Raw genomic sequence first — 97,635 nt, 5'->3', positions numbered from 1 at the left:
CGCGCCCGCCATCCGCCCTTGCCGCGCTGGCGGCTTTCGCGCTGCACACCGCGCGCGGCAGGGCGGGGCGTGCAGACAGAAATGCTATACATGGTATGTCACTTGCAGGAGTATGCCGGAAAAGGAAAGTTCGACATGCTCATCCGCTGGACGGTAACTGTCCTGCATACAGAACTCCCACACTGCCGCATCCTCAAACCCCAGCCAGACCATTTCGGAAACTTTTTTCTGCTCCGGATTATCCCGCATCTTCGCTTCAAGGAAACGCACAGCAGCGTCAATACTGCTTTCGACCTTCTGCATCCGTCCGTCTGCTTCCCGCATGACCTGATTAAATTCCGGTACGGTGAGATCAGATGCCGAACCTCCTACGAACTGCAATTCATCCAGCTCGTTTACATGAAACCATGTTGCTATCTTGTCCTCATTGTATGGAAACAGCACCATTCCCGTAATATTTTCGTCCCTATCCTTTGTTGTAACGAAGCGTTCTACTTTGTCATTCACTGCAAATCCTCCATTATATCCCTATCTGAACACACTTGCTTTAGTCCAGCCGCCAGTGTGCCGATCTCCCTTAGGAAGTCATACCCTTTGGGTACGACCGGCGTATAAAACTCGGTAATGACACCCTTACCGGTATCTGCATAGCCGCACCCCTTGACGTTCTTGAAGAAAAACTCTTTCTTCACTTCACCGAACATCATGCTGTATCCCAGCTCGGACATACGCCCCAGCGCGACACGGAAGTTAAACTGGTCACGGATACCGTCACCGAGATACTTTGCATCCGGGCGCTGGCAGGCGAGGATCAGGAAGAATCCCACCTGCCGTCCCAGCATGACAATCTGCTTGAGCTTGTTTAATACGTCCTCACGTTCGCGCGTGTTCAGCATTTCCATGAACGCGACGTATTCGTCGAATATCAAAAAGTGCGGTTCCAAGCTGAGATAGGCGTAGTTCTCGCCGGTCTTATAGCCCTGCATGGATTTCATGCTTTCGCTTCGCTGCATCATCCTGTCGCAAAACCGGCTGACACCGGCAGCAATATCCTCCTTGCGGTAATACACCTCCGGCATCACAGTAGACAGGTCTGCCAGATCAGCATTTTTCGGGTCTAAAATATGCAGCACAGCATCGGTCTGTAAAAGCGCCTGGATGATCGTCAGGATGAAATACGTCTTGCCGCCGCCCGTACCGCCTGCGATCAGCATGTGCGGGAGCGTGTCATACTCCCACCAGACGTTCTTCATCAGCCGTAGACGCCCGCCCTCGGCTTTCGCTTCGGCAATCGGGATACGGTTTGCCACCATGTCATAAAGCAGGGTATATTCCACATACCCGTCCCGCAGCTCGCGGCTGACCAGCTCGCAGTACAGGCCGCTTTCCAGCTTGGTTTCCAGATGAAGCAGCGGTTCCTGATATTTCCCCATCGTGATTTCCACTTGAAAATGCAAAAGCCCGTTTTCCATGCGGTAATACATCCGTGGAAAACGGGCTATCTTCGTTTTTGTATCCGGACTGGGTAAATCCTTGAAAAAGCCGTCCTGCTTTGTCCGTTCGGCCTGCTCGTACCACTGATTTTCGAGCACCATGCGCGCCAGCTTTTGACGGTGCATGAGCTGCCGCACGACATCCGGGAATAGACGGTACAGCAGGACAAGCACTGTCCCAGCAACCGCCGCCGACACAATACTACTGAGCAGCAGATACGGCATATGCCAACCAAAGCCGCCGACGCCCAGCATGAACAGCCTGCGCCAGTCTGTTTGCAGGATGGTTTTCAAGTTGAGTAAAGCGAAAGCCGCAAGGAACACCGGAAGCACCACACAACAGGCAGACCGGAACACCAAATCCCTATCTGCCGGACGGATACGCTTGCCGCGATACCGGAAAAGCTTCATATCACTTACGCTTTCTTCTCCGGCGGGTTGTCCTTGCGCGGCTGGGCGGGCTGCCCGCTGTTCGGCGCAGAAGCCGGTTCGGGCTTGACCAATACGATATCCTCCGCCTTGATATACCAGTCTACATCTGCGTTGTCGCCGAACGTCGCGTGCGCCACAGCGCCGAATTTCGCGCCCACGAGGTCTACCACCGCATTATACGGATAGTCCCGGACCGGGACGCTGGCCGGGATACTCACCTGGATCATGCGGCCCTGCGTTTTGCTTTTCAGATCGTAGGTACGTTCTTTTACCACATCCGACCGCGTACCGTCCTCATTCTGCACATAGACCTCACGGCGCATGGAAGAAAAGCGCAGCTCACCCAGCGTAGGGACATGTCTCCCTGTAAATCCATTTCCGAATCTTGCCATAAACAATACCCGTCCTTTCTTCCTTACGCCTTGATGATATCATCCGCGTGGATAATAAAATCTATATAACCATTCCCGTTGATCGCGTAACCTTCCGCCGTCACCCACGGGTTGACAAGCTGCACCGGCTCCATATAGTCAAAATGTTTTTCGCCCGCCTGCGCCGGGATCACGACTTCGATATCGTCCGCACGCTGTACATCCGAAAACAGCTTGTACCGCCGCTGGACAACAACTTCCTGCCGCCCGACACGCTTTTTATCTTCACGGCTGGCCTGTTCCGGCCCGCCAAATTCCAGATTGCCAAGGTCTTTTTCCTTGTCCGGGACTACAAACAGTAAATTCATAATGTTACCTCCAAACTGCTGTTATGGTTTATTCTGTCATTACTTCTGCGATACCCGCCATGATATACTCCGCGCAGGGCAGGGCGATCGCGTTGCCGAGCGCAAAGCAGCGGGCATGGTTGCTGATGGGTTCATCCTTGCAGCCGTATGCCGTCCAGCCCTCGGGCAGGCCCATGAGCCGTTCACATTCCAAGGGCGTAAGGTCACGGATAAAACCGTCCTGCTCTTTTCCCTCATACCAGAATGCGAAGGGCTGACCTACACTGGCAAGCAAAGTTGGGAAGGGTTCGCCGTTTCTGCCGAAACACGTGCGGAAACCTTTTTGATCGCCCTGCTTTGCCATTGACCGCATCCGCCGGAGCTGGAAGGGACGCACGACGGGTACCTGCCGCCCTGCTTGAGCAGCAGGTATTCGATCTCCGCGGGCGGCGGGCAGCCTGCTTTCGCCGCAAGGCGCAGGATACGGGAGCATACTGCGGGGCTTAAATAATACTTCTGCGGCACGTTCTCCTGCAAAATCCGCCACGACGAACACCCGCCGCCTACGCTGCGAAAGAGCGGGTTCTCCCCAATACTGGGCGTCCATGAGCCGCCAAGCGGTATCAGCCCGTCCCCCTCGCACCATTCCGGCGTGCGCCCAGATACCACTATCAGGCATTGGAATCTCGGTACCTGTGAATGCGTGGAGCACGGCTGCAAAATCCAGCCGGTCATTTGACACAAAAGCTCCCGCGACGTTCTCCCAGACAGCGAAAGCTGGATACCGGTTATCTGTTGCATTCCTCATTTCCTCAATAATACGCATGGCCTGATAGAACAGGCCGGATTTACTGCCTGCCAGACCGGTACGGTTGCCGATCTGCGACAGATTTTGGCACGGCGAGCCGAACGTGACCACATCCACGGGCGGTATTTTGCCGCCGTCTATCTGCGTAATATCGCCCAGATGCAGCATTTCAGGGAAATGCCGCTTGGTGATGGATACCGGCGCTCTGGCGATCTCGCTGGCCCACACGGGGACAATGCCACAGCGGGACGCGGCGAGAGGGAACACGCCGATGCCGTCAAAGAGACTGCCGAGTTTAAGTGCGGACACGGCCGGACCTCTTGCGCCCCCGCGCCCGCACGCCGTCCATGCTGTTCCACTTTGGGGATTTCCCACGGATGCGGGAGAAGCAGTCACAGCGTTCGTCCGGGTCCAAATTCGCCCCGCAGTAGGGGCAGGTGTGATAGTACATAAGCTGTCCTCCTTTTGATGGTTGGTTGATGGCCTGCACAGATCCCGGCGGCGGGCGGGCATGGTGAGTGACGATCTCAGGGCATAAAAATAACCGCCCGGACAGGGCGGTTCGGTGGATTGTTCGGTTGTTCATAAACTTATTCTTTCTACATAATATTTTTGTCACACATGATTCACCTTGACAAAAAAGGCAATCTAAGATATCCTTTTATTAGAAAAAGCAGAATACAGAATTTTAACATAATTTCTAACATCAAAAGATATTTCAAAGGAGATTTGCTACATGGGTATGATTATTGAGTTTAATTGGTTTATGGTTGTCGCTAATGAAAATAAAATACTTGAAGAGCAAGAAAACCTATTCTATACAATAAAGAGTGAAAAACGCATTTATCCAATAGGTTTCCAAATTCCATTAATCGTTAAAGAACAGGGTTGCATCGGCATGATAAAAGTTTTAAAAACTGTTATTAATGAAAAAGAAACAAGGATTTATTTCAATAAAACTGAGTCTTTTGATATGAAGAGTGCAGTAGCCACTCATTACTATGAAAGATATTTAGATTTCAAAAAACGTGAGAAAGAAATAAATCCTTGATTCATATCACCATAATTATTATATCTGTGGCACCCTAATCTAAGTTTTTATGGTATATCATTGAGCTATGATATAAATTCCATAAAATTGAAGATCGGGGTGTCGTATTTTTAGATATGATGATGGAGGTCATTATGCTAGGAATGCGAGGATTTTATATCACTAAGGCCGAATATGATTCAATACGAAAAAATCTGGTATCTAACAACAATCAACTGATAAAAATTGCATTACAGAATCTTATTACTAAGTTAGAATATGGTCAACGTATGAATAATGTCTGTTCAAAAGATTTATGTGCAGTACTATATGATGTTGTTCAGAACGATGATTATAAAATCAGGAAATGGGCATATCACCTCATTGTTTACAAACAAAATCGTGCATTGGTAAATCGTTGCATTCATAACTTGAAATCTGGATTCGAAAAAGATGCAGAAAATATTAGTTGGATATTGGCGATTGTGTCAAGATCTTATAACTCGGATATGCTTCACGAGTTATATAAAAAATGTCCAGATACAAAAATATCACAGCAAACATATACTTTATGCTCTACCTTGTTTTCTTCAAATTCAAATATGCTTAACGCTCAAGAAATCAATCATATTGTTGATGGGGAAGATTTTCTGTCTAAAATGTGGTTAACCAAAGTTTTTGGCTGTAATTATAATCGACAAAAAAAGAGAGATTATTCGAATTTGATCAACGCTAACGTGATGAATTCTTTGTTGCAAGATACCAGCATTCAAAGATATGCTTTATGGGCCTTTTCTACTTTAGAAAAAGTCAATGTAAAAGTAATTGAAATCAATCCATATGATGCAAAAAAATTACCATCTAAAAGTCTAGCATGGTACTATACAGGATTATTTAAAGATGAAAATTATATTCAAGAAAATGTGGATCATATTATAAATATTCTTGAAGACTTTCTGATTTACCCTCAAGTTGTGCAAATGGGTATATTAAGAGGCATTTGTAGTGCACATTATCCATTAGGGGAAATGTTATATCCAATAGCAAGTGCATTTTTAGAATTAGATGAGAACGATGATAAACAGTTACCCTTGGTGATACTATTTATTCAAATTCTAATTGATCATGAAAAAGAAAGCGGGGAAATCACCAAAATATTGAAAGATTATAGCGATTCAACAACTTGTGATGAATTGAGAAGATTATTATGGTATCGTGAAGGGATAATCACGGAGGAATCTAATATGGGAATAGTTATCAACGGGAATGTTGGAAATATTCAAAATAATGAAGGAATATCAATGGCAAACCAAAATAATATTTTATTTTATACAGAATCCGATTCGACATTAAATCCGCAGTCTATTCAGCAAGATGTAAATCAAATAAAAGAAAAAGTCGTTGCCGGTGAATTTGATGGATATTTTGAAGGCGAAAACGATGAGTTAGAGGCGCTTTTTGAAAAAGTGCAATATGGATTTAATTCGGCAAAACGTAGCAACGTAGTTAAGGAAAAAGAGGTTCTGGAACTACTATCTAAAGTAGAAGTCGATTTAAGAGAATTGGCACATGAAAGTAAAACGGACAAGAAAAAATCACGATTCTCTGATATGCTATCAAAGGTTTCACAAATTTGCTCGATATCCGTCAACGCACCAAAGCTGTGGCCCTTGTTAAAAGATGCAGTGGATTTTATCAAACAGTTTTTGCATATTTTGGAAATTTAATCAATTTTTACACAGGGAGACTAGAGCCTTAAATCTTTATTTTAATGCAAACTCGCCCATCCCCATCTTAGATATACGGACGAGATCATCTAAAAAATGACATCAATTTCGTTAAAATAGTGTCATTTCATGTTAGCTGCTGCTGCCACCTGGATTTTGACACCACAAATGACACCAGAGATTTCGGCTACTATAATTTTGAAACGGCCTGAAACGGTGCTTTTCGTAGATCCTTTACACTGCATTATTGAAACTTCTGATTTCAAAATTACAGACTGTAAGCATTTTAAAGGGGAAATGCTATACTTTTGTTCTACCTTTGAACTTTTCGTATAATTGAAGGGAAACTGCTTTTGAAAAACTGCGGTTTTCCACCCTCTTGTGAATCTCCCCTTTTCCCTTAGAGGGCACGGCGGTAACGGTAGAAGGAGACCGCTGCGAAAAAAAGAGTGCGGCAGAGGATTTTTCGTTCCGCGTTGTATCCGCCTATTCGTAGTGTCGGATACCGTACTGCTACATCCAATTTGGGTCTACGCAGGCGAGGCACAACAGTGCCGCGCAACACGATTACGGGTGCATATCGCCTATATCCGTAGGATTTGGATAATCTGCACAAGCAAAAAATTTGCGCGGCACGGGTATGCCGCGCCTGCGTGGAGTAAGCCGCCTGTGTAGCAGTACGGTATCTGGCACTGCGAATAGGTAGAGGAATGGACGCGCAATGCGCGCCCCTACGGAACGGTAACCCGACTGCCGTACTCCTTTTCGGAGCGGTCTCCTCTCTACCATTACCGCCGTACTATCAAACAAAGGAAAGGTAGGAGTTCAAAGAGGAAGGGAAACCATGGGTGTCCCTTCCTTTTTGTCCCCGCGGCGGACGCCGCACGTTCCTCACCGCCGCAGCGGCGGAATCCTCGCCCGGAAATGGCGAACCACCTTCGCAGTTCGGGCACACCGGAAAACCTGTGTCTGCGACCGGTGCAGCCCGAATAGGACGAACTGTCTGCGCGATAGGACGCTCCCTATCCATTCTCAATTTTGACACACCCCCTTTCCTATGCTATACTAAAGGTAAGAAAACAATTTTGGAGTGATAGCATGGTACATCTTGGCAACGATTGGGACGAGATCCTTGCCGGTGAGTTTGAGCAGGATTATTACAAGCGCATTCGCTACTGGCTGAAAAAGGAATACGCCGAGCAGACCATCTATCCGGCGGCAGAGAACATCTTTAACGCTCTGCGGTACACGCCGTATTCCAAGGTCAAGGCCGTCATCCTCGGGCAGGACCCATATCACGGTCCCGGACAGGCGCACGGACTTTGCTTCTCGGTTCAGCCGGGTGTTCAGCCGCCTCCGAGCCTGCAGAACATCTTCAAGGAGCTGCAGAGTGATCTCGGCATTGTACCTCCCAAGGACGGCACGCTCACCAAGTGGGCGGAGCGCGGTGTGCTCATGCTGAACACGACTCTGACCGTACGCCGCGGGCAGGCGAACAGCCATAAAAACCTCGGCTGGACGACCTTCACCGACCATATAATCGAAAAGCTGAACGAACATGAGCAGCCGATCGTCTTTCTGCTCTGGGGCGGCAATGCCCGCAGCAAAAAGAAGCTCATCACCGCACCGCAGCACCTTGTGCTCGAAAGCGTGCATCCCTCTCCTCTGTCGGCGTACAATGGCTTTTTCGGCTGCAAGCACTTCTCCAAATGCAATGCGTTTCTCGAAGCGCACGGCATCGACCCCATCGACTGGGATCTCAATCATTAAATCGTGAGCTTCCGCACCATTTTCCGGGTGCGGAAGTTTTTTTGACTTTTTTCAAAATCCCTATTGACAAACAGGAGTTTCGGTTGTATATTTAATTCATACAAAACACATATGATTAAAGTGAATTAAGGAGAGTGATCTCAATGATGATCCGGCGAATGTGTCGATGTTGCATCGACTGAGTTTTCCCATCATTCCTTATTAACATCACATTCTAATTCTTCTTAATTTTGAAAGGCGGTTTATCCCATGTCTGATATTAAAAAGAGCTTCTCCGACCTGATCGGCAACACCCCGCTGTACGCGGCTGAAAAGTTTGCAGCTAAGGCTGGCGCTAACGCACAGGTTCTCGCAAAGCTGGAGTACTTTAATCCGGCCGGTTCCGTTAAGGATCGTATCGCAAACGCTATGATCAACGAGGCTGAGAAGTCCGGCGCACTCAAGCCGGGCGCAACCATTATCGAGCCGACCTCCGGCAACACCGGTATCGGTCTGGCAGCAGTTGCAGCTTCCCGCGGCTACCGCATCATCCTCACCATGCCGGAAACCATGAGCGTTGAACGCCGCAACATGCTGAAGGCATACGGCGCTGAGCTGGTTCTGACCGAAGGCACGAAGGGCATGTCCGGTGCGATTGCAAAGGCAAACGAGCTGGCTAAGGAGACCCCGAACAGCTTCATCCCCGGTCAGTTCGTAAACCCGGCAAACCCGGCTGCACACTACGCAACCACCGGCCCCGAGATCTGGGAGCAGTCCGGTCACAAGGTTGACATCTTCGTTGCAGGCGTAGGCACCGGCGGCACCGTAACCGGCACCGGCAAGTACCTGAAGGATCAGGACCCGAATGTCAAGGTAGTAGCTGTTGAGCCGGATACCTCCCCGGTACTGTCCACCGGCAAGGGCGGCCCGCATAAGATTCAGGGTATCGGCGCCGGCTTCGTTCCGGATGTACTCGATACCAAGGTTTACGACGAAGTTATTCGTGTAGCAAACGAGGATGCATTTGAAACCTCTCGCCAGTTCGCTCACAGCGAGGGTCTGTTCGTAGGTATTTCCTCCGGTGCTGCTCTGTGGGCTGCTGTTGAGCTGTCCAAGCGTCCGGAGAACGCCGGCAAGGTTATCGTAGCTCTGCTGCCTGATACCGGTGACCGTTACCTGTCCACCCCGCTGGTTTCTGAGTAATTTTAATTCTCAAATCCTGCAATTCTCTCCAAAAATTCATTCATCTCCAAATGTATAAAAAAGACACCTCTGCATAGCGGAGGTGTCTTTTTTATGGAAAATGGAGAATTGAAAATGAAAAATGAACGTAACGTTTCTCCAGTTTCCGCCCACGCATTTAACAATGAAAAACCACCCTGCGAAAGCAGGGTGGTTGCAGTCTGTCAAAAAAGTATTATTTTAATTTTTACGCTTCGTGCGGCAGCACGCATAAAATAGAATTTGCGAAGCAAATTCATAAATTCCGGGAGCATGTATCTCGGAATTTATACAAGGGAAGAAAAAATGTGCCCGTAGGGCGCGGTTTTTCTTCAGTATTCGCTCGAAAGCGTGGTTTCGAGCGAGAGGCTGCTCGGAAAACGTTAGTTTTTCGACAGCCTCAAACCACCCTGCGAAAGCAGGGTGGCTTCGTTATATCCTGGAATAATAAATTGCAGTAACCGTGCCGTCCTCGATGGAGGGATAGCAATGCCGGTAGGTACTGCCGGTGCTTGTCGGCGCATTCAGCTGATGGTACGGCTGGCTGACATCGATAGCTACGCAATCGGCGGCCGCCGGAATGCTCACTGTACCCTCACCGTCTGCGAAGGTGAACACGCCGTTCGTGTACGTTACCGTGCGGTCGATCGCGCGTTTGCCGCTCAGCGAAACGTAGGTAACGCCGCCGACTCGTCGGAAATCCGTATACCCCATCAGACCGGTATACGTCACCGAAGGATCATAGTTCTCGATCACAACATCGCAGTAATTCTGCGTGCCGATACACAGATTGACCAGATCGCCGCGGCTCTGATACACAGCGCCGCTGCCCTGCACGGTCAAATGCGTTGCCCGATAGAGCATCACCGCCATCTCCGCACGCGTTACCTTGGAAAGCGGATTGATTTTTCCTTTCGAGCCGCCGATCACCTTAGCACCGACCAGTGCACTGACCGAAGGCTTCGCGTAATTGGAAATCCTGCTCGCATCCGAGAAGCTGCTCACCGAACCGGTGCCCAGCTTGAGCGCCGTGCGGTCAATTGTGCGTTTGAGGAACACCATTGCGTCCTGACGGGTCATGCTCTGCTGCGGCTGAAACTCACCGGTCGCGGTGCCCGCCGCTATGCCGAAGGCTTTCGCCGCGATAACCGCCTTGCTGTAATAGGCGCTGCTCGGCACATCGACAAATGAGCCGTTTGAATTGACCTGACCGTTGTCGAGCGCTTCACTCATGCCATAGGCGCGGTCGAGCATAACGATGAAGTCCGCTCGGGTAATGGCGTTGCCCGGATAAAACAGATGGGTTCCGCCGCCCTTGATCACGCCTGCAACGGCAAGCGTATCAACCTCGCGGGAAGCCCACGCGTACTCTCCTGCTGTATCATAAAAGTAAACCGAGTGTTCAGGAAGATACGCATACGTCTCCGTGGTGTTCGCGCTCAGTGCATAGGCTGCTGTGATCGCACTTACGACCACCACAACCGCCAGCACCGCAACGATCACCAGCTTTCGCGTTCTTTTCATAATATTCTCCTTGCCCAGTGGTTATGATAGATAGGGTATATCCCCCACCTATGTAAACTTGCTTCAAAATTATAGCACACCGTTCCCCACTTGACAAGTTAAAATATGACTAAATTTGTTGTAACCATTCTGTAATTTTAACCTTTTTATACAAGAAAAGCGCGGTTTTCCAGCAAACCGCGCTTTCAAAGTCCATTTTTCGTCTATCACTGCTGTTCTGCGCGGTACCATCGCCAGCTCAGCACAGTCGGGATAATCGTTGCCGCTGCCGTTGGCGCAAGCACCAACACAAACTTTGCAATCTCGTTCGGAACGAACGAGCCTGCCGCACCGATAATACCCGCCGCAAACAGCATGCGGCCCGCCACACGATGCGTTTTCGTCCAGACAGTTTCGCTCGACAGCGTCCACGGCGTTTTGAGTCCGCAGTACCAGTTCATGCGAAACTTCGGCATAATGTTGCCGAGGCACATCACCAGCAAGCTGACGAGCAGACATACGACTGTCGGCACATCGACCGTACCCGGACGCAGTGCTTCCGCAATGCAGATGCCGCACATTGCGGTCAGGAACAGGTCGATCATGATCTGAAACCCGACATAGACATCGTAAAACTTGCTGTAGTTCCTGCTTTTCGGGTCAAACCGCGGCAGAAAGTAAAACAGAACCGCAAACAGCGGTGCCATCCCGGCCACGATCCACAAATGCCATCTGGTTTCGTAATTCATATGGCCGGCAAGATCCCACTGCATGGGAATTTCCGCGGGCAGCCTGCTGTAAAACACCGCTGTCATTGCCGCCGGCAGCAGCGACAGCACCCACGCCGTCACCTGCAGTCTACTGATTTTTTTCATTCCTGACATCTCCTTTCAAGGCGCTGATCCATTCGAGAATCTCATCCACGACCGACATATTCAACTCATAATAAATGTACTTGCCCTGCTTGTCATCCAGCACCAGACCCGCATCCCGCAGGACGGACAGGTGATGCGAAATGGTTGCGCCCGACACCTCGAAGTGCGCCGCAATATCGCCCGCCGCCATCGGTCCGCGCCGCAGCAGCGACAGAATTTCGCGCCGCACCGGATCGCTGAGTGCCTTAAAGCTCTGCTGAAACCCCATTACTGTCCCCTCTTTCGTGCGGTAAACCACGTTTTGCGTCCGCAGACCGGACAATACAGCTGCCAGTCATTTCCCACATGCGTGCGGAAAACCAGCCGCTTCCACGGCAGATTCTGCTTCGTGCCGCAGGATTTACAAATCAAATCGCACCTTGCAAGCGCTTTTGCCTGCCAGATTACCAGTATTGCCGCTAAAATCAGCGCAATCGCGCAAATCAGAATGGTAATGTCCATTCCGTTCACCGCCCTTCTCGCTATCCTGTTAATTAGATGGCCATCTAATTGTTTTCAGTATACCACAACTTCTGCATTTGTCAACACATTTCGATAAATATCTAAATAATGCAAAAAGAAAAACCGCAAGTTAAACTTGCGGTTTCGATGTTCTATACCAGAACTTACGCCATGCCGTTGAGCTTGGTAGTCATCTTGCTCTTCTTGTTGGACGCATTGTTCTTGTGCAGGAGGTGCTTGGCAGCCGCCTGATCGACAGCCTTGACAGCGGTCGTGTAAGCAGCAGTTGCTTCAGCCTTATCGCCGCCAGCAATCGCAGCATCAAACTTCTTCAGAGTGGTCTTGAGCTCGCTCTTAGCCATCTGGTTGTTCAGCGCCTTTACGGAGTTAACCTTAACGCGCTTCTTTGCAGACTTAATATTGGGCATTCTGAAAACACCTCCTTCGTTTTCTATTCAACAGTGATATTATTCTATCATCTTCTCACAAAAAAAGCAAGTGTTTTTTTCATTTTCTGCATAAAAACTTTTTTCTCGAAAAAACTATCCTTATAAGGAGGGATTGCGCATGGCTTTCCGCACCGATCTGGCCGTTGAGGCGATCGAAAACCATAAAACAGCCGCTGCCCTGCCGCATGTCCGGCAGTCCGATCGCACGCTTGAGGGCTTCGCCGTACACGAGGTACGCATTCTCTCAGAGGATGCCGCCCGCGAGATCGGCAAGCCGCAGGGGCGCTATCTCACGCTTGAGCTGGATGCACTCATCCGCCGTGAGGAGGACGCATTTCCGCGTGCCTGCAAGGCGCTCAGCACGCTGCTGCGCGAGCTGCTGCCGCATCCGAATGACGGTCCGGTGCTCATTGCCGGACTGGGCAATCGTATGATAACCCCCGATGCCATCGGTCCGCAGACCGCCGATCATGTGATTGCCACGCGGCATCTGGTCGCGCAGTCACCCGCTATTTTCGCGGACTGGCGGCCCGTTTCCGCACTGGCTCCGGGTGTGCTCGGACAGACCGGCGTCGAGACTGGCGAGGTCATCTGCGGTGTGCTCGACCGCGTGCGCCCTGCCGCTGTCATCGCCGTGGATGCGCTTGCCGCCGGTCGGCTGTCGCGGCTGCTGCGTACGGTTCAGCTGGCAGATACCGGCATTACGCCGGGTGCCGGCGTGGGAAATGCCCGTGCGGCGCTCAACAAGGAAACACTCGGCGTGCCGGTTATCGCCGTTGGCGTGCCGACCGTGGTGGACGGCGCAACGCTCGCACATGAGATCAGCAGTCAGCTCGGGCAGCCTGCCTGCGAAGCGTTGGACGACCTCTCTCAGCCGGTGATGATCACCACGCGCGACATTGACCGCGAGGTTGCCGACATCTCCCGCATGATCGGCTACGCAGTCAACATGGCGCTGCATCCGCACCTCAGTGTTGCCGATATCGACCTGTACCTCTCGTGACAGGTTTCGGGCATACTCGCACGCTGTACGGCGTATGATAGATAGCATGAAACAGCAAGGAGGATGGCGCAATGAAGCGGCGTAAACATCAGAAATTCCGATCGAGAGGCGGCATCCGCCTGCCTGCCGCCATCACCCTCTGTCTGGCGCTGTCGCTGCTGATTTTTTCCCGGGCAGGCGGCGAGCCGATCGCACAAAAGGCACTGACCGGTCTGGCTCGCAACAGCGGCTTTGTCACCCGCGCAATGGCGCTCGAATTCGGTGTTTCGCCGGACGATACCGCTGAGGTGTACACGCCGCGCACGGCTGCCGCAGCGCGGGATGAGCAGGCGGAAAATCCGCTTGCAGAGAGCACCTATGTGCCCTCGTCCGACACCGAGAACGACAATCCGGTGCTGTCGGCCGCTGACAAGGCTGCCACGGTCTCCATCAACAACGAGACCTCGTATGACGTGGATGCGGCAGACTGTCTGGCCGCAGACGAGCATTTTTCCGCTGATGGAGATGGGCCGCAGGTGCTTATCTATCACACACACAGCAGCGAAAGCTACACGCCGGATGCCGCTTTTCCGTATACACCGACCGAGACCGAGCGCACGACCGATACCAATTATAATGTAGTGCGCGTCGGTGACGAGCTGCAGAAGGTCCTCGAGAACAACGGCATTGAGGCCGTACATATCCGCGAAATTTTCGATTCGCCCGTGTACACTGGCGCGTATGACCGCTCACTTGCCGTGGTTGAGGACACGCTGGCAAAATATCCATCCATCACAACCGTCATTGATGTGCACCGCGACTCGATCCTGACCGATGACGGCCGCGCCTACAAGACCTCCTGCACGATAAACGGCGAGGAAACCGCACAGCTTATGCTTGTGGTCGGCACAGATGACGGCGGCCTGTATCACCCGGACTGGCAGGAGAACCTGAATCGTGCAGCATCGCTGCAGTACCGGCTCAACCGCACCTATCCGACGCTCATGCGTCCGCTTAATCTGCGAACCCAGCGTTTTAATCAGCATGCAACGCACAGCGCGTTTCTGGTGGAGGTAGGTTCGTCGGGCAATACGATGACAGAAGCGCTGAAAGGGATCAGATTATTTGGCGATGTTCTTTCGGCCGAATTGACCACTTGACCGTAGGGCGGAATGAGGTCACCCCGCCCTACAAGATAACTTTCCGAATAATTTTTATCATAGTGCGCACCCTAACTTGGGGTGAAACTATGGAAACGATCACATTTACCGCCGATCTGGAACGAAACATCCGCATGATGCAGGAGCTGTTCCGGAACGACGATACGCTTATCATACGGCGTGCCATCGGTCAAAACGGACTGCGCTGTGCGCTGTTTTTCTTTGACGGCATGGTAAATTCCCTTGCCATCAACCAGAGCCTTGTGCGGCCGATCCTGCGCTGTGAGCAGCCGCGGCTTTCCGCCGATATACTCGCCGCCGCTGTGCTCCAGGCCGACGAATGCCGCGTGGAAACCGATATGAACAAGGTATTTGCCGCCTTTCTCTACGGTGACGCCATTGTACTGACTGACGGCGATGCACGTCCGGTTCTCGTCAACACCAAGGGCTTCGACAAGCGCAGCACCGCCGAGCCGGAAAACGAGCGCGTGCTTTCCGGCCCGCGAGAGGGCTTCACCGAGTGCTTTATGCCCAATCTGGCGCTCATCCGCCGCCGCGTGAATGACCCTCGGCTGAAATTCCGGTTTATGCGCGTCGGCAGCCGCACGAACACCAACGTGTGCCTGTGCTATATCGCCGGACTGTGTGAAAACAGTCTGGTTGAGCGTCTGGAAACGCGTCTGACCGCGCTCGATATCGACAGCGTGCTCGACTCCAACTATCTTGCCGAACGCATACGCGACCACCGCTGGTCGCCGTTTCCGACGCTCGGCACGACCGAACGGCCGGACGTTGCCGCTTCCCGTATGCTGGAGGGTCGGTGCGTCGTTGTCGTGGACGGCAGTCCGGTAGCGCTCACAGCGCCGTTTCTGTTTCAGGAGTGCTTTCAGTCCAACGACGATTACTATATCAGCTTTCTGCAAGCGAATCTTTCGCGCATCCTGCGTGTCGTCGGATTTGTATTCACGATCACGTTTCCCGCCATGTACGCCGCACTCATGCTCTATCACCGAGAATTAGTGCCCGCGCGGCTGCTGTTCGCTGTCTCCGCCGCACAGCGCGGCGTTCCCCTTCCCATCGGTTGGGAGATTTTGCTCATGCTGTTCGTGCTCGAGGCACTCAAGGAAGCCGGAGCGCGAACGCCCGGTGCCATGGGACAGACGATGAGCATTGTCGGCGGTCTGGTGCTCGGTGATGCAGCGGTTTCCGCGCGATTTGCCGCCGCACCGACCGTTATCGTAGTCGCTATCGCGGGTGTCACCGGTCTGATGGTGCCCAAGCTGCAGACTGCTGCCCTGTGGCTTCGCTTCGTGCTGCTCGCTGCTGCAGCCTCCTGGGGACTGTACGGCGTTGGTCTTGCACTCGGATTAACACTCGCAGCACTGTGCCGCATGCACTCGTGCTCGGTACCGTACCTGCTCAATCTGGTGCCGCGCATCTCTGCCGAGCACGAGGACACCTGGCTTCGCTATCCATGGTTTTTCATGCGCTGCGACCGCTTTGCCGTCAAACGCCCGTCGAAGGAGGAACGCCCGTGAAGCTGCTCAGATTCCTGCCGCTGCTGCTGTTGCTGTGCGGCTGTGCGAGAGAGGTTTCGCCGGTATCCGCGCTCGCGCTCGACTGCAAAAACGGTGTGTACTGCCTGACCGCCGAGGTTGTGCGGCAGGACTCGCCGGATGACACCGCCGCTCCGGCTTACCTGTCCGCCACCGGAACCGATGTGACGGACGCGCTGCGCAATCTGCGCAGTATCCTGCCGGGAGATCTGTATTTAAGCCATGCACAGGTGCTGCTTTTAAGTGAGGAAGCAGTTTCCGAGAGCATTCTTCCGCTGGCGGACTATCTTTGCCGTGAAAACGATGTGCGGCTCAGCTTGCGGGCAGCCGTCGTGCGGGACGGCTCTGCCGCCGAGCTGCTGGAGAACGACAACGAGGTGTACGCGCTCAGCGAGCTGCTTGACCGCTCCGCGCAGGACGGTATTCTGCCGGATATGCCGCTGTACCGCGTCACCGATGTGCTGCACGCAGACGGCACAGCCATTCTTCCGGCCTTGCGCGTGGATGCGTTCGGACAGACAGCACCGGCAGGTACGGCAGTGTTCAAAAACGAACGGCTGAACTGCTTTTTAGACGGTGAGATCGGCGGTGGTGCCTATGCGTGAGCGACTGTTTCCGCGGTGGTGTACGGCGCTGTTTGCCCTGCTGCCGATGAGTGAATTACTGTATCTTCCTGCCGACGGGCAGAGCGTGTACGCCGCTGCACTCGCGTGTACGGTCTGTGCACTGGCCGGTATCGGAGCAGCAAGGCTGTCCGACCGTGTTCGGCATTCGGCTCCTGCACAATGGGTGCTCGCCCTGACCTCGCTGTTTCCGCTGCTTGCATCCATCGCCCGCATGAGCATTTTCCTGCAGAAGACCGTGTTCACCGGACGCTCATGCGGCAGCACAGTTGTGCTGCTGACAGTCTGCATCCTGCTCATGGCATCAATGGGGCTCAACCGCTGTGCCATGTGGGCACTGCCGATTGCGTGGCTTGCCGGTACGGTACTCCTGCTCTCCGGCGTGCTGACATTCACACAGCTTACGCCTGCCAGCTTTTCCGCACCGACAGCGGCATTGCTGCCGCAATTCCGGCATATTCTGTACTCCCTGCTGCCGGCATCGGTCGTACTGGCGTTATCTCTGCCGGAGACCAGGCTGTCCGCAAGCGTGTCACGCGGACTCAGCGCAGGTGGTGCATTGCTCGCACTCCTGCTACTGCGCACAGTGCTGCTGCTTGGAGCTAACACCGCTGCCCTGCTCCCCTATCCGGCGTTCACTGCCGCCGGACTGGCTGCCATCGGCAATTTTGCCCGACACGGCGAGGTATTCTTCGCAGTGCCTCTCCTCCTGTGTGAGGTTGGCCGATGCGCCGCACTTGTCTGTGTGCTGCTGTATCCGTTCACACGCACCTGCGGCGTTTTGCACCTGCGCCGACCGCAATAGGATCTGGGCAACACCGCACAATTAAAGCTGCGGTTCCTTGCGCAGGCTCCGGTCGCGCTGCCGCGGCGCTTTGCGCAAATCGCTCTTGTTCAATTATGCGGTATTGCCCTTGTTTTCCTCTCCCAGTTCTGCTATAATGCAAACAGCAGAGCAAAGGAGATTACGGCATGAATATTCAGATTTTCGGCAAAAACAAGTGTTTTGATACCAAAAAAGCGCAGCGATGGTTCAAGGAGCGCGGCATTAAATTCCAGATGATCGACCTTGCGCAAAAGGGCATGTCCAAGGGTGAACTGGACAGCGTGCTGAAGGCTGTCGGCGGACTGGACAACCTGCTCGACCAGAAAAGCAAGAGTTATGCGTCGCTTGCCTACCTCGCCTACGATGAGGACAAGAAGGAAAAGCTGCTCGAGGACGGCACGCTGATGAAAACGCCAATTGTCCGCAACGGCCGTCAGGCAACTGTCGGCTACCAGCCCGATGTTTGGGAGCAGTGGGAATAACTTCTCCAAAGCCGTTCTATGCCTCAGAACGGCTTTTTCCGTGTCCGTTGTCCACTTTAGCGCCTTGTATAAAATATTTTTAGGAAAATGCTGTCATTTTGCAAAATATACCCTCTTTCTGTATCTGCTGTCTGATAAACTATGTTCGATAATAAGAAGCGGCATTAATTTATGCTTCTGATTTCATGCGAAAGTGAGGGAGAGCTCATGAAGGGAAAAGGCAAGCGTTTTCTGGTTCTGCTGACCACCGCCAGCCTGAGTCTGAATATGCTCAGCATCAGCGCTTTTGCAGCAGAAGATTCTCCGGAGACGGACGCTGCTTTCGTTTCAGAGATCTCAAACGATGAGACCGATTTATCTGTAAACCGTCCGGATTCCGATGTTCCGGAGGTTTCCTACGAGCCGATCATTATCGACATTCCTGATGGACCGATTCCGGCTGGTGAAACCTGGGACAACGAGGTTTCGGCTACAGATATTGCAGAGAACGATATTCCAACGGCTGACAGCTTCAAGGAGCACCTGTCCGGCGGCTCATCCAAACTGTGGATAACCGTAGGGGTTGTCTCCGGTGCAGGCGTGATTTTCACTACCATGTGCCAGAAAGGCAACGAGAATCGGTAAAAACCATAAACGCCCGCTCATTTTTGAGCGGGCGTCAGTCTGTCAAAAAAGTATTATTTTAATTTTTACGCTTCGTGCGGCAGCACGCATAAAATAGAATTTGCGGAGCAAATTCATAAAAAGTCGGGGCGTGTACCTGACTTTTTATACAAGGGAAGAAAAAATGTGCCCGCAGGGCGCGGTTTTTCTTCAGTATTCGCTCGAAAGCGTGGTTTCGAGCGAGAGGCTGCTCGAAAAACGAAGTTTTTCGACAGTCTCACGCCCGCTCATTTTTGAGCGGGCGTCTTTTCGTCTCACAGGCAGAGCATAAAAACAGCTCAGGCATTGCTGAGCTGTTTTTATGCGCTTTATGCAGTTAGTTCTTAAGACTCTGAATCGGAGCCGGAATACGACCTCCGCGGTTAATGAACTTCGCAGGAGAACCGGTCTTGATCGGCATGATCGGAGCCGAGCCAAGCAGGCCGCCGAACTCGACCATATCACCGACTCCCTTGCCGATGGCCGGGATAACACGGACAGCAGTGGTCTTGGTGTTGACAACACCGATTGCGATTTCGTCCGCGATCAGGCCGGAGATGACCTCGGCGGTGGTGTCACCCGGAACAGCAACCATGTCGATACCAACCGAGCATACCGCAGTCATTGCTTCGAGCTTCTCAAGGGTCAGTGCGCCTGCCTGAGCCGCCGCAATCATACCCTCGTCCTCGGAAACCGGAATGAATGCGCCGGACAGACCGCCGACACTCGAGGATGCCATAACGCCGCCCTTCTTAACGGCATCGTTCAGCATAGCGAGGATTGCGGTCGTGCCGCAGCCGCCGCAGACCTCCAGACCGACTTCCTCGAGGATACGCGCAACCGAGTCACCGATCGCCGGCGTCGGTGCGAGAGACAGGTCAACAATGCCGAACGGCACGCCCAGACGCTGGCTTGCCAGTGCGCCAACCAGCTGACCCATACGGGTGATTTTGAACGCAGTTTTCTTGATCACGTCGGCAACCTCACCGATGGAGCAGTCGCCTGCACGGCGGATTGCGGACTGCACAACGCCCGGACCGGATACGCCAACGTTGATAACGGTCTCCGGCTCACCGATGCCGTGGAACGCACCGGCCATGAACGGGTTATCGTCTACTGCGTTAGCAAAAACAACCAGTTTGGAGCAGCCCATGGAATCGTTGTCCTTGGTCAGTTCTGCGGTCTGCTTGATGATGCGGCCCATCAGACCGATGGCATCCAGATTGACGCCCGCCTTGGTGGACGCAACGTTGACCGACGAGCAGACCAGATTGGTCTCCGCCATTGCCTCCGGAATAGAGTTGATCAGGATCTCATCGCCCTTGGCAAAACCCTTCTGCACCAGAGCCGAGAAACCGCCGACAAAGTTAACGCCGGTGCTCGCAGCGGCACGGTCAAGCGCCTTGGCCAGCGGCACATAGCTGTTTGCCGAGGAGGTCGCACCGACCATGGCGATCGGCGTTACCGAAATACGCTTGTTGATGATCGGGATGCCAAGCTCGCGCTCAATCTGCTCGCCGGTGGCAACCAGCTTTTCCGCACGGCGCGTTACCTTATCGTATACCTTGTCCGCCAGCACATTAATGTCGTCCGCCGCAAGGTCGCGCAGCGAAATGCCCATCGTGATGGTACGAATGTCGAGGTGCTCCTCCTCGATCATCTTAATGGTTTCCAGAATATCTTTCGTGTTGATCATAGACATTTAACTAAACCTCCTGAAAAATTGAGAGTTGAGAATCGGTTACCTGCTCTCGATTCCGTCAATTTGTCAGATTTTGTGCATTGCGTCAAAGATGTCCTCATGCATGGTGTGAATCTTCATGCCGAGCTCCTCACCATCCTTGTCAAGCAGGTCGATGAGCGTGTTGAAGTCTACGGTGCACTTATCAATGTTTACCAGCATGACCATTGCAAATACATCGTCCATTACATTCTGAGAAATGTCGATGATGTTGACCTGATGCTCATAGAGCGTGTTCGAGATCTTGGCGATGATACCGGTACGGTCCTTGCCTGTTACTGTGATTACTGCGCGCATGTTGATTCCTCCATTTTTGCGTATATGTTAATTTATCACAAACAAATGAATAATGGAAAATTGAGAATCCGTCGTTCTCAATTATTCTCCGGCTTCCACCACGGTATTGATGATGCTGTTGGAAACCAGAAAGCCCTGTTCGGTGAGATACCACCGTGTACCCTCGTGAGCGGCAAGACCGTGTTTTTCCAGCATGCGGAATACCTGCTCGTAAGGAGCCGTGCTGACATGGTATCGGTTTTCGAGATCGTGCATATCCGCACCGTCCGAGGTCCGCAAACGCACCAGCAGGTATTCGCCCTGCCGCCGGAAGTCCGAGACCTCCTCCTCGTCCTGCGGGATGCTCTCACCGCTGATATAAGCCCTGATATCCCGGGCAAACGCGAACCGGCGGCCATTCAGGAAGGAATGGGCACCCGGTCCCAGTCCGAGATAGTCGGAAAGATCCCAGTATTTGAAATTATGCCGGGAACGAAAACCCGGTTTTGCGAAATTTGATATTTCATAGTGCTCGAAGCCGTTCCTGCGGAGCAGCCTGCACATGGCAAGATAGGTATCTGCCTGCGTATCATCATCCGGCAGAACCGGATTTTCACGTCCCATCGGTGTTGCAGGCTCCAGTTTGAGTCCGTAGCACGACAAATGCTGCGGATTCAACGTCAAACACTGCGTTACCGAGTCGAGAAACTGCGCCTGCGTCTGGTTTGGCAGGCCGTACATCAAGTCAAGGCTGATGTTGGTAAAGCCACACTGCCGTGCGAGTTCTACGGCTGCCTGTGCCTGTGCAAAGTCGTGGATACGGCCGATGCGTTTGAGCTCGGTGTCGTGCACCGCCTGCACGCCAAACGAGAGCCGGTTGACGCCGTGCTTATGCATGGCCTCCAGCACCGCTTGATATGTGCTCTCCGGATTGCATTCCACCGTGATTTCGGCGTTTTCCGCAATCGCAAAGCATGCCCCGACCGCCTGTAAAATCCTGCTGAGATAGTCTGCGCCAAGGCAGGTCGGCGTACCGCCGCCGATGTACACGGTATCGACCGTGTAACCGGAACAGCGTTCGCCGTACGCCTTTATATCACGAATCAGCGCCGCCGTGTAATCGGCTTTGAGCGACGCATCCGTGACCGAATAAAAATCGCAGTACGCGCACTTTTTCACGCAGAACGGGATGTGCAGGTAGAGGCCGAGCAGCTTGCCGCCTGTTGCAGCGTTAGTTTTCCTCATCGAGTTTAAGCACAGCCATAAAAGCCTCGGTCGGCAGCTGAACCGTGCCGAGCGCACGCATCTTCTTCTTGCCTTCCTTCTGCTTTTCGAGCAGCTTCTTCTTGCGCGTGATATCACCGCCGTAGCACTTAGCCAGTACGTCCTTGCGGAGCGCCTTGACCGTCTCGCGGGCGATAACCTTGCCGCCGATGGCTGCCTGAATCGGCACCTCGAACAGCTGGCGCGGAATATTTTCCTTCAGCTTTTCGCAGATACGGCGGGCACGGCCGTAGGCCTTGTCGCGGTGCGCGATAAAGGACAGCGCGTCCACCTGATCGCCGTTGAGCAGCATATCGACCTTAACGAGATCGCTCTTGCGGTAGTCGATAAATTCATAATCGAGCGACGCATAACCCTTGGTACGAGCCTTGAGCGCGTCGAAAAAGTCATAAATGATCTCACCGGTCGGCATTTCATAGTGCAGCTCGACCAGATTGGAGTCCAGATACTGCATATCCTTGAAGATGCCGCGTCGGTTCTGACACATCGGCATGATATTGCCGACGAACTCCTGCGGCGTCATGATGGATGCCTTAACATACGGCTCGCGGGCCTCCTCGATGACATCCGGGCTCGGATAGTCGTGCGGATTGTCGCAGCGCTGCACGGTGCCGTCAGTCTTGCTGACCTCGTAGATAACACTCGGCAGGGTGGTGACAAGATCGAGGTCAAACTCACGTTCGAGACGCTCCTGAATGATCTCCATGTGCAGCATACCGAGGAAGCCGCAGCGGAAACCGAAGCCGAGTGCGACCGAGCTTTCCGGCTCAAACGACAGCGCTGCGTCATTGAGCTGCAGTTTTTCAAGTGCGTCACGCAGATCGGGATACTTGGAGCCGTCCTCGGTGTAAATGCCGCAGAATACCATCGGACGTGCCGGACGATAGCCGGGCAGCGCCTCCGGCGTCGGATTTTCCACACCGGTAACGGTATCGCCCACGCGGGTGTCGGACACCTTTTTAATAGAGGCGGTAAAGTAGCCAACCTCACCCGCACACAGCTCCTGCTGCGGAGACAGACCAAGCGGCAGCATGTAGCCGCACTCAAGTACCTGAAATTCAGCACCGGTGGCCATCATTTTGACCTTCATGCCCGGGCAGATCTTACCGTCAAGCAGGCGCATGTAAACGACAACGCCCTTGTACGGGTCGTACTGGCTGTCGAACACGAGTGCGCGCAGCGGCGCATCCGCATCGCCCTCCGGCGCCGGAATATCGGTTACGATGCGCTCGAGCACCTCGTGAATGTTGATATTCATTTTTGCGGAAATTTCGGGCGAGTCCTCTGCCGGAATGCCGATGATATCCTCGATCTCCTTCTTGACGCGCGGCGCGTCTGCCGCCGGCAGGTCGATCTTGTTGATGACCGGCACGACCTCCAGACCGGCGTCGATGGCAAGATAGGTGTTGCCGAGCGTCTGCGCCTCAATACCCTGTGCCGCATCAACGACCAGAAGCGCACCCTCACACGCCGCCAGAGAACGTGAAACCTCATAGTTGAAGTCCACATGACCCGGGGTGTCGATCAGGTTCATTTCGTAGGTCTTGCCGTTGTCCGCGGTGTATTCCATGCGGACAGCGCGCGCCTTGATGGTAATGCCGCGCTCACGCTCAAGCTCCATATTGTCGAGTAACTGCTCCTCCATTTCACGCACGGAAACGGCCTTGCACTGCTCCAGCAGACGGTCTGCCAGCGTAGATTTGCCGTGGTCAATATGTGCAATGATGGAGAAATTACGAATTTGCTCGCGATTTTTCACGTCGAAAGCTCCTTATCTGTAAACTGTAAACCTAATAAATATAGGCTCATTATAGCATATTTGGCGGGGTGTCACAAGCGTTCTTTCGCAGTTTACGTTTGTTTCTCTGCTGCAAACGTGAATTTTGTATTTTTTCATAAATTTCATTTTCTGATAAGAGGAATTTCATGCAAAGCGGTTATTGTATTATCATGATGAAGCAGTAAACCGACAAAGAATTAGCGGCGGCCGGCGGTTTGGGGTAAAACAAAAGCACCGATTTTACTCGGTGCTTCTAATTGGAGCGGCTGACGAGGCTCGAACTCGCATCCACACCCCGCAAAAGCCGCAGGCTTTCACGGGGACCCCGACCTCCGATTTTATGAAGGTGGAGGAAGCGAGTGTGCTGCGGGCAAAAGAAAAGCACCGAATGACATCGGTGCCCTTTGATTTGGAGCGGCTGACGAGGCTCGAACTCGCATCCACACCCCGCAAAATCCGCAGGCTTTCACGGGGACCCCGACCTCTGATTTCATGAAGGTGGAGGAAGCGAGTGTGCTGCGGGCAAAAGAAAAGCACCGAATGACATCGGTGCCCTTTGATTTGGAGCGGCTGACGAGGCTCGAACTCGCATCCACACCCCGCAAAATCCGCAGGCTTTCACGGGGACCCCGACCTCTGATTTCATGAAGGTGGAGGAAGCGAGTGTGCTGCGGCCAAAAGAAAAGCACCGAATGACATCGGTGCCCTTTGATTTGGAGCGGCTGACGAGGCTCGAACTCGCTACCTCCACCTTGGCAAGGTGGCGCTCTACCAGATGAGCTACAGCCGCATATTTGATTTTTCGCGCTAACGCGATTTTTAACTCGAAGATGGGTTACTTGTCGCTCCGACGCTACATCTCCGGGCGGAATCGCTTTTTCTACGGAAAAAGCCACGCTGGTTGAAATATGCCACCGGCATATTTCCAAGAGCCGCCTGCTCTCATTCCAATGTCGCAAAGCGACAATTCAGAGGTTAGAGGGCTACGGCCTCGATTCCTCAGCACGGAGGTATTATTTTTTAATGAGTGCCAATGGCACTCATTAAAAAATGGTGCCTCCGGGCGGAATCGAACCACCGACACGGGGATTTTCAGTCCCCTGCTCTACCGACTGAGCTACAGAGGCGTTTTTACAGCGCTTGTTTAGTATATTATATTCCCTCGGAAATGTCAACAACTTTTTTCAAAATTTTTTGTATATTCTGCAAGCAGGCGAAAACAGTCACAGAAGCTCAGTCTGCGACTGTATCACTTTTCTCTTCCGTTTTACGGCGGATTTGTCCCCACAACAAGTCCGCCGCTCTATCCTTTTCATGCGGGAGCAGCCACACGGTGCAGCCCAAAATAGTTCAACTGAAACGCGCCTCCTTTATGTATGTCTGGTCATTTATACTGTCTGCCGCCTGCCTTGCCATTTGAAATGTCGGATAGCGTTCTCTGCAAATCTCGTCATTGGCCGGCACGGCAGCCAACACGCTGGTTTGTGAATCAATCGAGTCCAGTTTCCACTATCCACGCAATCCCTCCTTTCCGGCTCTCCTGCCCTGCTCATACTATATAGACGAATGCCCTTCCGGTTTTGTGACACTCTTCCGCAAAAAAATAGGGCAATACCGCATAATTGGACAAGAGCGATTTGCGAGTAAATTTTGCGTACTGACGAGGCGCGGTTTTGCGGTAATACTTGATGTATTACCGTGAAATCGCAACAAAGTCAGGGCGCGAAATTTCCGCAAAGCGCCGCAGCTTTAATTGTGCGGTATTGCCCTAGAAATTTTTTCGCCATGAGAAGAGCAGCCTGTAAATCCGCTCTTCAGATTGCATCGTCAGGCACAATATGCTATAATCTGCTAAAATAATAGGCAGGAAGGCGTAAAAATGTTTCTCTATCTGGCAATGATCGACTCGGACGCAGACAAGTCCAAGTTCGAGATTCTTTACAGCGAATACAAAAATCTGATGTACTACACCGCAAACCGCATTCTGCGCAACAGCAGAGATGCGGAGGACGTGGTGCATCAGGCTTTTCTCAAAGTCATCGAAATTCTGGACACCATTTCTTCACCGAGGTGTCACAAAACGCGTGCGCTGCTCGTCACTATTACCGAGCACAAAGCGATCGACCTGTACCGCGAAAAGCAGCGCCGCAATGTCCTGCCGCTTGTCGAAGAATATGTCGGAGCCGCGCCTGCCGCCGAGATTGAGCGTCTCGCCGAGCGCGACACTCTGGCGGCCGCTATCGCTGCACTGCCGCCGCGTTACCGCTCGGTACTGCTTCTGCGGTACGACTGCGGCTATTCCAACGCGGAGATCGCGAATATTCTGGATACAACCGAGCCGAACGTGCGCAAGCTCATCCAGCGTGCCAAGGAAAAACTCAGCGCAGCGCTGAGTGGGATGGAGGAACCGTAAATGAAGATCACTGACGATATGCTGTCCGCGCAGGCCGCCGAAGCGCGCGAGCTGTGGCTGCAAGCCTGTACGCCGGATGCGCTGCCTGAGCACCGTTTCTCCCGGAAATTCCGGCGCGAAATGCGCCGTCTGATGCGTGCGCAAAAGCACTCTGCGGCGTTCAACCGGAGCCTTCGTCTTGCGCGCCGCACGGCCGCTGTTCTGCTGCTTTCCGCTGCGGTTTCGTTCGGCTGCGCGATGAGCGTAGAAGCATACCGCGTATCGCTAATCAATACTGTCGTGCGCGTGTTTAACGACCTGACCGACTATCGTTTTTCGTCTGCCCTGCCGTCCGAAACCGACAGCAAGGCGTTCACACCGCCGGTTCTGTCCGGTCTGCCGGATACCATGCACAAAACCGATGAGCGCAGCACACCTAACGGCTATACCGTCACCTACGAGAGCACTACCGATTTTCTCGACCTGACCTGCACCCGGATTACGGACACTTCGGAGGCACACAAGCTCGTGGACACGGAAAACGCATCCGTTACCGAATTTGCTCTGCACGGCAGTCCGGTTACGATGGTCGAGAAAAACGGCACGGTCACGCTCCTCTGGACGCACGATGACATCGTCTATCACCTGTACAGCAGCCTGCCCGCCGATACCTGCCGCAAACTCATCGAGAATCTGCAGTGATTCTCTGCTGATATTGCAAAGAATTGCTATTGCGGCCCGCCCTGCCGCGGTGTTATAATGATAAATTGTGAAAGTGTATAAACCACGCGCATGATTTTCTGCGCGAAAACAATCACGGAGGTTTACTCTTTTGAAAAAACATCGCTATACCGCGGCGGCCGTAATGCTCAGTCTTTCGATGCTGACCGGCGCCGCTGCCGCCGATTATTCCGATCTAAAGCCGCACTGGGCCGAGCAGGCCATGGAATTCGCCGTACAGTCCAACCTGATGGACGGCATTTCGGAATATACCTTTGCTGCAGATGCACCTGCGACCCGCGCCTGTCTGGTGCAGGCGCTGTACCGCATGGCGCACGCGCCTGCGGCTGACACAGTGCTTACCTTTCAGGATGTCGCGGAGGATGCGTCCTTCCTGACCGCGGTTCAGTGGGGTGTGTCCAACGGCATCATCACCGGTTACAGCGACACGGTGTTTCGCCCCGGCACCTCACTTACGCGCGAGCAGTTCGCCGTTATGCTGTACCGCTTTGCCGAATACAAAAAGCTGGATGTGACGGCACAAAGCGCGCTCTCCGGCTACACGGATGCTTCTTCGATTCATCCGTATGCGCAGGCCGCCATGCAGTGGGCCAACGCCGAGGGACTGATCACCGGCACGACCGCGACCACACTGTCTCCGCAGCGCACAGTCTCCCGCGCACAGCTGGCGACTATTTTGCAGCGTTTTGCACCGATGGTCTCCTACCAGCAGCGGGAAACCGATGCGCCGCAGCCGCCGCAGACCCATTCCTACACGGCCTTCACCACCAAACTGGGTGACGTGACGCGCAGCGAGACCGAACAGGACCTGACCGAAGTCCATCGAGCGACCCGCCGTTACACGGACGGTCAGGGCTGCGCGGTCGAAATGGGACACTCTGCCGCCGTGCTGGACGCACCCGCGCACACAGCCGCGCAGTTTGAGATGAAGGGCATGTCCGGCACCGTTCGCTGGTACGACACCGCAGCGTCCTCGTGGAAACAGCAGCCGCTCACTGCGGGCACGCTGCCGAGCGGCATGTACTTCCTGCGGGTGGACGGCGTGGACAGCATTCTCGTCACGCCGATGACCTATGCCGCGCGAGACAACGGCATGATCGAGTATTTCCCGGGCAAAAACGGCTCGCTGAAGATCGAGCGGACAGCTTCTGGCTTCCGGTTCTCCGTGCAGGTTGCGGCTCTTACGCAGGGCACCTACAGTGACTATCTGCTGCTGACTTCTCAGCAGACGCTCATCGACTGGAGCGACCAGTCCATGCTCAGCCGCTGGGCGAACTACAGCCTGATCGGCACCAACCGCTGGTGCTACAACGGCTACTACTATACCGCACCTTCGACCTACTATCCGTTCGACGAGAACTACTTCTACTCGCTTCCGGCGGCACATATTGCCGGCAAGATGGCAAACGACACCGATCAGCCGGCCTCCCGCGCGATCGGTCTGGCGATGATCGACCTGATGCGCGAGCAGCAGAACGAGTACGGCTTTATCCCCTCTCAGGCAGGCAGCACCTGGCTCAAGACGGATTACGGCATCGAACCCGGCTACTACGACACCCGCTTCAACACGGATTTCTGGCTGGCGAACATCAACGCAGCCGAAAACTTCGGTGTGACCGGCTGGCTGGACAAGACCCGCAAGTATGCGGATTTTCTCGTCAGCTTTGCCGGGCAGCATCACTTCACCTTCGGGGCCGGCGATGACGAGGGATGGCTCGTGCAGGATTACTGGCACCCGAACGGAGAGTCCTCGCCGACACACGCTTCGCTCAACCATCATGCCGCCGAAGCCGAATTCCTGTACCGGATGGCAGACGCAGTGAATGAGGACAGCTACGCCGTTCTCGCTGACCGCATGGTGCGCGGCATTGAGCAGAGTGAATTGCTGTGGTACAAGCCGGACGGTGATCTGAACTACTCCTGCAAGCCGGACGGCACCTGTTCCGGGCAGGATTATCCGTATTTGACCTACAACGACCTGCTTGAGCTGCAGCGGCTGTATGCAGCCCGGCACGGTCAGGAAAATCCGGCGATCGCCCGTTTGCTACAGGTCAAGCTGACCTGGATGAATAAAAACGGCGTGACCGGCTACAACAAATAATTTCGGGGACGGAGAGAAATAAACGTGACACCAAATTCATTCGCTTATATCGTCTTTCTGGTGATAGGCGCACTCATTTACCACCCACTGTCACAGAAGGCCAAGAAACCCTTTCTTCTGCTGCTGAGCATCTGTTTTTACGCCATCGGCGGTGTAAAATTTCTGCCGCTGCTGGCGCTGACCGTTGCCTTCAACTTCTTTGCAGCGCAAAAGCTGGAACGCACCGAGCGTAAGCGCGGTCTGCTCACGCTGGTGCTTGTGCTCAACCTCGGTGCACTCGGGTTATTCAAATACCTCGGCTTTTTCGGAGAGCTGCTCGGCTGCACCGGTGTGCAGCTCAGTCTGCCGCAGCTGGCCCTGCCGATCGGCATTTCGTTCTACACGTTCGTCATCTGCGGCTATATGATCGACGTGTACCGCGGTCGTGAAGCCGAGCGCAATTTTCTCGATTTTGCGCTGTTCACCACCTTCTTTCCGGCAATCCTGTCCGGCCCGATCGAGCGCTCGAAGAACCTGCTCCCGCAGATCAAGCAGCCGCGCCGCGCAACTGCGGACGATGTGCGCTTTGCCGCCGAACGGCTCATCGAGGGCACGGTCAAGAAGGTGCTGCTCGCAGATAATCTGGCGATTCTGGTCAACACTGCATACGCTGATCCGGCGCAGTTTTCCGGTCTGGAGCTGGCGTTCGCCGCAGTGGCGTATGCCCTGCAGATCTACTGCGACTTTTCCGCCTACTCCGATATGGCGATCGGCTCCGCGCGGCTGTTCGGCATTACGCTGATGGAAAACTTCCACGCACCGTACATGGCGCAAAGCTCCAAGGAATTCTGGCACAGATGGCACATTTCCTTGTCCACCTGGTTCCGCGACTACTTATATTTCCCGCTCGGCGGCAGCCGCAAGGGCAAAGCGCGCACCTACATCAACGTGCTGATCGTGTTCGCACTGAGCGGCCTGTGGCACGGTGCCGCCATGAAATATGTGCTCTGGGGACTGCTGTTCGGCGTTTTCCAGGTTATCGGCGGCCTGCTGACACCGGCAAAGCAGCGCCTGTGCGCTGCACTGCACATTCCGTGGGACGCAGGCTGGCTGCAGATCATCCGCGTGATTATCACCTTCGGCCTTTCCACGTTTGCGTGGATATTCTTCCGCGCGGATTCCGCTTTGCAGGCGTGTGCTATTATCAAACGCATTGTGACGGCGGCAGGCGCATGCTTCCCGCTTAACCTGACGCATCTCGGTCTGACCGAGCGTGCGCTGCATGTGCTTGCCGTGAGCCTCATCGGACTGGTGCTGACCGACATCATCGGCGACCGGTTCCCGCTGCGGGAAAAGCTGCTGGAGACCGTCTGGCTCCGGTACGCGGTCTGGGTTATCCTGCTGGCAGTGACGGCCGTGTGCGGCGCGTACGGCACCGGATTCAACCCGCAGGAATTCGTCTATTTCCAGTTTTAAGGAGGAATCGCCGTGAAACACATTTTCAAGAGAGAACTGGCGGCCTTCCTTGCCGCTGCGGCAGTGCTCGGCGGTATCCTCGCCGGTGCGACCCATTATCTCACACCGCAGCAGCATGATTACGGCTCGGTCTGGGGCATGTACGAACAGGAGCAGACGGATTCGATCGATGTGCTGTTCTTCGGCTCGTCCGTCACCTACTGCGATGTCGTTCCTGCTGTATACTGGGAAAATTCCGGTCTGACCGCCTTTGTGCAGGCCGGACCCGAGCAGCCGCTCCCGCTGACGCTGGATTACTTAAAGGAAAGCCTGCGTACGCAGTCACCCAAGGCGGTTTTCGTGGAGTGCACCGGTATAGCGTTCCACAAATACATGGGCTTTACCAAGACCAACATCGGTCAGATGCCGAGGGGCATCAATCGTCTGCACGCGACCTTTTTTAATGCCGAACCCGAGGTCCGCAAGGGACTGCTGTTTCCGCTGTACTTCTATCACGACCGCTGGACGACCCTCAAGAGCGAGGACGTGCAGCCGTACACCGAGGATATGCTGGCCGGCTACACCTTTCTGTCCGGCGGCACGGACAAGGGTCCGGACGACTGCGAAACGGTTGATATTGCCCCGGAGGACTGGGCACGCAATATGGACGCCCTTGAGGATATTTACGCGCTCTGCCACAGGAACAATATTCAGCTGGTGCTGTACCGTGCCCCGACAAAGCGTCTGCACGATGCCGACTGGAACAAGCTGACCGCGCAGTTTGACGGACGCGAGGGTGTATCGACACTGAATTGCAGCGACTACACCGCGCAGATTGCCGCAGATCCGGAAAGCGACTTCTACGACTCACTGCATTACAACTGTGTCGGTGCGGAGAAATTCAGTGCATTTCTCGCAGACTGGACGAAAAACAATCTCTCGATCTTGCCGGATGAACCGCAGGATACCGTACTGTGGACGGCACGCCTGCAGCATTTCCGCGATTTAACGGCAAATCCGCCGCAGGAGAACACAAACGCATAACAAAAAAAGACTGCTGCACAGGTTTTATCCTTGTGCAGCAGTCCTTTTCTTATGCGCTTATTTCCAGAAATCAGTTTCTTCCTTGATGCCAATGTTCTTCGCGTGAAATACCGGATTCTCACCGCGCTTGCGGCTTGCAACGTAATCATTCAGGCACCTGATTGCCGTGCCGCCAAGAATCAGAATGGTCGGCACGTTGACTACGACGATCATACCCTGCAGCATATCCGCAGTATCCCAGACCAGACCGGCGTTTGCAATCGCACCGATGAACACGATGGCCGTAGCAAACAGGCGGAAGAGGAGCAGCTCATGCTTTTTGATGCTGCGATGCAGGATGAACTCCAGACAGCCCTCGCAGTATGAGTAGTTGCCGAGCAGCGTGGTGAACGCGAACAGCATCATCGCTACTGCCAGGAACACCGGACCTACCGTGCCGAGCGTGGATGCGATAGCATTCTGTACATAAACCGCACCGGCGATTTCCTCGGTCGGAACAACATTGGTGGACAGACACATGAACGCCGTTGCCGTACAGATGAGCAGCGTGTCGATGAATACGGACAGCATCTGCACCAGACCCTGCTTGGCCGGATGGGAAACAGATGCGGTTGCGGCTGCATTCGGTGCAGAGCCCATACCTGCTTCGTTCGAGTACAGACCGCGCTTTACGCCATACATGATGCAGCTGCCGGAGAAGCCGCCCATCACGGACTGGAAGTCAAATGCGTTGCGGAAGATCGACGCGAACATGCCCGGTACATTCCTGATGTTCAGGCAGATAATGAGCAGCGAAACCAGTACATACAGGATACCCATGAACGGAACAAGGATTTCGGTGATGCTTGCCAGACGCTTTGCGCCGCCGAGTACCATTACGCCGAACAGGAACGCCAGAATGACGCCAATGAACGCCGGCGTGATAACCGGATGGTAGAACTTGAACACCGAGAATGTGGACTGCAGATTGTACGCCGCCAGCATGTTATAGCCGACTGCGTAGATCAGGATGATGAGCACCGAGAAGATGACACCCAACCAGCGCTTGCCGAGTGCATCGCGCATGTAGTACGCAGGACCGCCGTAGCAGCTGCCGTCCGGTGCACGCTTTTTGTAAATCTGCGCGAGCGTAGACTCGATGAAGGCGGTTGCACCGCCGAGCAGTGCGGTTACCCACATCCAGAAGATGGCGCCCGGTCCGCCGAGGCAGATTGCCGTGGATACACCGATGATGTTGCCCGTGCCGACACGCGACGCGGTGGAGATCATGAGTGCGCCGAACGAGGAAATGCTCCCCTCGCTTTCCGGCTTCTCCATGATGACCCTGCACGCATCCCTGAACAGACGAATCTGGATGAACTTGCATCGGAACGTGAAGTAAATGCCGCTGACTACCAGAAACAACGGCACAAACCATGGCTGATACAGCACGCCCGATATTGCTGCGATAACGGAGTTGATCGTTTCCAACATAATTTCTATTCCCTTTCCAAAGTACTTTCGTTACCGGCTGTATCCAGCCGACAACATTTATTTATTATTATACAGGAATCCGACAGACTTCTCAAGCACAAGTTATGCCTTAATAAAATAAGTGTTCCAGTACCCACGCAAACGCCTTTGCCGTGCGGCGGTCCGGCTGCTGAAAGTGCCCGCCGCTGTTCCATTCCAGTGTGCAGCTTACGTTTTTCCCCTGCAGGAGCGCATACGCCGCCCGCATGCGGTCGCCGACGGTGGACATCACCGGATTGCGCGTTTTTTCCTCGCGGTTGCCCAGGCTGAGATAGACGGCAGCGCTGTGCAGATCATGCGCCTGCATGTACTCCAGAAATTTCGGAAACCACAGAGACGGCGAGGCTGCCGCAATGCCGGAAAAACGGTCGGTCCGATATGCGCTCCACAGGGCAAACAGCCCTGCCATTGAGTATCCGCCGATGATGTATCGTCTGTCTGCGTCCTCACACAGCGGCAGGATTTCGCGGAGCAGTGCCGCAGCACCGTCTCCGAAGTCCTCATGACCGAAAACTGCCGGTGCACACCACGGAGACAGGTCGTCGTTCCACCTTTCAACCTTGACGGCAATCAAACGGAACGGCTGTGAAGTCAGCCGCTTGATCTCTCGAATTTCGTTCTCGATGGCTGGCAGGTCGTGGTCCCCAACCGGCTGCAGCAGCACGTTTTTCGCATTCGGCTCGCCGTATTCGTAAATCCTCATGCAATCCCCTTCTTCTATGCATTTTCGCACTGATTTTACCACAAAATGCACCGCACCGTCAAATTTGCAGCGATTGACAATCCGCATCCGCAACGGTATGATAGATGCAAAGAGTAAAAAGGAGTTTCCGCTATGGGAAAATATATACTGGCGCTCGATCAGGGCACGACAAGCTCGAGAGCGATCTTATTTGACAGCGAACAGAATATTCTCGCCATCCGGCAGCATGAGCTGACCCAGCACTATCCGCACGAGGGCTGGGTCGAGCAGGACCCGATGGAAATCTGGTCCACGCAGTATGCGGCTATGCTCGAGGTGCTGGCGGCAGCCGATGTTTCTCCGTCCGATGTGGCGGGCATCGGCATCACCAACCAGCGCGAGACGACCATCCTGTGGGATAAAAATACCGGACGGCCGATTCACAACGCTATCGTCTGGCAGTGCCGCCGCACAGCGGATATTGTGGACAGGCTGGTGCAGGACGGTCTGTCCGGGCACATCCGACGTACGACCGGTCTGGTGCCGGATGCGTATTTTTCGGGAACGAAAATCAAGTGGCTGCTCGACCATGTGGAGGGCGCACGAGAGAAGGCCGAGCGCGGAGAAATCCTGTTCGGCACGGTGGATTCCTGGCTGGTGTGGAAGCTGACCGGCGGCAAGGTGCACATCACGGACGCGACCAATGCCGCACGCACGATGATCTTCGACATTCACCGTCTGGACTGGGACGATACCCTGCTCCACGCGCTCGATATTCCCCGGGCGATGCTGCCGCGCGTGTGCTCCTCGAGCGAGGTGTACGGTTCTGTTTCCCTGCCGGGCGGCGATATTCCGATTGCAGGCATTGCGGGCGACCAGCAGGCGGCACTGTTCGGTCAGACCTGCTTTGCGGCAGGCGATGCGAAAAACACCTACGGCACGGGCTGTTTTCTGCTGATGAACACCGGCACGTCCGCTTGCGAGAGCGAAAACGGCCTGCTGACCACCATCGGCATTCAAATCAGCGGAGAGACGCAGTACGCGCTCGAGGGCAGCGTGTTTGTCGGCGGCGCCGTCATCCAGTGGCTGCGGGATGAGATGCGCTTTTTCTCCGAGAGCCGCGATGCGGAATACTACGCGGGCAAGGTGAAGGACACCGGCGGCGTGTACCTCGTGCCTGCATTCACCGGTCTGGGCGCGCCGCATTGGGATATGTACGCACGCGGCTGTCTCATCGGTCTGACGCGCGGCACGACCCGCGAGCACATCATCCGCGCCGCACAGGAGTCCATCGCCTATCAGGTGAACGACCTGCTGACCGCCATGAAACGCGATACCGGCACTACCCTCTCCTCCCTTTCTGTGGACGGCGGTGCCAGCCGCGACAGCTTCCTGATGCAGTTCCAGAGCGATATTTCGGACTGCACGATTCGCCGTCCGGTCATCCGCGAAACGACCGCGCTCGGCGCATGCTATCTTGCCGGACTCGCGACCGGTGTGTGGCGCAGCCGCGAGGAGCTGAAGCAGCTCTGGCGATGCGATACGCTGTATGCGCCCTCGATGGACGAGAATAAACGCCGCAAGCTGCTCTCCGGCTGGGATAAGGCGGTTGGACGGTCGCTTGATTGGGCGGAGCATTAAAAACAGCAAAAAGCAAACCCGAAGTGCAGGCGTAAAACCTGCACTTCGGGTTTTGTATTTCAGTATGCTTTAATCGTTCGCCTGAATCCACGCGGGCAGCTGCTCGATGTTCAGCAGCACATCGTCCGCACCGGCCTCGAGGAACACCTGCCGCGCACGATCGAGTGCAGCCTGCTTTTTCTCAGCAGAGAGTGCCTCATAGGCTGCCTGCGTCATGCCCATCACACTGCTGCCTCGAGCACGCCGAGCGAGCGGACACCGGCATTCCTGCCTTCCTGAATGTCAGACACAGTGTCACCGACCTTGACGACCACCTGCACGGACGGCACCTGGAATTTCTGCATGTTGGCAAAAATCATATACGGGTTCGGGCGGCCCAGACCGTCCACCGAATCCGGGCTGAACCACGCGTCCGGTGCGTAGCCCTGTTTTGCCGCATTTTCGGTGACAACTGCCATCATTGCATCGGTATAACCGGTCATGGAGCCGATTTTCAAACCCATTGCTGCTTGATGTAGTCATACATCTCGCGGAAGCCATAGATATTGAACAGCTGACGGCCGAACACCCGTGTCAGCAGGCCCTGTTTGCCGAAGGAATAAATGATGGCAAAGCCGTAGGTGATGGTCGGCAGGTACATCGGCAGGGTTGCGATTGCCTGCAGAGCCTGTTTGAGCGGACGCGCAATACGCGGGTAATGAATTGGTAAGCAATGACGAATGCGATTGTCGTTGCCAGTACAGCCGCTGCCGCCGATACGCGGAAGCTGTTGCCGAGTGTCCGTCCGAAGCCCTTGCTGTGCAGCACCGAGGTGTAAAACCCGGTCGTGATGCCGTTATCCAGAAAGGATTTTCCGAACAGCTTGAGCACCGGCACGGCCAGAAATATAAGGAACAGCAGTGCGATTACACCAAAGATCACATGCAGCTCCCTGTTATGTCGTTTCATGCCGCGTTACACCACCGCTCCGATCGCTGCCGTGCTGCGAACAATGCGTAAATATTATTGCGCTTGATCTCAAGCTGATTGAGGATAAACTTGCGCACGAAGTCGTTGTTCGGACGGTTTTTCAGTCCGTACAGGACATTGTGCTGCACATCCAGATTGGGAAACAGCGCATAATCCTGAAATACAATGTTAAGGCAACACCGCACAATTAAAGCTGCGGCGCTTTGCGGAAATTTCGCGCCCTGACTTTGTTGCGATTTCACGGTAATACATCAAGTATTACCGCAAAACCGCGCCTCGTCAGTACGCAAAATTTACTCGCAAATCGCTCTTGTCCAATTATGCAGTATTGCCTTAAATCCGCGTTTCTCCATCGGCGTATATGTGATATCCTGTCCGTTATAGCGGATGGAGCCGCTGTCCGCGCCGATAATGCTGAGGATCAGGTTGAGCAGCGTGGTTTTGCCGCAGCCGGACGGACCGAGAATGGAGACAATTTCACCGTCCTCAATACGCAGCGAAATATCCTTCAGCACCTCTGTGCCGTCGAATGCTTTGCGAATATGCTCCTAACATAAGCTGTTGTACTCCCTTCTTGTTTTCAACGGTTTCCATTGTAACCGAACAATCGGTGCCGCTTCTAACGCTTGCGCATCAAGTTCTTATCAAAATCCTGTAAAGTGAGGTCGGGAAATGTAAAGTAAAAATCCTCCGTAAAACGGAGGATTTTTACAACACTCATCTTATATAGAATGATATAGGATTTATTTCCGCAGAAAATACACCAGACACGGTCGTCCGCCGGTGCGGTAATCCATCTCACTGCCAATAACCTGCTGTTCAGTCAGGTAATTCATATACCGGCGCACAGTGACAACTGACAAGCCAACATGCGATGCGATCTCATCACTGGTATGCCGTGTATCCGGCGCAGCCCGCAGATATGCCTCAATGCGCGAAAGCGTCTGGCTCTGCAAACCTTTTGGCGGCGTGACAGGCTGTGTCGGCATCGCAGCCTGAAACAGCGTATGATCGAGCGCCTCCTGACTGAAGCTGTCGCGCTGCACGCTCTCTCTCCGGCGGCAGAACACGTCCAGCGCCTGCCGGAACCGCTCATATGCGAATGGTTTGACCAGATAATCCACTGCACCCAGTCGCGCGGCATCGTTGACCGTTTTTGCGTCATTCGCCGAAGTGACCATGATGACATCCGCGTCCACACCTTCCGCGCGAAGCTGCAGCAGCAGTTCGGTGCCGCTCATCTGCGGCATGTAAACATCTAAAATAATCAGGTCGATCGGGTTGCGCTGCAGCCAAAACAGCGCCGGATGCGCCGCTGAAAACGTCTGCACGACGGCAAACCGGCTGTCCTGCTCGATACACCGGCGGTTGAGCCGTGTAATCATCGGATCGTCCTCAATAATAACCGTTGTGTACATCGGATTTCCTCCTTACTGCTGTCCGTTTGCGGATTCCGCAACCGTAATGATGAACGAGCTGCCGATTCCCGGCTCGGATTCGACGCGAATCGTTCCGTGGAACGCGTTCACGGTTTCCTTGACGAGTGACAGACCGGTGCCTCTGCCCTCGCCCTTGGTGGAAAAGCCGCGCTCGAAAATGCGGTCCAGCTTATCGGCGGCAATGCCTGCACCGCTGTCGTCCACGCTGATGAGCATGCCGTGCTCTCCCTCGCGAATGCTGACCGTCACTTCCTTCTGTGCGTTTTCCGGTGCATCCCGCAGTGCGTCAAACGCATTCTCAGTCAGGTTTCCAAGAATGGTGATCAGACTGCTCGCCGGAAGATACTGTCCGTCTCCATGCAGCTCACTCGCCGGGTCGAGCACAAACCGGATGCCCAGCTCTGCCGCACGATACGCCTTGCCGATCAGCAGCGCCGCAACCGACGGCTCCCGAATACGCTCAGAAATATAGCCGATCGAGTGTGCGCGCGTCTGCGTTAAATGCAGCACATAGTCCTCCGCCTGCTTGTACTCGCCCAGCTGTAACAGACCGAGAATCACATGCAGCTTGTTGGTAAACTCATGCGTATACGCCCGCAGCGCACCGACAATGTGCTGCACGCCGGTCAAATCCTGCGCCAGTCGCGTGACCTCGGTCCGGTTGCGGAAAATAGCGATAACACCCTCCACCTTGCCGTCCCGCCAAAGCGGCATACGGTCGGAAATTACCGAAACGTGCTTGATGGACTCCAGACCGATGTTGTATTCACTTTTGCCGGTCTGCAGCACGCGCGCCATCGTCGAGCGCGGATAGACCGTCTTTAACGGCTGACCGAGTGCATCCTTCACCTTGATTTTGAGAATATCCGCTGCCGCACGGTTCATATAGGTGATCATGCTGTGTTCGTCGATCGCCATCAGACCCTCATCCAATGCATCCAGAATATCCATGCGCTGCAGAAACAGCTGACGGAACGCGTCCGGCTCATAGCCCAGCAGTTCCCGCTTGACCCGCTTGGAAAACCGCACGCTGAGCAGACTGCCGATGCCAAGCGCGAACAGCGTGATGAGCAGATACGACAGCAGCACACGCAGCACCGTCCGATGGTAGGAGCGCAGATACAGCCCTGCCATGACGATACCGGTCACCTGCCCGTTTTCATCGCGCATGACAGCATAGGCACAGCGATCCGCGCCGTCCGGCATCTCATCGTTCGAGAGCACCGGCTTTTCCTCGCTGCACAGGCGGCTGACCGTATCCGCTTTCAGTTCGGGCAGCAAAGATGCGTCGCCTGTACCGGACACGAGATCGTAAAACACTGTCGGCTTGCCCTTAATATCATACACGCCGAGCATATCCACTTCAGATACACGCCGTACGGTCCGCGCCAAATACTGCTGTGCGTTATCTGCCCGAATATCCTCGATCAGCAGCGGCGCATCTGCCGCCATCTGCGCTGCATTGGACAGCAGCTGGTCGCGCGTCCGCACCTCCTGATACAGGCCGATGCCCAAACCGACCGACGTGGACAGCAGCACCACCACCGCAATGCACAGGATCAGCATCCGGCGCACCTGCCGGTGCAGTGAGCCGGAGGAACGTGCATTTATCAAATTCATCCACTCCTTTTAAGAAGATACTTCATATCATAACACACTGGTCAACATTCATCAAATCCCCTCTGCAGATTTATGCAAATCTGTCAAATTGCGCGGGTTAATTTTTTTTAGTTTCATAAGCTTGCGTAAACTCCGACAGGTTTTTACAATAAGCGCGTAAACCAACTTATAGACAAACGAGGTGATGCCCTTTGGGTGAAATCAAAGCGGAATTGAATGCCGAACTGCAAACCCATATTGCGTTCGAGATTCCGCTGTTCGGCGGAATACCGGTTCCGGAATCCGCTGTGGTAAGCTGGGCAATCATAGTTGTGCTGACCCTGCTTGCCATCTGGCTGACGCACGGACTGCGCAAGCGTCCCGGGCGAAAGCAGATCGCCGCAGAGATGCTGGTGGGCTTCATCAACAATTTCTGCCGCGACACACTGGGCGACAAATACTGGCGCACCTTCGCTCCGTACCTTGGCACGGTAGGCCTGTATCTTGCGCTGGCGAACATGGCCGGTCTGTTCGGCGTAACGCCGCCGACCAAAGACCTGAACGTCACCGCCGGTCTGGCGATCATGAGCGCCCTGCTGATCTACGGCTCGCAGTTCCGGTTCCACGGTCTGCGCGGCGGACTGAAAAAGTTCAGCGAACCGGTTTCGGTCGTCACGCCGCTCAACATTATGGAGATCGGCATTCGGCCTTTGTCGCTCTGCATGCGACTGTTCGGCAACATTTTCGCCGGATTCGTTATCATGGAGCTGGTCAAAATGGCCATTCCGGTCGTTGTCCCCATCCCGCTGAGCCTGTATTTCGATGTATTCGACGGTATGATACAGGCAATCGTATTTGTATTCCTGACAACACTTTTTCTGTCGGAATCGCTTGAGTAACCACTGTTTTATCTGAGAAAGGATCACAAAAAATGAGTATTGCTATTGGTGCAGCTATTGCAGTTATGACCGGCATCGGCGCCGGTCTCGGTATCGGCTATGCAACCGCGAAATCCTCGGAAGCCATTGCACGTCAGCCGGAGGCCTCCGGCCAGATCAGCAAAAACCTGATCCTCGGCTGTGCACTGGCCGAGGCAACCGCCATCTACGGTTTTCTGATCGGTATCCTGCTTATCTTCATGAATTGATCGGGGTGAGATCGAATGATCCTCAATCTAAATTCGCAGATTATCTGGGTGTTTGTTGATCTGCTCATCCTGTTCGTGCTGATGAAGAAATTCCTGTTCGGACCCATCACAAAAATGCTCGATGACCGTGCGCAGCAGGTGTCGGACACGCTCGATCAGGCGGACAAACGTCTCGCCGAGGCTGAGCAGCAGCAAAACGCGCACGCCGCACAGCTTGCTTCCGCAAAGCAGGAGGCAGCGCAAATCATCGAGGATGCCCGCACGCGCGGTCAGCAGGAGTACGACCGGCTGGTTGCAGAAGCGCAGACCGCTGTGCAGCGGCTGGACGAGCAGGCTGCCCGCCGTCGGGAATCCGAGCGGACGCAGATGCTCCGTGAGGCGAAAAAGGAGATTGCCGCTCTCGTTCTGCTGACCACCGCCAAGGTATCCCAGCGGACGCTGAACAGCGACACCGACCGCGCCATGATCGATGATTTTCTGCGGGAAGAAACGGAGGCCGCGCGATGAACTCGACCGCCGTACAGTATGCCGGTGCCCTGCGTCATACCGGCTGCACGCTGAGCAATCTGCAGCGAACCACCGATTATCTGACCGGCTGTGCGCCGCTGTGGGACGCGCTGTGCTCGCCTGCCGTTTGTGCGCGGGAGAAAAAAGCTGTGCTGTCCCGCCTGCCCGATTTTGACACGATGGGCGAGCTGAAGCACTTTTATCTGCTGCTGGCGGACAAAAACCGCTTTGCGCTCCTGCCGGAGATCGTCCGGCAGTTCCGCCTGCTTGAGCTGCGCGACCGCGGCGAGGGCCTGTGCGTATTCCGCTGTGCCCGCGAACCGGATGATGAATCACTGAGTTCGCTTGCCAAACTGCTGTGCGCACGGCATGGCTGCCGCGCGGTTACGTTTGAAATCGTGCAGGACGACACGCTGCTCGGCGGCTTTACTGCCGAAATCGACGGCGTAACCTACGATAAAAGCGTGCGCGGACAGCTTCGCGCACTGGCGCATGACCTGTAAAGGGGTGAAAACCATTGAACCATTCAGATGAGATTTTATCTATTCTCCGCGAGGAGATTGAACAATATGACAACCGTACGCGCTGCGACGAAACCGGCACGGTCATCGAGGTCGGCGACGGTATCGCCACCGTTTACGGTCTAAACCGCGCTGTATACGGCGAACTGGTGCAGTTTGACACCGGTGTGCACGGCATCGTGCTCGACCTTAAACGCGACAGCGTCGGCGTGGTACTGCTCGGCAGCGAGGACGGCCTGCATGAAGGCTCGGCGGTCAGCCGCACCGGACGTGCGGCTGACGTTCCGGTCGGCGATGCGATGATCGGCCGCACGGTCAACGCCCTCGGTGAACCGATTGACGGCCTTGGACCGATTGAAACGACCGAGCGCCGTCCGATCGAGCGAGAGGCTTCGGGTGTGGTATCGCGTGAGCCGGTAAACCAGCCGATGCAGACCGGCATCCTTGCCATTGACGCGATGGTGCCGATCGGACGCGGTCAGCGCGAGCTGATCATCGGCGACCGCCAGACCGGCAAAACGTCCATTGCCATCGACACCATCCTGAACCAGAAGGGGCAGGATATGATCTGCATTTACGTTGCCATCGGCCAGAAGGCATCCACAGTGGCGCGCCTGCGCGGCACGCTCGAGAAATACGGCGCACTCGATTACAGCATCATTGTTTCTGCCACTGCAGCAGACGGTGCGCCGCAGCAGTATATCGCGCCGTATGCCGGCGCCGCTATCGGCGAGTATTTCATGAGTCAGGGCCGCGATGTGCTCATCGTGTATGATGATCTATCCAAGCACGCGGTCGCTTACCGCACGCTGTCGCTGCTGCTGCGCCGCTCGCCCGGCCGTGAGGCGTATCCGGGCGACGTATTCTACCTGCATTCCCGTCTGCTCGAGCGTGCCTGCCGCCTGACGCCGGAGTACGGCGGCGGCTCGATGACCGCGCTTCCTATCATTGAAACGCTGGCAGGCGATGTTTCCGCCTACATTCCGACCAACGTCATTTCCATCACGGACGGTCAAATTTATCTGGAAAACGACCTGTTCTTTGCCGGTCAGCGTCCGGCGATCAACGTTGGCCTGTCGGTATCGCGTGTCGGCGGTGCGGCACAGACCAAGGCCATCAAGAAAACCGCCGGTACGCTGCGTATCGATCTTGCTCGCTTCCGCGAGTTGGAGGTATTCACCCAGTTCAGCTCGGATCTGGACAAGGACACTCAGCAGGCCCTCGAGCACGGCAAACGCCTGATGGAAATCCTCAAGCAGCCGCTGTGCCACCCGATGCCGGTATGGCGGCAGGCGGTTATCCTGTATGCTGCGACCAACGGTCTGCTGAGCGATGTTCCGCTCGACCGGGTACGCGATTTTGTGCAGAAATTTGCCGACAGTCTGCCCGATTCCCTGCTGACAGAGATTCAGTCCACCGGTACCCTGACCGGCACGGCTGCCGAGCAGATCCGGGAAGCCCTGAAAACCTATAAAGATCAGGTGAGTGCAGCATGGCAGGCATAAAGGAGATCCGCACCCGCATTGACAGTGTGCAGCAAACACTCAAGATCACAAACGCGATGTACCTGATCTCGTCCTCCAAGCTGCGCAAGGCAAGGCAGCAGCTGAACAATGTGCAGCCGTATTTTCTCAAGATCAGCTCCACGATTGCCGATATTCTGCACCATTCCCCTGAAATCGAGCATATTTATTTCGACAAGCGGCCCGAGGTCAAGCGCCGCAAGTCCGGCTACATCGTTATCACGGGCGACAAGGGACTGGCCGGTGCGTACAATCACAACGTGCTGCGTCTGGCCGAGAAGCATCTTGCACAGGAGGACGATCCAACGCTGTTCCTCATCGGTCAGATGGGCCGCGCGTACTTCGCCGAGCGCGACATCCGCGTAGACGGCGAGTTCATGTTCACCGTGCAGGACCCGACGATTGCCCGTGCGCGGGACATTGCGGATATTTTCATCCGTCTGTTCCGCGAAGGTCAGCTGGACGACGTGTATGTTGTCTACACCGAAATGGTAACGCCTATGCGGCTTGAGCCGCGCGTACAGAAGCTGCTGCCGCTCGACATTGACGCATTCCCATGGGAGCCGCGTCCGAGTGAACACGGCCCCTATCATCAAATGGTGCAGTATGTACCCTCGGCAGACCGCGTACTCGAGCATCTGGTACCCGGCTACGTCAAGGGTGAGCTGTTCGGCGCGCTGGTCGAGTCCTTCTGTGCCGAGCAGAATGCCCGCATGACAGCAATGGACTCCGCGACCGACAACGCACGCGATATGCTCAAATCGCTGTCGCTGCACTACAACCGCGCACGGCAGTCCGCCATCACGCAGGAGATCACCGAGATCGTCGGCGGCACACAGGGCAGCGCCGCAGAAACACCGCAGCCCCGCCGTCCGATTCCGACGCGGACCGTCCGCTTTCTCGCAGACGGCAGACGCGCATAGAAAGTGAGGAAATTACTATGAAACGCAAAGGTACCGTGGTACAGGTAACAGGTCCGGTTGTGGACGTTGCTTTTGACGGCGGCAGCCTGCCTGAGATAAATGAAGCGCTTACCGTTGCACCGGACGGACAGCCGCGCATGATGGAAGTCGCGCAGCACATCGGCGGCGACACCGTGCGCTGCATCATGCTCTCCCCGAGTGAGGGCATCGGCCGCGGCGACGAGGTGCTGTCCACCGGTCACACGATTGAAGCGCCGGTCGGTGAAGCGACCCTTGGACGCATGTTCAACGTGCTCGGTCAGCCGATCGACGAAAAGGGCGATGTAAACGCACCGGAAAAGTGGTCCATCCACCGTGCGCCGCCGGATTTTGCACAGCAGAACCCGACGACCGAGATTCTCGAGACCGGCATCAAGGTCATCGACCTGCTCGCGCCGTATGCCAAGGGCGGCAAGATTGGTCTGTTCGGCGGCGCCGGTGTCGGCAAGACCGTGCTCATTCAGGAGCTGATTCACAACATCGCCACCGAGCACGGCGGCTACTCCATCTTCACCGGTGTCGGCGAACGCACCCGCGAGGGCAACGATCTGTGGCGCGAGATGGCGGAATCCGGCGTACTGAGCAAGACCGCGCTCGTGTTCGGCCAGATGAACGAACCGCCCGGAGCGCGCATGCGCGTTGCACTGACCGGTCTGACCATGGCGGAATACTTCCGCGATGTGAAAAAGCAGAACGTGCTGCTGTTTATCGACAATATTTTCCGCTATGTACAGGCAGGCTCGGAGATTTCCGCACTGATGGGCCGCATGCCCTCGGCGGTCGGCTACCAGCCGACGCTGGCTGATGAGGTCGGTGCTCTGCAGGAGCGTATCGCCTCCACTAAGGACGGCGCAATCACGTCCGTGCAGGCGGTCTATGTTCCGGCGGATGACCTGACCGACCCGGCTCCGGCGACCACGTTTACCCACCTGGACGCCAAGACCGTCCTCTCCCGTAAGATTGTCGAGCAGGGCATCTACCCTGCCGTTGACCCGCTGGATTCCACCTCGCGTATCCTCGAGCCGGATATTGTCGGTGAGCGGCATTACAAGGTCGCACGCGGCGCACAGGAGCTGCTGCAGCGTTACCGCGAACTGCAGGACATCATCGCCATCCTCGGTATGGAGGAGCTTGGTGCAGACGACCGCCGCATTGTCGATCGTGCCCGCCGCATGCAGCAGTATTTCTCGCAGCCGTTCTCGGTTGCCGAGCAGTTTACCGGTCTGGAAGGGCGCTATGTAACGCTTGAGGACACCATCAGCGGCTTTGAAGCGCTGCTCGGCGGTGAACTTGACCAGTATCCGGAGGCTGCCTTCTCCATGGTCGGCACGGTAGACGAGGTCCACAAAAAGGCCAAGGATATGGGGGCACTCTGATGGAGAACACCTTCTATCTGGAGATCATCACGCCGGACCGGCAGTTTTACACCGGACCGGCAACCAATTTGACTATGCCTGCACTCGACGGTGAATACGGCGTGCAGCCGGGACATGAGCCGGTCGTTACCGCACTCCGTCCGGGTACGGTGCGGTTCCAGACAGACGGCACACCGCACGAGGTCGTTGTCAGCGACGGCTTCGCAGAAATTATGCCGGACTACTGCATTCTTCTGGTATCCAGCGCCGAACGTCCTGACGAAATCGACCGTGCGCGTGCCGAACGCGCCAAAGAGCGCGCGGAAGAACGGCTGCGCCAGAAGCAGAGTATTCGTGAATATCATCTCTCCAAAGCGGCTCTGGCCCGTGCTATGGCACGCCTGAAGGCTACCCGCTGACTCCCCTTTTTTATCGCCTGCTCCGATGTTGTCAGATGGAACATCGGAGCAGGCGTTTTTGCAGATGCTTACGCTGACCAGTACAGGTGTCAGCACCTAAAAACTCAACCGACTTGAGCAATTCGTTGCTGATGATCGGTCTGGCTGCCGCACTCGCCTGCTGTGCCCTTACATTTCTACTCGGCGGCGCCTGGGTTCGAGATGATACTCGCGTTCTTCGGTGCAGGTATCGGCAACGCCGTGCGCTGTAAGCGGTCCAAGCACTACCTGATTCTTGTGCTCTGCACAACCGTTTCGGCCGCGGCGGCCTGTCCGGTGTACGCAGGCTGTCTCAAGATTGCCGAAATGACCTGCGGCATCGCCATGGTCAAGTCGGATATGCGGTCGGGTCTCGAACGGCATCATTCCTGCGCTGCCGCTCGGATTCATCCTCGCCCGCATTATGATGGATAAGATGTTCCGCCACTGCGCCTGATATCGCAGAAAAATCCCGCTGACCTAAAACCAGCGGGATTTTCCTGTTTTCTGCGTTTTCACAGCTGCAGAACTCCGTAACGCCCGCAAAATGCAGAAAAACCGCTGTGAAAATGCTCCGCAGCGGTTGCTTTTTATGCAGCTGAAACGGAAAAATCTTGATTTTATGCAGTTTTCGAGCATAGAAAAAGTCCACCGTAATTCTATCAAAATTACGGTGGACTTATGGTGGAGCCGAGGGGAGTTGAACCCCTGTCCGAAAGCGCATCCACGAGGACTTCTCCGGGCGCAGTTTGTCGATTAAAATTCCCGCCGCGGCACGCCGGCAAACAGGCTTACCGTTTTGGTAGAGTCATTTTACATGACGAGGGCAACTCTTACCTCGTACACGTTCACCACTAATCGACGCCGGGTCTCTGAGCCGTGGTCCTCTCTGAGCCGACGGGCTAAGCCTAATTAGGCAGCCTGAAGAGTATAATTGTTGTTGTTTAATTTATAAACAGTTGGAGCTTTTATCGCAGATCCCCACTGCGGCCCGCTATCCCGGCTTCAACACCCCCGTCGAACCCGTTACGGCCCCATTTGGAAATGGAGAATGAAAAATTGAGAATGGAGAATATTCTGCTCTCAGCTTTTCCATTTTTAATTAACGATTACGCTCTTTCATCGCACGGTCCATCTCGCGTTTTGCATCGCGTGCGGCGATACTGTCACGCTTATCGTGCAGCTTTTTGCCCTTGCACAGGCCGATTTCGACCTTCACACGCGAGCTTTTGAAATAAACCGCCAGCGGAATGACCGAATAGCCGTCCTGCTTGGTCTTGCTGAACAGGTTGACAATCTCACGCTTGTGCATAAGCAGCTTACGCACGCGCAACGGGTCCTTATTAAAGATATTACCCTTTTCGTACGGCGAAATATGCATGCCGCGCACGAAAATCTCACCGTCCTTGAACGAACAGTAGGAATCCTTGAGATTGATCTGTCCCAAACGGATAGACTTTACCTCGGTACCCGCAAGCTCGATGCCCGCTTCATACTTTTCCTCGACAAAGTAGTCATGCCATGCCTTTTTGTTGGCCGCAATCTGCTTTGTGCCCTTTTTGTCAACAGCCATGGCGAAACCTCCCTTACCGTGGTACATCTTATAATAACACGATTGCACGCATTTGTAAAGTTACGTCTGTGTTACAGAGTGTCCTCTCGTGCAGACGGTTTGCCTTTTTGCCGCAGACTGCGGCTGGGAGCGCCGCTGCGCGCGGCAGGCGCACAAGAGGGTAGACAACCTGCAGTTTTCCACCCTCTTGTGAATTACCCCTTTTCCCTTAGAGGGCTTGGGTGCAGATGGTAGACTGCGTAAGCGTAGAAAAAGAGGAACGACAGAGGATTTTTTCTACTTCGTGGTATAACACCTTTCCGCATTGTCGGCTGCATTACTGCTACACATATGGTTTACTCTACGCAGGCGCGGCATACCCATGCCGCGCAACACGTTTTCCGGTGCAGGTTATCCATCACCTGCGAGTAAAACTTCTGCTTATTGATGAATACTACTACCGTGGGGCGGCATGACCCCATGCCGCCTTGCAAACCTTTTGCACAATTTTAATTTATCGGCACGTGCCTGTAGGGGCGCGCATTGCGCGTCCTTTTTACCTTCTACACAATTTCAATTCCTTGACACATACTCCGTAGGGGCGGACCAATGTGTCCGCCCTGTGAACCGTTACACCAGTCGTTAAAACGGGCGCACACCGCTGTGTTATATCATTCCCACATTTGCGGTCACTCAAACAAAAAGGAGGCTGCACGCCTCCTTTTTTTCTCATATGCACTTACTGCTCCCGGAAGTGCACCTTACCGGTCTCAGCGTCCATGCCGTCCACGATAGCGAGCGACTCGAGCTGATAGCCCAGATTGCGGATAATACGGCCGCCCTGCTGGAAACCCTTCTCCACGGCAATGCCGATGCCCTCGACCGTACCGCCGGCCTGTGCCACGATGGAGATCAGGCCCTGCAGCGCACAGCCGTTTGCCAGGAAATCGTCGATAACAAGCACATGGTCATCCGGACCGAGGAACTTTTTAGAAACGATAACCTGATTCTTACACTTATGTGTAAAGGATTCAACCTCGGCAACATAAACCTCGCCGTCGATGTTGACACTCTGGGTCTTCTTCGCAAACACGACCGGAACGCCGAAATGACGAGCCACGATGCAGGCAATGCCAATGCCGGATGCCTCAATGGTAACGATCTTGTTGATCGGCTTGTCCGCGAAACGGCGCTTGAACTCCTCGCCCATCTGATCAAACAGGTTAATATCCATCTGATGGTTCAGAAAGCTGTCTACCTTCAGAATGTTGCCTTCCTTAACAACGCCATCCTTGACAATTCGTTCCTCTAAAAAGTTCATGCTGCCACTCCCTGTTTTTTGCTTTATTTTCATCAGCTCTGCAATAGCTGCACTTGGTATTTTATCATTGTACTATACTTCGACAGGTTTTTCAATCATTCGTGCGGAAATTATTCCTCAATTTTCTCCGCATACTGCTGAATGATTTCCGCAACCTGCTCATGCGTGCCAACGGCGTTGATAAACTCCAGCAGCGCATTTGCCGTCATGTGCGCAGGCAAATCCAGCGCGTGCAGAACGGCAGCGCGGCGCGCCGTGCTGTCCGATCTGCCGGACAGTCCCCACTCGTAAAAATCCGCCTTGGTGATGACCGGATGCACAGGTGTTTCGATTTCGTCCTGCTGTGCAAAGGTTGCACCCGCTCGGCGGAGCGCGTCCAGAATCACCTGCGGACGCATGCCCTCCACGCCCAGCTTGCCCTCCTTGGAGCCATGCCGCTTGCGGCGTTCCTTGCCCGCGATATCGGGCACATACGCCTGCTTGACGCAGCCCTTCGGCAGTGCGCCCTTGAGGTAATTGCGGATGACAAAGCCCGCACCGTCACTGTCGGTCAGCACGATGAGGCCGCGCGTTTCCGCGATACGGCGCAGCAGCTTGAGCTGGTCTTTATTGTTAAAAATGCGGAATCCGCCGCTTTCGAGCACCACGGTGTCCACCACCTGCCGAACGGTGTTCACGTCATACCGTCCCTCTACCAGAATCGCTTCCCTGATGCGCGTCATTTCTTTTCCCCCTTCAGCTCTGCCGCCATGGTGAGCAGCGTCAGCTCGATCTGCTTCTGCCGGTCTGCCGCGCCGCCCTTGAGTGCGGCATCGGTCTCCGCGCACAGCGAGGCCGCCTTTCGCAGCCAACTGAGCGGCACACGCCGTGCTGCATTCTGAATCTGCCTTGCGTAGTACGGCGATTTCGAGCCGATCATCTCCATCAGCTGTTTTTCGCCGCCGCGATTCTCCGCGCACAGCTTGGCGGCATACAGACGCTGAATATGACGCGTGATAGCAGTGAAGATCATGACCTCGTTGTTCTTCTGCGCGAGCAGCTCACCGACGAGTGCGACCGCCCGATCAAACCTGCCTGCGGTTACCGCGTCGGTCAGATCAAACACGACGGCATCCAGCACCGGCGAGCATACCGCGTCAATGTTATAGCGCTTGATAACGCCGGTTGTGGTATGCGCGGCTGCCTTTTCCATCTCACCGGCGAGGTTGGTCATGGAATTGCCGCACAGAAAGATCATGTACGATGCATCTCCCGGTTCGATCATGCAGCCAAGCGCCTTGGCACGCCGCTCGAGCCACGCCACCAGCTCCTGCTCCTCCGCGTGTGCGAACTCGGCAAAGCAGGCGCGCTTCTCGAGTGTCTTGTACAGCTTGGTTCGCTTGTCCGGCTTGCCGTCCAGCACGTCGTAGTAGAACACGAGGCAGACGTACTCCGGCAGGTCGCTGAGCACGCTCGGCAGCACGTCTGCGAAGCCGGCAGGCGGCTTGAACAGGTCGAAGTCCTTGACGATGATGAGCTTTTTATCTGCCATCGCGGGATAGCTGTCAATGGCTTCGGTCAGCATTTCCGGTGTCAGGCCCTTGCCCTCGAACTCAATAAGATTGAAATCCGCAAAGGTCTCGTCCACCACCTTCTGCCGCAGCTGCCGCAGATAGTATTCCTTCATGTAGCTTTCCTCGCCCGAAATGATGTACAGCGTGGCAAATTCGCCGTTTTTCAGGTCGCGGATCAGCTGTGATTTTCCGTTTGGTTTGGTTTCTCTTGCCGCCATGTGTTACTCCTTTTTGAACTGCCGTGCGATCTCACCTTCCCTATAGGTGCTCTGCACGTCCAGTCCCTTGTGCGACCGCAGTCCCTTCTCCGAACTCGCCGCAATGATGATATGCTGTGCGCCTGCCGCTTCGGCGTACTGTGCCATGCTTTCGCCGCTGCTCAGATGGTTCGCGCTGATCACCAGCTCCGCTGCGGCAGGCAGCGTGTTTTTCTCTAAATAGGCCGATAGCTGTTTCTCGGTCGGACTGTGCAGAATCAGCACCTCGTCCGCTATGCTTACGGCCAGTTTTCCCTCGGTGATCGGGAAAATCTCCACCGGTGCGATCGGGTTCGCAAGCGTCACCGGCTCGCTTATCTCCCGCGCCTCACGCTCGTGCACGAAGGAAAGCAAATCGGCGTTGGTCTTGCGCTCCTGACAGCCTGCGGGCATGAGCAGTTCCCCAACCTCGACCGTTTCCATCAGCTCCGGCAGGTTGCGCGCATGTCCCTGATCGACCGCGGTCAGCACAACCGTATCCAGCCGCTTCAAACCATTCCAGCGCAGCCACTCGCGCACCTGACGCGCAGCATTCCGGTAGCTGCCGCAGTCGATGAGCATCGCGTGTTCGGTGTCGCTCAGCAGAACGGCCTGACCGCTGCCGCATGGCAGATACGTCACCGTATAGTGGCCGTTCTGGTACTGCACCTCGGCGATACACAGGCCGGTCAGCACCACAGCGAGACACGGCAGCACGGCTTTCCATTTGACGTGCTTTCCGGCAGTCAGCCACACGAGCAGCGCCGCGAACACGATGCCGAGCGCCGCCAGACCGAAGGTGTTGTTCGGGTGCAGCGTGCCGAAGCCGAGGTCCGCGATGGTATTCGCTGACCAGAGCAGATAGCTTATGAGCGGACGCACCAGTCCGGCGAGCATCGGCACAAGCGCCGGACAGACCGCTGCTGCAACACACAGCACGAACCCGCCCACAAAGCAGAGCGAAGTCACGCCGACCGTCATCAGGTTGCTGATGGGCGACAGCACGGACACCGCGCCGAACGAGGTCAGCAGAATCGGTACTGTAAATATCGTAGCGCAAACCGTGCAGCTGAGTGCGCTCGTGATGACCGCAAGCACCTTGCGCACGAGTTTCGGCGCACCGGCAAACGGCTTTTCGAGTGCATGCTGCAGCTTCCCTGCGAACAGGATAAGACCGAGCGTGGACGCGAATGAAAGCTGCAGGCCCACGCTTGCAATCGAGTACGGATTGACAAGCAGCAGAACAGCCAGTGCCATCAGCAGCGCGTTCAATCCGCCCGACCGGCGCCGGAGCAGAAATCCGCCTGCGGCCGTCAGGTACATCAGTGCCGCACGCAGCACGGACGGCGTGGCTCCCGCGACCGGCACAAACAGCAGCACCAGTGGGATGGACACAACCGTTCCCCACCGTTTGCCGAACAACAGCGTGCAGAACCCGACAAGAAAGCCGATGTGCAGTCCGGAAACGGCCACCAGATGGCTTAAACCGGCAATACGGAACGCCGTCTGGTCGGTGTCGCTCAGGTTTTTGCTTCCGCCGACCAGCAGTCCGGTCAGCAGACCGGCTTCGCGTTCCGGAAGGGCACGCTGCACCGCATTTCGGCAGAACCGTGCGATCCTCTGCGGCGCAAAGCGCAGGCTGTCCCGCTTGGAATCTAAGACCTCAAATTTTACCGGATTGTGCTCCTCGTCGGTCGCATACGCGCCCGCGATATAGCAGCCCTCGGACGCCTGATACGCCGCACGGTCAAAGCCGCCGAGCGTGTCCGGCACATAAAGTGTGGCCGCGGCACGCACCCTGTCTCCTGCCAGCAATGGCGGTTCGGTTTCCGGTAAGTAGCACCGCAGGCGAAACCGCCTGCCGTCTGCAGTCTCCGCCGATAGCAGCACGCGCTGGTCAGTATCGTACACCTCGGCATCCCGCAAGGCGGTCGCGGTGATCTCCTGCGTTTCGCCGGCTAAAGCACGAATGGGCGCGACCCGCAAATCCCGGAACACGGCAAAGCCGGTCAGCGCAAGAGCGGCAGCCGCCAGCACGGCAAACACAGTCAGCAGACACTTGTGGCGGCGCAGGAACACAGCCGCAAGCACCAGCAGAAGCGCAATCGGCGCGGCAATGCCAAGCTGCACCGGCAGCTCCAGGCAGACTGCCGCGTACAGCGCGGCAGCCATCGGCGGCACCAGATAAACCAGAGGGCGTTCTCGCATACGGGTCACTCCCTTGCCTTTTCTACTATTATAGCAAAGACCGGAACGCACCGCAACCGCAGACCGCCTTACAGCGTATTTCTGCGGAACCGGGTCGGTGTTGCGCCGGTTTTCTCGGTAAAGGCTGTAATAAAGTTGACCTCACTGCGGTAGCCGACACGGAACGCGATCTCCTTGACCGAAAGCGACGTGGACTGCAGCAGGGCCTTTGCCTCGTCAATCCGGTGCAGCATAATGTACTCGTGCGGGGAAAATCCGGTCGTGCTGCGGAACAGCCGCGAGAAATGCGACGGACTCAAGCTGACCGCGTCCGCCACCTTCTCCACGGATAACGATTCAAACAGGTGTCCTCCGATATACTTGACCGCCTGTGCAATGGCATCGTTTTTCCGGTCGGGTCCCGCCTGTGCCGGAAACAGCAGCGCGCACAGGATTCGGTAGATGCGCTGCGAGCGGTCCAGCTCGGTCATATCGCCGGTGCGCAGACCGGAAATGATCTGTGCCAGCTCCTGCTCGATGCGTAAATTCGCCGGCGGCGTAAGCACCTGCCTGCCGCCGCGGAACGCGAGTATCTGCTCGAAAAATGCCTCCGCGTTTGCGCCGTCAAAGTGAATCCAGAGCGCTTCCGCGTCGCCCTTGGTATAAAAATGATGCGGTCTGCGGCAGTCCACCAGTCCGATCTGTCCGCGCTCGACGCAGTAGAGCTGGTCGGTCTCAAAGTACATCGTACCCGAGCGAACGTAGGTCAGAAAGAGATTCTTGTGGCTCTCCAGATGGGCGATGTCGCAGCTGTCGAGAAAATTATACCGCGCATCGTAGTAATAATGTCCCACGCGGGTGACGTAGTAAAACAGCCGCCGAGCGGTCGCAGACGGCGTTGAGAAAAATCGTTCCGAGCGCGACAGCACACCCGGCTCACTGAAAACCTTCACGGCATTCCCTCCTCTGCTTTCTATGATAGCACAAAATATGAATAGATTGCAGTATTTTGTTATTGCTAAATCAAAGAAAATTCGGTATGCTGTTAGCAGAAGTAAAAAAGCTGAACCGGAACGATAGATATTGCGGTCTGTCTCATTTGGTCGGCTTTAGGTAACACCGCATAATTAAACAAGAGCGATTTGTGAGGAATTTTGCGTGCTGATTAGGCGCGGCTTTGCAGCAATACTTTGTGTATTGCAAAAAGTCGGAACGACATCAGCGCACAAAATTACCGCAAAGCGTCGCAGTTTAATTATGCGGTGTTGCCTCCACAAAAAGGGGTTGTTGTAATGATAAAGGAAAAGACGTTTTATAAATCCTTTATGGTGCTGGCACTGTCGCTGGCGCTGCAGAACCTGCTCACCTACGGCGTAAACCTGATGGACACCATGATGCTCGGCCGGTACAGTCAGGATGCCATGGGCGGCGTAAGCCTGTGCAATCAGGTGCAGTTTCTGCTGCAGATGCTGGTCGTCGGTGCAGGCGAGGGCGCGGTCGTTATGGGCTCGCAGTACTGGGGCAAAAACAAGCTGGAGCCGATCCCTCACATCATCGGTGTGGCTTTGCGCTTCGGCGGTACACTGGCGGTGTTGATGTTCGGCATTGTACTGTTCTTCCCGCACCAGCTGCTGTCGCTGCTGTCCAACTCACCGACGGTCATCGCGGAAGGTGAAAAGTATTTCCAGATCATCTGCTTTACCTATATTATCTTTACAATAACCAATATTCTGGTCGCGTCTCTTCGCTCGATCGGTGTAGTAAAGATCGGCTACATGATCTCGGGTTCGACGCTCATCATCAACGTGTGCCTGAACTACTGCTTGATCTACGGCCACTTCGGCTGTCCGGAGCTGGGTGTGCGCGGTGCGGCTATCGCAACGCTGGTTTCCCGCTGTGTGGAGCTGCTCATCGTCATTTACTACCTGAAGTTTAAGGAGCACAAGCTCAATCTGAGCCTGCGCAAGCTGGTTCACATCGACACCAGCTATGTGCAGGATTACATGCACGTTTCCCTGCCGGTGCTCATCAATCAGGCGCTCTGGGGCGTAGCGCAGATGGTACAGACCGGTATCCTCGGCCATCTCGGCGGCGATGCCACGGCTGCCAACGCGATTGCAGTGCAGGTATATCAGGTTCTGTCGGTTGTCTGCTATGGCGCCGCGTCCGCATCCGGCATTGTGGTCGGCCGCACCATCGGCGAGGGCAATCAGCAGCGGCTGCATCCGCTCGTACATACACTGCAGGTCCTGTTCGTCTCCATCGGACTGTGCTCGGGTCTTTTGATCTTCCTTCTGCGCGTACCGATTCTTGCGCTGCTCGGCGGTACGCTCACCGAAACGGCGTACAAGTATTCTCTGCAGTTCATGATGGTGCTCGCCATCACAACGGTCGGCACCTCGTACCAGATGGCATGCGATAACGGCATCATCCGCGGCGGCGGCGACACCAAGTTCAGCGCCAAGATGAATATCATCAGCATGTGGCTTATCGTCGTGCCGTTCTCGGCAATGGCAGCTTTCTGGTGGAAGTTCCCGCCGGTTGTCGTGTTCTTCCTGCTCAAGTGGGATCAGCTGTATAAGATCATTCCCGTGGCTATCCGCCTGCACAGCTGGAAGTGGGTCAAGAAGGTTACGCGTCCGGATACCGCGGAAGGTTAAGCCAACACCGCACAATTAAAGCAGCGGCGCTTTGCGGAAATTATGCGGTATTGCCTTAAAATCGAATTTATCCTACCTCTCTCTTTGGAGCTCGCTGTAAGGCGGGCTCCTTTTTTCTGCACCGGGTTTCCGGGGGATTTTCGCTTGCGAAGCGAACGGAACTGCGCTGACGCCGCGCGGGCGCACAAGAGGGTAGACACCTGCGGTTTCCACCCTCTTGTGAAACTCCCCTTTTCCCTATTAGCACGGCGAAAATCGGAGAGCGGCGACCGCTGCGAAATGGGGAACGGCAGTCGGGTTACCGCAGCGTATCTTTCGCAACCTATTCGCAGTTCACAGATAGCGTACTGCTACACAGACGGTTTACTTCCAGCAGAGCGCGGCATACCCGTGCCGCGCAACTCGTTAGCGCGTTGTTATAGACAGAACCTGCGAAGATAAATTGTACCAAACGCCTAAATTCGCAGGGGCCGTGCGCTATAACGCGCCAAAGGGTTGCGCGACACGGTTATGTCGCGCCTGCGCAGATGAAATCACATGTGTAGCAGAACAGTATCTGACACTGCGAACAGGTTGCGAAAGATACGGAAGAAAAAATCCTCTGCCGTACTCCTTTTCAAAGCGGTCACATGTCGGTAATCTGCGCCAGACTAACAAACAAGGGAAAGGCAGGAGTTCAAAGAGGAAGGGAAACCGCAGGTGTCCCTTCCTTTTTGCCCCCGCGGCGGGCGCCGCATCACCCCAGCGGCGGGCGCCGCACACTCCGCAGAGCGCAACTTTCCGCGATTTCAGTTGACAACTGCCCGCAAAAGTGGCATAATAGATACGCAATACAGAAAATGCGATGAGGAAACGAGTTTTCCATCCGCCGTTCTTCAGAGAGAGGACATTCGCTGCAAGTCCTTGTCCGGTGCGGAAAACAGCCACTTCCGAGCAGTCTGCAACTGAAACAGACCGTCCGATCCCCGATACCGGATTACCGAGATGGATATGGCATACCCATATTCAAATCAAGGTGGTACCGTGGAAGCATGCTTTCGCCCTTGAAGTCCGGGCGGAGGCTTTTTTCATTTTCTGTTTTATTTCCGTAAATTCTTTTTTGGAGGAATCAATTTATATGCAGTACAGAGGACTCAACGAGCTGCGCGAGATGTACCTCAGTTTCTTTGAAACCAAGGGTCATCTCCGCCTGCCGAGCTTTTCGCTCATCCCGCAGAACGACCCGTCGCTTCTGCTCATCAACTCCGGCATGGCGCCGATGAAGCCGTTCTTCACCGGCGAGCAGGAGCCGCCGCGCCACCGCGTTACCACCTGCCAGAAGTGCATCCGCACCGGTGATATCGAGAACGTTGGCAAGACCGCCCGTCACGGCACCTTCTTCGAGATGCTGGGCAACTTCTCCTTCGGCGACTACTTCAAGCGCGAGGCCATTCACTGGAGCTGGGAATTCCTGACCAGTCCGGAGTGGGTCGGCATTGACCCGGATCGCCTGTATCCGTCCATCTACGTTGACGATGACGAGGCATTCGAGATCTGGAACAAGGAGGTCGGCATTGCACCGGAGCGTATCTTCCGCTTCGGCAAGGAGGACAACTTCTGGGAGCATGGCTCCGGTCCGTGCGGCCCGTGCTCTGAGATCTACTACGACCGCGGCCCCGAGTACGGCTGCGGCAAGCCCGGCTGCACCGTCGGCTGCGACTGTGACCGCTACATGGAGGTATGGAACAACGTATTCTCCCAGTTCGACAACGACGGCCACGGCAACTACTCTGAGCTGAAGCAGAAGAACATCGACACCGGCATGGGTCTGGAGCGTCTGGCGTGCGTGGTACAGGGCGTTGGCTCCCTGTTCGACGTTGACACTGTGCGCAACATCACCAACAAGGTTTCCGAGATCGCCGGCAAGCACTACGGCGATAGCGATAAGACCGATGTTTCCCTGCGCGTTATCACCGACCACATCCGCTCCACCGTTATGATGATCTGCGACGGCGTTATCCCGTCCAACGAGGGCCGCGGCTACGTTCTGCGCCGCCTGCTGCGCCGCGCCGTTCGTCACGGCAAGCTGCTCGGCATTGACAAGCCGTTTATGTCCGACGTTGCTTCCACCGTTATCAACGAGTCCGGCGGCGCATATCCGGAGCTGGTTGAGAAGCAGAAATATATCCACAAGGTTATCGAGAACGAGGAAGCCAGCTTCAACAAGACCATCGACAGCGGTCTGGCTATCCTGAATGACAAGATCGCCGCTTCCGACGGCAAGGAGCTGTCCGCTGCGGACGCATTCCAGCTGTATGACACCTACGGCTTCCCGATCGACCTGACCCTTGAGGTACTCGAGGAGCAGGGCATGACCACCAGCCGCGAGGAGTTCGATCGCCTGATGAACGAGCAGCGCGAGCGTGCCCGTGAGGACCGCAAGAAGATGGGCGACCTCGGCTGGCAGAGCGAGGATCTGGGTCTGGACAAGTCCATCAAGACCGCATTTGATGGCTACACCACCCTTGAGGAGTCCGCAAAGATTCTGGCTATCGTAAACGAGGGCGAGGTTTCCGGCGCAGCTGCCAAGGGTGAGAAGATCACCGTTGTACTCGACCGCACCCCGTTCTACGCGGAGATGGGCGGCCAGATCGGTGACCACGGCGTTATCACCGGCAAGAACGGCGCAATGACCGTTTCCGATGTTCAGAAGACCAAGGACGGCAAGTATATGCACATCGGCGTTGTCACCGAGGGCGAGCTGTCCGTTGAGGACGAGGTTACGGCTTCTGTTGATGCGGCTTACCGTCAGGCTATCTGCCGTGCACATACCTCCACCCACCTGCTCCAGAAGGCGCTCCGCAACGTGCTCGGCGACCATGTTGAGCAGGCAGGCTCCTACACTGCAAACGATCATATCCGCTTCGACTTCACCCACTTTGCAGCGCTGACCGCTGAGGAGCTGGCTAAGGTCGAGGATATGGTAAACGATGCAATTCTGGCAGGCAGCCCGGTTATCACCGAGGAAATGAGCATTGACGATGCCAAGAAGAAGGGCGCTATGGCGCTGTTCGGCGAGAAGTACGGTCAGACCGTCCGCGTGGTACAGGCCGGTGACTCCATCGAGCTTTGCGGCGGTACCCACCTCGACAACACCGCGAAGGCCGGTTCGCTCAAGATCATCGGCGAGGCCTCTGTTGCAGCAGGCGTGCGCCGTATCGAGGCCGTTACCGGCAAGGCTGTCCTCAAGCTGATGAACGACCGTCAGGCGGTTCTCAACGAGGCTGCTGCAGTACTCAAGACCAATCCGAACGAGCTGTCTGCCAAGATTGAGCAGCAGGTAAACGATATGCGTGCTCTCAACAAAAAGCTCGAAAAGATGGGCGCAAAGGTCGCTGCGATGCAGATGGTTGACCTGTTCAACGTATCCCGCAACATCAAGGGCGTAGACGTGGTTGCCACCAAGCTGGATGACGCATCTGCCGACATGCTCCGCACCATGGGCGATGACATCAAGAGCAAGAAGGAGAACATGGTTGCTGTTCTCTCCGCAGTCAACGGCGACAAGGTAAGCCTGCTTTGTGTCTGCGGCGCCGAAGCTGTCAAGAAGGGCGCACACGCCGGCAAGATCATCAAGGAAGTTGCCAAGATCGTTGGCGGCGGCGGCGGCGGCCGTCCGGACAGCGCAACCGCAGGCGGCAAGAATCCGGCAAAGCTGGAGGAAGCACTCGAGGCTGTCAACAACATCGTTGAAGCAATGCTGTAATAAACTTTAGAGGAAAGCCGCGGGAACGCTCTCGCGGCACTCCCCTTTCAGAAAGGAGCGATCATTCCATGGAAGATTGTCTGTTCTGTAAAATCATCGCGGGCGATATCCCGTCAAGCAAGGTGTACGAGGATGACCTCTGCTACGCCTTCAACGATATTGACCCGCAGGCTCCCACGCATTTTCTCGTGATCCCGAAGCAGCACATCCAGTCTGTGGCCGCCGTTGATGCATCCAACAGCGCGGTTGTGGCGCACTGCTTTGAGGTTATCGCGAAGATTGCGAAGGAGCGCGGCATGGACAGCTTCCGCGTGGTCTCCAACATCGGAGAGCAGGCGGGTCAGAGCGTGTTCCATCTGCATTTCCACGTCCTTTCCGGACGGGATATGACCTGGCCGCCGGGCTAAACCTTCTTCTAAGGGGGACGCTGTCCCCCTTAGATACCCACAAAGTTCCGTAGAAACTTTGTGGGATATCCCCCTCTCGTCCGCACAACGGACGAGGCCGTGCCGCTGCGGCACGGGCAGTGGAGAAAAAGTCCGGCAGAGCCGGACTTTTTCAGGGAATTGAATCGGCGTACTGCGGTACGCCGCTGCCTGCGCTTGCGCGAACGGCAGAAAAAAGGCACACCGTTTGGTGTGCCTTTTTGTATGCGTTGGTTTACATTTTGCTTTTTCCTTAAATAATGATGCCGTTGCAATGGTCGATTTCGTGCTGGATAATCTGTGCGATCCAGCCGGTGAAGGTTTTCAGTCTCGTCTGGAACTTTTCGTTCTGATACTGCACCTTGATGGATTGCCAGCGGCGCGTTTTGCGCGTGCCGGTCAGCGACAAACAGCCCTCCTCGGTCTCATAGCCGCCGGACTGCTTGACGATTTGCGGGTTGAACATCACCATATACGTTCCCTCGTTATCAAACGCGATAATGCGCTTGTTCACGCCGATCATGTTCGCCGCCATGCCGACACAGCCGTCCTTATGCGCTTCGAGCGTTTCCAGCAGGTCGGTTGCGGTTTGGATATCGTCCGGCGTGGCCTGCTCGGCCTTCTGCGCTAAAAATTTCTCGTCTTTGCAGATTTCCTGAATCATATTGTGCTCCTTATTTATGTTTGCGTTCCCAGTCGGCCATAACAGCCAGCTGCTCCGGTGTGCGGAACCAGTGCTCGCCTTGCGGCACGATGATCAGCTCCGCACCGGATTTTGCCGTGTAAGTGCGGATAGTCGCCAAGTCAGTCATGCTGTCATTTTCGCCGTAGAGAATGTACTGCGGGCAGTACCAGTCCTTTGCCGGATGCTCCCGCACCCAGCAAAGGTAGTCCCACGAGAGCATATCCCCTTCCCTTGCGGGATACATGCCGCGCTCGCGCAGGATTTGCTCGGTAATGCCTGCCGCGCATATTCTGTCACAGATCAAGCGCTCCATATCCACGATGGGCGACACGAACAGCGCTTTTTCCGGTGCGGCAAACGCCAGCCGCGCAAAATACGCCCCGATGCTGGTCGCGCGCACGTTTGTCGCGCGCCAGTGTGCTCTTGCGTAAGCCATCACGCGGGTGAGTTCGGGTGCGGCTGTCCATGGTGCAAATTCCTCATCCCGGTTTTGGCGTGTGCCGTGATTCGGCAGGTCGATGGACAAAACCTGTGCATCCGGAGCCACTATTTCTGCAAACGGAAGGGCTTCTTCCTTGCGGCCGAATTGCCCGTGAACGAACAGCCACAGCGTGTCCGACGGCTCGCCGTACAGCACCGCCGGTGTGTTTTCGATAAAGAATTGTTCGGTTGTCACGCGTTATCCTCGTCTGCCAGCCAGTTCAGCGCACACCAGGTATGCAGCGCTGCACCGCGCGGCAGGATATCCTCGTTGAACACGACTCTTTCGTTGTGCATCGGCTCACCGAACGCAGGATTTTCCTGCTTGGTGCCTGCACCGATGAGCAGGTATGCGCACGGTAAATCGTAGGTGTAGGACGCAAAATCCTCCGAGCCCATGCCGCCCTCGTCCATCCGATAGATCAGCTTTTCACCGAACAGTGCACCGGCAAGGTCTGCCATACGATTGGTCAGCGCAACGTCATTCCTGAGCGGCGGCGCGGACGCGATCTCTTCCGTGACGGCTGTGCCGCGGAACGCCTGTGCGGTACACTGTGCGATTTCCCCGATGCGGGTGAAGATCTGCGCGGACAGGTCGCGGTCAAAGCTGCGGATGGTGCCCTCGAGCACCGCGGTCTGCGGGATGATATTGGGCGCCTCACCGCCGGTCATGCGGCCGATGGTCACGACAGCCGGCGTTTTTGCACCGATCTCGCGGCTGATGATCTCCTGCAGCGACAGGTAAATGTGGCTTGCGATATTGAGCGGGTCCACGCCCTTTTCCGGCATTGCGCCGTGGCATCCAACGCCGTTTACCGTGATGCGGAACAGCGTGCAGCCCGCCATAAACGTGCCGCGTCCGCACAGAACCAGTCCGGACGGTGTGCCCGAATTGACGTGCAGCGCAAAGCCTGCCTGCGGTGCCGGGTCTTTCAGCACGCCCGCCGAGAGCATGGCCTTTGCGCCGGTAAAGCCCTCCTCGTCCGGCTGAAACACCAGCTTGATCGTGCCTTGCAGCTGCGTCCGGTACTCCTGCAGCAGCTGTGCCGCACCGAGCAGCATCGCCGCGTGCATGTCGTGGCCGCAGGCGTGCATGCAGCCGTTCGCGGATGCGAAATCCAGTCCGGTCTGCTCGGTCACGCACAGCGCGTCCATGTCGGCGCGCAGGAGCAGACAGCGGCCGGTCTCGGTGCCGGTTATCTCTGCGACGACACCACCCGCCAGCTCGCGCGGCTGATAGCCCATCTCAAGCAGGCGTTTTTTGACGCAGGCTACAGTGTTCGGCAGGTCGGTGCCGACCTCGGGTGCAGCGTGCAGTGTCCGCCGGTCGCGGACAATATCCTCTCGGATGCGCTCTGCCGATGCAAGCACCTGCTCCGCCGTTATGGTTAAGGTTTGTGACATGGTTTTACCTCCCTTGTCGGTGTTGCCCTATATTACAGCAATACCGCATAATTGAACAGAAGCGATTGTGGTATGCCTTAAGTATACCATAAATTGCAGGAAAAAACCGCTCTGTTTTTATTTGGCGCAGCCATTTCCCGTATTTGCCTTGACGAAACGCGCTGTAAATTGTATCATATAGGTATATCATTGTGTCCACATGGCAACTTGGCGGCAGCGTGACAGGCTGAGGAGAAATCCGCCGATGTCATCCAGATGCAACGCAAACAAAGGGAGTATGTAGGTATGAAAAAAATTCTAAACAGCCTGCCGTTCAAGCTGCTGCTTGGCGTTGCGGTGGGCATCGTGCTCGGTCTGGTGGCGAACGAGGCCGTGATGAACGTGGTCGTGACGATCAAGCAGGTGCTCGGTCAGATCATCACGTTCTGTGTGCCGCTGATCGTTATCGGCTTTATTGCGCCGTCCATCACCAAGCTGGGCCACAACGCATCCAGAATGCTGGGTATTGCGCTCATTATCGCGTATGTGTCGTCGGTCGGCGCGGCGCTGATGAGCACGGCAGCCGGTTACGCACTCATTCCGCACCTGTCGATCGTATCGCAGGTTGACGGCCTGCGTGAGCTGCCCGAGGTACTGTTCCAGCTGGAGATTCCGGCGGTCATGAACGTGATGAGCGCACTGGCGCTGTCGCTGATGGTCGGTCTGGCCATCACCTGGACCAAATCCAAGATGATGGAGTCCCTGCTTGACGAGGTGCAGAACATTGTCCTCGCCATCGTCACCAAGATCATCATCCCGATTCTGCCGTTCTTTATCGCGTCCACCTTCTGCGGTCTGGCGTATGAGGGCACGATCACCAAGCAGTTTCCGGTGTTCATCAAGGTCATCATCATCGTTATGATCGGTCATTATATCTGGATGGCGCTGCTCTATGGAGTTGCGGGCGCATACTCGGGCAAGAACCCGATCGAAGTAGTGAAGCACTACGGTCCAGCGTACATCACCGCAGTCGGCACGATGTCCTCCGCAGCGACTTTGGCAGTTGCTCTGCGCTGCGCAAAGAAATCCACGGTGCTGCGCAAGGACATGGTTAATTTCGGTATTCCGCTGTTCGCCAACATCCATCTGTGCGGCTCGGTGCTGACCGAGGTTTTCTTCGTCATGACAATCTCGCAGATTCTGTACGGCAAGATTCCGTCTATCGGAACCATGATCCTGTTCTGCGTGCTGCTCGGCATTTTCGCCATCGGCGCACCCGGCGTGCCGGGCGGTACGGTTATGGCTTCGCTCGGTCTGATCACCGGCATCCTGCTGTTTGACGGCACCGGCACCGCGCTTATGCTGACCATCTTTGCCCTGCAGGACAGCTTCGGCACCGCCTGCAACGTCACCGGCGACGGCGCGCTGACGCTTATTCTGACCGGCTACGCGAATAAGCATCATATCGCGGAGGAAAAGCGTGAGGTTGAGGCAGCAGAAGTTCAGTAATCAAATATGAGAAAAGGAGCCTGCTTTTGCGGGCTTCTTTTTTGTATCGGGAGAAAACAGGTGCTATGATGGGAAAAGTGCGGTGTATCGCATACGGTGCAGCGTATGCGTTGGTTATTTCGACCGCACCGGAAGCAAGCGCTGCAAAGCAAATTTGCTGCAAGAATTTTCACAAAACACTTGACTTTTCCCTCCGGATTTGGTATCCTATTTAGGCAAGGTTTGATAGACCGTTGCAAATCCGGGTGTAGCGCAGCTGGTAGCGTGCTTGACTGGGGGTCAAGAGGCCGCAGGTTCAAGTCCTGTCACTCGGACCATGTAAAACCGCTTATTCGTAATGAATAGGCGGTTTTTTGTTGCTTTTGTGGCGTTTATGAATCTTGCAGACTGCATTAAAATCCAAGCCGAAACAAAACGGATGCCTCTCCAAGCACAGAGAAGCATCCGTTTTGCAATTTCAATTATTTAACAGAAAACTATAGCCGCAGCACACAGCAAATCACGAAGCGACAATCACACGGATTTTCCCGCCGTTTTCCGCCGTTTTATTGGCGTATACGCGGAAGCTCGTGTAGTTGGATTTCGCCGTCTGCAGCGAAATAAACCTGTTCTGCTCCGAGATATAAACGCCGATGTTCTCTGCCAGCTCGTAATAGCCGTCCTTGGTGCGGACACCGGAGGAACCGTCAAATGCAGACGACTTTACCGTGTCGATCAATGTCAGCTTGAGCGTATCCAGTGAGGTATTGACGATGCTTGCATCGGTTGAGTACCCTCTGGGGACTGCAATCGGTACACCGCCCAGACCGCGCGGCAGCGTGAGTACACGGAATGTGCTTTCCTCCTGCTTTGCCCCGTCCCAATGGCGAAGCACAACATATTCCGGAGAATTGCCATTTTCCTCATCCGTCTTATCTCGCTTGCCATAGCCAATACCATAAATCCAGCTTTCTCCGGTCACATCGCCCAGAACAATATTCGTAACCGTACCTGCATTATCCTGCACGGTATACTTAATCTGCGAAGCCGGAACCGAGGTCAGGTCAATATCGCTGACGTTGATCGCGTTCAGCGGTGCGCCGGAGAGCACCTCCTCACATACACGCGCACCTTGGAGGAAACGGCGTTACCGCCCAGCTTGCCCTCCGCAACAGACCAGTTTCCGGCGGTCTTTCCGGAAAGCGTGCGGCGAATCAGGTCTGCCCCATCACCGGACTGGCTGACCGTAACAAGACGACCCATCACATCGGTTTTTACGTCCTTGGCGATCGGAATATCCCGCAGTGTCAGACCGTTTGTCAGCGTGACCGTAGCCTTTTCCCCGCCAATTTTGGTGACAATGCCCTGCATCTCCGCGCTGACGTCCTTTTTCGGATACGCAGCCGCAACATTGCCGTCCGCGTCAAACAGCAGCGTGATGTAATCGTTCAGCTTCATATCCTTGAACGTTACCGCCGCCTCGGAGGAAACCGAGAATTTCTGTCCCAGAATATCCACCTGAGAGGGATGGCTGTACGTTGTCGAGTCGGTCTGATATTTTCCGCTCAGCTTGGTATCCGAAACGATCGCCTGACGGTTTGCGGCATCGAGCGTCACAACATCGTACTTTTTCAGCTTGCTCGCGTCGATCTTCGCACCGTTTTTGATGATCGTATACTCCGCCGGAATCCTGCGCGAGGTCGCCAGACCGTAAACAAACGAGTGCGCGGCGCCTGCTGTCGTTTTCGGCAGGACTGCCATCAGCTGCAGCACACCGTACTCATTGTAGTACAGGCTCAGTGTATCTCCGCTCTGCAGGTTCGCCCATACATTTTCATACTCGCCCATGGCATGATCGCGGCTGATATACAGCTTGGTCTTACGGTCCGGACGCAGTGTTCCGTTCGTAGTAACGATACGATCCGCTGCCGCATTGACAACCTCATAAGTTTCGGTCTTGTTGCCGTTCGGAATCACACCGACCGCAACCTTGCTGCTGCCCTTGCCGATAACGATCGTGCCGTACACGCCGATCATGCTGCTGTCCAGCGTACCGGCGGTCTTACGGGGAGATTCCGTATCCACAACACCGTCCTCATAGAACAATGCCGCATCCGCAGCAAGGGCGCTGTATGTCTTTCCGGTCTCGAGCAGAATGCAGTCCTTGACCGTCGAGGACGCGACCTTGTCAAGCAGTGTGCTGCCCTCTTCTCCCTTTTTATCCGTATTCAGAGCGTTCAGCAGAAGCACCGCCGCATCTCCGCGCTTGACTGCGGCACGCGCATCCGCAATCGTGACACCGTCCGTCAGACCGATGGCCTGTGCCTGCGCGATATAGTCCGCAGGCCAGAACGGACCGACGTCCTCCTCTTTATAGCCCAGCATACGCAGCAGCATGGTGCAGACCTCACCGTAGCTGACAATCTTATCCGGGCCGAAGCTGCCGTCCGCATAGCCGCGGATGATGGACTTTTCCTTCAGCTCCGGATGGCGTACTGCCGCGTTGATATACGGCGCTGCCCAGTGCGAATGCTTAACATCCGGAAAAATCGTGTAGCTGGCATACGGACTTACATCCGTCACACCCATGGCAGTAACCGCCAGCTTGCAGAACTGCGCCCGCGTCAGCGCCTTGCCCGGCGCGAAGCTGCCGCCGCCTACGCCCTGCATGATACCCAGTGCATCCAGAACGGCGGCCGTCTGCGATACCCTGCTGTCTGAAATATCGGTAAACACCGCCGAAGCCGGTGCAACCATGATCAAGCCTGCCAGACACAGGCTGACAAATCTTTTTTTCATTTTCCTACCTGTCCTTTCCTTTTACTGCGTCCGCAGCGCATCTACCGGCTGCAGATTCGAGGCTTTATTGGCGGGATACAGTCCGAAGATGATACCCAGCAGCGCAGAAAACAGAAATGCGCCGATGACCAGTCCCGCAGAGGGCAGTACGGTGAACTGCTCCACGGTCGGCATGTAGCTGTTCTGCGTTTTCGCGAGCAACAGATTGCCCAACACCGCCGAAAGAAAGCAGCCGAGCACAATGCCGATCACACCGCCGCAGCACGAGACCACCGAGGCTTCTACCAGAAACTGCCCGATAATATCCCGCTTGCGGGCGCCGATTGCCATACGGATACCGATCTCGCGGGTGCGCTCGGTAACAGACACCAGCATGATATTCATAATGCCGATACCGCCGACGAGCAGCGAGATTCCGGCGACACCGCCGCCGAGCAGCGCAAGCATGTTGTTGGAGGACTCGCTCTGCTCCTGCCACTGGCTGTCCGACGAAGCAGAAAAGTATCCGTTTCCCGCCTCGCAGCGGCCCTGCATAAAGCCCGGCAGAAGCTCGTCTGTCAGCTCGGTAATCGCTTCCTTGTCCGCCGCCTTCACGATATACTGGCGGTCTGCCATGCCGTATACACTCATCATCGTGCTCTGCAGCGTGTACGGCATCACAATCATCTGATCGTCTGTATTCAGCTTACCGTCATACTTGCCGGCATACACGCCGATGACCTCAAAGCCCTTGCCGCCAATCTGCAGCTTCTGCCCGATCGGACTCATCGCCCCGAAGAAATACTTGCGCAGTGTTTCTCCGATCACACAGACGCGGGCGCGCGTGCGGCAGTCCGCAGCGGAAATATCCCGTCCGGCGGAAATCGCATGACTTGTCACCTCGCCGTAATGCTCGTTGCCGAAGTACATATAGGTGTAGCCGCTGTTGCTGTCGTTGTTATCCAGCCTTTTGGCCCGGTACTGGATGCCGCTGTTCTGCCAGTCGTAATACTGGCTCTGCGGCGACCATGCGGCGATTTTGTCGGACAGATCATTCGTCATATAGTCCTCAAACTCCTGCCAGTCGCGGTTTTTCGCACCGTATCCGTAGATGTCGATGCGGTTGACGCCCATCGCCTCATACTGCAGGCGCTGCAGCTTGCTCGTGCCCTGAATCGACGCCACGATAGCGATAACCGATGCCACACCGATGATGATGCCGAGCATGGTCAGAATCGAGCGAACCTTGTTGTTCAGGATGGACTTGAACGCCATACGAACCGTCTGCATCCAATTCATACGGCCCCTCCTTTCGTGTCCGAAATGATCCTGCCGTCCTGTATCGTCACGATGCGTTTTGCCATCTGTGCAAGATGGTTGTCATGCGTGATGAGGATGATGGAGGTTCCCTGCTCATTGAGTGCAGTCAGCTTGCGCATAATATCCAGACCGGAAGCAGAATCCAGGTTGCCGGTCGGCTCGTCCGCCATGATGATCGGCGGCTTTGCCGCCACTGCCCGCGCGATCGCAACACGCTGCTGCTGTCCGCCGGACATCTCACCCGGACGGTGATCCATGCGCTTTTCCAGTCCGACCGAGACTAACGCCTCCTGTGCCAGACGGCGGCGCTCCTCCCGCGGCATACCGCGGTAGATGAGCGGCAGCTCGACATTTTCGAGCGCCGTCAGCGCCGGAATCAGATTAAAGCCCTGAAAGATAAACCCGATCTCCCGGTTGCGGATACCGGACAGCACAGACGGCTTCATATCGCTGACCGGCTGCCCGTTCAGATGATAGGAGCCGTAGGTCGGAATATCCAGACAGCCGAGAATGTTCATCAGCGTGGACTTGCCCGAGCCGGACTGTCCCAGAATGCACAGGAACTCCCCCCATTGCACCTGCAGCGAGATGTCATCCAGTGCACGTACTTCGTTTTCTCTTCCTTCGTTGTAAATCTTGCTCATGCGCTGAACGTCAATTAACAATTCAGCGCGGCGCTCCGTGTCAGGAGTCTGCGCGTTTCTTTCCCACATAAGCGCGCCCTCCTTAACCGACGGACATACCGGCGGACATGCCGTCACCCGACATTTCGGCGTACAGATCGCTCGGACCGGCGAGGAATACCTCGGTGCCCTCTTCCAGACCGCCGAGGATTTCCGTGTTGGTCGAATCGGCAATACCGGTCTCAACCGGTACAAGCTGATAATCCTCCGGAATACCTTCGGTACCCTCGGGAATCGGCAGGGTTTCCTCAAACGGAATCTCGTTTCCGTTCTCGTCCGTCAGCGGCTTGGCGAATACAGCTGTGCCGCTGTCCGTGTTGACGATAGCCGACGACGGTACCATCAGGCAGCCGTAGGACGAGGCCGTCGTGATTTTATATTCGATCGACATACCGCTGTAAATTTTCTGTCCCTCCAGCGGATCCACCGAAATGACCGCCTTGAAGGTCGGCATGCTGCCCTGCCCGTCACCGGAGCTCTGTGTCGGCTCCAGCGCTACCGACTGCACCTCGCCGGTCAGCGAAATCTCGGAGCCGTCCGACGCGTACATCGTCATAGTCGCCTGCTGTCCTTGCTGCACCGAGCCGATATCCATCGAGGAGACCTCGGCGTTGACGACAATATCATTCAAATCGGCAACCACAACGAGCGTCTCCGAGCCGGTCGCCTCCTGTCCTTCAACCGCGTTCAGGCTGACAACAATGCCGTCCATCGGAGAGGTAACGGTCGAGTTCTGAATCTGCTGCTGCAGTTCGGCAATGTGTGCCCGCTTTTCGTTTGCAGCCGTCTTTGCACTGTCAACCGTGCGGTTTGCCGCCGCAATGCCATTCTGCGCGGCTGCAATCTCATCCTGAGAAGCGTCACTCGACAGGGACATAATAAGCGCACCGCCGTTGTAGGTGCTGTAGCTTGTGCCGTTCAGCTTGATGATCTCGCCGCTCATCTGTGCGGTGACGGCTTCCTCGCGGCTGTATTCCAGTGTGCCCGCGTTCGCCGGATAGATCGCACCGAGGCGCCCGGTATTGATCGTCGCGGTGGCTGTCATGCCCTTTGTCAGCGAACCGGGGTTATTCACCGTAATGCCGACGCGGATAACGCGCACACCCGCACTCGAAATCTGCTGCGTTGTCTCGACCGACGATACCGTACCGCTCACCTCGCTCATCGCAGAAGCGATGGATACCGTGGCCGCCTGTCCGGTGCGAATGCTGCGGGCATATTCGGCGCTGAACGCCAGCGTCAGCTTCATCTGGCGGTCATTTACCATGTAGCCGATGACCTGACCCTCGCTCACCTGCTCACCGACACGGAAGGACACATCCTTGTCGTCCGAATCCTTGGCCGGAATCAGTTTGCCGGTAAACGGCGCCGTAATGTGCAGACGGCTCAGTTTTCTCTGCGCCGCGCTCAAGTCGGACTGTGCCTTGGAGACCTCCAGCTGCGCGTCCGAGACACCGCGTTCCGCCTCAGTCAGTGCCTTTTGTGCATCCGCAAGTTCCTTGCGGGTTTCGGTCGGGTCGATCACCAGCAGCGGATCGCCGGTGTGTACCTCGTCGCCCTCGGCGACCAGCACCTGTGTTACCTTGCCCTTAACCTCCCGGCCAAGTTCCTCGCGTTTTTTTGCAGCAGTAACGCCGCTTCCCTCTATGTAGGTCTCCAGATCACCGCAGCTGACCATAGCCGTGGTCTGCGTCACGTCCTCCGTACCCGCATCACGGGATTTCACCACAGCCCAGATGCCGCCGCCAAGCAGCAGCGCAACTGCCGCCGCCGTAATGCCGATACGCGCACCCTTGCTCAGTCTGCGCTTTTTGCGATTCATTTTGTCTGCGTATTTGTTGCGCTTCGGCGTCGCCTCGGCTGCAGGCTCTGCCGCGATTTCATCCTGTACCGCAGGCACTGCCTGCGTCTGCTCTAAAGGCGGTTCTTCCTGTTTCTTGTGTCTGTCGAATAACCTCTTCTCGTTTTGACTCATACTATGATGTCCTTTCTGTTCTCTATCCATTATTGATAAAGCGGCATAGCCGCCTTATTCCCACGTAAATCTGTGCTTGCAAAAGGTTAAGCATCCTAATTTGAGTGAATATGACTTTTTCAGCGGCACCTCCACTGCCGCTTCCGATCGCTGTCAGACTTTCTCGGAATTCGTTCCCGTGTCCGCATATTGTACATTTGTGCATCGGACATATATCACCATCATATTAGCATATTGCACAAATCCTTGCAAGACATGTTTGCTTACAATTTAGTGAAAAACACATCCGGACGACTGGTGACGGGCGGAAACGATAAGTTAGAATAAGCTAACCCATCTGCAGTATATACCGTAACTAATAAGGCTGTATATGTCTGTGCTTTTCTTTATTATATGAGCAGAGCAGGTTTTATGCGCTGTCCAAAAGCAAATTTTCAACGCTTGTTTTCCTGCGCTGGCAAAACGCGTTTGCTTATCATATTTTCTGGCTTCCGTCACAGCATTTGCATCTCATATTTCGACCTTTGGTGCGCAACCTACTATCAGCAAAACCCAACACACCAAACCGAATCGAAAAGGAGCGAACAAACATGACTAACACGAAAAATGGTTCTAATCAGGGCATGGTACCGGAAGCGCGCGCGGCAATGGATCGCTTCAAAATGGAGGCAGCTGCCGAGGTCGGCGTAAACCTCAAGCAGGGCTATAACGGCGATCTGACCAGCCGTCAGGCCGGCTCCGTAGGCGGTCAGATGGTGAAGAAGATGATCGAATCCTACGAGCAGAATATGGCAAACCAGGGCTAAACGCTTCTCTTTCCTGCGAAAAAAGGGACACAGAATCATTCCGTGTCCCTTTACTTATGCTTTCTCTGCCTGTCTGCGGAACAGCTCATCAAGTGTTCTGCCGCACTTGTCTTTCCATTTCATCCAGCCGTTCGCGCTTGCGCCCAAAACAAAACAGGCGTCGCACCGGGCGAGGAAAACGACATGGATTTGCTCAGATAATGCTTGTTATCCTGATAAGCGATATCCGTTTTCCGATACAAGTCAAGTTCTATCCATCCGAACAGTGCAAAGCCGCCGCTTCACAGGGAAACGGCGGCTTTTTACTCTTGCTCAGGACTCTCTCCAGTCCGTGAAAATACGCTCTGCGTCAGACGCGCTTGCGCACGCGAGCAGCTTGTCAGCCAGTTCCCTGCATTCGTCGTAGGAGTGCTTTGCAAGGTCTGCCTTTGCTGCCAGCATTGCGGATGCCGACATGGACAGATTGGTCACGCCGAGACCGCACAGCACCGGCGCCATGCCGGCCGTGCCTGCCATCTCGCCGCATACGCCGACTTCGATACCGTTCTCATTCGCTGCTTTGGCCGTCATGGCGATCAGGCGCAGCACGCCCGGATGCAGCGGACGGTACAGGTAGGAAATCTTCTCGTTGATGCGGTCCACCGCGCAGGAATACTGAATCAGGTCATTCGTGCCAATTGAGAAGAAGTCAACCTCCTTCGCCAGCACATCCGCGCAGACAGCCGCCACCGGAATCTCGACCATAATGCCGACCTTGACGTTCGAGTTGAAAGGTACGCCTTCCGCGGTCAGCATGTCCTTCGCCTGCTCGAGCACCTGCTTTGCATCACGCACCTCATCCACCGACGAAATCATCGGGAACATAATGCGCAGATCGCCGTACTGCGCGGCACGCAGCAGCGCGCGAAGCTGAATCAGAAACAGCTCCGGCTGATTCAAGCAAATGCGGATCGCGCGGTAGCCGAGGAACGGATTCTGTTCCTGCTCCAGCGCCAGTGCGGGCACTTCTTTGTCGCCGCCGATGTCCAGCGTGCGGATGATAACCGGCTTGCCCTGCATGATCTCACACGCCTTCTTGTAGGCGGCGAACTGCTCTTCCTCGCTCGGCAGGTCGGTACGATCCATGAACAGGAACTCCGAGCGGAACAGGCCGACGCCTTCACCGCCAAGCTCCGCTACGCGGACTGCGTCATCCGGCGTACCGATGTTGCCCTCGATAATGACACGGCGGCCGTCCGAGGTCGCGCCCTCCTTATCCTTGTACTGCGCGAGCATGGCACGATGCGCCGCATCTGCCTTCTGACGCTCGGCAAAGTCGGCAAGCGTCTGCTCATCCGGCTGCGCCACGACTTCGCCTGCCGCGCCGTCGATCAGCAGCAGGTCGCCGTCCGCGATCTCGTCCGCCTTCTCGCCGGCACCGACAATCGCCGGAATGCCCATCGAACGCGCCATGATCGCCGAATGGCTCGTGCGGCCGCCGATCTTCGTGATAAAACCGGCAACCGGCTTGCCGCCGATCTTCGCCGTGTCGGACGGCGTAAGGTCGTTCGCCACAATAATGCACGGCTCAGTGATCGTGTCGATCGCGTTGTCCGCAATGCCCTTCAGATTCTTAATGACCCGCTGAGAAATATCACCGATGTCTGCTGCACGCGCCTGCATATATTCGTCGTCGAGCGCGCGGAACATCGCCTGAAAGTTCTCGCAGTTGACAAAGCACGCGTACTCCGCGCAAACCTTCTCATCCGTTACAATGTTTGTCATACCCTCGACAAAATCAGGGTCGTCGAGCATCATCAGATGCGCGTCAAAAATTTCCGCCTCAGCCGCACCGATATTCTTTTCCGCATCGTCACGCAGCACTTCGATCTGCTGCTTGGCTTTTTCCACTGCGTCGAGAACGCGCTTGCATTCGGCTTCCGCATCGGCAACGGTCTCCTTAACGACCGAAAGATCTTCTTCCTTGATAACGAGAGCCTTTGCCTTCGCCAGACCCTCCGAAACGCCGATAGCCTTGAATTTAACCATGGGGTTTTCCTCCGTTTTTACGATTGTATTTTTATACAAATTTCGCAACCAAACCTATATTATATTGTACAACATCCCTATACTTTCGTCAAGCAAATAAAGTTTTTTCTGCAAACCGACATTTATTTTTGGAAAACGAGTGCCGTACTTGAGATTTGTCTGCTATAATAGAGGCATTCCACACTACTTCTACTGGAGGAAGGATAATTATGGCTAATCGCTGCACTCGTATTCCCGAGATCATGTTTCCGCGTGAAGGCGTGGACCTGTCCAAGTGGGCAGTCATCGCCTGCGACCAGTACACTTCTCAGCCGGACTACTGGGCCGAGACTGATAAGACCGTCGGTGACGCACCCTCTACCCTGCGTCTGACCCTGCCGGAAGTTTATCTGGAGGACGCGGACGTTGCTGCCCGCACGGAGAAAATCCATCAGACCATGCAGCAGTATGTGCAGGACGGCACGCTGCGCACCCTGCCCGCCGGCGTCGTTCTGACCGAGCGCTGGTCCGGCGGCTCCTGCCCGCGCCGCGGCATCGTGCTGTCGGTCGATCTGGAAGCGTATGAATACACGCCCGGTTCCGCATCCCTCATCCGCCCGACCGAAAAGACGGTTGTCGAGCGTATTCCGCCCCGTCTCAAGGTTCGTCAGGGTGCGTGCCTGGAGCTGCCGCACATTATGATCCTGATCGACGATCCCGACCGTCAGATCATCGAGCCGCTGTTCGAGCAGACCGCCTCTTATGACAAACTGTACGATACCGACCTGATGCAGAACGGCGGCCATATCACCGGCTGGTTCCTGCCGAACGGTCCGGAGACCGAGGTCATCGAGGCCAAGCTCGAAGCACTCTGCGATCGCGAGACCTTCAACAAGAAGTACGGCTGCACGGATGCACAGGCGCTGCTGCCGTATGCAGTAGGCGACGGCAACCACTCCATGGCCACCGCAAAGGCGTACTGGGAAGAGGTCAAGAAGGGCCTGACTGCCGAGGAGCAGGAGAACCATCCGGCACGTTTTGCACTCGTTGAGGTTGTCAACATCCATGACGAGAGCCTGATCATCGAGCCGATCCACCGTGCTCTGTTCGGCGTAGACGCAGATGAACTGCTCGGCGCACTGACCGACTTCTACAACGGCGAAGGCTGCAAGGCTTACGTTGCCGACGAGGCTCCCAAGAGCGAGACCGCGCACTTCTTCCCGTTCTGCTCAGCGAGCAAGTCGAGCGTGTTTGTTGTCGAGAACCCGAAGTGGGCCATTCCGGTCGCTACCATCCAGACCGGTCTGGACGCTTATCTTGAGACCCACACCTCTGCGAAGATCGACTACATCCACGGCACGGACGTTGTTGTTTCGCTGGCGGAAAAGCCGGGCAACCTCGGCTTCATCCTGCCGGACATCGCCAAGAACGACCTGTTCCGCGGCGTTGTTTTCGACGGCGTTCTGCCGCGCAAGACCTTCTCCATGGGCGAGGCGCACGAGAAGCGCTACTACATGGAGGCCAAGACCATCGTAAAGTAAAGGCAACACCGCACAATTAAAGCGGCGGTGCTTTGCGGAAATTTTGTGTCCTGACTTTGTTGCAGTTTCACGGTAATACATCAAGTATTACCGCAAAACTGTGCCTCATCAGTACGCAAAATTTACTCGCAAATCACTCTTGTTCAATTATGCGGTATTACCTAAAGTTACGCCTTTTCAGAGGACGCAGCCGCATCGGCTGCGTCCTTTTTCCATTCCAGAACTGCCGTGTTTCCTTCTGTGCGGCAAAGCACAAAGGCGGGTGCCAGTGCGAACGGCTTTTTCGGGTCGAACGGACATTGCAGACGCAGTCCGGTCTCGGTCGGCTGAATCTGCACGTTTTCGCTGGATAGAAGCGCGTCCAGGACCGTATCTCCGGTGACAAGCGGCTGCTCGGGCGGCGCATTGCTCTGCGGCAAAGGCTCCGGCGCAGACGCGAGATAGAACCGTTCGGGTTCGCCCTCACAGCCAGTCTCATGCAGCATTTGCCGCGAGAGATGCCGGCGCAGGCGCAGACGGCCATGCTCCGGTGCAGGCAGACCGACCCGCAGGATGTTTCCGTTCACGACCGTATAGCAGCGCAGCAGTTCGTCTCCGCAGACAGCGCAGTCGAGATTGACCTGCACGCCGCAGGCGTCCGGGGTCCAATCGATCGTACCGATCGGGTTGTCGTTACAGAATACGTCTGCGCGCATGGGCGGTTCTCCTTTCTGTGCAAATTTGAATTTTACTACTTGCTAAAGCATATAGAATGGGAGCCAACCTTTGGCTGGGAGGTCCAAAAGGATAGACACCAAGGTTTGCCCGTAGGCCACTAAACCTTGTTCCCGCGCCGTGCGCGGATTAAATGAGTACTATCCTCTTGGGACTCCAGTTTCCTTTGCTTGTTAGTCTGGCGCCAATTTCCTATATGTGACCGCTGCGAAAAGGGGAACGGCAGTCGGGTTACCACAGCGTTTCTTTCGCGAAATATTCGCAGTTCACAGATAGCGTACTGCTACACATATCGGAAAGCCTACGCAGAGGGCGGCACGGCTATGCCGCTCAAAGATTACGCCTGCGATTACGGTGTGGCACGCGCTGTCTGACGCAGAAAAGACGTCCGCAGACGGCAAATCCCAGTCTATACGCAAAAAGCGCATACCCCATAAAAGGATATGCGCTTTCTCCCGCCGTTATACGGCTTACCCCTGCACCGAGCCGAGTCCGAAACTGACTGCCAGTGCTTCATCGACGTGCCGCATGGCTTTTTCGTCGAGCGAGCCCATTTTCTCGCGCAGGCGGCGTTTGTCCAGCGTGCGGATCTGCTCGGTCAGGATGATGGAATCCTTGGTCAGTCCGTAGTTCGGCGCACCGACCGTGATATGCGTCGGCATTTTCGCCTTGTTGATCTGCGATGTAATAGCGGCGGCGATCACGGTCGGACTGTACCGATTGCCGACGTTGTTCTGCACGATCAGCACCGGACGGATGCCGCCCTGCTCACTGCCAACCACCGGACTGAGATCGGCATAGTAAATATCTCCGCGTTTGATGTTGCTATCCACTTTGGTTCACACTCCGATGAAATAGATTTACGGTGCTGCCTGATGGTTTTCCCGCAAACCTATTTTCCCCGTGTCACACAAAATTATAACTGTATAATGCAGAAAAGCGGAGAGAGAAAAATCTCCTCCGCTTCAAAGCTGTCGCGAAACTACAGTTTCGCCGACAAGCAGGAACGGACCGCAGGCCGTTCCAAAGTCGTCCGAAAGTTCCTGTTCAGAAACTTTCTCCCTCCAGAAGTAAGAAAACCGTGATACATGCTCCCGGTTTTCTTGCATTTGCAACGCAAATGCTGTTTTAATAGCGCTGCCGCGCGATACTATCAAACTAACAGGATACCGACTTTGAGAGACAAATGAAGCGAGGGAAAATCCCTCGCTTCATCTTATGCACGCAATGTCAGTAAATTACCGATAGAAACGCGGCACGCGACGGCTGATGGCGCACAGCACCTCGTACGAGATGGTGCCTGCCGCGTCTGCTGCGTCCTCTGCCGTCCAGCCTTCCGGGCCGAACACGGTCACTTCGTCACCGCGATGTACGTCCACACCCTCCGGAATACGCACCATGCACATATCCATGCAGATGCGGCCGAGCACGGGCGCTTTCACGCCGCCGAGCAGCACCTGCGCCTTGCCCGAGCCGGTACGCAGATAGCCGTCCGCGTAACCCATTGAGATAACCGCCATATGGGTCGGCTCTGCCGTCTCGAAGGTGCGGCCATAGCTGATGGTTGTATTCTCCGGAATATCGCGCACCTGCACCACACGCGCCTTGACGGTCATGGCGGGTCTCAGATCGAGCACCGGCGGCACGGAGGCATCCGGGCGATAACCGTACAGGATAATGCCCGCGCGGGTCATCGTGCAGTGCATCTTCTCGTAGGTCTGGATAGCGCCGCTGTTCGCACAGTGGCGCAGCGGCAGGTCAAGACCGGCCGCTTGCAGACCCTCGCACACATCCGAGAAGCGCTTGTACTGCAATTCCGTGTACACCTCGCCGGAGGGCACGTCGGCAACCGCAAAATGCGTGAAAATGCCTTCGCTGATCAGGCCCGGCTGCTTGGAGCACGCAAGGATATCCTGCACTGTCTGCTCACACTCCCACGACGGGAAGCCGAGCCGCGTCATGCCGGTATCCAGCTTGTAGTGTACGGTGACCGGCTTGCCGGTGCGCTCTGCTGCCGCGCTGATGAGTTCTGCGGTCTCGCGGTCGTACACCGGCACGGTGATGCCGTACTGTGCCGCCGTGTCCATATCCTTCTCGTCCACATAACCAAGGATGAGGATGGGCGTTTCGATGCCTGCTTCTCGCAGCTCCACACCCTCCGGAATGGTCGCTACCGCGAAATACGGTGCGTCCATCTTCTCTAGCCGCTTAGCCACCTGCACGGCACCGTGACCGTATGCGTCCGCCTTAACGACACACAGGACCGGCGCCTGTGCCTGCTCGCAGATCACGCGATAATTATGCTCGATCGCACCGAGGTCGATCTCCGCCCAAGTGCGGTGTTGATTTACTTCCATTGTTTTCGTCACTCCAACAGAACCGTTTGGTTCCTGATTTACTGACAGGATTCCACCTGTATGGTCAGCACGCGCGCACCGTCCGCATACAGCTCGGCATAGACCGGCTGCAGATCGCTCTGCCGCAGCCACACCTGCTTTTCCACGCTGTCGTCTGCCTTCTCATAGCGCAGCACGAGCAGGCTCTCGCCGTTTGTGCGCTCGCTCCACACCTGTGCAGGCGCAGCGTACCGCAGATCGTTCAGCAAACAGAACCACGCGTCTGCCGGGGTCAGTCCGGTGTGCCGAGGAGCAATATCATCCAGCTGCAAGTCGTTGTACTGCAGCGTGAACGCGCCGTTCTCCTCACCTGAGATGCGCCCGCCGATACCGGCGACCGACTCCGGTGCGGTCAGCGTGAAGGAATCGCTGTCCTCTCTATTATAGACATAGTCGCTTTCAAATTCCAGTACAGATTCGTCCAAATCCGAGATTATTTTCAAATGCGCCGTACAGCTGTCCAGCGATGCGAAATGCGCACGCACATCCTCGGCACTCATTTCCGCCGAGCGGCCGCAGCCGCAGAGCAGAACAAGCGCCGCCAAACCACACAGCAGCCTGTTCAGATTACCACTCCCTTGACCGGTTTATCACCATGTTTTCGAGTTATATCGTTTCAGCAGAATCGGCAGCTGCGTCAGCATATCGCTCGGCGTCATGCCGTATTCGCTCAGCGCGTTCGCAGCCAGATCTCCGGCTCTGCCGTGCAGCCACGCCGCCGTACAAGCCGCCGGAACCGCATCAATGCCCTGTCCGCACAGCGAAACCAGTATGCCTGCCAGAACATCCCCGCTGCCGCCTTTCGCCATGCCGGGATTGCCCGAGGTATTGCGATAACAGCCGCCGTCCGGCGTGAAAATGCGGGTGCGGTGTCCCTTGTAGAGCACAATGCACCGATAGTCCTGCGCGAACTGTGCCGCGTCCGCAGCGGTCGCGTCCGGCTTACCGCTGAGCCGTGCGAACTCGCCCGCGTGCGGCGTGAGCACGACCGGCTTTGCCGTTCGCTGCAATATATCCTTATGCCCAGTAATCGAATTTATGCCGTCCGCATCGAGTACAATCTGGCAGGCAGCTTTTTCGAGCAGAGTACACACGATTTCGGTCAGCGTATCCGAACGGCCGAGTCCGCACCCGATGAGCAGCGCGTCCGCCTTTTCGGCAAGCGCAAGCAGCTTCGGCAGTGCGTCCATGGAAAACAGCCCGTTTTCATCCTGCGGCATGGGCCGCACGACCGGCTCATTCAGCTTGACCGCCAGCACCGGCCACGCACCTTGCGGAACTGCCAGCGTCACAACGCCGCTTCCCATGCGGACCGCGCCCTGTGCCGAAAAATATGCCGCACCTGTATATCCTGCCGAGCCGCACACGCACAGAATGCGGCCGTAGTCGTTTTTATTTGTCTCCGGATTGCGCGAATGCAGTACGCCGTCCGCAAAGTCCTGGTTTATCTCAATCATATCGTTTCCTTTCAAGTCGAAGCCGCTGCCGCGTTCGCCTGCGCGTGCACTGCGTCGATTGCGAGGACGACCGCCAGCGCAAGTGTTTCGTCTGCGGAATCGGCAATGTCCAGCTGATAGCAGTCACCCCAGGTGAACCACTCCTTGGAGATGGACACGATCTCGCGTCCGTTCTGCGTGATGCGGTACTCATGCGCCCAGAAATCACCCTCAATCGTCCAGTCGAGACCCTCGATCTCGTATTTTTCGTAGAAAAATGTAAGCCGCTTGACGATTTCCGCGCGTTCCACGCCGTCGATGTACACAAAGAACCGCGGCATCATACTGAACACCTTCTGCTGGATGAAGGCAGTCTCGTGTCCGGTCAAGTCGGTGACATACAGCTTCTTGCCCCACGAGAAAAACTCACCCTCGACATGGTATTTGTCGGCGCCGGTTTCATCAAAAACAGTAAACCGATCCACCCAGGAGAATACCTTTTGTTTGATATATAATTTCATATTGATCCCACCTCTCTTTTCTTACAGAATAGCACGGCGTGTGCTGACCGTCAAGCACGGACGTTCTGCCGCGCTGCCGCATAGGCTGACACGAGGAGGTGATACTTTGGCGATCAAGATTTTTGTCGATCAGGGACACAATCCGTCCGGTCCGAACACCGGCGCGGAAGGCGGCGGTCTGCTCGAACAGGATGTGACCTACGCTGTCGGCGTGTATCTGGCTGATCTTCTGCGGGCAGACCCTCGGTTTGAGGTGCGGCTGAGCCGCACCTCACCCGAGGAAATCCTCGGCACAAGCAATGCCACCAGTCTGGCCGAGCGCGTGCGGCTGGCGAATGAGTGGCCTGCGGATTACTTCATCAGCATCCACTGCAACGCGAACGTAAATCCCGCCGTCAACGGCACTGAGGTGTATGTTTATCAGGAAAATACGCAGGCGTACTGGCTGGCGCAGCATGTGCTCGCCGGCATTGTTGCGCGTGTCGGCACACGCGATAACGGCGTGCGCGTCCGTCCAAGCCTGTATGTCCTACGGCGAACACAGATGCCTTCGATTCTGGTCGAGCTGGCATACCTGACCAATACTTCCGATGCGATGAAGCTGGAGAACGATCCGTTCGGGTTTGCACAGGGCATTTATAACGGTCTGCTCAATTATTTTGACTTTGAACCGTATTAAACAAAAAACGAGAGGTCTTTTGACCTCTCGTTCTATCTTTCTTAACGCACTTTACTAACGTCGCAGCTTTTCGCGCGTTAGCGCGCATTTAATAGAATTTGCAGTGCAAATTCCAAAAAAGCGGGAGCATGTATCTCGCTTTTTTGACTTCTGGAGGGAGAAAGTCTCCGTATGGGAACTTTCGGACGACTTTGGAACGGCCCACGGTCCGTTCCTCTTGTCGGCCAAACCGTGGTTTGGCGACAGCATCTTAAAATCCTCCGGTGACGCCTAAAACCTGTCCGGTAATGAAAGACGACTTATCCGAGCACAGATACAGAATGCTGTCCGCGACCTCGGCTGCCGCGCCGACTCTTCCGAGCGGTGTCTGATCGGCAAGCTCCTGCATGGTATCCGCACTGTGCATGGCGTTCATGTCGGTGTCGATCACGCCCGGCGCAATGCAGTTGACCCGGATATTGCTCGGGCCAAGCTCCTGCGCGAGCGACTTGCTCAGGCCGATAATCGCAGCCTTGCTCGCGGAATAATGGCTCTCGCAGGACGCGCCGCACTCCCCCCACATGGACGACACCGTGACGATGCTTCCCTTGTGGTTGTGCAGCATTTCGGGCAGCACGGCGCGAATCGTGCGCACCGTACCCATGAGATTGACATCCAGCATGCGCATCCAGTCCGCGTCGGTGATATTCTGGAACAGTTTCTGTTCGGCGATACCTGCATTGCAGACCACGGCATCGATCGTGCCGAACCGTGCCTTCCCTTCCGCGACCGCAAGTTCCACTGCCGCGGTATCCTGCTGATCGGCCAAAAGCGCCAGTGCGCCGGTCTCCCCAGCGAGCCTGTCCGCCGCTTCCCTGCTTTTGCTGTAAGTAAACGCGGTATTCCATCCGTTTTCGGCAAACGTGCGCACACAGGCGGCACCGATGCCGCGCGAGCCTCCGGTGATGAGAACAGTTTGCGCCATGTCAGATGGCAACCGTCTGCTGTGCCTCGAACAGACACTGGTTCAGATCCTTGCTCTGTGCTAGACCCTCCTCAATGTCGATATCGGTAACAATGTTGTTATCCGAAACAACAACGCGGTTGGTCTTGCCCTCCATCAGAGCGCGAACTGCAGCATAGCCCATGCGGGTCGCCATAACACGATCCATAGCAGACGGAGAGCCGCCGCGCTGGATATGGCCGAGGATGGTAACACGGGTATCGATGCCGGTAGCCTCGTGAATCTGGTCTGCAACGTCCTGTGCGGAGCCATAGCCCTCTGCTACGATGATGATATGGTGGTTGCGGCCCTTGATACGGCCGATGCGCATTCTCTCTACGATCTCGGTGTCGAAATCCAGCTGACGCTCGGGCAGGCAGATCGCGGTCGCGCCGACTGCACAGCCAACCTGCAGTGCCAGATGACCTGCACGGCGGCCCATGACCTCTACGACCGAGCAACGCTCGTGGGACTGCATGGTATCGCGCAGCTTATCGATGCACTCGATCGCAGTATTGCAGGCGGTGTCAAAACCGATGGTGTAATCCGAGCAGCCGATATCATTATCAATGGTACCCGGAACGCCGATGCACGGAACTCCCTTGCGGGAAAGCGCCTGTGCACCGCGGAATGTACCGTCACCGCCGCAGCAGATCAGGCCGTCAATACCGAGGTAACGGCAGGTGTCAGCCGCCTTCTGCAGACCTTCCTCGGTCAGCATTTCCTTGCAGCGTGCGGTGTACAGCATGGTGCCGCCCTTGCGGATAATGCCGTCTACACTGCGGGCACCCATCTCGATGATGTCACCGTTGATGAGACCGCTGTAGCCGCGGCGAATGCCAAGAACGGAAATATCGTGTGCGCTTGCGCTGCGGACTACCGAGCGAATAAGTGCGTTCATACCGGGTGCGTCGCCGCCGCTGGTAAGTACGCCGATTCTGCGAATTTGTTTATCCATGATAAAGCCTCCCTGTTGTCGGTTCTGTTTTCTTTCTTGGCGGCACAGTCGATGCCGCACTGACCTCTGTATTGCAGTTCTGTTTCCCTCTGCGGAAACCGTCTCTCTCCAAGGATAAGCACAGTCTCCTATTGTATTATAACATCTTCCTCGCGCAAGAGAAAGCGTAATTTTGTTAAAAATGCAATATCCGGTTTGCACCAGTACCGGCGGGCAGCGAGCGTCTTTTTCTTCGTGTCCATCGGGTAGAGATAGACCGGCGTATCGCCGGGCTGCGTGCGCAAAACCTCTTTAATCTGCGTCCATTCATCACCCTGCAGACTGGAAATACGCAGAAACAGCTTTTGCGGCGCCAGCTTCGCCGCCTGCGCATCGGTGTAGACCGATTTCTGCGTGCCCTTTTTCGGCTGCTGCAGGCTCTCCACCGCACTCTCGGTGAGCGGCTGCGCCTCGTTCAGCAGCACCTTGGGCGCCTCGTCCTCTCGTGCGTCGATCTTACCGGTAAGCAGGACTGCGCTGTCCTCGGTGAGATATGCGCCGCACTGCTGCAGCGAACGCGGGAACACGACAAGTTCAATCGCCGCCGTGTCGTCCTCCGCGGTGACATATGCCATCATCGAGCCGTTCTTGGTCGATTTCAGACGCACCGCCGTGATAACACAGGCAAGCCGGACGGTCATGCCGTCCTTGTAGACCGGCTGGCTGCTCTCGCCCGTCAGGTCGTCGATGATCTGCTTGACAGAGGCAGCCTGCGCCTTCTGCGTCAGGCTGCGGTACTCGTCCATCGGGTGACCGGAGAGGTACAGACCGGTGGTCTCCTTCTCCATCGCCAGCAGTTCCCGCTTGGGTACTTCCGGAATGTTCGGCATCGCAATCTGCGTGTCGCGCACCTCGTCGTTGCCCATGCCGAACAGGTCCATCTGACCCTCGATGTTCTTCTTGCGGTTCTGTGCAATGGCATCTACTACGGGATTGACGATTTTCAAAAGCTGACTGCGGTAGTAATGCATGGAATCGAACGAACCCGCCTTGATGAGACTTTCGAGCGCTCTGCGGTTGAGTTCGCGGTCATACATGCGCTCGCAGAAATCCTGGAACGAGGTAAACAGGCCGTTCGCCTCTCGCTCCTCGACAAGCTGCTTCATAAACGAGCGTCCCACACCCTTGACCGCAGCAAGACCGAAACGGATATTCTCGCCCGCAACCGAAAACTCATCGTAAGACTCGTTTACGTCCGGCGGGAGCACCGCGATGCCCATATCACGCGCCGCCTGAATATACTCGGAGATCTTGTCCGAAACATCCAGAACGCTCGTCAGCAGCGCCGCCAGATATTCTCTCGGGTAGTGGCATTTGAGGTACGCCGTGCGGAACGACACGACCGCGTAGCAAACCGCGTGCGCCTTGTTGAACGCATAGTTTGCAAAATCCATGATCTCGTCAAACAGACTTGCCGCAACTGCTTCGGGCACGCCGCGCTTGATGGCGCCGTCAATGCCCAGCTCCTCGTTGCCGTAGATGAAGTTGACGCGCTCCTTTTCCAGCTCCTTCATCTTCTTTTTACTCATGGCGCGGCGCACCATATCTGCCTTGCCGAGCGAATATCCCGCAAGGCTCTGGAACACCTGCATGACCTGTTCCTGATAGATCATACAGCCATAGGTGACGCTTAAAATCGGCTCGAGCAGCGGATGCTTGTACGTCACCTTTTCCGGATGGTGGCGGCACTCGATGTAGCGCGGAATGGACTGCATCGGGCCGGGTCGGTACAGCGCAACGACTGCGGTAATATCCTCGATGGACTGCGGGCGCAGACCGGTAACGACGTTGGTAATGCCCGCGCTTTCCAGCTGGAATACGCCCATGGTCGAGCCCTTGCCAAGCATCTCGTAAGTCGCGGGGTCGCTCATATCCACGTTCTCGATGGAAAAATCCGGCGTGTGACGGCGAATCAGCTTTTCCGCGTCCGCGATAACGGTCAGGTTGCGCAGGCCGAGGAAGTCCATCTTGAGCAGACCGAGTTCCTCGATCGTCACCATCGTAAACTGCGTTACCATCTGGTCGCCGTTGCGCGACAGCGGAACGTAGGTGTCCACGGGGTCCTTGGTGATAACCACGCCTGCCGCATGCGTCGATGCGTTGCGCGGCATGCCCTCGAGCGCACGCGCCGTATCAATAAGCTCTTTGACCTGCGGCTGCTCGTCGTACATCTTTTTCAGCTCCGCGTTGATGGTCAGCGCCTTGTCGATCGTAATGTGCAGCTCATTCGGCACCTGCTTGGCGACAGCATCCACATCGTTGTACGGGATGTTGAGCGCACGGCCGACATCGCGGATGGCACCGCGGGCAGCCATCGTGCCGAACGTGACAATCTGCGCCACGCGGTCCTTGCCGTACTTGCGGGTAACGTACTCGATGACCTCCGGACGGCGAACATAGCAGAAGTCCACGTCGATATCCGGCATGGAGACACGCTCCGGATTCAAAAATCGCTCGAAGTACAGCGAATAGTGAATCGGGTCAAGGTCGGTGATAGCGAGGCAGTACGACACGATCGAGCCTGCTGCCGAGCCGCGTCCGGGTCCGACCGGAATGCCCTGACTTTTCGCGTAGCCGATAAAGTCGGACACGATGAGGAAGTAATCGACAAAGCCCATCTTGGCGATCATGTCGATCTCGTACTGCAGACGCTTGCGCACGGTGCCGTCGTCGTTCGGATAGCGTCTTGCGAAGCCTTCATCGCACAGCTTCTGCAGATATTCGAGCGAGGTGTAGCCGTCCGGCACATCGAATTCGGGCAGATGGTACTTTCCAAACTCGAACTCAACCTGACAGCGTTCTGCGATCTTTACCGTGTTGGCGAGTGCCTCCGGGTGCTCCGGAAACAGCGCCGCCATTTCGTCCGCATCCTTGATGTAGAACTCCTGCGTTTCAAACTTCATGCGGGTCGGGTCGTCCACGGTCTTGCCCATCTGAATGGACATCAGCACGTCCTGAATGCGCGCATCCGCCTTGGTGAGATAATGCGCGTCGTTCGTTGCCACCAGACCGATGTTCAGCTCCCTGGAAAGCTGGTACAGACCTTCATTGACTTTCTGCTGCAGCGGAATGCCGTGGTCCTGAATTTCAAGGTAGAAATGCTCCCGGTCAAAAATATCGAGGAACTGCTCGCAGAGGTCATACGCGCCGTCCATATCACCGTCCGCCAGCGCACGCGGAATCGCGCCCGCCAGACACGCAGACAGACAAATCAGACCTTCGCTGTGCGCGCGCAGCAGCTCCATGTCGATACGCGGCTTCATGTAAAAGCCCTCGGAGAAACCGCACGACACCATGTGGATGAGGTTGCGGTAGCCGGTCATGTTCTCGCACAGCAGGATGAGGTGCGTGTGCCACTCGCCGTTGATGTAGCTGCGGTCAAAGCGCGAATGCGGCGCCAGATACACCTCGCAGCCGATGACCGGATGGATCCCCTTCGCCTTGCAGGCGCGGTAAAAGTCGATCACGCCGTACATGACGCCATGGTCGGTCAGCGCGCAAGAGGTCTGCCCCAGCTCTGCCACACGGTCCACCAGCTTTTCGATACGGCAGGCGCCGTCCAGCAGGCTGTATTCGCTGTGGACATGCAGATGTGCAAATGGTACCAATTTAGTCCTCCTTTTCCGCAAGCTCGATGATCTTTTTCAGGCGGTGGCTCAGTCCCGGTTTGGAGATGGGCGGGTCGAACCGCTGCGCCAGCTCGGACAGGCTGTCCGTCGGGTATTCTAGACGCAGGCGCACGGTCTCCCACAGGTTGCCCGGAAATGCGTCCTCCCCCCGGCTGTCGATCAGCGCCTGAATCGCCGCAATCTGCCGTGCCGATGCATCGGCAGCCTTCATCATGTTCGCGGTCTCACAGTTGACCTGCCGGTTGATCGTGTTGCGCAGATTCTTCTCTACCTTGGCCTGCATCAGCTCCATCGCCGCGTGCGGCGCACCGATGCGTGTAAGGAAATCCTCCGCGCTTGCGCCGTCCTTAAAGTACAGCAGATACGCGCTGCCGCGCCGTGCCTGCTTGGGCGATAAACCTAAATCAAGCATCAGACTTGTCTCTTCGCCCGCCAGACTCTGGTGGGTGGTTTTCAGCTCGAGATGGCTTTTCTTGTCCGGTCCCGCGACCGTGCCGCCCATGAGGAAGGCACCGCGCAGAAAAGACGCAATGCAGCAGTCCTCCTCGAGCAGATTGCGGTTGATGTGGTAGGTGATGTGGCTCTTGCAGTCGTAGCCGAGCGCGTCAAACACGCGTCCGATCTGCGCCGGTTCGGTGAGTACAAGCTGCTGCTTGCGGCCTGCCTTCTGCGGCTCACACTCAACAAAAAACGCGCGCTGCAGCAGCGCCTGCAAGCGGCGGACAACGGTCATGTTCTCCGCCGACAGCCGTATCTCCTTGTGTGAAAAAACCGAGGCATGGAGCAGTGCGCCGTAAATCTCGGCACGCGTGCAGCAGGTACGCTGCATGGATACCCGACACAGCTCGTTTTTTACCTCGGTTGAAAAAGACATATATTCTCTCCGTTCTGTACAGCACGCTTCGCCTGTCCGGAACGAAGCGGGTTTATCTCTGGTAATCGCGGTGCATGGTTACTACACCGTATTCCTGCCTGCGCAGGTGTTCACTCAGCGCCTCGGTGATAGCGACCGAGCGGTGCTTGCCGCCGGTGCATCCGATGCTGATAATCAGATTCGCCTTGCCTTCCGCGATATAGCGCGGCAGCAGAAAGTCGATCATGCCCGTCAGGTAGCGCATCAGCACATCCGCCGTACCGCCGCGGAACACATAATCGCGCACCTCCGGATCGGTGCCGTTGCGCTCGCGCAAGCTCATTTCGTAATAGGGATTGGGCAGGAAACGCACATCAAACACAAGGTCGCTCTCGGGCGGAATGCCGTACTTGAAGCCGAACGACTGTACGATGACCTCAAACACCTCTCCGCTCTCGGTGCCGGAAAACATCGTCAGCAGACGTTCGCGCAGACCGGCAGCAGACAGTCCGGTGGTATCCACCACAAAGTCGGCACGGTCGCGCAGACCGGACAGCATTTCGCGCTCCTTTTCAATGGCGGCTGTCATGGACATGCCCTTTTCCATCAGCGGATGCTTGCGGCGCGTCTCCTTGTAGCGGCGGATGAGCGTCGGCGTGTCCGTGTTGAGGAACAGGATGCGGTAATCGCAGCCCATGCTCTTGATCGAATCCAGCGAATCAAACAGCTGCTGGAAATCGCCGCCTGCACGCACATCGGTGACGAGTGCCACACGTTCATAGCGTTCGGTTGCCGCCAGACAGATCTCCGCGAAGCGCGGTATGAGGGAGATCGGCAGATTATCGACGCAGTAATAGCCTAAGTCCTCAAGCGTGGCGACCGCGCGGCTCTTGCCTGCGCCCGACATACCGGAAATGATCAAAAAATACATGTTACCTTTCCCCCTGCCCTGTGTTTCTGCTGTGATAACGCCGCCGAGCGGCGCTGCTGATTATTTTACGATGCGCACCTCGCACTCCAGCTCCACGCCGAACTGCTCGCGCACCCTGTTCTGCACCAGTTCGATCAGGCGCAGCATGTCATCGCATGTTGCACCGCCGCGGTTGATAAGAAATCCCGCGTGCTTTTCCGAAACCTGTGCCGCGCCGACGCTCGTGCCCTTGAGACCGGCCTGCTCGATAAGCTGGCCCGCAAAGTGTCCCACGGGACGCTTAAAGGTCGAGCCTGCCGACGGGAAATTGAGCGGCTGTTTGTCGCGTCTGCGCTGCGCGAAATCGTTCATCTTATCCAGAATCGCCGCCGAATCGCCGTTCTGCAGCTGCATGGTCGAACGGAGCACCGTCCAGTCCGGATGCTTGCGGAACACGCTCGTGCGGTAGTCGAAGCCGTGCTCATCGCCCTTGAGTGTACAAATGTTGCCTTCGCCGTCCACGAACTCGGTCTCCTGCACAATACCGGCCATCGTGCCGTCATACGCACCCGCATTCATGTAAACCGCGCCGCCCAGACTGCCCGGAATGCCGCCGGCGAACTCGGCTCCGGTCAGACCGGAACGCTGTGCGCGGCGGGCAATGCGGCTGAGCAGCGCGCCCGCCTCGGCAGAGACGGTGTTATCCTCATTTACGCGGACTTCATCCAGCTCGGATGTGCAAACAACCGCACCGCGGATGCCCGCATCGGCCACCAGCATGTTGGAGCCGTTGCCGAGCAGCAGGAACGGAATATTGCGCTCACGCAGTACGGCAAGTGCCGCGGTCAGTTCCCTGCGGGTCTTCGGCTGCACGAACAGGTCGGCCGGTCCGCCGATGGCGAACGTGGTATGGCGGCGCATGAGTTCGTTTTCTGCAATATCTATTTCAGGTGCGGCCTCTCGCAATGCCGCGATGCAATCCTTAATATGCTCCATAAGGCGTTTAATCCTCCAAAAATCTATATAAAAAGTTTAAGTGGTATACCCTCGGAATTCCTGCCGCGTCATGCGGCGGCGCATCGAAGGTCCGGCACCGGGAGCAGGCTCCGGTTTGTCCTGCCGTGCCGTTTTGGTTTTTGCTTTACTGTTTATTATAACAAATGTAGATGGGATGCGCAATCAGTCCGAGCGGGTTTCCGCAGATTTTTTCGGTTAAAAATCGGTTTTTTCTCTATGCGGCACCGGCTGACCGGGGTACATGAACCGCATAAGCGGTTCGCCCCTAACGGGCGGCTCCTGTTCTCTGCACCGACTGAGCGGGGCACTCGAACTGCCGCAGGCGTGTTCGCCCTGACGGGGCGGCTCCTTTCTCTGCACCGGTTGAGCGGGGTACTCGAACTGCGTTAGCGTGTTCGCTCCTAACGGGCGGGAGGTTTTTCGCTTGAAATCAAGCGAGGAGTTGCGCTCTGCGGAGCGCGGGGATTCGCCGCGCCCCGCGGCAGGGCAAGAGGGTAGACACCTGCGGTTTCTACCCTCTTAACTCCCGTTTCCCTTTATTTCTTAGTCTGGCGCAGATTGCCGACATGTGACCGCTTCGAAATGGGGGAACGGCAGTCGGGTTTCTCTTGCGTTTGTTTCGCAAAATATTCGCAGTTCACAGACAGCGTACCGCTACACATACGGTTAAATCCACGCAAGCGCGACATCCCCGTGTCGCGCAACTCGTAAGTCTGGAGATTATGGACGGCACCTACGAATCTATCTATTTAGCAGCATTTATCCTCGTAGGTGCTGTCTATCATAACGCGCTGACGAGTTGCGCGGCACTGTTATGTCGCGCCTGCTTAGATGAAATCACATGTGTAGCAGTAATTTATCTGACGCTACGAATATGTCTCGACATGGGAGCACACTGTGCTCCCCTACGGTAGAAAAAATCCTCTGCCGTTCCCTTATTTCGCAGCGGTCACATGTCGACATTCTGCGCCAGACCATCCAAGGGAAAGGGGTGATTCACAAGAGGGTGGAAACCGCAGGTGTCTACCCTCTTGTGCGCCCGCGCGGCGTCAGCGCAGGTTGTCTACCCTCTTGTGCCCCTGCCAGGCAGGCAAGATTCCGTTCGCTTCACAAGCGACACTCTGCCGTACTGCATCAGAACGCAAAAGAGGAACACTTCTAACTCGCAGTGTCCCTCTTTGCGCATATTACTGGTTTTTGTTTTCCTGATTTTTCCGCTGTGCAGCATTTGCCGCACGGCGGCGTTCTTTTGCACTCACCGGAGGCGTTGTCTCCTGCGCTTCAACGAACGCGTGTGTCTCCGGGTCGATGCGCTTATGCCCGCGATAGTCGTTCGTATCCACGGACAGACCGCGCTTTTTCAGCAGATGATTGATCTTCTCGGTCAACACGCTGTACAGCACGGCAAACAGCGGCACGCCGATCACCATGCCCGCGAAGCCCATCACGCCGCCGAACAGCAGAATGGCGAACATGACCCAGAAGCTCGACAGTCCGGTGGCGTTGCCGAGGATTTTCGGTCCGAGGATATTGCCGTCAAACTGCTGCAGCAGCAGCACAAAAATGACGAAATACAGCGCCTGCACCGGACTGATGACCATGATCAGAATGGTGCTCGGAATCGCACCGATGAACGGCCCGAAAAACGGGATGATATTGGTCACGCCGATGATAACCGCAATCAGGAGCGCGTACGATGTCGGCATGGTCATCCAGCCGAACGAGATCATAAGACGCATACCGATAAAGCACAGCACGCCGATGATCGACGAGTCCATCAGCTTGCCGGTAATGAAGCCGCCGAACACGCGGTGGATATGCGCCACACGAGCCATGATGGCATTCGCCTTTTCAACCGTGAACAAGCTATACGTCATCTTTTTCGCCTGTGCGCAGAAGGTGTCCTTGCTGTTGAGAATGTACAGTGCGATAATGACACCGATCAGCAGGTTCATCAGCACATTTACGGTCGTAACAACGCCGCTCATCATGCTGCCGAGCTGCGGCAGCAGGTCATTTTGCGCCCAGTTCATCATCTGTGCGGAGAACTGATCGTACAGGCGCATGAAGCTGTGCTCAAGTTCCGGGTTGTTGTGCAGCAGCGACGCTACCCAGCCGGATATCTCGTTCATATACAGGTCCATCGAGTCTACCAGCGAGGTGATACTCGTGACCAGCTGCGGCAGCACCATCCACAGCAGCACGCCTACAACCGCCAGACCGAAGGCCAGCGTCAGCGCACTGCACAAACCCTTGGCAAGCCGTGTGCCGTTTTTAAATTTATGCGACATCGGCGGCTGCAGATTGCGGTACAGCATGTTGAACACCGGCATGAGCAGGTACGCCATCACAAAGCCGTAGATAAACGGGCTGAGGATGCTGAAAAATTTCTTGATTACGCCCCAGATTATTGTCATGCGGAACAGCACGAACACGACCAGTACGCAGGCTACAATGACACCTAACGCAGTCAGCCCCCACTCAATATAGTGCGGCTGCAGGTCAAGCCGGGACTTTTTTTCCTGATTGGGATCTTCCAACAATAAACTCCTTCCTGTCAGCTGTCAGAGGATGAAAACGAAGATTGAATACGCTTAGTCCTCATCCTCATCAAAGAACACGCGCCACAGCAGGTACAGCCACGTTGCGGCAAACGCTGCAAAGATGATCGCGCGGAACTTCTTGAAAAATTTAGAGAAGCAGGTGCCCAGCCACAGACCGAACGACAGCAGGCAGGTCTCGTAGATGAAGAACTCGATGAGCGAGAAGCCGCGGATCTTTTCGGTCGCGGTATTCATAAAGCGTCCTGCCTGATCACAGGCGTCGCCTGCGGTGTGCAGCATCTGCTCGGCACGGCTGCGCAGTGCATCGCGGTCGATACTGTCCAGATAGTTTTTCATAGCTTGTTCTCTCCTTTTCGTTTCACCGTATTGCGCGGACGTGCTGTCCGTCTGTGCTCCCTGGGTTTTGGGTCCCCGGCGATGCTGCACGGCGTTTTCCCCATCGAGGAAATCCGGCCGAGCCGCATGCCGATTTTTTCTGCCAGTGCGTCGGCGTCCGCGCTGCTCGTCCTGCGCAGAGCCGCCTGCAGGATCAGTCCCGCAGCCCGCGCATCCGATCCAGCCTCGTGGTGGTTCAGGTCGATGTGCAGCGCGGCGGATACCGTATCCAGTTTATGATTTTCCAGCTCAGGCCATACCCGCTTGGACACCTTTACCGTGCATAAGTACCGGCATTCGGGCATTTTCAGTCCGTAATGCGCCAGACAGCTGCAAAGCACATTCGTATCGAACATAGCGTTGTGACACACGATGACGCTGCCCTCCGCGATGTCGGCGAGCGGCTCCCACACCTCGGCGAACGACGGTGCGTCCGCGACCATCTTCTCCTTGATGTGGTTGACGCGAACATTGCCCCAGTGGAACTTGCCCACGCATTCCGGCGGACGGATGAGCGAGATTTTCTCATCCACCAGCTGATTATCCTCAAACACGCTTGCGCCGAGTGCGCACGCGCTCAGCGGCGAGGCGTTTCCGGTCTCGAAATCCAGTGCAAGATATCTCATTGCAGCGCCTCCCGTCCTGCCGCGTCTGCGCGTTCCTTCGCCGCGAGCAGCAGTCTGTACAGCGGCGCAAGCTGCCGCATAGTCTTCATCATGAACGGAACAAACGTGCCGTCCAGCACCGGAGCAAAGTCCTCACTGTTTGTGTAATCCACGCCGATCTCCTTGCGGTTCAGCCAGTCCTGATATTCCGGCTTTGCGTCCGGGAATTTCGGGCGCTTGTACATCTCGCCCGCGAGGTGCACCTGCGGACAGCTGTTCACCGCACGAAAGGCGTCAAGGAACAGCCTGTCTTCTGCGAGGATCATTTCGCGCAGCGCTTCCATTTCGCCTCTGCCCCACGCGCCCCAGCAGCCGAAGGCCCAGTATTCGGGATGCAGTTCAAAGTAGTATGCGGGAACGGATTCGCGTTCCCGTCGTGCTCTGCGGAAGAACAGCCACATGTTCGCCCGGTAGAGCGTCTTATCCTTGGTATATCGGGTATCGCGCCGCACGCGGGATACCATGCGGGACGGCACGGTGACGAACTGCGGGTCGATCTTGACCATCTCCGGCGTCATTTCTGCGATCAGTTCGTGAAAGGGCCGGATGGATAACCGCTTGATCTCGTCCTTGTGTGCATCGTAAAATTCTTTGCTGTTTTGCAGGCGATTCAGTTGCAGAAGATCCACGCCTTCTGCGGAAAAACCGTGAAATGCCATTTGTGTTGTTAGCCACCTTTTTGTTTTTGACGATTGTAAATCGTCGTTCAGGCATAGAAATACCTAAGTATATTTTACCGCGTTTTTTCATTTTCTGCAACAGGAGTTTGACAGTTTTCCGTTCATAACACGTTAATCTCCCTGTGTATTTGTGCAATTTGTTGACCGCCGCTTGACAGAAAGGGTTGTTCCCTGCCGAAAATTCTGGTATACTGAGGATAAGTATATTGATAGAAAAAGGTGGAACGATCATGCTTACTGCTGCTAAAAAGGAATTTATCGAATTTATGATGAGTGCCGACGTACTGCGCTTCGGCGATTTTACAACCAAATCCGGCCGAAAGACCCCGTATTTCGTCAACACCGGCAACTACAAGACCGGTCTGCAGAACTCCCGTCTGGGTGAGTTTTACGCAGCTCTGGTCAAGGAGACCGTCGGCGATCAGTTCGACGCAATGTTCGGTCCGGCGTACAAGGGCATCCCGCTTGCTACCTCGGTTTCCGGTGCGCTGGCCCGCAATTACGGCATCGACAAGCCGTTCTTCTTCAACCGCAAGGAGGCGAAGGACCACGGCGAAGGCGGCAATATCGTCGGCTACAAGCCGCAGGACGGCGACCGCGTGATCATCATCGAGGATGTAATCACCGCAGGCACCGCTATCCGCGAGACCATGCCGGTGCTGCAGGCCTGCGCAGATGTGAAGGTTACCGATATGTTCATTTCGGTAAACCGCTGTGAGGTCGGCCAGAACCCAGGCAAGACCGCTGTTATGGAGGTCGGCGAGGAGTTCGGCATCAAGGTGCACGCACTTGTCACCGTGCAGGATATCCGCGAGTATCTTGCGGATAAGGAGGAGTATGCTCATCTGCTGCCGCTGATGGATGCTTATATGAAGCAGTATTGCGTATTTTAACTATCGCGGCACAATCGCATAAGAAAAAAGAACGCTCGATGGAGCGTTCTTTTTGTTTGCCTTTTTTCCACTAAGCACCGCCCATTTCGGGCGGTGCTTTCATTTTATCTCACTTTTCCGCCTGCAAAGTCTGCAAAAACTTACGCATCCTGCGGCAAGCCTCGCGCAGATGGTTCATCGAGTACGAATACGAAATACGCACATGACCCTCGCCGCTCTCGCCGAAGGCGCTGCCCGGAATGACCGCGACCTCCTGCTCGTGCAGCAGTCTCTCGCAGAATTCGTCACTCGACAGACCGGTGGACTCGATCGACGGGAACATATAGAACGCGCCCTGCGGCTCAAAGCACTCAAGGCCCATGGAACGCAGCTCGCCGAGCAGGTAGCGGCGGCGCAGGTCATACTGCTCGCGCATGCGCTCGATGTCGTCCTCACCGGTGCGGATAGCCTCAATGCCCGCGAACTGCGCGGTCGTCGGCGCGGACATAATACCGAACTGATGAATCTTGCAGATGTGGCGCATCAGCTCCTTCGGACCCATTGCCCAGCCGAGACGCCAACCGGTCATCGCATAGGACTTGGAGAAACCGTCCACAACAATGGTGCGCTCCTTCATGCCGTCCAGCTCCGCAAAGCAGACGTGGCGATCCGGGCCGTAGGTCAGGCTGTTGTAAATCTCATCCGACAGCACGATGATATTCGTGTCCTTGATAACCGTCGCAATCGCCTGCAGCTCATCGCGCGTCATGATCGCGCCGGTCGGGTTGTTCGGGTACGGCAGGATGAGCAGCTTGGTGCGCGGCGTAATAGCGGCGCGCAGACTGTCCGCCGTCAGCTTGAACTGGTCCTCCGCGCGGGTCGGCAGCGGCACCGGAACACCGCCTGCCATCTGCGTCAGCGGCTTGTAGCATACAAAACTCGGCTCCGGAATGAGCACCTCGTCACCCACGTTGACAATCGCACGGATGGTGTTGTCGATCGCCTCAGAGCCGCCGACCGTCACAAGGATCTCCTTGTCCGCATCGTAGCACAGGCGGTACTTGCGGCGCACGAGCGCGGCAATCTGATTGCGCAGCTCGGCAAGACCCCAGTTGGAGGTATAGAAGGTCTGTCCTTTTTCCAGAGACTGAATGCCGGCGCGGCGAATCTGCCACGGCGTTTCAAAATCCGGCTCGCCCACACCGAGCGAGATCGCGTGCGGCATTTTAGCCGCCAGTTCAAAAAAGCGGCGAATGCCGGAAGGCTGTACCTCTTTTACACGCGCAGAGAGAATCTGCTCGTAGTTCACCATGCCATGACCTCTCTCTTATCGCTGTCTGCCGGGTCAAATTCCACACTGTTGTCCTTGTATTTTTTGAGGATGAAATGCGTACCGGTGGACAGCACGTTCTCCATCGGCGCCAGCTGCTCGGAGACAAAGCGGGCAACCTCGCGCATGGTGCGTCCCTTGATGATAACGGTCAGATCGAAGCCGCCGCTCATCAGATACACGCTCTCCACCTGATGGTGCGAATAGATCTGACGGGCGATCTCATCAAAGCCCATACCCTTCTGCGGGGTGATCTTGACCTCGATGAGTGCGGTTACGCTCTCCTTGGATGTTTTATCCCAATCGACCACGGTCTTGTAGCCGAGGATCGTCGAATTCTTCTCATACGCGTTGATCGCAGCAGCCACGTCCTCCTCGGTCTCACCGAGCATCGCGGCCAGCTGTGCCGGAGTCAGACGCGCGTCCTGCGCCAGCAGATCAAGCAGCTTTTCAGGGTTTTTCATAATAAATGACCTCCCTTTTTCGTTTTTCAAGAATTACTTTATTATAGCACTGCGGTGCAGTTCTGTCTACGCTTGGAGCAGAAATTTTGCGATTGCGGAATAGAGAATTAAAAGAAGTCCGAAAAATTTTCGGACTTCTTTTCATGACGCAAAAATCAACGAACCACAGCGCCCTGATCTGCAGAGGTGACCAGACGCGAATAGCGGTACAGCCAGCCGGACTTGACATTCGGCTCACGCGGAACGTACTTGGCACGGCGTGCCTCCAGCTCCTCGTCGGAAACATTGACATTTACCTTGCTGTTCGGAATATCGATGGAGATGATATCGCCTTCCTGCACCAGACCGATCTCGCCGCCGGAAGCAGCCTCCGGCGAAACGTGACCGATGGATGCGCCGCGGGACGCACCGGAGAAACGGCCGTCGGTGATGAGCGCAACCGTAGTATCCAGCTTCATGCCGGCCAGCGCAGAGGTCGGGTTGAGCATCTCGCGCATGCCCGGACCGCCCTTCGGGCCTTCGTAGCGGATGACAACAACGTCACCCGGCACGATCTTGCCGTTGTAGATGGCGGAAATTGCGTCCTCCTCGCAGTCGAACACGCGTGCCGGACCTTCGTGCACCATCATTTCCGGCGCAACTGCCGAACGCTTGACAACGCAGCCGTTCTTTGCGATGTTGCCCCACAGAACAGCGATGCCGCCGGTCTGCGAATACGGATTCTCGAGCGGACGAACGACCTCCGGATTCTTGTTGACAACGCCCTCAAGGTTCTCGCCGACCGTCTTGCCGGTGCAGGTGATGAGCGACAGGTCGAGGAAATCACGCTTGGTCAGCTCCTTCATGATGGCCGGAACACCGCCCGCCATGTAAAGCTGCTCAATGTGGTGCGGGCCTGCCGGAGCCAGATGGCAGATGTTCGGCACCTTGCCGGACAGTTCGTTCAGGGTCTCAAGCTGCAGCGGAACGCCTGCTTCGTTTGCGATTGCCAGCAGGTGCAGAACCGAGTTGGTCGAGCAGCCGATCGCCATCTCACAGGTCAGCGCGTTGCGGAATGCTGCCGGCGTGAGGATGTCGCGCGGCTTGATGTCCTTCTCGATCAGCTCCATGATCTTCATGCCGGCGTGCTTTGCCAGATGAATACGGGCAGCCGAAACCGCCGGGGTCGTGCCGTTGCCCGGCAGCGCCATGCCGATGGCTTCAGACAGGCAGTTCATCGAGTTTGCGGTGTACATGCCTGCGCATGAGCCGCAGCCCGGGCAGGAATTGCACTCGGCTTCGTAGAAAGTCTCCTCGTCCATCATGCCGGCCTTGTAGGCGCCGACCGCCTCGAAGGTCTTGGACAGGGATACCTCCTCACCGCCGAAATGGCCTGCCAGCATCGGGCCGCCGGAAACCAGAATGGACGGAATATTCAAACGGGCAGCCGCCATCAGCATACCGGGAACGATCTTGTCGCAGTTCGGGATGAGCACCAGACCGTCCAGCTGGTGCGCCTGTGCCAGCGTCTCTACGCTGTCCGCGATCAGTTCACGGCTTGCCAGCGAGTACTTCATGCCGATGTGACCCATGGCAATGCCGTCGCATACGCCGATGGCCGGAACGAGCACCGGCGTACCGCCAGCCATGCGAACGCCCGCCTTAACCGCATCCGCGATCTTATCGAGGTTGATGTGGCCCGGAATGATCTCGGAATACGCCGAAACCACGCCGATGATCGGCTGCCTGATCTCCTCATCGGTCATACCGCAGGCACGCAGCAGCGAACGGTTCGGCATGCGCTCGGGTCCTGCGGTGATGTTATCACTTCTTCTCACAGGGAATTCCTCCTTTGAAAGCAGTCCAGCAGACTGCCTGATAGA

At 55.8% G+C, this 97,635-nt stretch carries 93 protein-coding genes, 3 tRNA genes and 1 other RNA gene; 36 read left to right on the top strand and 61 right to left on the bottom strand.

What is annotated here, in order from left to right:
- Positions 1-84 precede the first annotated feature (84 nt).
- The 6 genes from DW806_RS08035 to DW806_RS15200 are packed head-to-tail and all read right to left on the bottom strand — an operon-like array spanning position 85 to position 3,902.
- Positions 85-507, bottom strand: a complete 423-nt coding sequence (locus tag DW806_RS08035; RefSeq protein WP_117492380.1) for a hypothetical protein — start codon at positions 505-507, stop codon at positions 85-87.
- Positions 504-1,904, bottom strand: coding sequence for an FtsK/SpoIIIE domain-containing protein (locus DW806_RS08030; protein WP_117492382.1), 1,401 nt, complete (start codon positions 1,902-1,904; stop codon positions 504-506). Before DW806_RS08030 ends, DW806_RS08035 begins: the two co-directional genes overlap by 4 nt.
- A gap of 5 nt (positions 1,905-1,909) precedes the next feature.
- Positions 1,910-2,317 carry a YdcP family protein gene (locus DW806_RS08025; protein ID WP_117492384.1) on the bottom strand — a complete coding sequence of 136 codons (408 nt, stop codon included), beginning with the start codon at positions 2,315-2,317 and terminating at the stop codon, positions 1,910-1,912.
- Positions 2,318-2,340: 23 nt separating this feature from the next.
- Positions 2,341-2,664 carry a YdcP family protein gene (locus tag DW806_RS08020; protein ID WP_117492386.1) on the bottom strand — a complete coding sequence of 108 codons (324 nt, stop codon included), beginning with the start codon at positions 2,662-2,664 and terminating at the stop codon, positions 2,341-2,343.
- Positions 2,665-2,692: 28 nt separating this feature from the next.
- The gene (locus DW806_RS08015) at positions 2,693-3,760 is read right to left on the bottom strand and encodes a DNA cytosine methyltransferase (protein ID WP_117492388.1); all 1,068 of its coding nucleotides are present in this window, start codon (positions 3,758-3,760) and stop codon (positions 2,693-2,695) included.
- On the bottom strand, positions 3,747-3,902 hold the full coding sequence (locus DW806_RS15200; protein ID WP_158557260.1) for a hypothetical protein: 156 nt from the start codon (positions 3,900-3,902) through the stop codon (positions 3,747-3,749). The genes DW806_RS08015 and DW806_RS15200 overlap by 14 nt, the downstream gene beginning before the upstream one ends.
- A gap of 285 nt (positions 3,903-4,187) precedes the next feature.
- Here DW806_RS15200 and DW806_RS08010 point away from each other — a divergent pair, with 285 nt between their 5' ends.
- The 5 genes from DW806_RS08010 (at position 4,188) to DW806_RS15195 (ending at position 9,418) form a co-directional block, all read left to right on the top strand.
- On the top strand, positions 4,188-4,502 hold the full coding sequence (locus DW806_RS08010) for a DUF2584 family protein (RefSeq protein WP_117492390.1): 315 nt from the start codon (positions 4,188-4,190) through the stop codon (positions 4,500-4,502).
- Positions 4,503-4,636: 134 nt separating this feature from the next.
- The gene (locus DW806_RS08005; protein ID WP_117492392.1) at positions 4,637-6,208 is read left to right on the top strand and encodes a hypothetical protein; all 1,572 of its coding nucleotides are present in this window, start codon (positions 4,637-4,639) and stop codon (positions 6,206-6,208) included.
- A 1,098-nt stretch (positions 6,209-7,306) separates the two neighbouring features.
- Positions 7,307-7,978 carry a uracil-DNA glycosylase gene (gene ung / locus DW806_RS08000; protein WP_110436950.1) on the top strand — a complete coding sequence of 224 codons (672 nt, stop codon included), beginning with the start codon at positions 7,307-7,309 and terminating at the stop codon, positions 7,976-7,978.
- A 249-nt stretch (positions 7,979-8,227) separates the two neighbouring features.
- Positions 8,228-9,160: a cysteine synthase A gene (gene cysK, locus DW806_RS07995; protein ID WP_110436951.1), complete on the top strand. Its 933-nt coding sequence runs from the start codon at positions 8,228-8,230 to the stop codon at positions 9,158-9,160.
- A 93-nt stretch (positions 9,161-9,253) separates the two neighbouring features.
- Positions 9,254-9,418, top strand: coding sequence for a hypothetical protein (locus DW806_RS15195; RefSeq protein ID WP_158578026.1), 165 nt, complete (start codon positions 9,254-9,256; stop codon positions 9,416-9,418).
- Between the two features lie 192 nt (positions 9,419-9,610).
- On the opposite strand, the gene DW806_RS07990 is transcribed toward DW806_RS15195, so the two are convergent.
- The 5 genes from DW806_RS07990 to rpsT all read right to left on the bottom strand — a co-directional run bounded on the left by DW806_RS07990 (position 9,611) and on the right by rpsT (position 12,485).
- A complete protein-coding gene (locus DW806_RS07990) occupies positions 9,611-10,702 on the bottom strand; it encodes an S-layer homology domain-containing protein (protein ID WP_118729618.1) in 1,092 nt (363 codons plus the stop codon).
- 206 nt (positions 10,703-10,908) lie between these two features.
- Entirely contained in the window at positions 10,909-11,556 is a 648-nt protein-coding gene (locus DW806_RS07985; RefSeq protein ID WP_158578326.1) for an SdpI family protein, read from the bottom strand.
- Positions 11,540-11,824: an autorepressor SdpR family transcription factor gene (locus DW806_RS07980; protein ID WP_110436954.1), complete on the bottom strand. Its 285-nt coding sequence runs from the start codon at positions 11,822-11,824 to the stop codon at positions 11,540-11,542. The genes DW806_RS07985 and DW806_RS07980 overlap by 17 nt, the downstream gene beginning before the upstream one ends.
- A complete protein-coding gene (locus DW806_RS07975) occupies positions 11,824-12,057 on the bottom strand; it encodes a hypothetical protein (RefSeq protein WP_118285191.1) in 234 nt (77 codons plus the stop codon). Before DW806_RS07975 ends, DW806_RS07980 begins: the two co-directional genes overlap by 1 nt.
- Positions 12,058-12,221: 164 nt before the next feature.
- Positions 12,222-12,485 carry a 30S ribosomal protein S20 gene (gene rpsT / locus DW806_RS07970; protein ID WP_110436956.1) on the bottom strand — a complete coding sequence of 88 codons (264 nt, stop codon included), beginning with the start codon at positions 12,483-12,485 and terminating at the stop codon, positions 12,222-12,224.
- 139 nt (positions 12,486-12,624) lie between these two features.
- On the opposite strand from rpsT, the gene gpr reads away from it, so the two are divergent.
- The 7 genes from gpr to DW806_RS07935 all read left to right on the top strand — a co-directional run bounded on the left by gpr (position 12,625) and on the right by DW806_RS07935 (position 18,759).
- On the top strand, positions 12,625-13,509 hold the full coding sequence (gpr, locus tag DW806_RS07965; protein WP_110436957.1) for a GPR endopeptidase: 885 nt from the start codon (positions 12,625-12,627) through the stop codon (positions 13,507-13,509).
- A gap of 71 nt (positions 13,510-13,580) precedes the next feature.
- Positions 13,581-14,648 (top strand): stage II sporulation protein P, encoded by a 1,068-nt coding sequence (gene spoIIP, locus DW806_RS07960; RefSeq protein ID WP_118729616.1) that lies wholly within the window; start codon positions 13,581-13,583, stop codon positions 14,646-14,648.
- 89 nt (positions 14,649-14,737) lie between these two features.
- Entirely contained in the window at positions 14,738-16,186 is a 1,449-nt protein-coding gene (locus DW806_RS07955) for a spore germination protein (protein WP_118729615.1), read from the top strand.
- Positions 16,183-16,809, top strand: a complete 627-nt coding sequence (locus tag DW806_RS07950; RefSeq protein WP_117490291.1) for a Ger(x)C family spore germination protein — start codon at positions 16,183-16,185, stop codon at positions 16,807-16,809. The genes DW806_RS07955 and DW806_RS07950 overlap by 4 nt, the downstream gene beginning before the upstream one ends.
- Entirely contained in the window at positions 16,802-17,632 is an 831-nt protein-coding gene (locus DW806_RS07945; RefSeq protein WP_118285195.1) for a hypothetical protein, read from the top strand. The genes DW806_RS07950 and DW806_RS07945 overlap by 8 nt, the downstream gene beginning before the upstream one ends.
- Positions 17,633-17,799: 167 nt before the next feature.
- Positions 17,800-18,135, top strand: a complete 336-nt coding sequence (locus DW806_RS07940; protein ID WP_110436962.1) for an arsenate reductase family protein — start codon at positions 17,800-17,802, stop codon at positions 18,133-18,135.
- Positions 18,136-18,342: 207 nt separating this feature from the next.
- Complete coding sequence (locus tag DW806_RS07935) at positions 18,343-18,759, top strand: hypothetical protein (protein WP_118285196.1); 417 nt, start codon at positions 18,343-18,345, stop codon at positions 18,757-18,759.
- Positions 18,760-19,114: 355 nt separating this feature from the next.
- On the opposite strand, the gene DW806_RS07930 is transcribed toward DW806_RS07935, so the two are convergent.
- From DW806_RS07930 to DW806_RS07905, 6 genes are all read right to left on the bottom strand, one after another.
- Positions 19,115-20,473 carry a PFL family protein gene (locus DW806_RS07930; protein WP_118729621.1) on the bottom strand — a complete coding sequence of 453 codons (1,359 nt, stop codon included), beginning with the start codon at positions 20,471-20,473 and terminating at the stop codon, positions 19,115-19,117.
- 72 nt (positions 20,474-20,545) lie between these two features.
- Positions 20,546-20,815: an ACT domain-containing protein gene (locus DW806_RS07925; RefSeq protein WP_118285197.1), complete on the bottom strand. Its 270-nt coding sequence runs from the start codon at positions 20,813-20,815 to the stop codon at positions 20,546-20,548.
- 81 nt (positions 20,816-20,896) lie between these two features.
- Positions 20,897-22,039, bottom strand: coding sequence for a radical SAM family heme chaperone HemW (gene hemW, locus DW806_RS07920; protein ID WP_118729614.1), 1,143 nt, complete (start codon positions 22,037-22,039; stop codon positions 20,897-20,899).
- Positions 22,026-23,837: a translation elongation factor 4 gene (lepA, locus tag DW806_RS07915; RefSeq protein WP_118729613.1), complete on the bottom strand. Its 1,812-nt coding sequence runs from the start codon at positions 23,835-23,837 to the stop codon at positions 22,026-22,028. The genes hemW and lepA overlap by 14 nt, the downstream gene beginning before the upstream one ends.
- Positions 23,838-24,572: 735 nt before the next feature.
- Positions 24,573-24,648, bottom strand: a tRNA-Gly gene (locus tag DW806_RS07910).
- A gap of 261 nt (positions 24,649-24,909) precedes the next feature.
- Positions 24,910-24,985 (bottom strand) — tRNA-Phe (locus tag DW806_RS07905).
- Between the two features lie 752 nt (positions 24,986-25,737).
- On the opposite strand from DW806_RS07905, the gene DW806_RS07900 reads away from it, so the two are divergent.
- The 5 genes from DW806_RS07900 (at position 25,738) to DW806_RS07880 (ending at position 31,570) form a co-directional block, all read left to right on the top strand.
- Positions 25,738-26,271, top strand: a complete 534-nt coding sequence (locus DW806_RS07900) for an RNA polymerase sigma factor (RefSeq protein ID WP_118729612.1) — start codon at positions 25,738-25,740, stop codon at positions 26,269-26,271.
- Positions 26,272-26,952 (top strand): DUF4367 domain-containing protein, encoded by a 681-nt coding sequence (locus DW806_RS07895; protein WP_118729611.1) that lies wholly within the window; start codon positions 26,272-26,274, stop codon positions 26,950-26,952.
- 130 nt (positions 26,953-27,082) lie between these two features.
- Positions 27,083-29,092: an S-layer homology domain-containing protein gene (locus tag DW806_RS07890; protein WP_118729610.1), complete on the top strand. Its 2,010-nt coding sequence runs from the start codon at positions 27,083-27,085 to the stop codon at positions 29,090-29,092.
- Positions 29,093-29,116: 24 nt separating this feature from the next.
- Positions 29,117-30,547: an MBOAT family O-acyltransferase gene (locus tag DW806_RS07885; RefSeq protein ID WP_117751612.1), complete on the top strand. Its 1,431-nt coding sequence runs from the start codon at positions 29,117-29,119 to the stop codon at positions 30,545-30,547.
- A 12-nt stretch (positions 30,548-30,559) separates the two neighbouring features.
- The gene (locus DW806_RS07880; protein WP_118729609.1) at positions 30,560-31,570 is read left to right on the top strand and encodes a hypothetical protein; all 1,011 of its coding nucleotides are present in this window, start codon (positions 30,560-30,562) and stop codon (positions 31,568-31,570) included.
- 57 nt (positions 31,571-31,627) lie between these two features.
- Here DW806_RS07880 and DW806_RS07875 read toward each other — a convergent pair whose 3' ends face one another.
- On the bottom strand, positions 31,628-33,043 hold the full coding sequence (locus DW806_RS07875) for an alanine/glycine:cation symporter family protein (protein ID WP_118729608.1): 1,416 nt from the start codon (positions 33,041-33,043) through the stop codon (positions 31,628-31,630).
- 109 nt (positions 33,044-33,152) lie between these two features.
- Positions 33,153-33,785: an esterase gene (locus DW806_RS07870; RefSeq protein ID WP_118729607.1), complete on the bottom strand. Its 633-nt coding sequence runs from the start codon at positions 33,783-33,785 to the stop codon at positions 33,153-33,155.
- A 132-nt stretch (positions 33,786-33,917) separates the two neighbouring features.
- Here DW806_RS07870 and glpK point away from each other — a divergent pair, with 132 nt between their 5' ends.
- Positions 33,918-35,405: a glycerol kinase GlpK gene (gene glpK, locus DW806_RS07865; RefSeq protein WP_118729606.1), complete on the top strand. Its 1,488-nt coding sequence runs from the start codon at positions 33,918-33,920 to the stop codon at positions 35,403-35,405.
- A 69-nt stretch (positions 35,406-35,474) separates the two neighbouring features.
- Here glpK and DW806_RS15690 read toward each other — a convergent pair whose 3' ends face one another.
- The 7 genes from DW806_RS15690 to DW806_RS07840 all read right to left on the bottom strand — a co-directional run bounded on the left by DW806_RS15690 (position 35,475) and on the right by DW806_RS07840 (position 39,427).
- Positions 35,475-35,630, bottom strand: coding sequence for a hypothetical protein (locus tag DW806_RS15690; RefSeq protein WP_243022687.1), 156 nt, complete (start codon positions 35,628-35,630; stop codon positions 35,475-35,477).
- Positions 35,627-35,902: an HAD hydrolase-like protein gene (locus DW806_RS15685; RefSeq protein ID WP_243022685.1), complete on the bottom strand. Its 276-nt coding sequence runs from the start codon at positions 35,900-35,902 to the stop codon at positions 35,627-35,629. Before DW806_RS15685 ends, DW806_RS15690 begins: the two co-directional genes overlap by 4 nt.
- Complete coding sequence (locus DW806_RS15190; protein ID WP_158578325.1) at positions 35,899-36,045, bottom strand: hypothetical protein; 147 nt, start codon at positions 36,043-36,045, stop codon at positions 35,899-35,901. Before DW806_RS15190 ends, DW806_RS15685 begins: the two co-directional genes overlap by 4 nt.
- A gap of 304 nt (positions 36,046-36,349) precedes the next feature.
- Positions 36,350-36,559 carry a hypothetical protein gene (locus DW806_RS15680; protein WP_243022683.1) on the bottom strand — a complete coding sequence of 70 codons (210 nt, stop codon included), beginning with the start codon at positions 36,557-36,559 and terminating at the stop codon, positions 36,350-36,352.
- A gap of 108 nt (positions 36,560-36,667) precedes the next feature.
- Positions 36,668-36,889, bottom strand: coding sequence for an ATP-binding cassette domain-containing protein (locus DW806_RS07850; protein WP_337764215.1), 222 nt, complete (start codon positions 36,887-36,889; stop codon positions 36,668-36,670).
- A gap of 228 nt (positions 36,890-37,117) precedes the next feature.
- Positions 37,118-37,792, bottom strand: a complete 675-nt coding sequence (locus DW806_RS07845; RefSeq protein WP_118729604.1) for a response regulator — start codon at positions 37,790-37,792, stop codon at positions 37,118-37,120.
- Positions 37,793-37,804: 12 nt separating this feature from the next.
- Positions 37,805-39,427, bottom strand: a complete 1,623-nt coding sequence (locus tag DW806_RS07840; RefSeq protein ID WP_158578324.1) for an ATP-binding protein — start codon at positions 39,425-39,427, stop codon at positions 37,805-37,807.
- Between the two features lie 197 nt (positions 39,428-39,624).
- On the opposite strand from DW806_RS07840, the gene DW806_RS07835 reads away from it, so the two are divergent.
- The 9 genes from DW806_RS07835 to DW806_RS15965 all read left to right on the top strand — a co-directional run bounded on the left by DW806_RS07835 (position 39,625) and on the right by DW806_RS15965 (position 46,299).
- Positions 39,625-40,311 carry a F0F1 ATP synthase subunit A gene (locus DW806_RS07835; protein WP_118729602.1) on the top strand — a complete coding sequence of 229 codons (687 nt, stop codon included), beginning with the start codon at positions 39,625-39,627 and terminating at the stop codon, positions 40,309-40,311.
- Between the two features lie 32 nt (positions 40,312-40,343).
- Complete coding sequence (gene atpE / locus DW806_RS07830) at positions 40,344-40,559, top strand: ATP synthase F0 subunit C (RefSeq protein ID WP_110436420.1); 216 nt, start codon at positions 40,344-40,346, stop codon at positions 40,557-40,559.
- A gap of 15 nt (positions 40,560-40,574) precedes the next feature.
- Positions 40,575-41,066, top strand: coding sequence for a F0F1 ATP synthase subunit B (gene atpF / locus DW806_RS07825; protein WP_118729601.1), 492 nt, complete (start codon positions 40,575-40,577; stop codon positions 41,064-41,066).
- Positions 41,063-41,569: an ATP synthase delta subunit family protein gene (locus DW806_RS07820; RefSeq protein ID WP_118729600.1), complete on the top strand. Its 507-nt coding sequence runs from the start codon at positions 41,063-41,065 to the stop codon at positions 41,567-41,569. The genes atpF and DW806_RS07820 overlap by 4 nt, the downstream gene beginning before the upstream one ends.
- 14 nt (positions 41,570-41,583) lie before the next feature.
- Positions 41,584-43,092, top strand: a complete 1,509-nt coding sequence (gene atpA / locus DW806_RS07815; protein WP_117489330.1) for a F0F1 ATP synthase subunit alpha — start codon at positions 41,584-41,586, stop codon at positions 43,090-43,092.
- Positions 43,080-44,033, top strand: coding sequence for an ATP synthase F1 subunit gamma (gene atpG, locus DW806_RS07810; protein WP_110436416.1), 954 nt, complete (start codon positions 43,080-43,082; stop codon positions 44,031-44,033). Before atpA ends, atpG begins: the two co-directional genes overlap by 13 nt.
- 17 nt (positions 44,034-44,050) lie before the next feature.
- The gene (gene atpD, locus DW806_RS07805; protein WP_110436415.1) at positions 44,051-45,448 is read left to right on the top strand and encodes a F0F1 ATP synthase subunit beta; all 1,398 of its coding nucleotides are present in this window, start codon (positions 44,051-44,053) and stop codon (positions 45,446-45,448) included.
- Positions 45,448-45,846, top strand: coding sequence for an ATP synthase F1 subunit epsilon (gene atpC / locus DW806_RS07800; protein ID WP_110436414.1), 399 nt, complete (start codon positions 45,448-45,450; stop codon positions 45,844-45,846). Before atpD ends, atpC begins: the two co-directional genes overlap by 1 nt.
- A 201-nt stretch (positions 45,847-46,047) precedes the next feature.
- On the top strand, positions 46,048-46,299 hold the full coding sequence (locus DW806_RS15965; protein WP_118729599.1) for a hypothetical protein: 252 nt from the start codon (positions 46,048-46,050) through the stop codon (positions 46,297-46,299).
- Between the two features lie 247 nt (positions 46,300-46,546).
- Here DW806_RS15965 and ssrA read toward each other — a convergent pair.
- From ssrA to DW806_RS07760, 7 genes are all read right to left on the bottom strand, one after another.
- Positions 46,547-46,900: a transfer-messenger RNA gene (gene ssrA / locus DW806_RS07790) on the bottom strand.
- Positions 46,901-46,966: 66 nt separating this feature from the next.
- The gene (gene smpB, locus DW806_RS07785; protein ID WP_117490323.1) at positions 46,967-47,437 is read right to left on the bottom strand and encodes an SsrA-binding protein SmpB; all 471 of its coding nucleotides are present in this window, start codon (positions 47,435-47,437) and stop codon (positions 46,967-46,969) included.
- 718 nt (positions 47,438-48,155) lie between these two features.
- A complete protein-coding gene (locus tag DW806_RS07780; protein ID WP_118479573.1) occupies positions 48,156-48,737 on the bottom strand; it encodes a xanthine phosphoribosyltransferase in 582 nt (193 codons plus the stop codon).
- 110 nt (positions 48,738-48,847) lie between these two features.
- The gene (locus tag DW806_RS07775) at positions 48,848-49,459 is read right to left on the bottom strand and encodes a toprim domain-containing protein (RefSeq protein WP_118729598.1); all 612 of its coding nucleotides are present in this window, start codon (positions 49,457-49,459) and stop codon (positions 48,848-48,850) included.
- Positions 49,456-50,508, bottom strand: a complete 1,053-nt coding sequence (gene holA, locus DW806_RS07770) for a DNA polymerase III subunit delta (RefSeq protein WP_118729597.1) — start codon at positions 50,506-50,508, stop codon at positions 49,456-49,458. Before holA ends, DW806_RS07775 begins: the two co-directional genes overlap by 4 nt.
- A gap of 3 nt (positions 50,509-50,511) precedes the next feature.
- The gene (locus tag DW806_RS07765) at positions 50,512-52,734 is read right to left on the bottom strand and encodes a ComEC/Rec2 family competence protein (protein WP_118729596.1); all 2,223 of its coding nucleotides are present in this window, start codon (positions 52,732-52,734) and stop codon (positions 50,512-50,514) included.
- A gap of 68 nt (positions 52,735-52,802) precedes the next feature.
- Positions 52,803-53,666: an AraC family transcriptional regulator gene (locus tag DW806_RS07760; RefSeq protein WP_118729595.1), complete on the bottom strand. Its 864-nt coding sequence runs from the start codon at positions 53,664-53,666 to the stop codon at positions 52,803-52,805.
- Between the two features lie 339 nt (positions 53,667-54,005).
- On the opposite strand from DW806_RS07760, the gene DW806_RS07755 reads away from it, so the two are divergent.
- The 3 genes from DW806_RS07755 to DW806_RS07745 all read left to right on the top strand — a co-directional run bounded on the left by DW806_RS07755 (position 54,006) and on the right by DW806_RS07745 (position 59,525).
- Positions 54,006-55,373 carry an MATE family efflux transporter gene (locus tag DW806_RS07755; protein ID WP_118729594.1) on the top strand — a complete coding sequence of 456 codons (1,368 nt, stop codon included), beginning with the start codon at positions 54,006-54,008 and terminating at the stop codon, positions 55,371-55,373.
- A 1,117-nt stretch (positions 55,374-56,490) separates the two neighbouring features.
- Positions 56,491-59,118, top strand: coding sequence for an alanine--tRNA ligase (gene alaS / locus DW806_RS07750; protein ID WP_118729593.1), 2,628 nt, complete (start codon positions 56,491-56,493; stop codon positions 59,116-59,118).
- Between the two features lie 68 nt (positions 59,119-59,186).
- Positions 59,187-59,525, top strand: a complete 339-nt coding sequence (locus DW806_RS07745; RefSeq protein ID WP_117490384.1) for a histidine triad nucleotide-binding protein — start codon at positions 59,187-59,189, stop codon at positions 59,523-59,525.
- Positions 59,526-59,796: 271 nt separating this feature from the next.
- Here the strand turns inward: DW806_RS07745 and DW806_RS07740 are convergent, their stop codons facing one another.
- Genes DW806_RS07740 through DW806_RS07730 form a run of 3 tightly spaced genes read right to left on the bottom strand, consistent with a single transcriptional unit; the run spans position 59,797 to position 62,112 of the window.
- Complete coding sequence (locus DW806_RS07740) at positions 59,797-60,207, bottom strand: peptide deformylase (RefSeq protein WP_118729592.1); 411 nt, start codon at positions 60,205-60,207, stop codon at positions 59,797-59,799.
- Between the two features lie 10 nt (positions 60,208-60,217).
- Positions 60,218-60,904 (bottom strand): alpha/beta hydrolase, encoded by a 687-nt coding sequence (locus tag DW806_RS07735; RefSeq protein WP_117490388.1) that lies wholly within the window; start codon positions 60,902-60,904, stop codon positions 60,218-60,220.
- Positions 60,901-62,112: a M20 metallopeptidase family protein gene (locus DW806_RS07730; protein ID WP_117490390.1), complete on the bottom strand. Its 1,212-nt coding sequence runs from the start codon at positions 62,110-62,112 to the stop codon at positions 60,901-60,903. The genes DW806_RS07735 and DW806_RS07730 overlap by 4 nt, the downstream gene beginning before the upstream one ends.
- Before the next feature lie 285 nt (positions 62,113-62,397).
- Between DW806_RS07730 and DW806_RS07725 the strand changes: the two genes are divergently transcribed.
- The gene (locus DW806_RS07725; RefSeq protein ID WP_118729591.1) at positions 62,398-63,600 is read left to right on the top strand and encodes a dicarboxylate/amino acid:cation symporter; all 1,203 of its coding nucleotides are present in this window, start codon (positions 62,398-62,400) and stop codon (positions 63,598-63,600) included.
- Between the two features lie 241 nt (positions 63,601-63,841).
- Positions 63,842-63,917: transfer RNA gene (locus DW806_RS07720), tRNA-Pro, on the top strand.
- A gap of 182 nt (positions 63,918-64,099) precedes the next feature.
- Here DW806_RS07720 and DW806_RS07715 read toward each other — a convergent pair.
- Genes DW806_RS07715 through DW806_RS07695 form a run of 5 tightly spaced genes read right to left on the bottom strand, consistent with a single transcriptional unit; the run spans position 64,100 to position 70,335 of the window.
- Entirely contained in the window at positions 64,100-64,690 is a 591-nt protein-coding gene (locus tag DW806_RS07715) for a hypothetical protein (protein WP_118729590.1), read from the bottom strand.
- A complete protein-coding gene (locus tag DW806_RS07710) occupies positions 64,669-66,378 on the bottom strand; it encodes an S-layer homology domain-containing protein (RefSeq protein WP_118729589.1) in 1,710 nt (569 codons plus the stop codon). The genes DW806_RS07715 and DW806_RS07710 overlap by 22 nt, the downstream gene beginning before the upstream one ends.
- Before the next feature lie 21 nt (positions 66,379-66,399).
- A complete protein-coding gene (locus tag DW806_RS07705) occupies positions 66,400-67,656 on the bottom strand; it encodes an ABC transporter permease (RefSeq protein ID WP_117751170.1) in 1,257 nt (418 codons plus the stop codon).
- Positions 67,653-68,390 carry an ABC transporter ATP-binding protein gene (locus DW806_RS07700; protein WP_118564548.1) on the bottom strand — a complete coding sequence of 246 codons (738 nt, stop codon included), beginning with the start codon at positions 68,388-68,390 and terminating at the stop codon, positions 67,653-67,655. Before DW806_RS07700 ends, DW806_RS07705 begins: the two co-directional genes overlap by 4 nt.
- A gap of 13 nt (positions 68,391-68,403) precedes the next feature.
- On the bottom strand, positions 68,404-70,335 hold the full coding sequence (locus DW806_RS07695; protein WP_158578323.1) for an HlyD family efflux transporter periplasmic adaptor subunit: 1,932 nt from the start codon (positions 70,333-70,335) through the stop codon (positions 68,404-68,406).
- A gap of 590 nt (positions 70,336-70,925) precedes the next feature.
- Here DW806_RS07695 and DW806_RS07690 point away from each other — a divergent pair.
- The gene (locus DW806_RS07690; RefSeq protein ID WP_116705097.1) at positions 70,926-71,141 is read left to right on the top strand and encodes an alpha/beta-type small acid-soluble spore protein; all 216 of its coding nucleotides are present in this window, start codon (positions 70,926-70,928) and stop codon (positions 71,139-71,141) included.
- A gap of 312 nt (positions 71,142-71,453) precedes the next feature.
- Here the strand turns inward: DW806_RS07690 and ptsP are convergent, their stop codons facing one another.
- Complete coding sequence (ptsP, locus tag DW806_RS07680) at positions 71,454-73,169, bottom strand: phosphoenolpyruvate--protein phosphotransferase (RefSeq protein WP_118729586.1); 1,716 nt, start codon at positions 73,167-73,169, stop codon at positions 71,454-71,456.
- Positions 73,170-73,378: 209 nt separating this feature from the next.
- Here ptsP and DW806_RS07675 point away from each other — a divergent pair, with 209 nt between their 5' ends.
- The gene (locus DW806_RS07675) at positions 73,379-74,689 is read left to right on the top strand and encodes a DUF1015 domain-containing protein (protein WP_118729585.1); all 1,311 of its coding nucleotides are present in this window, start codon (positions 73,379-73,381) and stop codon (positions 74,687-74,689) included.
- Between the two features lie 167 nt (positions 74,690-74,856).
- Here the strand turns inward: DW806_RS07675 and DW806_RS07670 are convergent, their stop codons facing one another.
- The 6 genes from DW806_RS07670 to DW806_RS07645 all read right to left on the bottom strand — a co-directional run bounded on the left by DW806_RS07670 (position 74,857) and on the right by DW806_RS07645 (position 79,756).
- Positions 74,857-75,384, bottom strand: a complete 528-nt coding sequence (locus DW806_RS07670; protein ID WP_118647049.1) for a hypothetical protein — start codon at positions 75,382-75,384, stop codon at positions 74,857-74,859.
- Between the two features lie 489 nt (positions 75,385-75,873).
- Positions 75,874-76,236 carry a type II toxin-antitoxin system PemK/MazF family toxin gene (locus DW806_RS07665; RefSeq protein WP_110437051.1) on the bottom strand — a complete coding sequence of 121 codons (363 nt, stop codon included), beginning with the start codon at positions 76,234-76,236 and terminating at the stop codon, positions 75,874-75,876.
- A gap of 405 nt (positions 76,237-76,641) precedes the next feature.
- Positions 76,642-77,760 (bottom strand): alanine racemase, encoded by a 1,119-nt coding sequence (gene alr, locus DW806_RS07660; protein WP_118729584.1) that lies wholly within the window; start codon positions 77,758-77,760, stop codon positions 76,642-76,644.
- Between the two features lie 38 nt (positions 77,761-77,798).
- Positions 77,799-78,344, bottom strand: a complete 546-nt coding sequence (locus DW806_RS07655; RefSeq protein ID WP_118729583.1) for a hypothetical protein — start codon at positions 78,342-78,344, stop codon at positions 77,799-77,801.
- A gap of 45 nt (positions 78,345-78,389) precedes the next feature.
- Entirely contained in the window at positions 78,390-79,256 is an 867-nt protein-coding gene (locus DW806_RS07650) for an NAD(P)H-hydrate dehydratase (protein ID WP_118729582.1), read from the bottom strand.
- Between the two features lie 11 nt (positions 79,257-79,267).
- Complete coding sequence (locus tag DW806_RS07645; protein WP_117487840.1) at positions 79,268-79,756, bottom strand: LURP-one-related/scramblase family protein; 489 nt, start codon at positions 79,754-79,756, stop codon at positions 79,268-79,270.
- Positions 79,757-79,862: 106 nt separating this feature from the next.
- Here DW806_RS07645 and DW806_RS07640 point away from each other — a divergent pair, with 106 nt between their 5' ends.
- A complete protein-coding gene (locus DW806_RS07640; RefSeq protein WP_118729581.1) occupies positions 79,863-80,435 on the top strand; it encodes an N-acetylmuramoyl-L-alanine amidase family protein in 573 nt (190 codons plus the stop codon).
- A gap of 250 nt (positions 80,436-80,685) precedes the next feature.
- Here DW806_RS07640 and DW806_RS07635 read toward each other — a convergent pair whose 3' ends face one another.
- The 10 genes from DW806_RS07635 to DW806_RS07590 form a co-directional block, all read right to left on the bottom strand.
- Positions 80,686-81,399: an SDR family NAD(P)-dependent oxidoreductase gene (locus tag DW806_RS07635; protein ID WP_118729580.1), complete on the bottom strand. Its 714-nt coding sequence runs from the start codon at positions 81,397-81,399 to the stop codon at positions 80,686-80,688.
- A 1-nt stretch (position 81,400) separates the two neighbouring features.
- Positions 81,401-82,375, bottom strand: a complete 975-nt coding sequence (gene pfkA, locus DW806_RS07630) for a 6-phosphofructokinase (RefSeq protein ID WP_117751128.1) — start codon at positions 82,373-82,375, stop codon at positions 81,401-81,403.
- Between the two features lie 128 nt (positions 82,376-82,503).
- Positions 82,504-86,022 carry a DNA polymerase III subunit alpha gene (locus tag DW806_RS07625; RefSeq protein WP_118729579.1) on the bottom strand — a complete coding sequence of 1,173 codons (3,519 nt, stop codon included), beginning with the start codon at positions 86,020-86,022 and terminating at the stop codon, positions 82,504-82,506.
- A gap of 1 nt (position 86,023) precedes the next feature.
- The gene (whiA, locus tag DW806_RS07620; protein WP_118729578.1) at positions 86,024-86,917 is read right to left on the bottom strand and encodes a DNA-binding protein WhiA; all 894 of its coding nucleotides are present in this window, start codon (positions 86,915-86,917) and stop codon (positions 86,024-86,026) included.
- 52 nt (positions 86,918-86,969) lie between these two features.
- On the bottom strand, positions 86,970-87,827 hold the full coding sequence (gene rapZ, locus DW806_RS07615; RefSeq protein WP_118729577.1) for an RNase adapter RapZ: 858 nt from the start codon (positions 87,825-87,827) through the stop codon (positions 86,970-86,972).
- 60 nt (positions 87,828-87,887) lie between these two features.
- Positions 87,888-88,802 carry a UDP-N-acetylmuramate dehydrogenase gene (gene murB / locus DW806_RS07610; RefSeq protein WP_110437063.1) on the bottom strand — a complete coding sequence of 305 codons (915 nt, stop codon included), beginning with the start codon at positions 88,800-88,802 and terminating at the stop codon, positions 87,888-87,890.
- Positions 88,803-90,010: 1,208 nt separating this feature from the next.
- On the bottom strand, positions 90,011-91,363 hold the full coding sequence (locus DW806_RS07605; protein ID WP_118729576.1) for an AI-2E family transporter: 1,353 nt from the start codon (positions 91,361-91,363) through the stop codon (positions 90,011-90,013).
- A 54-nt stretch (positions 91,364-91,417) separates the two neighbouring features.
- Positions 91,418-91,723, bottom strand: a complete 306-nt coding sequence (locus DW806_RS07600) for a hypothetical protein (RefSeq protein ID WP_118729575.1) — start codon at positions 91,721-91,723, stop codon at positions 91,418-91,420.
- Positions 91,720-92,388, bottom strand: a complete 669-nt coding sequence (locus tag DW806_RS07595; RefSeq protein ID WP_118285266.1) for a 3'-5' exonuclease — start codon at positions 92,386-92,388, stop codon at positions 91,720-91,722. Before DW806_RS07595 ends, DW806_RS07600 begins: the two co-directional genes overlap by 4 nt.
- Positions 92,385-93,086, bottom strand: coding sequence for a DUF2461 domain-containing protein (locus DW806_RS07590; RefSeq protein WP_118729574.1), 702 nt, complete (start codon positions 93,084-93,086; stop codon positions 92,385-92,387). The genes DW806_RS07595 and DW806_RS07590 overlap by 4 nt, the downstream gene beginning before the upstream one ends.
- A 251-nt stretch (positions 93,087-93,337) precedes the next feature.
- Between DW806_RS07590 and pyrE the strand changes: the two genes are divergently transcribed.
- Complete coding sequence (gene pyrE / locus DW806_RS07585) at positions 93,338-94,000, top strand: orotate phosphoribosyltransferase (protein ID WP_116705106.1); 663 nt, start codon at positions 93,338-93,340, stop codon at positions 93,998-94,000.
- 109 nt (positions 94,001-94,109) lie between these two features.
- On the opposite strand, the gene DW806_RS07580 is transcribed toward pyrE, so the two are convergent.
- From DW806_RS07580 to ilvD, 3 genes are all read right to left on the bottom strand, one after another.
- A complete protein-coding gene (locus tag DW806_RS07580; protein WP_116705107.1) occupies positions 94,110-95,291 on the bottom strand; it encodes a pyridoxal phosphate-dependent aminotransferase in 1,182 nt (393 codons plus the stop codon).
- The gene (locus DW806_RS07575) at positions 95,285-95,773 is read right to left on the bottom strand and encodes an Lrp/AsnC family transcriptional regulator (protein WP_118361494.1); all 489 of its coding nucleotides are present in this window, start codon (positions 95,771-95,773) and stop codon (positions 95,285-95,287) included. The genes DW806_RS07580 and DW806_RS07575 overlap by 7 nt, the downstream gene beginning before the upstream one ends.
- 155 nt (positions 95,774-95,928) lie before the next feature.
- Positions 95,929-97,590, bottom strand: a complete 1,662-nt coding sequence (ilvD, locus tag DW806_RS07570) for a dihydroxy-acid dehydratase (RefSeq protein ID WP_270384433.1) — start codon at positions 97,588-97,590, stop codon at positions 95,929-95,931.
- Positions 97,591-97,635: the final 45 nt, after the last annotated feature.

It is taken from the genome of Butyricicoccus sp. AM32-19 (genome assembly GCF_003480365.1).
Lineage (GTDB): Bacteria > Bacillota > Clostridia > Oscillospirales > Butyricicoccaceae > Agathobaculum > Agathobaculum butyriciproducens.
The sequence above is the reverse complement of the archived record's forward strand: the minus strand, read 5'-3'. Positions and strand labels throughout refer to the sequence as shown.

Excerpts from the sequence above, each read along its gene's own strand:
- DW806_RS08030 (WP_117492382.1), bottom strand. The coding sequence starts at position 1,904 with ATGAAGCTTTTCCGGTATCGCGGCAAGCGTATCCGTCCGGCAGATAGG.
- DW806_RS08025 (WP_117492384.1), bottom strand. The coding sequence starts at position 2,317 with ATGGCAAGATTCGGAAATGGATTTACAGGGAGACATGTCCCTACGCTG.
- DW806_RS08020 (WP_117492386.1), bottom strand. The coding sequence starts at position 2,664 with ATGAATTTACTGTTTGTAGTCCCGGACAAGGAAAAAGACCTTGGCAAT.
- DW806_RS15200 (WP_158557260.1), bottom strand. The coding sequence starts at position 3,902 with ATGTACTATCACACCTGCCCCTACTGCGGGGCGAATTTGGACCCGGAC.
- DW806_RS08010 (WP_117492390.1), top strand. The coding sequence starts at position 4,188 with ATGGGTATGATTATTGAGTTTAATTGGTTTATGGTTGTCGCTAATGAA.
- DW806_RS08005 (WP_117492392.1), top strand. The coding sequence starts at position 4,637 with ATGCTAGGAATGCGAGGATTTTATATCACTAAGGCCGAATATGATTCA.
- ung (WP_110436950.1), top strand. The coding sequence starts at position 7,307 with ATGGTACATCTTGGCAACGATTGGGACGAGATCCTTGCCGGTGAGTTT.
- cysK (WP_110436951.1), top strand. The coding sequence starts at position 8,228 with ATGTCTGATATTAAAAAGAGCTTCTCCGACCTGATCGGCAACACCCCG.
- DW806_RS15195 (WP_158578026.1), top strand. The coding sequence starts at position 9,254 with ATGGAAAATGGAGAATTGAAAATGAAAAATGAACGTAACGTTTCTCCA.
- DW806_RS07990 (WP_118729618.1), bottom strand. The coding sequence starts at position 10,702 with ATGAAAAGAACGCGAAAGCTGGTGATCGTTGCGGTGCTGGCGGTTGTG.
- DW806_RS07985 (WP_158578326.1), bottom strand. The coding sequence starts at position 11,556 with ATGAAAAAAATCAGTAGACTGCAGGTGACGGCGTGGGTGCTGTCGCTG.
- DW806_RS07980 (WP_110436954.1), bottom strand. The coding sequence starts at position 11,824 with ATGGGGTTTCAGCAGAGCTTTAAGGCACTCAGCGATCCGGTGCGGCGC.
- DW806_RS07975 (WP_118285191.1), bottom strand. The coding sequence starts at position 12,057 with ATGGACATTACCATTCTGATTTGCGCGATTGCGCTGATTTTAGCGGCA.
- rpsT (WP_110436956.1), bottom strand. The coding sequence starts at position 12,485 with ATGCCCAATATTAAGTCTGCAAAGAAGCGCGTTAAGGTTAACTCCGTA.
- gpr (WP_110436957.1), top strand. The coding sequence starts at position 12,625 with ATGGCTTTCCGCACCGATCTGGCCGTTGAGGCGATCGAAAACCATAAA.
- spoIIP (WP_118729616.1), top strand. The coding sequence starts at position 13,581 with ATGAAGCGGCGTAAACATCAGAAATTCCGATCGAGAGGCGGCATCCGC.
- DW806_RS07955 (WP_118729615.1), top strand. The coding sequence starts at position 14,738 with ATGGAAACGATCACATTTACCGCCGATCTGGAACGAAACATCCGCATG.
- DW806_RS07945 (WP_118285195.1), top strand. The coding sequence starts at position 16,802 with ATGCGTGAGCGACTGTTTCCGCGGTGGTGTACGGCGCTGTTTGCCCTG.
- DW806_RS07940 (WP_110436962.1), top strand. The coding sequence starts at position 17,800 with ATGAATATTCAGATTTTCGGCAAAAACAAGTGTTTTGATACCAAAAAA.
- DW806_RS07935 (WP_118285196.1), top strand. The coding sequence starts at position 18,343 with ATGAAGGGAAAAGGCAAGCGTTTTCTGGTTCTGCTGACCACCGCCAGC.
- DW806_RS07930 (WP_118729621.1), bottom strand. The coding sequence starts at position 20,473 with ATGATCAACACGAAAGATATTCTGGAAACCATTAAGATGATCGAGGAG.
- DW806_RS07925 (WP_118285197.1), bottom strand. The coding sequence starts at position 20,815 with ATGCGCGCAGTAATCACAGTAACAGGCAAGGACCGTACCGGTATCATC.
- hemW (WP_118729614.1), bottom strand. The coding sequence starts at position 22,039 with ATGAGGAAAACTAACGCTGCAACAGGCGGCAAGCTGCTCGGCCTCTAC.
- DW806_RS07900 (WP_118729612.1), top strand. The coding sequence starts at position 25,738 with ATGTTTCTCTATCTGGCAATGATCGACTCGGACGCAGACAAGTCCAAG.
- DW806_RS07895 (WP_118729611.1), top strand. The coding sequence starts at position 26,272 with ATGAAGATCACTGACGATATGCTGTCCGCGCAGGCCGCCGAAGCGCGC.
- DW806_RS07875 (WP_118729608.1), bottom strand. The coding sequence starts at position 33,043 with ATGTTGGAAACGATCAACTCCGTTATCGCAGCAATATCGGGCGTGCTG.
- DW806_RS07870 (WP_118729607.1), bottom strand. The coding sequence starts at position 33,785 with ATGAGGATTTACGAATACGGCGAGCCGAATGCGAAAAACGTGCTGCTG.
- glpK (WP_118729606.1), top strand. The coding sequence starts at position 33,918 with ATGGGAAAATATATACTGGCGCTCGATCAGGGCACGACAAGCTCGAGA.
- DW806_RS15190 (WP_158578325.1), bottom strand. The coding sequence starts at position 36,045 with ATGTACCTGCCGACCATCACCTACGGCTTTGCCATCATTTATTCCTTC.
- DW806_RS07845 (WP_118729604.1), bottom strand. The coding sequence starts at position 37,792 with ATGTACACAACGGTTATTATTGAGGACGATCCGATGATTACACGGCTC.
- atpE (WP_110436420.1), top strand. The coding sequence starts at position 40,344 with ATGAGTATTGCTATTGGTGCAGCTATTGCAGTTATGACCGGCATCGGC.
- atpF (WP_118729601.1), top strand. The coding sequence starts at position 40,575 with ATGATCCTCAATCTAAATTCGCAGATTATCTGGGTGTTTGTTGATCTG.
- DW806_RS07820 (WP_118729600.1), top strand. The coding sequence starts at position 41,063 with ATGAACTCGACCGCCGTACAGTATGCCGGTGCCCTGCGTCATACCGGC.
- atpG (WP_110436416.1), top strand. The coding sequence starts at position 43,080 with ATGGCAGGCATAAAGGAGATCCGCACCCGCATTGACAGTGTGCAGCAA.
- atpD (WP_110436415.1), top strand. The coding sequence starts at position 44,051 with ATGAAACGCAAAGGTACCGTGGTACAGGTAACAGGTCCGGTTGTGGAC.
- atpC (WP_110436414.1), top strand. The coding sequence starts at position 45,448 with ATGGAGAACACCTTCTATCTGGAGATCATCACGCCGGACCGGCAGTTT.
- DW806_RS15965 (WP_118729599.1), top strand. The coding sequence starts at position 46,048 with ATGATACTCGCGTTCTTCGGTGCAGGTATCGGCAACGCCGTGCGCTGT.
- smpB (WP_117490323.1), bottom strand. The coding sequence starts at position 47,437 with ATGGCTGTTGACAAAAAGGGCACAAAGCAGATTGCGGCCAACAAAAAG.
- DW806_RS07780 (WP_118479573.1), bottom strand. The coding sequence starts at position 48,737 with ATGAACTTTTTAGAGGAACGAATTGTCAAGGATGGCGTTGTTAAGGAA.
- DW806_RS07775 (WP_118729598.1), bottom strand. The coding sequence starts at position 49,459 with ATGACGCGCATCAGGGAAGCGATTCTGGTAGAGGGACGGTATGACGTG.
- holA (WP_118729597.1), bottom strand. The coding sequence starts at position 50,508 with ATGGCGGCAAGAGAAACCAAACCAAACGGAAAATCACAGCTGATCCGC.
- DW806_RS07765 (WP_118729596.1), bottom strand. The coding sequence starts at position 52,734 with ATGCGAGAACGCCCTCTGGTTTATCTGGTGCCGCCGATGGCTGCCGCG.
- DW806_RS07755 (WP_118729594.1), top strand. The coding sequence starts at position 54,006 with ATGATAAAGGAAAAGACGTTTTATAAATCCTTTATGGTGCTGGCACTG.
- alaS (WP_118729593.1), top strand. The coding sequence starts at position 56,491 with ATGCAGTACAGAGGACTCAACGAGCTGCGCGAGATGTACCTCAGTTTC.
- DW806_RS07745 (WP_117490384.1), top strand. The coding sequence starts at position 59,187 with ATGGAAGATTGTCTGTTCTGTAAAATCATCGCGGGCGATATCCCGTCA.
- DW806_RS07740 (WP_118729592.1), bottom strand. The coding sequence starts at position 60,207 with ATGATTCAGGAAATCTGCAAAGACGAGAAATTTTTAGCGCAGAAGGCC.
- DW806_RS07730 (WP_117490390.1), bottom strand. The coding sequence starts at position 62,112 with ATGTCACAAACCTTAACCATAACGGCGGAGCAGGTGCTTGCATCGGCA.
- DW806_RS07725 (WP_118729591.1), top strand. The coding sequence starts at position 62,398 with ATGAAAAAAATTCTAAACAGCCTGCCGTTCAAGCTGCTGCTTGGCGTT.
- DW806_RS07710 (WP_118729589.1), bottom strand. The coding sequence starts at position 66,378 with ATGAAAAAAAGATTTGTCAGCCTGTGTCTGGCAGGCTTGATCATGGTT.
- DW806_RS07705 (WP_117751170.1), bottom strand. The coding sequence starts at position 67,656 with ATGAATTGGATGCAGACGGTTCGTATGGCGTTCAAGTCCATCCTGAAC.
- DW806_RS07700 (WP_118564548.1), bottom strand. The coding sequence starts at position 68,390 with ATGTGGGAAAGAAACGCGCAGACTCCTGACACGGAGCGCCGCGCTGAA.
- DW806_RS07695 (WP_158578323.1), bottom strand. The coding sequence starts at position 70,335 with ATGAGTCAAAACGAGAAGAGGTTATTCGACAGACACAAGAAACAGGAA.
- DW806_RS07690 (WP_116705097.1), top strand. The coding sequence starts at position 70,926 with ATGACTAACACGAAAAATGGTTCTAATCAGGGCATGGTACCGGAAGCG.
- ptsP (WP_118729586.1), bottom strand. The coding sequence starts at position 73,169 with ATGGTTAAATTCAAGGCTATCGGCGTTTCGGAGGGTCTGGCGAAGGCA.
- DW806_RS07675 (WP_118729585.1), top strand. The coding sequence starts at position 73,379 with ATGGCTAATCGCTGCACTCGTATTCCCGAGATCATGTTTCCGCGTGAA.
- DW806_RS07670 (WP_118647049.1), bottom strand. The coding sequence starts at position 75,384 with ATGCGCGCAGACGTATTCTGTAACGACAACCCGATCGGTACGATCGAT.
- alr (WP_118729584.1), bottom strand. The coding sequence starts at position 77,760 with ATGGAAGTAAATCAACACCGCACTTGGGCGGAGATCGACCTCGGTGCG.
- DW806_RS07650 (WP_118729582.1), bottom strand. The coding sequence starts at position 79,256 with ATGATTGAGATAAACCAGGACTTTGCGGACGGCGTACTGCATTCGCGC.
- DW806_RS07645 (WP_117487840.1), bottom strand. The coding sequence starts at position 79,756 with ATGAAATTATATATCAAACAAAAGGTATTCTCCTGGGTGGATCGGTTT.
- DW806_RS07635 (WP_118729580.1), bottom strand. The coding sequence starts at position 81,399 with ATGGCGCAAACTGTTCTCATCACCGGAGGCTCGCGCGGCATCGGTGCC.
- pfkA (WP_117751128.1), bottom strand. The coding sequence starts at position 82,375 with ATGGATAAACAAATTCGCAGAATCGGCGTACTTACCAGCGGCGGCGAC.
- whiA (WP_118729578.1), bottom strand. The coding sequence starts at position 86,917 with ATGTCTTTTTCAACCGAGGTAAAAAACGAGCTGTGTCGGGTATCCATG.
- rapZ (WP_118729577.1), bottom strand. The coding sequence starts at position 87,827 with ATGTATTTTTTGATCATTTCCGGTATGTCGGGCGCAGGCAAGAGCCGC.
- murB (WP_110437063.1), bottom strand. The coding sequence starts at position 88,802 with ATGGAGCATATTAAGGATTGCATCGCGGCATTGCGAGAGGCCGCACCT.
- DW806_RS07600 (WP_118729575.1), bottom strand. The coding sequence starts at position 91,723 with ATGAAAAACTATCTGGACAGTATCGACCGCGATGCACTGCGCAGCCGT.
- DW806_RS07595 (WP_118285266.1), bottom strand. The coding sequence starts at position 92,388 with ATGAGATATCTTGCACTGGATTTCGAGACCGGAAACGCCTCGCCGCTG.
- DW806_RS07590 (WP_118729574.1), bottom strand. The coding sequence starts at position 93,086 with ATGGCATTTCACGGTTTTTCCGCAGAAGGCGTGGATCTTCTGCAACTG.
- pyrE (WP_116705106.1), top strand. The coding sequence starts at position 93,338 with ATGCTTACTGCTGCTAAAAAGGAATTTATCGAATTTATGATGAGTGCC.
- DW806_RS07580 (WP_116705107.1), bottom strand. The coding sequence starts at position 95,291 with ATGGTGAACTACGAGCAGATTCTCTCTGCGCGTGTAAAAGAGGTACAG.
- DW806_RS07575 (WP_118361494.1), bottom strand. The coding sequence starts at position 95,773 with ATGAAAAACCCTGAAAAGCTGCTTGATCTGCTGGCGCAGGACGCGCGT.